This is a genomic window from Streptomyces sp. NPDC051555, from assembly GCF_044454405.1.
In the GTDB taxonomy this organism is placed as follows: Bacteria; Actinomycetota; Actinomycetes; order Streptomycetales; family Streptomycetaceae; genus Streptomyces.
Map to the genome: position 1 here is coordinate 151,568 of NZ_JBITDP010000005.1, position 115,343 is coordinate 266,910.

The 115,343-nt window shown below is 69.2% G+C and carries 95 protein-coding genes and 1 pseudogene (1 of these 96 cut by a window edge); 54 read left to right on the forward strand and 42 right to left on the reverse strand.

Annotation, left to right across the window (positions count from 1 at the left end):
- The 9 genes from ACIBEA_RS13890 to ACIBEA_RS13930 all read right to left on the reverse strand — a co-directional run.
- On the reverse strand, positions 1 to 1,162 hold a 1,162-nt coding region (locus ACIBEA_RS13890), incomplete at its 3' end, for a glycosyltransferase family 2 protein (protein ID WP_399260397.1).
- A gap of 113 nt (positions 1,163 to 1,275) precedes the next feature.
- On the reverse strand, positions 1,276 to 2,505 hold the full coding sequence (locus ACIBEA_RS13895) for an acetyl-CoA carboxylase biotin carboxylase subunit family protein (protein ID WP_399260399.1): 1,230 nt from the start codon (positions 2,503 to 2,505) through the stop codon (positions 1,276 to 1,278).
- Complete coding sequence (locus ACIBEA_RS13900) at positions 2,498 to 3,208, reverse strand: PIG-L deacetylase family protein (protein WP_399260401.1); 711 nt, start codon at positions 3,206 to 3,208, stop codon at positions 2,498 to 2,500. Before ACIBEA_RS13900 ends, ACIBEA_RS13895 begins: the two co-directional genes overlap by 8 nt.
- Positions 3,205 to 5,253, reverse strand: a complete 2,049-nt coding sequence (locus ACIBEA_RS13905; RefSeq protein ID WP_399260403.1) for an NAD-dependent epimerase/dehydratase family protein — start codon at positions 5,251 to 5,253, stop codon at positions 3,205 to 3,207. The genes ACIBEA_RS13900 and ACIBEA_RS13905 overlap by 4 nt, the downstream gene beginning before the upstream one ends.
- Before the next feature lie 117 nt (positions 5,254 to 5,370).
- Positions 5,371 to 6,066: a hypothetical protein gene (locus ACIBEA_RS13910; protein ID WP_399260823.1), complete on the reverse strand. Its 696-nt coding sequence runs from the start codon at positions 6,064 to 6,066 to the stop codon at positions 5,371 to 5,373.
- Between the two features lie 90 nt (positions 6,067 to 6,156).
- Positions 6,157 to 7,191 carry an arginine beta-hydroxylase, Fe(II)/alpha-ketoglutarate-dependent gene (gene vioC / locus ACIBEA_RS13915; protein ID WP_399260405.1) on the reverse strand — a complete coding sequence of 345 codons (1,035 nt, stop codon included), beginning with the start codon at positions 7,189 to 7,191 and terminating at the stop codon, positions 6,157 to 6,159.
- Between the two features lie 166 nt (positions 7,192 to 7,357).
- Positions 7,358 to 9,226 carry a non-ribosomal peptide synthetase gene (locus ACIBEA_RS13920; RefSeq protein ID WP_399260407.1) on the reverse strand — a complete coding sequence of 623 codons (1,869 nt, stop codon included), beginning with the start codon at positions 9,224 to 9,226 and terminating at the stop codon, positions 7,358 to 7,360.
- Positions 9,223 to 10,347, reverse strand: a complete 1,125-nt coding sequence (gene vioD / locus ACIBEA_RS13925) for a capreomycidine synthase (RefSeq protein WP_399260409.1) — start codon at positions 10,345 to 10,347, stop codon at positions 9,223 to 9,225. The genes ACIBEA_RS13920 and vioD overlap by 4 nt, the downstream gene beginning before the upstream one ends.
- A gap of 74 nt (positions 10,348 to 10,421) precedes the next feature.
- Complete coding sequence (locus ACIBEA_RS13930) at positions 10,422 to 11,741, reverse strand: KamA family radical SAM protein (protein WP_399260825.1); 1,320 nt, start codon at positions 11,739 to 11,741, stop codon at positions 10,422 to 10,424.
- A 663-nt stretch (positions 11,742 to 12,404) separates the two neighbouring features.
- Here ACIBEA_RS13930 and ACIBEA_RS13935 point away from each other — a divergent pair.
- The 6 genes from ACIBEA_RS13935 (at position 12,405) to ACIBEA_RS13960 (ending at position 22,041) form a co-directional block, all read left to right on the forward strand.
- Positions 12,405 to 12,959, forward strand: a complete 555-nt coding sequence (locus tag ACIBEA_RS13935) for an XRE family transcriptional regulator (protein WP_399260412.1) — start codon at positions 12,405 to 12,407, stop codon at positions 12,957 to 12,959.
- Positions 12,960 to 13,027: 68 nt separating this feature from the next.
- Entirely contained in the window at positions 13,028 to 14,761 is a 1,734-nt protein-coding gene (locus ACIBEA_RS13940; protein WP_399260414.1) for a carbamoyltransferase, read from the forward strand.
- Entirely contained in the window at positions 14,758 to 16,671 is a 1,914-nt protein-coding gene (locus ACIBEA_RS13945; protein ID WP_399260416.1) for a condensation domain-containing protein, read from the forward strand. The genes ACIBEA_RS13940 and ACIBEA_RS13945 overlap by 4 nt, the downstream gene beginning before the upstream one ends.
- A gap of 68 nt (positions 16,672 to 16,739) precedes the next feature.
- Positions 16,740 to 18,320: an AMP-binding protein gene (locus tag ACIBEA_RS13950; RefSeq protein WP_399260418.1), complete on the forward strand. Its 1,581-nt coding sequence runs from the start codon at positions 16,740 to 16,742 to the stop codon at positions 18,318 to 18,320.
- On the forward strand, positions 18,317 to 20,089 hold the full coding sequence (locus ACIBEA_RS13955; RefSeq protein ID WP_399260420.1) for an ABC transporter transmembrane domain-containing protein: 1,773 nt from the start codon (positions 18,317 to 18,319) through the stop codon (positions 20,087 to 20,089). Before ACIBEA_RS13950 ends, ACIBEA_RS13955 begins: the two co-directional genes overlap by 4 nt.
- Positions 20,086 to 22,041 (forward strand): ABC transporter ATP-binding protein, encoded by a 1,956-nt coding sequence (locus tag ACIBEA_RS13960; protein WP_399260422.1) that lies wholly within the window; start codon positions 20,086 to 20,088, stop codon positions 22,039 to 22,041. The genes ACIBEA_RS13955 and ACIBEA_RS13960 overlap by 4 nt, the downstream gene beginning before the upstream one ends.
- A gap of 102 nt (positions 22,042 to 22,143) precedes the next feature.
- On the opposite strand, the gene ACIBEA_RS13965 is transcribed toward ACIBEA_RS13960, so the two are convergent.
- Together ACIBEA_RS13965 and ACIBEA_RS13970 are read right to left on the reverse strand one after the other, a co-directional pair.
- Positions 22,144 to 23,685 (reverse strand): AMP-binding protein, encoded by a 1,542-nt coding sequence (locus ACIBEA_RS13965; RefSeq protein ID WP_399260424.1) that lies wholly within the window; start codon positions 23,683 to 23,685, stop codon positions 22,144 to 22,146.
- Positions 23,686 to 23,766: 81 nt separating this feature from the next.
- Positions 23,767 to 24,912: a winged helix DNA-binding domain-containing protein gene (locus ACIBEA_RS13970; RefSeq protein WP_399260426.1), complete on the reverse strand. Its 1,146-nt coding sequence runs from the start codon at positions 24,910 to 24,912 to the stop codon at positions 23,767 to 23,769.
- A 155-nt stretch (positions 24,913 to 25,067) separates the two neighbouring features.
- Here ACIBEA_RS13970 and ACIBEA_RS13975 point away from each other — a divergent pair, with 155 nt between their 5' ends.
- Positions 25,068 to 26,162, forward strand: a complete 1,095-nt coding sequence (locus ACIBEA_RS13975) for a magnesium and cobalt transport protein CorA (protein ID WP_399260428.1) — start codon at positions 25,068 to 25,070, stop codon at positions 26,160 to 26,162.
- Positions 26,163 to 26,449: 287 nt separating this feature from the next.
- Here ACIBEA_RS13975 and ACIBEA_RS13980 read toward each other — a convergent pair whose 3' ends face one another.
- Positions 26,450 to 29,431 carry an NACHT domain-containing protein gene (locus tag ACIBEA_RS13980; RefSeq protein WP_399260430.1) on the reverse strand — a complete coding sequence of 994 codons (2,982 nt, stop codon included), beginning with the start codon at positions 29,429 to 29,431 and terminating at the stop codon, positions 26,450 to 26,452.
- Between the two features lie 70 nt (positions 29,432 to 29,501).
- Between ACIBEA_RS13980 and ACIBEA_RS13985 the strand changes: the two genes are divergently transcribed.
- Entirely contained in the window at positions 29,502 to 29,714 is a 213-nt protein-coding gene (locus ACIBEA_RS13985; RefSeq protein ID WP_399260432.1) for a hypothetical protein, read from the forward strand.
- Between the two features lie 98 nt (positions 29,715 to 29,812).
- Here ACIBEA_RS13985 and ACIBEA_RS13990 read toward each other — a convergent pair whose 3' ends face one another.
- Positions 29,813 to 31,060 carry a tyrosine-type recombinase/integrase gene (locus ACIBEA_RS13990; RefSeq protein WP_399260434.1) on the reverse strand — a complete coding sequence of 416 codons (1,248 nt, stop codon included), beginning with the start codon at positions 31,058 to 31,060 and terminating at the stop codon, positions 29,813 to 29,815.
- Positions 31,061 to 31,106: 46 nt separating this feature from the next.
- Positions 31,107 to 31,346: a helix-turn-helix transcriptional regulator gene (locus ACIBEA_RS13995; RefSeq protein ID WP_399260827.1), complete on the reverse strand. Its 240-nt coding sequence runs from the start codon at positions 31,344 to 31,346 to the stop codon at positions 31,107 to 31,109.
- A gap of 986 nt (positions 31,347 to 32,332) precedes the next feature.
- Between ACIBEA_RS13995 and ACIBEA_RS14000 the strand changes: the two genes are divergently transcribed.
- The 5 genes from ACIBEA_RS14000 (at position 32,333) to ACIBEA_RS14020 (ending at position 41,414) form a co-directional block, all read left to right on the forward strand.
- On the forward strand, positions 32,333 to 32,572 hold the full coding sequence (locus ACIBEA_RS14000; protein ID WP_399260436.1) for a hypothetical protein: 240 nt from the start codon (positions 32,333 to 32,335) through the stop codon (positions 32,570 to 32,572).
- Positions 32,573 to 32,840: 268 nt separating this feature from the next.
- A complete protein-coding gene (locus ACIBEA_RS14005; protein ID WP_399260438.1) occupies positions 32,841 to 34,409 on the forward strand; it encodes a TIGR02677 family protein in 1,569 nt (522 codons plus the stop codon).
- The gene (locus ACIBEA_RS14010) at positions 34,409 to 35,830 is read left to right on the forward strand and encodes a DUF2398 family protein (protein WP_399260440.1); all 1,422 of its coding nucleotides are present in this window, start codon (positions 34,409 to 34,411) and stop codon (positions 35,828 to 35,830) included. The genes ACIBEA_RS14005 and ACIBEA_RS14010 overlap by 1 nt, the downstream gene beginning before the upstream one ends.
- The gene (locus ACIBEA_RS14015; protein ID WP_399260442.1) at positions 35,827 to 40,146 is read left to right on the forward strand and encodes a TIGR02680 family protein; all 4,320 of its coding nucleotides are present in this window, start codon (positions 35,827 to 35,829) and stop codon (positions 40,144 to 40,146) included. The genes ACIBEA_RS14010 and ACIBEA_RS14015 overlap by 4 nt, the downstream gene beginning before the upstream one ends.
- The gene (locus ACIBEA_RS14020; protein ID WP_399260444.1) at positions 40,143 to 41,414 is read left to right on the forward strand and encodes a TIGR02679 family protein; all 1,272 of its coding nucleotides are present in this window, start codon (positions 40,143 to 40,145) and stop codon (positions 41,412 to 41,414) included. The genes ACIBEA_RS14015 and ACIBEA_RS14020 overlap by 4 nt, the downstream gene beginning before the upstream one ends.
- A 53-nt stretch (positions 41,415 to 41,467) precedes the next feature.
- Here the strand turns inward: ACIBEA_RS14020 and ACIBEA_RS14025 are convergent, their stop codons facing one another.
- The 11 genes from ACIBEA_RS14025 to ACIBEA_RS14075 all read right to left on the reverse strand — a co-directional run bounded on the left by ACIBEA_RS14025 (position 41,468) and on the right by ACIBEA_RS14075 (position 60,718).
- A complete protein-coding gene (locus tag ACIBEA_RS14025) occupies positions 41,468 to 42,202 on the reverse strand; it encodes a hypothetical protein (protein ID WP_399260446.1) in 735 nt (244 codons plus the stop codon).
- A 158-nt stretch (positions 42,203 to 42,360) separates the two neighbouring features.
- Positions 42,361 to 42,903 carry a hypothetical protein gene (locus ACIBEA_RS14030; RefSeq protein WP_384127604.1) on the reverse strand — a complete coding sequence of 181 codons (543 nt, stop codon included), beginning with the start codon at positions 42,901 to 42,903 and terminating at the stop codon, positions 42,361 to 42,363.
- Positions 42,900 to 44,006, reverse strand: a complete 1,107-nt coding sequence (locus ACIBEA_RS14035; protein WP_384127601.1) for a helix-turn-helix domain-containing protein — start codon at positions 44,004 to 44,006, stop codon at positions 42,900 to 42,902. The genes ACIBEA_RS14030 and ACIBEA_RS14035 overlap by 4 nt, the downstream gene beginning before the upstream one ends.
- Positions 44,007 to 44,217: 211 nt before the next feature.
- Positions 44,218 to 44,958, reverse strand: coding sequence for a DISARM system phospholipase D-like protein DrmC (drmC, locus tag ACIBEA_RS14040; RefSeq protein ID WP_384127597.1), 741 nt, complete (start codon positions 44,956 to 44,958; stop codon positions 44,218 to 44,220).
- Positions 44,951 to 46,978 (reverse strand): DrmB family protein, encoded by a 2,028-nt coding sequence (gene drmB, locus ACIBEA_RS14045; protein WP_399260448.1) that lies wholly within the window; start codon positions 46,976 to 46,978, stop codon positions 44,951 to 44,953. The genes drmC and drmB overlap by 8 nt, the downstream gene beginning before the upstream one ends.
- Positions 46,975 to 50,736 carry a DISARM system helicase DrmA gene (gene drmA / locus ACIBEA_RS14050; RefSeq protein WP_399260450.1) on the reverse strand — a complete coding sequence of 1,254 codons (3,762 nt, stop codon included), beginning with the start codon at positions 50,734 to 50,736 and terminating at the stop codon, positions 46,975 to 46,977. Before drmA ends, drmB begins: the two co-directional genes overlap by 4 nt.
- Positions 50,733 to 54,779 (reverse strand): Eco57I restriction-modification methylase domain-containing protein, encoded by a 4,047-nt coding sequence (locus ACIBEA_RS14055; RefSeq protein ID WP_399260452.1) that lies wholly within the window; start codon positions 54,777 to 54,779, stop codon positions 50,733 to 50,735. Before ACIBEA_RS14055 ends, drmA begins: the two co-directional genes overlap by 4 nt.
- Entirely contained in the window at positions 54,776 to 57,997 is a 3,222-nt protein-coding gene (gene drmD, locus ACIBEA_RS14060) for a DISARM system SNF2-like helicase DrmD (RefSeq protein WP_399260454.1), read from the reverse strand. The genes ACIBEA_RS14055 and drmD overlap by 4 nt, the downstream gene beginning before the upstream one ends.
- 353 nt (positions 57,998 to 58,350) lie before the next feature.
- Positions 58,351 to 58,512, reverse strand: a complete 162-nt coding sequence (locus tag ACIBEA_RS14065) for a hypothetical protein (protein ID WP_399260456.1) — start codon at positions 58,510 to 58,512, stop codon at positions 58,351 to 58,353.
- Between the two features lie 83 nt (positions 58,513 to 58,595).
- The gene (locus ACIBEA_RS14070; protein WP_399260458.1) at positions 58,596 to 59,258 is read right to left on the reverse strand and encodes an HAD-IA family hydrolase; all 663 of its coding nucleotides are present in this window, start codon (positions 59,256 to 59,258) and stop codon (positions 58,596 to 58,598) included.
- A 449-nt stretch (positions 59,259 to 59,707) separates the two neighbouring features.
- Positions 59,708 to 60,718 (reverse strand): NAD-dependent epimerase/dehydratase family protein, encoded by a 1,011-nt coding sequence (locus ACIBEA_RS14075; RefSeq protein ID WP_399260829.1) that lies wholly within the window; start codon positions 60,716 to 60,718, stop codon positions 59,708 to 59,710.
- A 170-nt stretch (positions 60,719 to 60,888) separates the two neighbouring features.
- Between ACIBEA_RS14075 and serS the strand changes: the two genes are divergently transcribed.
- Complete coding sequence (gene serS, locus ACIBEA_RS14080) at positions 60,889 to 62,181, forward strand: serine--tRNA ligase (RefSeq protein WP_399260460.1); 1,293 nt, start codon at positions 60,889 to 60,891, stop codon at positions 62,179 to 62,181.
- Positions 62,182 to 62,553: 372 nt separating this feature from the next.
- Here serS and ACIBEA_RS14085 read toward each other — a convergent pair whose 3' ends face one another.
- Positions 62,554 to 63,390: a DUF1932 domain-containing protein gene (locus ACIBEA_RS14085; protein ID WP_399260462.1), complete on the reverse strand. Its 837-nt coding sequence runs from the start codon at positions 63,388 to 63,390 to the stop codon at positions 62,554 to 62,556.
- Positions 63,387 to 64,754 (reverse strand): hypothetical protein, encoded by a 1,368-nt coding sequence (locus tag ACIBEA_RS14090; protein ID WP_399260464.1) that lies wholly within the window; start codon positions 64,752 to 64,754, stop codon positions 63,387 to 63,389. Before ACIBEA_RS14090 ends, ACIBEA_RS14085 begins: the two co-directional genes overlap by 4 nt.
- Positions 64,755 to 65,019: 265 nt before the next feature.
- Between ACIBEA_RS14090 and ACIBEA_RS14095 the strand changes: the two genes are divergently transcribed.
- The 11 genes from ACIBEA_RS14095 (at position 65,020) to ACIBEA_RS14145 (ending at position 74,252) form a co-directional block, all read left to right on the forward strand.
- Positions 65,020 to 65,631, forward strand: coding sequence for an ATP-binding protein (locus ACIBEA_RS14095; RefSeq protein WP_399260465.1), 612 nt, complete (start codon positions 65,020 to 65,022; stop codon positions 65,629 to 65,631).
- Between the two features lie 153 nt (positions 65,632 to 65,784).
- Complete coding sequence (locus tag ACIBEA_RS14100; protein ID WP_053678445.1) at positions 65,785 to 66,219, forward strand: NUDIX domain-containing protein; 435 nt, start codon at positions 65,785 to 65,787, stop codon at positions 66,217 to 66,219.
- A 39-nt stretch (positions 66,220 to 66,258) separates the two neighbouring features.
- Positions 66,259 to 68,145 carry a radical SAM protein gene (locus ACIBEA_RS14105; RefSeq protein WP_399260467.1) on the forward strand — a complete coding sequence of 629 codons (1,887 nt, stop codon included), beginning with the start codon at positions 66,259 to 66,261 and terminating at the stop codon, positions 68,143 to 68,145.
- A complete protein-coding gene (locus ACIBEA_RS14110; protein WP_399260468.1) occupies positions 68,139 to 68,771 on the forward strand; it encodes a hypothetical protein in 633 nt (210 codons plus the stop codon). Before ACIBEA_RS14105 ends, ACIBEA_RS14110 begins: the two co-directional genes overlap by 7 nt.
- Positions 68,768 to 69,502, forward strand: coding sequence for a hypothetical protein (locus tag ACIBEA_RS14115; RefSeq protein WP_399260470.1), 735 nt, complete (start codon positions 68,768 to 68,770; stop codon positions 69,500 to 69,502). The genes ACIBEA_RS14110 and ACIBEA_RS14115 overlap by 4 nt, the downstream gene beginning before the upstream one ends.
- A gap of 4 nt (positions 69,503 to 69,506) precedes the next feature.
- Positions 69,507 to 70,154 carry a hypothetical protein gene (locus ACIBEA_RS14120; RefSeq protein ID WP_399260472.1) on the forward strand — a complete coding sequence of 216 codons (648 nt, stop codon included), beginning with the start codon at positions 69,507 to 69,509 and terminating at the stop codon, positions 70,152 to 70,154.
- On the forward strand, positions 70,151 to 71,017 hold the full coding sequence (locus ACIBEA_RS14125; RefSeq protein ID WP_399260474.1) for a protein kinase: 867 nt from the start codon (positions 70,151 to 70,153) through the stop codon (positions 71,015 to 71,017). The genes ACIBEA_RS14120 and ACIBEA_RS14125 overlap by 4 nt, the downstream gene beginning before the upstream one ends.
- Before the next feature lie 113 nt (positions 71,018 to 71,130).
- The gene (locus ACIBEA_RS14130; RefSeq protein ID WP_167347301.1) at positions 71,131 to 71,274 is read left to right on the forward strand and encodes a hypothetical protein; all 144 of its coding nucleotides are present in this window, start codon (positions 71,131 to 71,133) and stop codon (positions 71,272 to 71,274) included.
- A gap of 110 nt (positions 71,275 to 71,384) precedes the next feature.
- Positions 71,385 to 72,296 carry an aKG-HExxH-type peptide beta-hydroxylase gene (locus ACIBEA_RS14135; RefSeq protein ID WP_399260477.1) on the forward strand — a complete coding sequence of 304 codons (912 nt, stop codon included), beginning with the start codon at positions 71,385 to 71,387 and terminating at the stop codon, positions 72,294 to 72,296.
- Positions 72,293 to 73,690, forward strand: coding sequence for a serine hydrolase domain-containing protein (locus tag ACIBEA_RS14140; RefSeq protein ID WP_399260479.1), 1,398 nt, complete (start codon positions 72,293 to 72,295; stop codon positions 73,688 to 73,690). The genes ACIBEA_RS14135 and ACIBEA_RS14140 overlap by 4 nt, the downstream gene beginning before the upstream one ends.
- A gap of 94 nt (positions 73,691 to 73,784) precedes the next feature.
- Entirely contained in the window at positions 73,785 to 74,252 is a 468-nt protein-coding gene (locus tag ACIBEA_RS14145; protein ID WP_399260481.1) for an NUDIX hydrolase, read from the forward strand.
- 293 nt (positions 74,253 to 74,545) lie between these two features.
- On the opposite strand, the gene ACIBEA_RS14150 is transcribed toward ACIBEA_RS14145, so the two are convergent.
- Together ACIBEA_RS14150 and ACIBEA_RS14155 are read right to left on the reverse strand one after the other, a co-directional pair.
- Positions 74,546 to 75,529 (reverse strand): phosphotransferase family protein, encoded by a 984-nt coding sequence (locus ACIBEA_RS14150; RefSeq protein WP_399260483.1) that lies wholly within the window; start codon positions 75,527 to 75,529, stop codon positions 74,546 to 74,548.
- Between the two features lie 716 nt (positions 75,530 to 76,245).
- On the reverse strand, positions 76,246 to 76,710 hold the full coding sequence (locus ACIBEA_RS14155; RefSeq protein WP_399260485.1) for an SAM-dependent methyltransferase: 465 nt from the start codon (positions 76,708 to 76,710) through the stop codon (positions 76,246 to 76,248).
- Between the two features lie 245 nt (positions 76,711 to 76,955).
- Between ACIBEA_RS14155 and ACIBEA_RS14160 the strand changes: the two are divergent.
- Positions 76,956 to 77,192: pseudogene (locus ACIBEA_RS14160) on the forward strand (NUDIX domain-containing protein); the annotation flags it as partial.
- A gap of 140 nt (positions 77,193 to 77,332) precedes the next feature.
- On the opposite strand, the gene ACIBEA_RS14165 reads toward ACIBEA_RS14160, so the two are convergent.
- Positions 77,333 to 78,067: an HAD family hydrolase gene (locus ACIBEA_RS14165; protein ID WP_399260487.1), complete on the reverse strand. Its 735-nt coding sequence runs from the start codon at positions 78,065 to 78,067 to the stop codon at positions 77,333 to 77,335.
- Between the two features lie 2 nt (positions 78,068 to 78,069).
- Positions 78,070 to 79,584: an XRE family transcriptional regulator gene (locus ACIBEA_RS14170; protein WP_399260489.1), complete on the reverse strand. Its 1,515-nt coding sequence runs from the start codon at positions 79,582 to 79,584 to the stop codon at positions 78,070 to 78,072.
- A 294-nt stretch (positions 79,585 to 79,878) separates the two neighbouring features.
- Between ACIBEA_RS14170 and ACIBEA_RS14175 the strand changes: the two genes are divergently transcribed.
- From ACIBEA_RS14175 to ACIBEA_RS14215, 9 genes are all read left to right on the forward strand, one after another.
- Positions 79,879 to 80,073, forward strand: a complete 195-nt coding sequence (locus ACIBEA_RS14175) for a hypothetical protein (RefSeq protein WP_399260491.1) — start codon at positions 79,879 to 79,881, stop codon at positions 80,071 to 80,073.
- Positions 80,074 to 80,311: 238 nt separating this feature from the next.
- Positions 80,312 to 81,283, forward strand: coding sequence for a hypothetical protein (locus tag ACIBEA_RS14180; RefSeq protein ID WP_399260492.1), 972 nt, complete (start codon positions 80,312 to 80,314; stop codon positions 81,281 to 81,283).
- Positions 81,284 to 81,363: 80 nt separating this feature from the next.
- Entirely contained in the window at positions 81,364 to 82,899 is a 1,536-nt protein-coding gene (locus tag ACIBEA_RS14185; protein WP_399260494.1) for an amino acid permease, read from the forward strand.
- On the forward strand, positions 82,899 to 84,344 hold the full coding sequence (locus tag ACIBEA_RS14190) for a glutamine synthetase family protein (protein ID WP_399260496.1): 1,446 nt from the start codon (positions 82,899 to 82,901) through the stop codon (positions 84,342 to 84,344). The genes ACIBEA_RS14185 and ACIBEA_RS14190 overlap by 1 nt, the downstream gene beginning before the upstream one ends.
- A gap of 107 nt (positions 84,345 to 84,451) precedes the next feature.
- Positions 84,452 to 84,925, forward strand: a complete 474-nt coding sequence (locus tag ACIBEA_RS14195; RefSeq protein WP_399260498.1) for a hypothetical protein — start codon at positions 84,452 to 84,454, stop codon at positions 84,923 to 84,925.
- Positions 84,926 to 85,140: 215 nt separating this feature from the next.
- On the forward strand, positions 85,141 to 86,169 hold the full coding sequence (locus tag ACIBEA_RS14200; protein ID WP_399260500.1) for a phosphotransferase enzyme family protein: 1,029 nt from the start codon (positions 85,141 to 85,143) through the stop codon (positions 86,167 to 86,169).
- 22 nt (positions 86,170 to 86,191) lie between these two features.
- Positions 86,192 to 87,025 (forward strand): endonuclease/exonuclease/phosphatase family protein, encoded by an 834-nt coding sequence (locus ACIBEA_RS14205; protein WP_399260502.1) that lies wholly within the window; start codon positions 86,192 to 86,194, stop codon positions 87,023 to 87,025.
- A gap of 37 nt (positions 87,026 to 87,062) precedes the next feature.
- On the forward strand, positions 87,063 to 87,704 hold the full coding sequence (locus tag ACIBEA_RS14210) for a 2'-5' RNA ligase family protein (protein WP_399260504.1): 642 nt from the start codon (positions 87,063 to 87,065) through the stop codon (positions 87,702 to 87,704).
- Positions 87,705 to 87,912: 208 nt separating this feature from the next.
- On the forward strand, positions 87,913 to 88,329 hold the full coding sequence (locus ACIBEA_RS14215; protein ID WP_399260831.1) for a LysR family transcriptional regulator: 417 nt from the start codon (positions 87,913 to 87,915) through the stop codon (positions 88,327 to 88,329).
- Here the strand turns inward: ACIBEA_RS14215 and ACIBEA_RS14220 are convergent.
- Genes ACIBEA_RS14220 through ACIBEA_RS14230 form a run of 3 tightly spaced genes read right to left on the reverse strand, consistent with a single transcriptional unit; the run spans position 88,244 to position 91,559 of the window.
- Complete coding sequence (locus ACIBEA_RS14220; protein WP_399260506.1) at positions 88,244 to 88,600, reverse strand: hypothetical protein; 357 nt, start codon at positions 88,598 to 88,600, stop codon at positions 88,244 to 88,246. The two genes, ACIBEA_RS14215 and ACIBEA_RS14220, sit on opposite strands and share 86 nt — an antisense overlap.
- Before the next feature lie 24 nt (positions 88,601 to 88,624).
- Positions 88,625 to 90,814 carry a CHAT domain-containing protein gene (locus ACIBEA_RS14225; RefSeq protein WP_399260508.1) on the reverse strand — a complete coding sequence of 730 codons (2,190 nt, stop codon included), beginning with the start codon at positions 90,812 to 90,814 and terminating at the stop codon, positions 88,625 to 88,627.
- Positions 90,807 to 91,559: a hypothetical protein gene (locus ACIBEA_RS14230; RefSeq protein WP_399260510.1), complete on the reverse strand. Its 753-nt coding sequence runs from the start codon at positions 91,557 to 91,559 to the stop codon at positions 90,807 to 90,809. Before ACIBEA_RS14230 ends, ACIBEA_RS14225 begins: the two co-directional genes overlap by 8 nt.
- A 472-nt stretch (positions 91,560 to 92,031) precedes the next feature.
- Here ACIBEA_RS14230 and ACIBEA_RS14235 point away from each other — a divergent pair, with 472 nt between their 5' ends.
- The 5 genes from ACIBEA_RS14235 (at position 92,032) to ACIBEA_RS14255 (ending at position 94,636) form a co-directional block, all read left to right on the forward strand.
- On the forward strand, positions 92,032 to 92,580 hold the full coding sequence (locus ACIBEA_RS14235; RefSeq protein WP_399260512.1) for a 2'-5' RNA ligase family protein: 549 nt from the start codon (positions 92,032 to 92,034) through the stop codon (positions 92,578 to 92,580).
- A gap of 65 nt (positions 92,581 to 92,645) precedes the next feature.
- Positions 92,646 to 93,437, forward strand: coding sequence for a tetratricopeptide repeat protein (locus tag ACIBEA_RS14240; RefSeq protein ID WP_399260513.1), 792 nt, complete (start codon positions 92,646 to 92,648; stop codon positions 93,435 to 93,437).
- A gap of 87 nt (positions 93,438 to 93,524) precedes the next feature.
- Entirely contained in the window at positions 93,525 to 93,923 is a 399-nt protein-coding gene (locus ACIBEA_RS14245) for a hypothetical protein (protein ID WP_399260515.1), read from the forward strand.
- Positions 93,920 to 94,333, forward strand: a complete 414-nt coding sequence (locus ACIBEA_RS14250) for a hypothetical protein (RefSeq protein ID WP_399260517.1) — start codon at positions 93,920 to 93,922, stop codon at positions 94,331 to 94,333. The genes ACIBEA_RS14245 and ACIBEA_RS14250 overlap by 4 nt, the downstream gene beginning before the upstream one ends.
- Positions 94,334 to 94,471: 138 nt before the next feature.
- On the forward strand, positions 94,472 to 94,636 hold the full coding sequence (locus ACIBEA_RS14255) for a hypothetical protein (RefSeq protein ID WP_399260519.1): 165 nt from the start codon (positions 94,472 to 94,474) through the stop codon (positions 94,634 to 94,636).
- Positions 94,637 to 94,958: 322 nt separating this feature from the next.
- On the opposite strand, the gene ACIBEA_RS14260 is transcribed toward ACIBEA_RS14255, so the two are convergent.
- Complete coding sequence (locus ACIBEA_RS14260) at positions 94,959 to 95,711, reverse strand: hypothetical protein (protein ID WP_399260521.1); 753 nt, start codon at positions 95,709 to 95,711, stop codon at positions 94,959 to 94,961.
- Between the two features lie 320 nt (positions 95,712 to 96,031).
- Between ACIBEA_RS14260 and ACIBEA_RS14265 the strand changes: the two genes are divergently transcribed.
- Positions 96,032 to 96,850, forward strand: a complete 819-nt coding sequence (locus tag ACIBEA_RS14265; RefSeq protein ID WP_399260523.1) for a TIGR02391 family protein — start codon at positions 96,032 to 96,034, stop codon at positions 96,848 to 96,850.
- Positions 96,851 to 97,139: 289 nt separating this feature from the next.
- Here ACIBEA_RS14265 and ACIBEA_RS14270 read toward each other — a convergent pair whose 3' ends face one another.
- From ACIBEA_RS14270 to ACIBEA_RS14280, 3 genes are all read right to left on the reverse strand, one after another.
- Positions 97,140 to 97,994, reverse strand: coding sequence for a phosphotransferase (locus ACIBEA_RS14270; RefSeq protein ID WP_399260525.1), 855 nt, complete (start codon positions 97,992 to 97,994; stop codon positions 97,140 to 97,142).
- Positions 97,995 to 98,183: 189 nt separating this feature from the next.
- Positions 98,184 to 98,714 carry a GNAT family N-acetyltransferase gene (locus ACIBEA_RS14275; RefSeq protein WP_399260527.1) on the reverse strand — a complete coding sequence of 177 codons (531 nt, stop codon included), beginning with the start codon at positions 98,712 to 98,714 and terminating at the stop codon, positions 98,184 to 98,186.
- Complete coding sequence (locus ACIBEA_RS14280) at positions 98,699 to 99,949, reverse strand: helix-turn-helix domain-containing protein (protein WP_399260528.1); 1,251 nt, start codon at positions 99,947 to 99,949, stop codon at positions 98,699 to 98,701. Before ACIBEA_RS14280 ends, ACIBEA_RS14275 begins: the two co-directional genes overlap by 16 nt.
- Positions 99,950 to 100,202: 253 nt before the next feature.
- On the opposite strand from ACIBEA_RS14280, the gene ACIBEA_RS14285 reads away from it, so the two are divergent.
- The 6 genes from ACIBEA_RS14285 (at position 100,203) to ACIBEA_RS14310 (ending at position 103,222) form a co-directional block, all read left to right on the forward strand.
- The gene (locus tag ACIBEA_RS14285; RefSeq protein WP_399260529.1) at positions 100,203 to 100,436 is read left to right on the forward strand and encodes a hypothetical protein; all 234 of its coding nucleotides are present in this window, start codon (positions 100,203 to 100,205) and stop codon (positions 100,434 to 100,436) included.
- An 11-nt stretch (positions 100,437 to 100,447) separates the two neighbouring features.
- Positions 100,448 to 100,756, forward strand: a complete 309-nt coding sequence (locus ACIBEA_RS14290) for a hypothetical protein (RefSeq protein ID WP_399260531.1) — start codon at positions 100,448 to 100,450, stop codon at positions 100,754 to 100,756.
- Positions 100,757 to 100,885: 129 nt separating this feature from the next.
- A complete protein-coding gene (locus tag ACIBEA_RS14295) occupies positions 100,886 to 101,305 on the forward strand; it encodes a hypothetical protein (protein WP_399260532.1) in 420 nt (139 codons plus the stop codon).
- A complete protein-coding gene (locus tag ACIBEA_RS14300; protein ID WP_399260534.1) occupies positions 101,302 to 101,916 on the forward strand; it encodes a hypothetical protein in 615 nt (204 codons plus the stop codon). The genes ACIBEA_RS14295 and ACIBEA_RS14300 overlap by 4 nt, the downstream gene beginning before the upstream one ends.
- Positions 101,886 to 102,761, forward strand: coding sequence for a hypothetical protein (locus ACIBEA_RS14305; protein ID WP_399260536.1), 876 nt, complete (start codon positions 101,886 to 101,888; stop codon positions 102,759 to 102,761). Before ACIBEA_RS14300 ends, ACIBEA_RS14305 begins: the two co-directional genes overlap by 31 nt.
- Positions 102,749 to 103,222, forward strand: coding sequence for a GNAT family N-acetyltransferase (locus ACIBEA_RS14310; protein WP_399260538.1), 474 nt, complete (start codon positions 102,749 to 102,751; stop codon positions 103,220 to 103,222). The genes ACIBEA_RS14305 and ACIBEA_RS14310 overlap by 13 nt, the downstream gene beginning before the upstream one ends.
- Positions 103,223 to 103,328: 106 nt before the next feature.
- On the opposite strand, the gene ACIBEA_RS14315 is transcribed toward ACIBEA_RS14310, so the two are convergent.
- From ACIBEA_RS14315 to ACIBEA_RS14330, 4 genes are all read right to left on the reverse strand, one after another.
- On the reverse strand, positions 103,329 to 103,655 hold the full coding sequence (locus tag ACIBEA_RS14315) for a hypothetical protein (RefSeq protein WP_399260540.1): 327 nt from the start codon (positions 103,653 to 103,655) through the stop codon (positions 103,329 to 103,331).
- Positions 103,656 to 103,724: 69 nt separating this feature from the next.
- Complete coding sequence (locus ACIBEA_RS14320) at positions 103,725 to 104,045, reverse strand: hypothetical protein (RefSeq protein WP_399260542.1); 321 nt, start codon at positions 104,043 to 104,045, stop codon at positions 103,725 to 103,727.
- Between the two features lie 218 nt (positions 104,046 to 104,263).
- Entirely contained in the window at positions 104,264 to 104,659 is a 396-nt protein-coding gene (locus ACIBEA_RS14325; protein ID WP_399260543.1) for a hypothetical protein, read from the reverse strand.
- Positions 104,660 to 104,730: 71 nt separating this feature from the next.
- Positions 104,731 to 105,087: a hypothetical protein gene (locus tag ACIBEA_RS14330; RefSeq protein ID WP_399260546.1), complete on the reverse strand. Its 357-nt coding sequence runs from the start codon at positions 105,085 to 105,087 to the stop codon at positions 104,731 to 104,733.
- A 1,189-nt stretch (positions 105,088 to 106,276) separates the two neighbouring features.
- Between ACIBEA_RS14330 and ACIBEA_RS14335 the strand changes: the two genes are divergently transcribed.
- The 7 genes from ACIBEA_RS14335 to ACIBEA_RS14365 form a co-directional block, all read left to right on the forward strand.
- A complete protein-coding gene (locus tag ACIBEA_RS14335; RefSeq protein WP_399260548.1) occupies positions 106,277 to 107,131 on the forward strand; it encodes a GNAT family N-acetyltransferase in 855 nt (284 codons plus the stop codon).
- A 152-nt stretch (positions 107,132 to 107,283) separates the two neighbouring features.
- A complete protein-coding gene (locus tag ACIBEA_RS14340) occupies positions 107,284 to 108,153 on the forward strand; it encodes an IS1634 family transposase (RefSeq protein WP_399260550.1) in 870 nt (289 codons plus the stop codon).
- 2 nt (positions 108,154 to 108,155) lie between these two features.
- Entirely contained in the window at positions 108,156 to 108,884 is a 729-nt protein-coding gene (locus ACIBEA_RS14345) for a hypothetical protein (protein WP_399260553.1), read from the forward strand.
- Positions 108,885 to 109,229: 345 nt separating this feature from the next.
- A complete protein-coding gene (locus ACIBEA_RS14350; RefSeq protein ID WP_399260554.1) occupies positions 109,230 to 109,502 on the forward strand; it encodes a hypothetical protein in 273 nt (90 codons plus the stop codon).
- Positions 109,503 to 109,668: 166 nt separating this feature from the next.
- Positions 109,669 to 111,846, forward strand: coding sequence for a hypothetical protein (locus ACIBEA_RS14355; protein WP_399260556.1), 2,178 nt, complete (start codon positions 109,669 to 109,671; stop codon positions 111,844 to 111,846).
- A gap of 365 nt (positions 111,847 to 112,211) precedes the next feature.
- Positions 112,212 to 112,739: a GNAT family N-acetyltransferase gene (locus ACIBEA_RS14360; RefSeq protein ID WP_399260558.1), complete on the forward strand. Its 528-nt coding sequence runs from the start codon at positions 112,212 to 112,214 to the stop codon at positions 112,737 to 112,739.
- 286 nt (positions 112,740 to 113,025) lie between these two features.
- On the forward strand, positions 113,026 to 115,343 hold the 5' portion of the coding sequence (locus ACIBEA_RS14365) for a Helicase associated domain protein (RefSeq protein WP_399260561.1). 418 nt of this gene lie beyond the right edge of the window; the window shows 2,318 of its 2,736 coding nt (coding positions 1-2,318); the start codon lies at positions 113,026 to 113,028; its stop codon lies off the right edge, out of view.

Consider the following 115,343-nt stretch of genomic DNA (forward strand, 5'->3'; position numbering starts at 1 on the left):
GGCGCCCCCCGGCCCGGGCTGCGCGGGGCCGCGCGGGGGGCCCCCCCGCGCCCCCGCCCCCCCGGGGGGCCCCCCCCCCCCCGGCGGGGGGCGCCCCCCCCCCCCCGCCGCCCGGCGCGCCGGGGCCCGGGCCGGCGGCATCGGGGTGGAAGACCGACATGTCGGCCACCTTCTCGATCCGCCGGCCCGCCTCCCAGTGCGCCCGCCGCAGACGCCTGGCCTGGGCGCCGGTCAGCTTGGTGCTGTGCTGCGGGATCGACATCACCAGCCGGGCCCGCTTGGCCGACGCCGGGTAGCGGTCGCGCACCTGGTAGGGGTCGTTGAGCAGGTGGTGCGCGGTGCCGACGTGGAAGGCCGCCTTCAGCAGGGCGTAGTAGGCGGCCGCGCCGACGCCCTTGTCCCGGGCGCAGTGCACCAGCGTCCGCGACGCCTCGAAGAGCCGCCACACGACGGGCACGGCCGGCGTGGTGAAGACGCCGGTCTCCTGCGCGATGCCCTCGCCGACGCCGTAGCGGAAGTAGCTGCGCATGTTGGCGAAACCGTGCTGGGCGTCGTGGAAGATGCGCGCCTGTGGCAGGTACACCACGGGGATCCCCGCCAGCTGGAGCCGGAAGTCGAACTCCCGGTCCTCGCACCAGTGGATGAGCTCGTCGAAGTGGTAGCCGCCGATGTGGTCGACGATGTCGCGGTTGTAGATCAGCGGCGGGGACAGCGCGCTGACGTAGTCCCCCTCGTCGAACTCCCTTACCCGGGCGGTCAGTTGACTGAGAGTGCCGTCCGATTCCCCGTAGACGACCTGCCCCTTGACCACCGGGTCGGTGAGCACCGCGCGGACCATGTCGCGGACGACGCCCGGGGCGAAGGTGCAGTCGGAGTCCATCAGCAGCAGGTACTGGCGGTCGGTGGCGACCGCCCCCGCGTTGTAGGCGGCGCCGAGGTTGCCGACGTCCTCGATCTCGGTGACCGTCAGCGGCCGGGGGTGTTCGGCGATCAGCTTCAGCACCGCGTCGCTGGGACCGTTGAGCGCGAGGACGATCTCCACGTCCTCGTCGATCGAGGCGATGCAGTCGGCGATCCGCAGGTCGTCGCGCAGGGCGATGATCACGCTGGTCCGGGCGATGCCCTTGTCGACCGCGCCCTCGTCCACCGGGTCGGTGGTCATCCCGTTCTCCCTTGTCTCGGTCGTGCCGTGTTTCGTGGTGCCGTGTTTCGTGGTGCCGCTTTGCGTGGTGCCGTGCCGCGTCATGTCGTGCCGCGTCGTGTCGTACGGGGGCATCAGGCCGGGGCCTTCAGGCGCAGGGGCAGGGCGCGCAGGGCCCGTTCGGCGACGGCCTCGGCCTCGGCCGGCCCCTCCGCGTGGGCGATCACCCCGGCCAGGACGTCGGCGCCGCCCCGATAGGACGGCAGCACGGTGCCCGGCGCCAGGTCGAGGCCCCAGAACACGTCGTGCACACCGGCCCGGCGGGCGACGTCGCGCGGGTTGCCGGCCCACTCGACCACGCCCCCGTCCGCCGGCAGGAACCGCTGGACCACGGCCCTGCTGTGCCGGGGCTCCAGCTCGGTGAGGTCCAGGGGCCGGCCGAGGGCGAGGCGGACCACGTTGGGCAGCGGGTCCACTCCGGTCGCCAGCCGCATCACCTCGGTGGCGATCCGGGCGCCCGTCAGTCGGGCGGTGATCTCCAGCAGGACGACCCGGCCGTCACGGGTGCGCAGGATGTCGGTGTTGATCACCGCCGGGTCCAGCCGCAGGGCGCGCGCGCCGCGCCGGACCGTGTCGGTGACCTCCTCGATCTGCTCGGCGCTCAGCAGGCTGGGCAGGGTGTCGCCGCCCTCGAAGAAGTGCGGGGCGAACTCCTCCTTGCGTCCGTACTCGCGGTCCGCGAAGCCGAACCGGTGCAGTTCCCCGTCGACCATGAACGCGGCGAGGGTGTGCTCGGTGCCCTCCAGGAACTCCTCGATCACGATGCGGCCGCCCGGGCTGAGCCGCAGTGCCTCCTCGGCCAGGGGCCGCACCCGGTCGGCGCGGTCCACCTTCAGCACGCCCAGCGAACCGGTCTGGTCGCTGGGCTTGATGACCGCGGGCAGGCCGATGTCCGCGACGGCCCGCACCGCCTCGGCAACGCTCCCGGCGGTCGTGAACCGGGGCAGGTCCAGCCCGGCCGCGCGCAGGATCGCCAGCCGCCGGTCCTTGAGCGTGCAGTCGAGCGCGGTCTCCAGGGGCAGCCCCGGGCAGCCGAAGCGCCGCGCGAGGGTGCTGATCACCGGCGGGTTGTCGGCGCCCAGCGAGAACACCCCGTCGATCCGGTCGACGCCCGCCGCCGACAGCTCGGCGAGGACGGCGACGGCGTCGTTCGGATCGCAGACCAACAGCACGTCCGCCGCGGCCAGGACCCGCTCGGTCGGCCGGTCGGTGACCACGACGAGCGTGCGCCGCGGGGAGCGCAGTTCGGTGAGCGAGCGGTCCATGCCGGAGCCGATCCCGCACACCAGGAGGCGGTCAGTCATGACCGCCCCCCGTCGCGCCGGGCGCTCCCCCATGGCCTCCGGTCAGGCTGAGCACCTGGAACACCTCCGCGTGCCCGGAGCCGGTCGTGACGGCGCCCCGGTAGCGGGCCAGGCCCCGGATGCCCTCGTCCCAGGCCGCGTGCCGCAGTTGGGAGACGTACGCGCGCATCGCCTCGACCTTGGTCTCGATCTGGCCGTCGATGTCCTCGGCGTACTGGAAGCGGGCCATCGGCGCCCACACCTCGTAGCCGAGCACCAGCCGGGGGGCGGGCATCGGCCGCGCGCCCGCCTCCTGGAAGAACTCCGACTGCGCCATCCACAGCGCCTCGGTGGTCAGTTGGTGGACCATGCGGTGTTCGACGTCGTCGTCGTTGTCGTGCGGCAGGTAGACCACCTGGGGGCGCACCTCGCGCAGTACGCGCACCAGGTCGAGGTGGACCCGCCGGCTCGGCCGGAAGTCCCGCGAGGGCTCGTCGAGTCGGATGCAGCGGTGGACCCCGAGCGCCTTGGCGGCGGCCTCCGTCTCGGCGGCGAACTCGGCGTCGGTGACGGCGTCGTCGAGCGCGCTGCGCTCGCGGCCGATGACGATGACGACGCTCACCCGGGCGCCGTCGCGGACGTGCTTGGCGATCGATCCCCCGCAGCCGATGACGTCGTCGTCGGGGTGCGGGGCGACGACGAGGACGTCGGTGACGGCGCTCACGCCCCGGCCCCCGGCAGCTCGCCGGCCCAGCCGGCCCACTGGCCGGTCAGTGCGATGCCGTCGGCGAAGGGGACCCGGGCCGTGAAGCCGAGGACCCGGCGGGCCTTGGCGTGGTCGGCGCGGGCGGTGGAGCGGTAGAGGTCCAGCTCCCACTCCTGGACCGGTTCCCCCGCCTCGGTGGCGGCCGGGTCGCCCGGGCCCCGCAGGGCGCGGATCGCGTCGAAGAAGGTGCCCCAGCCGAGCTCTTCGGCGTGGCCGACGAGGAAGCGCTCGCCGGCCGCGGCCGCGGTGTCCACGGCGAGGAGCACGGCGTCGGCCAGGTCGTCCACGTACACGGCGTTGCAGACGCCCGCGCCCGCACCGGCCGGGAGTTGCGCGAAGTCGCTCTCGGCGCGGCGCAGTTGGACGGTGGTCCACTGGCCGCCCCACGGCCCGTAGACCGCTCCGGGCTGGAGCACCACGGTCTCCGGTCCGCCGTCGCGGGCGTGGGCGTCGAGCACGAGCCGCTCGGCGGCGAGCTTCTGCTGCTCGTACTCGCGGTCCTCGGAGTCGGCCGGCCGCGCCGGGGACTCCTCGGTCAGCGCGCCGGCGACGGCCGGGTCGTAGACGTCGATGGTGCTGAGGTGCACCACGCGGCGCACGCCGGCGGCGCGGGCGGCGGCCAGGACGTTCGCGGTGCCCTCGACGGAGGCGGCCCAGCGTCCGTCCTCGTCGCCGGAGCTGCCGAAGGCGCAGTGCACGACGGTGTCGCAGCCCTCGAAGGCCGCGCGCAGCGAGTCGGTGTCCAGCAGGTCCCCCTGCTGGAACGCGATCCGGTCCTGCGGCAACACGGAGAGCCGGGCCGCCCGGCCGAAGCCCCGGACGACCGGCCGGATCCGGGCCTCGGTGCCGAGGGCGAGCCGCTCCACGATCCGGCCGCCGATGAAGCCGCTGGCTCCGGTGACCGCGACGGTGTGCCCGGCCAGCGACGGCAGGCCGGCGCCGTCCTCGGCCCCCTCGCCCGTGCCCCGCGTGGTCCAGGGCTGGGCGGACTGCTCGCGGGCGGGGCCGCCGTAGCACTCCTGGATCAGCTCGACGACGCGCACGCCGTCCTCGGGGGTGGAGTGGACGGGGGCGGCCCCGCGGACCGCCGCGGCGAAGTTGCCGAGCTGCTCGGTGAAGAGCAGCTCCCACTCGTCCTGCGCGGGGGCGACCGCGTCCACGTCGCCGCGGTGCAGCACCTCGCCGTCGGCCGTGGTCAGGACGCACTCCCCCGCCGGGAAGTCGGTGCCGATGCTGACGGACGCCTTGGTGCCGGTGACCTTGCAGGAGATGCCGAGGTCACGGAGCCGGCTGAAGTCGCAGTGCACGTCGACGGAGCCGAAGCGCAGGTGGGCGGTGGCGTCGGTCTCCACCCCACCGAGCGAGTTGTCCTCGGCCCGGACGACCCGCACCTCGGGGCCGAGCCACCACAGCAGCGTGTCGAAGACGTGCGAGGCGGTGTCGGTGAGCACCCCGCCCCCGGCGAGGCGCCGGTCGAACATCGACCAGGAGACCGGCTCGTGGGCGTAGGGGTGGCCCTCCGACCAGTCGACGCGCAGCACGTCACCGAGGTCGCCGCCGTCGATCAGTCGCTTGACCCAGGCGTAGGCGGGGAAGAGGCGCCGCGGGTGGGCCATGGCCAGCACGGGGGCGCCGTCGGCGGCCGCGGTCGCGGCCAGCCGCCGGGCGTCCTCGGTCGAGGTGGTCATCGGCTTTTCCAGCAGTACGTGCTTGCCCGCGGCCAGCAGCGCCTCGACGATCGGCGTGTGCAGGGTGTGCGGGGCGACCACCACGGCGGCGTCGAAGGCGTCGGCGACCTCGGCCGCGTCGGTGGCGATCACCACCTGGTCGGCGTCGGCGCCGCCCAGTTCGCGGTAGAGCGCGAGGGCGGCCTCGGCCTGGCGCGGGTCGCGGTCGACGAGGGCGGTCAGCCGGACGTCTCCCTTGAGCGGGGGCAGGGCGGGCAGGTGGCAGCCGCGGGCGGCGGCGCCGCACCCGACGATCGCGAGGCGTACGGCGGTCATGGTCTCTCCAGGGTTCGTCGGAAGGGGACGTGGGGGACGTGGGGGACGCGGAGGAATGCGCGGGGGTACGGGAGGGGGCTGAGGCGGGTCCGGGGGCTCGGGTCCGCGCCGGCCGGGTCACGCCGTGGCGTCGACCGGGTGATGGACCCACACGTTCGGCTCGGCGTACGTACCGTGGCCGTCGTCGGTGACGCGCAGGGGGACGAGGCCGCCGGGGAGCGGATGGTCCCCCGGACCCGGCAGCGGGTACCCGAGGAACTCCGCCCAACGGTCCACCGGTTGACGGATCACCAGGGACCGTTGCGCGATGCCCAGTTGCCGCGCGCCGAGTTCGAGGTGGGTGCGCAGCCAGGGGTCGAAGCAGCGCCCGTCGGGTCGGCGCCAGGCCGCGTACTCGGCGATCGGAACGAGCGGGTAGCGGGGCTTGCGGGTGGGCCGGACCGGAATGATCACGCCGCGCGGGGCCCGGCCGGCGGCGCGCCGCCGGACCTCGGTGAGCAACCGCTCGGCGTGTCCGGCCGCCCGCTGCGCCGGGTCCACGGAGACCGACAGCATGCACACCGCGTCGGGCCGCTCGGGCGGCTCCCGGTCCACGGCCTCCACCAGCACCTCGTCACTGCCGGCGGGCAGGGACGAGGCGAGGCCGTCCCAGCGGACCGGCAGCCCGTTGGCCGCAGCCACCAGGCGCCCGTCGGCGTCCACCAGGCAGAGCTGGTGGGCGGGGTAGCGGTCGTACATGCCGTGCCAGCGCCAGTTGCCGGGGGACTCCCAGCTCATGAACTCCGGCATGTTCGCGCCGATCAGGGCGTCCACCTCGGGCAACAGCCAAGGGTCCCGGGACAGATCGGTCAGGGTGAGGGGGGATGGAGCGACGGAGAGGGGGGCGGGGGCGGACACGGCGCCTCAGCCCAGCAGCCGGGTCTCGGCCGTGGCCCGCATCTCGCGGGAGCGCCGCAGGTCGGCGGTGACGCACACCCGCTTCAGCCAGCGGTCGGTGCCGTCGTAGCGGGCCCGGAAGGGGAGTCGGCCGTGCACGGCGCGGTGGTTGTCGATGAAGAGCACGTCGCCCTGGTCGGCGACGACCTCCCGCATGCCGGCGTCCACCACCTTGAACAGCGCGTCGTAGGCGCGCCGGGCGTCGGTGTCGTCCTCCGGTACGGAGGTGAAGTACGGGTCGAGGCGCATGTACGGGTCCTGCCGCGAGCCGTAGAGGAGCGGGCCGAGGGGGCGCTCGTCGATCATCTTCTGGATGGCGGCGAACCGGGCCGCCTCCTCGTCGGAGTCGATCGTGTTGTTCTTCGGCAGGTGCGACTCGTCGGGGGCGATGTAGAACCGGGGTTCGAAGAGGATGTCGACGTCCTCGACGGACAGCGAGGACAGGTCCAACTCGCCGACGGTGGTGGGGACGTGGTCGGGGTTGCGGAGGGCGCCGAGGACGAGGTAGTCGCTGCGGTGGGGGTGGAAGGCGTCCTCGGTGTGCCAGGTCAACAACTCGGCGCTGCCCATGCCGAGTTGGTCGTTCTCGTGCTGGCGGATCGGGAAGATGTCGTGCACCAGGTGGCCGTCCTGCTGGGTGGCCCACCCGAAGGGCTCGCCGAGGAGCGCCGAGTACAGCATCAGCAGGATCTCCTCGGGGAACTCCGGGCCCGGCCTGGTGCGGCCCCGCCAGTGGTCGGGGGTGGGGCCGATGCGCCGCTGGTCGAAGTCGTGCCCTTGGATCACGACGTGGCCCCGACGGTCGGACAGCTGGAACTCGCGCAGGAAGCGCTGGACCCCCTCTGGCAGCCCGGCCGCGAGCCGCGGCAGGTCGTGCAGCAGGGCGGGGTCGCCGAAGGACGGGTAGGTGACGGCTAGTTCGAGGCAGAGCTCCGCGATGGCGGAGGCCTCCTCGGCCGTGAGGGCGTAGCCGGGCGTGGACTGGTCGGTGAGGTTCGACATGCCAACTCTCGCTGAGTGGTCGGGGATGCTTACTGCCCGCGGGCGGCCGGATGAGGGGCCGCGGGCCCTCGGGGTGGTACGAGTACGGGTACGGGTACGACGACCGGACGGCTCCGATCGCGGCGCCGATGCCGCGGCCGGCGCTCCCGCCCGGCCGGTGTCGGCCTCAGCCGGCGGCCAGGGCGGCCAGCAGGCGGGGGGTGGGCGACGCGAAGAGGGCGCTCGCGCGCAGCCCCGTGGCGGCGGGGAAGGACCCGCGCAGCCGGGTGAGCAGCCGCATGGCGAGCAGGGACTGCCCGCCATGGTCGAAGAAGTTGTCGTCGGGTCCGAGCGCGGGGGCGCCCAGTACCTCGCGGAAGAGCTCCAGGACCGTGCGCAGGGGCTCCCCCACCGTGTCCGGAGCGGCGGCCGGGGTCGGGCTCGCGATCGGGTTCTCAGCCGGATCCTGGATCCGGGCCCGGCCGTGGGCCCGGTGCGCCGCCCACGTGGCGAGCAGGCGCTTGTCGATCTTGCCGTGCAGGCTCTTCGGCAGGACCGCGACCCGGTACAGCACCCGCGGCACCGCCCAGTCGGGCAGCTGCGCCTCCAGCGGCGCGAGAAGCGCGTCCCGCTCGGCGCCGGTCAGTCGGACCGCCTCGCCGGGCAGCGGCGCCACCGCCGCGTCGGCGGGCACGGTGAACGCCCACAGGGCCGTCGCGGTCTCCGGGTCCGGGAAGACCACCGCCTGGTCCACCTCCGCCACCTCGCACAGGGCGCGCTCCACCCGGGCCGGTTCCAGCCGGTGCCCGCGGATCTTCACCTGGTCGTCGACGCGCCCGAGGAAGACCAACTGCCCCTCGGCGTCGATCCGCCCCAGGTCACCGGTCACGTACAGGCGACCCCCGGCGCCATCGGGGCCCCGGTCCGGGTCCCGGTCCGGGTCCGGCACGAACCGGCGCGCCGTGGCCGCCTCGTCGTCGAGGAACCCACGGGCCAGCAGCGGACCGCCGATGTGGATCTCGCCGCTCCCGCCGTCCGGTACCGGTCGGCCGTCGCGGCGGACGCTGATCTCCACGTCCCGCAGCGCCGTGCCCAGCGGCACCTCCTCGGCGTCGGCCGGCAGCAGCCCGGTGTAGAAGGTGGAGCTGACGGTGCACTCGGTGAGCCCGTACACATGGGCCAGGGCCGCGGGCTGCCGGGCCTGCCACGCCCGGTAGGGCCGGGGGTCCATCCGCTCGCCACCGACCACCACGAGGCGCAGGGCGTCCGGGGTCGACGCACCGCTGCCGTCGAGCCAGCGGGCGTACTCCAGCCAGTACTGGGTGGACAGTTCGACCACGGTGGTCCCGGTACGGGCCATGGTGGTGTGGAGCTCCTCGGCGTCCAGTGCCCCGGTGTCGGCCCGGCACACGACGGCCGCGCCCGCGGCGAGCGCCGGGAACACCTCCTCGATCAGGACGTCGAAGCCGAGGGAGGCGACCTGGAGCCACCGGTCGCCCGGGGTCAGCTCCAGCCGCTCGGCGACGGCGCCGGCGAAGCGGCCGAGGGCGTCGCGTTCGACCACGGTCCCCTTGGGCCGGCCGGTGGAGCCCGAGGTGAACAGGACGTACGCCACGTCCGCGCCGGTGGCCGCGGCCGCCGGCCGCGCCGGCCCGTACCCGCCGTCCGGTGGCCCGTACCCGCCGTCGGCCGGCACGTGCGCGCCGTCCGGGGCGTGGTGGCCGTCGCCGAGCCACACCACCGCGGCGGTCCGGCGGACGAGCTCGGCCCGCGCGGCGGCCGGGAGCCGGTCGTCCAGGACGGTGAAGCCCGCCCCCGCCTTGAGGACCGCCAGCATGCCGAGGACGGTACGGACGGGGTCGGTGAAGGCCAGGCCGACCAGAGCGCCGGGGACGGCCCCGCGTCCGATCAGGTCGACGGCCCACGCGTCGGTGAGCCGGTCCGCGTCCCGGTACGTCAGCACCCGGTCCGGCGTCACCAGTGCGGGCGCGGCGGCGTGCGCGCGGACGGAGCGGTCCCACAGGCCGAGCACGTCGGCTTCGATGGCGGTGCTCACCCCGATGCCCCCCGCGTCCGCAGGAAACGCGACAGCCCGTCGAGGCCGGCGCGGAAGGACTCCTGCGGACCACCGAAACCGAGCCGGGCCCCGTGCCGGGAGCCGAAGGCCGTGCCCGGCACCAGCAGCGTGCGGTGGCGGGCGAGCAGCTCCAGGCAGAAGCGCTCCACCTCGCCCGGGCCGGCCGACGCCCGCTCCAGCTCGCGGAAGACGGGCAGCGCGCACACCCCTCCCTCGGGCGGGGTCCAGCGGACCAGGTCCGCGTGCTCGTCCATCCAGTCCGTCAGGAGCGCCAGGTTGCCCCGGGCTTCGGCGGCCCGGGCGCCGATGAGCGCGTCGGCGTGACGCACCGCCCGTTCGGCGACGAGTTCGACGAGCGGGGAGAGGAAGAGGGTCGTGCGGTCGCGCAACGGGAAGGTGGCCGTGAGCAGTTCCTTCGGGGCGATGGCCCAGCCGACCCGCAGCCCGGGCAGCCCGAAGGTCTTGGAGAGCGTGCCGTACGACACGGTGTTCCCGCCCTCGGCCCCGGGGTCGGGCAGGACGTCCCAGCGGTGGGCGATCTCCGCGGTGGCCGCGTCCCAGACCAGCACGGCCCCGGCGGCGGCGGTCCGCGCGGTCAGCTCCTTCAGGCCGCGCGGGGAGAGCGTGACCCCGCTCGGGTTGTGCGGGAAGTTGACGATGACGGCCGCGGTGCCGGGGGTGACCAGCTCGGCCAGTACGTCCGGGTCGATCTCGCCGTCCCGGACCGAGGCCGCGGGGAGTTCGACGACCTCGCAGCCCGCCGCCCGCGGGTAGTGCCCGAGGGAGTGGTAGATGCCCTCCTGCACGACGACCCGGTCACCGGCGTGCAGCAGCGTGCTCAGGGTGAGCGCGATGGCCTCGCTGGATCCGTGGGTGACGAGCACCCGGTCGGCGTCGCCCCCGGCGTAGCGGTCGGCGATGGCCAGGCGGATGCCCGCGCCGCCCTGCGAGACGCTGTCGTCCATGACGATCCCGTCGAGGTCGGCGGCCGGGATCCGGCACAGGTCGCGTATCTCGGCGAAGGTGTACGGGTGGACACCGCTGGAGCTGATGTCGTGGATGTCGGGGCCCAGGTGCCGGCGGTACCACTCTTCGAGCACCGGGGGGTCTTCATGCCGTGGACGGAGACTGCTCATGGCTGTGCGGGTTTCCCTTCTCTGCCCCTGACGGGTCTCTACCCCTGACGGGCTTCGCGCCACCAGCGCTGCCCGGAGAGCGGCAGCGTGTCGATGGGGTCGTAGTACTGGTAGGAACCGCTGTGGGCGTCCGGATCCGCCGCCTCCAGCGGGGTGAGGAAGCTCTTGGTCCAGTGCGAGACGCCGAGGTTGCGGTCGTAGGAATCGACCTGGTCCACCCAGCGCTTGCCTGCCATCGGCACGTCGCACACGATGCGCGGGGTGGCGAAACCCGGTAGGTAGCCCATGATCTGACGCTGGATCAATTGCGCCCGGTGCAGCGGGACCCGCCAGTGCTCGGCGTTCGGGATCATGTCGCACATGTAGAAGTAGTACGGCGTGATCCCGGCGTGGTCGATGAGGGCGAAGCACAGGTCGAGCAGCTCGTGCGCGCTGTCGTTGACCCCGCGCATCAACACGCCCTGGTTGCGCACGTCGTGCAGCCCCGCGTCGAGCAACGCCCAGGCGGCCCGGGCCACTCCGGGCGTGATCTGTTGCGCCGCGTTGGCGTGGGTGTGCAGCGCGAGGCGCACGCCCCGGGACCGGGCCTTGCGTGCGAGGCGCTCGACGCCCGCCAGCACCGGAGGGGAGTTCCAGTGCTGGGGCAGGCCGATCAGGCCCTTGCTGGCGAGCCGGATGTCGCGGATCGCCTCGATGTCGAGCAGGCCGTCGACGAAGCGTTCCAGCCGCGGCCAGGGCATGTTGGCCAGGTCGCCGCCGGAGACGACCACGTCGCGGATGCCCGGAGCGGAGCGCAGGTGCGCCAGGATCCGCTCGGCCCGGTCGACCGGCTTGAGCTGCAGCTTGTTCTTGGCGACCTGTGGGGTCGAGTTCCCGACGAGGTCCATGCGCGTGCAGTGCCCGCAGTACTGGGGGCAGGTGGAGAGCAGCTCCGCGAGCACCTTGGTGGGGTAGCGGTGCGTGAGCCCCTCCACCACCCACATGTCCTGCTCGTGCAGGGAGTCGCGGCTGGCCATGGGGTGCGAGGGCCAGTCCGGGTGCCGGTCGGAGAACACCGGCAGCATGTAGCGGCGCACCGGGTCGTCGTAGAAGGCCTTGGTCAGTTCGCCCGGCCGGGCGGCGGGCGCCTCCGGGGCCATCGTGTTGACCATCTGGGGCGGCAGCAGCACCGACATGGTCGCGCGGTGCAGCCGGTCCTGCTCCCAGTCCTCGTAGAAGCGCTCGTCGAGCAGGTCGCCGACGACGGCGCGCAGTCCCTTCGCGTCCTTCACGCAGTGCGCGCGCTGCCACTGCGGGTCCGCCCACTCGGCCCCGGTGACATCGCGCCACCCGGGGAAGCGCCGCCAGTCCGGCTCCACGAGCGGACGGCTGCGGTACTCGTAGACGCCCTGGAGCGCCGCTGACCCGGCCCGGCCGTGTACGGCCGGCTCCTTCTGGCCGCGTGCCTTCGTCACCAACCCGCCACCCCTTCCCGTCGGTTCGCCACCATCAGCCGAAGTCGCTCCTCGCTCGTCGCTCGTCGCTCGACACGAACCGATCTTGCAGAGCGGCGCGGTTGTACACGAGGCCCGGTTGTACGGGGCGCAGCCCTGGTGCAACCCTGTACAACCCGGCGGCGTGCGACGGGAAGCGGAAGGCGTCGCCGGACGTTGGAGCCGATGTACGGGGCCGGACGTCGAGCAGGGTGCTGAAATCGGACGACCCGCGCCGGATGTGGCTGAATCCCTCAGATGATGACTTGATCGATATGTCACCGGCATGTACCAATGTCCGAGAGATCCGGTGCGGAGTTCCTCCTGTCGCCTCCGGGACCTCGGACTGGTTGTACCGCCGGGCCGTACCCCGCAGATCGCGTTGTACGGCTTGACGGAGCGTGCGTTCCGTTCGCCACAATCGATCACCAGGGGAGAAGAATGCCCAGGCCAGAACGGTTACTGGACCCCAACGCGGGCCCACTGGAGAGTTTCGCGCACGCATTGCGCTGTCTGCGGAAGCAGGCCGGCAGCCCCTCTTACCGGGTCATGTCGAAACGCGCCCACTACTCGGTGGCGACCCTCTCCGAAGCCGCTCGCGGACTGCACCGGCCCTCTCTGAAGGTGACCCTCGCCTACGTGGCCGCCTGCGGCGGTGATCCGGAGACGTGGACGCGCCGCTGGTACGCGCTCGGACGCGAACAGGAAGGCGTCGCCACCCACGCGCGCGGCCAGCCCGAACGCACGGGACTCGTCCCCGCACAACCGGGGGCCGAACGGCGCGGCGGCGAAGGCCGTACCGGTGAGGGCCGCGGTGGCGAAGGCCGCGGTGGCGAAGGCCGTGTCGGTGAAGGCCGCGGTGGCGAAGGCCGTGTCGGTGAAGGCCGCGGTGGCGAAGTGCGCATCGCCGCCAGACGACGTACGGCCGCCGACGCCCTGACCGCCGACGAACGGGCCGAACTGGCCAGTCTGCGCAGCGAGGTCGAGGAGCTGCGGCACACCAACGAGGTCCTCAAGGCGGCCTCCGCGATCTTCGCCGCGGATCTCCGCACAACCTCACAGGTCGTGTACAACTCGGCGGCCCGACAAGATCGGTTGGCGTAACCGGACGCCGTACGGCCTGGGGCCCGAGGCGGAACCGGAGGAGCCCGACCGACCTTTGGGGACTGACCATGCGTGTGCTCGGAGTCAACGGCTGGCCCGGGGCCAGCCACGACGGTGCTGCCTGCCTCGTCGTGGACGGCGACGTCATCGCCCTGGCCGAGGAGGAACGCTTCACCCGTAACAAGCACGCCTACGGGGAGGCACCGCTGAACGCGGCCGCCTACTGCCTCGCGGAGGGCGGTCTCACCCTGGACGACATCGACGTCGTCGCCCACGGGTGGGACCTGCCCACGCTGTTCGCGGACCGCGATCTGGAGTGGTTCGCCAACGACGCCGACGCCCTGGAACACCTCCTGCCCAAGGCCCTGTTCCCGCGCTCCCGCGACCCCCGGCTGACCTTCGTCAACCACCACGTCGCGCACGCCGCCAGCGCCTACCACCTCTCGGGGCGCGACCGCGGCGCGATCCTGGTCCTGGACGGCCAGGGCGAGAACGAGAGCACCACCCTCGCCGTCGGCATCGACGGCCAGATCAAGACCCTGCGCGCCCACACCCCCGGCTGGTCGCTCGGCTACTTCTACGCCGCCGTCTGCGAGTACGCCGGCCTCGGCTCCGACAACGCTGGCAAGATGATGGGCCTGGCCTCCTACGGCACCCCCGGCGACCTCACCTTCGGCGGCGCGTTCGACTTCACCGATGAGGACTTCACCATCGGCGTCGTCCCGCCCGACCTGCGTTCGCGGGGCACCACGGACGAGGAGACCGCCACCATCCGGCACTGGCTGGAGCACCTGGAGAAGGCGCTGCCCGAGGCCCCCAACCGCTCCGTGCGCCGCTTCGACGCCCGCGCCGGGCGCTTCGCGCGGGCCACCGACCGGGACCCCTTCGAGTACCGCGACCTCGCGGCCACCGCGCAGGCGGCCCTGGAACGGGCGGTGCTGGGCCTGGTCCGCGGACTGCTCCGGGAGACCGGCGAGACGACCCTGCTGATCGCGGGCGGCGTCGGCTTCAACGCCACCCTCAACGGCAAGATCATGCGCATGCCCGAGGTCCAGGACCTCTTCGTGCAGCCCCTCGCCGGCGACCAGGGCGTCTCGCTCGGCGCCGCCGTCTGGGTCGCGGCGCAGGAGGGCGACCGCATCCAGCCCATGACCGGGTCCGTGGCCTGGGGCCCGCAGTGGAGCCCCGACGAGATCCGCCGCGTCCTCGACGCCTCCGGAACCGCCTACACCGAGCCCGCGGACATCGCCGCCGCCACCGCCGGGGTACTCGCCTCGGGCGGGGTCTCCGGCTGGTTCCAGGGCCGTGCCGAGAGCGGACCCCGCGCCCTGGGCCACCGCAGTCTGGTCGCGGTGCCCTCGCCCGAGTCGACCCGTGACCGGGTCAACGTCCGCATCAAGGACCGCGAGGCGTGGCGCCCGTTCGCCCCGAGCATGCAGCAGGAGGCCGCCGAGGCCCTCATCGGCACCGCGACCCCGCTGCCGTACATGATCGTCACGACGCCGGTCACCGAGGCCGGCGCCGCGGCCATGCCGGCCGTCGTCCACAGCGACCGCACCACGCGACCGCAGACGGTGTCGGCCGCCGTCGACCCGCTCTACCACCGACTCATCGGTGCGGTCGGCGGGCACACGGGCACCCCGGTCGTCATGAACACCTCCTTCAACGGCCGTGACGAGCCGGTGGTGTGCAGCCCCGCCGACGCCCTCGCCACCTTCCACCGCCTGCCGCTGGACGCCCTCGCCCTGGGCCCGTTCCTCGTACGCCGCCCCGCGGGCACCCTCGGGGAGGCCGGCGCGTGACCGCCCCGGCGGACGGGTCCGCCGTCGCGGTGGGCGTCGCGGTGACCGGCGTGGCCGAGGTCGCCCCGGGTGCGGGTACGGGTGCAGGTACGGGTGCAGCGGCCGCGGGTGGCGCGGTGGACGCGGATGCCCGCGCAGCCGCCGGGGAGGTGCTTGTCCGGCTCGCGGAGTGGATCGCGGAGGTGGCACTCACCGCCGGTCCGGGCCAGGAGCCGGTCCAGGGACAGGGAGGGGACCTGGAACCCGGCGCGCCACTGCGCGACCTCGGGGTGGACTCCCTCGACCTGATCCGCCTCGCCCGCCGCATCGAGTCCTCCTTCGGCGTGCGGATGCAGCTGCGGGAGCTGTTCGACCCGGAGCTCACGACCCGGAGCCTCGCGGCCCTGGTCACCGAGCGGGCCGCCCGCCGCGGCGCCGGCGGGGAGGCCCCCGCGCCCGGCGGGGCGCACGGCCCGGTCCTGCTGGCCCCGCCCCAGGAAACGGCCTGGGAGGAGCAGGGCGCGGACCGCGCCCACTGGAACCAGGCCATGCTCTTCACCACTCGGCCCGACATCGACCCCGGGCTCTTCGCCGAGGCGGTACGACGGCTCGTCGCCGGCCACGCGTCGCTCCGCCTCGCCGTCGAACAACGGCCCGCCCGGCGCCCCTTCCAGCACACCGCGGCCCTGGTGACCGACGGCCCGCCCGAAGCGGCCCTCGGGGACGCGCTGGACACCGTCGACATCAGCGAACTCGACGACCCCGCGCGCGCCGACGCGATCACCCTGCGGTGCTCGGTCGAGCAGCGCTCGCTGGACCCGCGGGCGGGGCGGGTCGTCCGGTTCGTGCGCTTCGACGCGGGGCCGGGCCGCCCGGGCCGCCTGCTGATCGTCGTACACCAGCTCGCGATCGACATGGTGTCGTGGTCCGTCCTCCTCGCCGACCTGGAGGAGGTGTACACCGCCCTCGAAGCGGGCCGCCAGGACGTGTGGCCGACGGAGGACACCTCGTACCCGCAGTGGTCCCGGGCCCTCGCGGCCCACGCCCGCACCCCCGAAGCGGAGGCCGAGGCCGAATGGTGGACCGAGGTGGCCCGCACCCCGGCCGCGCTGCCCCTCGACCGACCGGCGGCCGACCGGCGACGAACCGGCCACCCGGCGACCGACCTCCCGGCTCCCCCGGACCCCGGGGCCGACCCGCGGGCCGCGAACACCGCGGCCACGGCCGCCACGCACCTGGAGGAGTTCTCCGCGGACCTCACCGTGCGCCTCCACGCGGCCGCCCGCGCCCACCGTGCCCATCCCGGTGACCTGGTCCTGCACGCCCTCGGCGAGACCCTGGCCGAGCTGCTCGGCGAGGCCGCCGTCCGGGTCGACGTACTGCGCCACGGCCGCGAGGAGAGCATCGGCGACGTCCAACTCGCCCGCACCACCGGCTGGTTCACCACCACCGTGCCGGTCCGCCTCGACCTCGCTCCGGGCACCCCGGCCGAGCGCCTCGCGCGGACGGTGGGCCACCTCGCGGCGCTGCCCGGCGGCGGCGTCGGCCACGGCGCGCTCTCCCGGCACGGCCGACCGCGGATCGCCGCCGCGCTGCGGTCCGCGCCGCCCAGCGACGTCTCCTTCGACTTCGAGGGCGACGACGCCGACTCCCTGCCCCTGGGAACCCTGCTGCCCGGACCGGCACCCGAACCGGTCGGCGACATCACGGCCCCGCACTGGGTCCGGCCGCACCTGATCGAGGTGATCGCCACCACCGACGACGCGACGCTGCGCGTCGAATGGTGGTACTCCACCGCCCTGCACGAGGAGGCCACGGTCCGCGCGCTCGCCGCCCGTCACCGGGCCGACCTCACCGCGCTGCTCGGCGCGCTCCTCGACGCCGCCGCGGGCCCGGCGGCCGACGCCCCCGCGCCCGAGCCGCCCCGCTGAACGCGCCCGAGCCGCCCCGCTGAACCGCCGCTGAACCGCCGCCGGACGGACAAGAGAAGACGCCTGCCATGACCTTGCCCAGTGTGCTCGACCCCTTCTTCGCCATCGCCCGCTCGGATCCCGACCGACCCGCGGTGGTCGACAACGGGGTCACCGTCGGATACGCCCAACTGGCCCGCTGGGCAGGAGCGGTGGCCGATCTCCTCGCCACCCGGGCCGCCGGTGGGCCGCGACCGCCGGTCGGTGTCGTCGCCCACCACGGCGTCCGCGACATCGCGGCGCTGCTCGGCGTCCTCACGGCCGGCCGCGGCTACGTCCCCGTGGCCGACGGGCCGCCGGGCCATGCCGAAGCGGCGCTGCGGGCGGTCGGCTGCCGGGAGTTGGTCGCCACCGCCGAGAGCGGCGACCTGCCCGCCGTCGACCGGGTGGTGCGGCCCAACTGGGGTCGGTCCGGCGCCCCCGTGCGGGAGGCCGGGGAGCCCGTACGGGCCGATGACCCGGCGTACACCCTGTTCACCTCGGGGTCCACGGGCACCCCCAAGGCCGCCTCGGTCCCGCACGGGGCGCTGCACGCGGTCCTGCCGCACCTGCGCGAGCGGTACGGCGTCGGGCCGGACACCGTCGCCCTCAACTTCCACCGCGCGGACGGTGACACGAGCCTGGAGGAGATCCTGCCGACCCTGCTCAGCGGCGGGCTCGTCGTGCTGGACGAGGACGGCGAGGCGGACCTCGACCGCGTGCTGACCGAGCACGAGGTGACCCTGGTCAACCTGCCCGTGGACTACTGGCACCTCTACACCGGCCATCTGCTCGATGCCGGGCGGGAGTTGCCGCGTACGGTCGAGACCGTCGTGATCGGCGGCGAGGCCGTCCGGCCCGACATGCTGGAGCGCTGGCACCGGCTCGGGGCGGAGCGCGCCGTGTTGCTCAACACCTACGGGTCCACCGAGACCGCGCTCGTCACCCACACCGCGGTCCTCGCCGGCCCGGGCGCCCCGGCGGACTTCCCCGCCGGGGTGCCGATCGGTCGTCCGCTGCCGTCGGTGCGCCAGGCGGTGGTGGCATTGCCGGAGGCGCCCGCGGGGACGGGTGAACTCTGGCTCTCCGGCCCCCAGTTGGCGACGGGCTACCGCGACGACCCGGGCCGCACCGCCGCCCGGTTCGTCGCGGCGGACCTCGGCGGCGGGACCGACCGCTGGTACCGCACCGGGGACCTGGTGGCCGAGGCGCCCGACGGCTCCCTCGTCTTCCACGGCCGCGTCGACCACCAGGTCAAGATCCGCGGCCACCGGGTGGACCTGCTGGACGTCGAGGAAGCCCTGCGCCGCCTACCGGGCGTCACCGCGGCCGCCGCGGCGGAGCACACCAAACACGCCCACACGGAGCACGCCCACACCACCCTGACGGCCTTCGTGGTCCTCACCCCCGGGGCGGCAGCGCGGACGGACACCCCTACGGACGCCGGTACGGACGCCGGTACGGACGACGCGGCGGACATAGGAGCGGACGACGGGGCGGCCCTGCGCGCGCAGTTGCGGGAGGTGGTGCCGGCGCCGCTCGTGCCCGACGTGATCGTCGTCGTGCCCGCGCTCGCGCACACCCGCACCGGCAAGGTGGACCGCGCCGCGACCCGGGACCGGCACCTGTGAGGAATCCGCTCTTCGACGCTTCCGTCTCCCCCTCCACCGTCCCCGAGGCCGATGCCCGCGGTCCCTGGGCCTACCTGTGGTGGCTGGTGCGCATCCGCCCCTGGCCGCTCGTCCTCGCCGCCCTGCTCGGCACCGTCTGGATGGTCCCGCTCGCCCTGGTCCCGCTGATCATCGGCCGGGCCATCGACGAGGCCGGGCAGGGCTCGGGGCACGCGGGTCTCTACCTGTGGGCGCTGCTCGCCCTCGCCCTCGGCCTCGTCCAGGCCCTCGCGGGCGCCGGGCTGATCCAGGCGGCCATCGGCGCCGAGGCGCACGCCGTCTCCACCACGCACCGGGTGCTGGTGCGCCACGTCGTCCGCCTCGGCGCCACCCTGCGCGGCAAGGCCCGCTCCGGGGACGTGGCCGCCTCGGCATCGGCCGACGTGGAGAGCATCGGCAACGCCTTCGAGGTCATCGGCCGCACCATCGGCGCGGTCGTCGCCGCGGTCCTGGTGGCCGTGGCTCTCACCATCACCTCTCCCGTGCTCGGACTCGCCGTGCTCATCGGCGTCCCCGCGGCCGTACTCGGCATCGGCCCCCTGCTGCGCCCCCTCCAGGAACGCGACGAGGCCCAGCGCGAGCAGATGGGCATCGCCACCTCGCAGGCGGGCGACATCGTCGCGGGGTTGCGCATCCTGCGCGGCATCGGCGGCGAGGCGGGCTTCGCCGAACGCTTCCGCCGCACCAGCCAGCAGGTCCGCCGGGCGGGCGAGTCGGCCGGCCGGATGGAGGCCTGGCTCCAGGCGGCCGGCGTCCTGCTGCCGGGACTGGTCACGGTGGGCATCGTGTGGCTCGGCGCCCGTCTCGCGCTGGGCGGCACCATCAGCGCCGGTGAACTCGTCGCGTTCTACGGCGCGTCCGCCTTCCTCACCCTCCCGGTGAGCACCGCCACCGAGGCCGCCGAATCCCTCAGCCTCGCCAAGGTCGCGGCCGGCCGGGTCTGCACCCTGCTGCGCCTGACCCCCGAGGCCGTCCGCCCCGCGGACCCCGAACCGCTGCCCGAAGGCACCCTCGGAGTCGTCGACACGGACGCCGGCATCATCGCAGGGGCGGGCCTGCTCACCGTGGTCTCCGCTCCCGCCGACCGCACCGGCGACCTCGCCGACCGGCTCACCCGCCCCGGAGCCCACTTGGGACCGACCGCCGTCCGGCTCGGCGGCGTCCACCTGGACCGGGCCGACCCGGACGAGCTGCGCGTACGGGTGCTGCGCTCGGGCCCGTCCGACACCCTGTTCAGCGGCACCGTACGGGAGGAGCTCACCGCCGGTCGGGAGTGGCCCCGACAACACCTGGAGGGTGCGCTGTTCGCCGCTGATGCCGGCGATGTCGTCGACGCCCTGCCCGGTGGGTTGGAGGCCCGGCTGGACGAGGGCGGCCGGACCCTGTCCGGCGGCCAGCGCCAGCGCCTGGTCCTCGCCCGCGCCCTGCTCGCCGCCCCCGACGTGCTGGTCCTGGAGGACCCCACCTCCTCCGTCGACGCGCACACGGAGGCGCGCGTCGTCGACCGGGTGGCGGCGCTGCGCGCCGGGCGGACGACCGTGGTGTTCAGCGACAGCCCGCTGTGGCGGAGCGTCGCCGACCGCGAACTGACCCTCACGGCGTCCCCGGCCCACTCGTCGGCCCGGACTCCGACCTCGGCCACGACCCACACGACCCACACAAGCCACACGACCCCCACCGAGGGCGCCGGCCCCGGCACCCCCGACCGCCCCGCAGGAGTGCCCTCATGACCACTGCGCCAGCCCGCTCCCCCGCGTCCGGTCCCGACGCCGGCCGCCCGGGCACCGGCCCGAACGGGGGCGGCGGGAGCCCGGACACGGGCCCGGACGCCGACCCGGCATCCGGGTCCGGCGGCGGCGCGCCCCGGCGGCTCCCGCTCGCCGACCGGGCGGCGGTGCGCCGCTGGATCGGCGTCTTCGTCCGGGGCGAGGCCCGCCGACTGACGCTCACCTTCGCCCTGTTCGCGGCCGCGCTGGTCGCCAGCCTGGTCGGCCCGCAACTGCTGGGCCACCTCGTCGAATCGGTCAAGGACGGCACCACCGCGGGCCGGGTCGACACCCTCGCCCTCGTCTTCGTGGCGATCCTCGTCGGCCACGCCCTGCTCGCCCGGGCCGCCCGCACCCAGGCCACCCTGCTCGGCGAGCGCGTCCTCGCCCGCACCCGCGAGGACTTCGTGCGCCGCGTCCTCGGACTGCCGCTGTCGGAGGTGGAGTCCGTGGGCACCGGCGACCTCCTCAGTCGCGCCACCACCGACGCCGACCGCCTCAACGAGAGCATCCGACAGGCCGTTCCGCGCATCGCGCTGGCCGCGGTGACCCTCGTCTTCACCATCGCGGCGATCCTGCTCACCTCGCCGCTCCTCGCCCTCGGCCTGCTGGCCGGGGTGCCCTTCGCCGCGCTGTCCACCTGGTGGTACCGGCCGCGCGCCACCCGCGCGTACGAACGCCTCCTCGCCGAGGAGGCCGAGGTGCTGGCCGCCACGCACGAGACCACCCGGGGCGCCGCCACCGTCGAGGCCCTCGGGCTCGGCCCCCGCCAGATGCGCCGCCACGGCGCGGCCGTCGATCGGGTCGTACGCACCCGCCAACGCACCACCTGGCTCCAGACCGTCTGGTTCCCCAGCCTGGACCTCGCCACCATGGTCCCGATGGCCCTGACCCTGCTGATCGGCGGCCTCGCCTACCAGCGCGGCGAGGTGGGCCTCGCGGAGCTGACCGCCGTGGTGCTCTACGTCCAGGCCCTCGGCGAGCCCCTCAACGACCTGCTGACCTGGACAGACGAGCTGCAGATCGGCAACGCCGCGCTGCGCCGGATCCTCGGCGTCGACCTGTTGCCCCGCGAGGAGCCGCGCCCGCCGGCACCCACCGATGGCCACGCCATCCGGTTGGACGGCGTCGGCTTCGGCTACGGGGCGGGCCCGGAGGTGCTCGCGGGCATCGACCTGGAGATCGCCCCGGGCGAGCGGCTCGTCGTGGTCGGGGCCTCGGGGGCGGGCAAGTCCACGCTGGGCAAGCTCCTGGCCGGCGTCCACCTGCCCACCCGGGGAACCGTGAGCATCGGCGGCGCCGACCTCACCACGCTGCCGGTCGGTCAACTGCGGCGCGAGATCGTCCTCGTGACCCAGGAGCAGCACGTCTTCACGGGCACGGTACGGGACAACCTCACCCTGGCCCGCGACGGCGCGGCCCCGGACCCGGCCCCGGACCCGGACCCGGCCGCAGCGACGGACCCGACCTCGGACCCGGCCCCCGACCCGGTGGCGGACGCAGCGCTGTGGGACGCGCTGGAGACCGTACTCCTCGGGGACTGGGCCCGGTCCCTGCCCGAGGGCCTGGACAGCGAGATCGGGCCGGGCGCCGCGCCGGTGACCGCGTCGCACGCCCAACAGCTGGCGCTCGCGCGTCTGTTGCTGTCCGACCCGTACGCCCTGGTGCTCGACGAGGCCACCGCGCTGCTGGACTCGACCGCCTCGCGGCGCGTCGAGCGCTCCCTCGCCGCGCTGATCGAAGGGCGCACGGTCATCTCGATCGTCCACCGCCTCGACTCCGTGCGCGACGCCGACCGCATCGCGGTCATGGACCACGGGAGCATCGTCGAACTCGGCAGCCATGACGCCCTGTTGGCCGCCGACGGGGCCTACGCGGCTCTGTGGCGCTCCTGGGACGCGGCCCGCCGCCCGTGAGACGACCCGGACGGGCCGGACGGGCCGCACCCCGGCCCGTCCGGCCCCTCACCACCCCTCACCAACCCTCACCAACCCTCACCAACCCTCACCCGCGCATCGTCAGTTGACCTCGCGCTCGAAACCGGCCCAGTACGGCTCGCGCAGCTTGAACTTCTGGATCTTCCCCGTGGCCGTGCGCGGGATGGCGGTGCGGAACTCGACGGACGTCGGCGCCTTGTAGCCGGCCATCCGCTGCTTGCAGTGGGCGATGATGTCGGCCTCCTGCGCCGCCGCCCCCTCGACGAGGACCACGAGCGCCTTGATCGTCTCGCCCCACTTCTCGTGCGGCACGCCGATGACCGCGACCTCGGCCACCGCCGGGTGACTGAAGATCGTATCCTCCACCTCGATCGAGGAGACGTTCTCCCCGCCGGTGATGATCACGTCCTTCTTCCGGTCGGCGATCGTCAGGTGTCCGTCGGCCGCGTCGATCGTGCCGCCGTCACCGGTGTGGAACCAGCCGTCCTCCAGGGCCGCGGCGGTTTCCTCCGCCTTGTCCCAGTAGCCGTCGAGCACGACGTTCGACCGGGCCAGCACCTCGCCGGAGTCGGAGACCTTCAACGTGACCCCGAGCGCCGGCAACCCCGCCCGCGACAGCTTGCGCGCCCGCTCCTCAGCGGGCAGGTCCGCGTCGGAGGGCCGCGCACGGTTGAAGGTGAGCAGCGGCGAGGTCTCGGTCAGGCCGTAGATCTGGGTGAACTCCCAGCCGAGCTCGTCGCCCATGCGCTGGATCGTCCGGCTCGGCGGGGGCGCACCGGCGCAGATGACCCGTACGCGGTCCCGTCCCGGGATCTCGCCCTCCCAGGTCGCCGCCGCGTCCAGCACCGAGTTCCACACGGCGGGCGCGCCGCACATCAGCGTGACGCCGTGCTCCTCGACCCGTCGCAGGATCTCGGCGCCGTCGACCTTGCGCAGGACGACCTGCTTGACCCCGAGCCCGGCCATCACGTAGGGCATGCCCCAGCCGTTGCAGTGGAACATCGGCAGGGTGTGCATGTAGACGTCGCGTTCCCACACCCGGGCGTGCAGGGCGAAGGTGAGCCCGTTGACCCAGATGTTGCGGTGGGTGAGCTGCACCCCCTTGGGCCGGGCGGTGGTGCCCGACGTGTAGTTGATCGTGGCCGTCGCGTCCTCGTCCGGGTGCGACCACGGGCGCGGTTCGACCCCGAAGCGCATCACGTGCTTCTCGGTCTCCTCGCCGAAGACGAAGCGGTGGCGGGCCTTGATGCCGGAGAGCGCCGCGTCCAGTTCCGGGTCGACGAAGAGGACCGAGGCGCCGCTCTGCCGCAGCATGTAGTCGATCTCTTCGGGCTTGAGGCGGAAGTTGATGGGCACGCAGATCCGGCCGCTCATCGGCACCGCGAACAACAGCTCCAGCATCCGGGCCGAGTTGTGGCTGACCACCGCGACCCGCTCGCCCTCGCCCACGCCGAGCGCGTCCAGTCCCGCCTGCCAGGCCCGGACCCGCTCGCCGAACCGCCCGTACGTCGACAGGGGTACGGGCGGGCCCGGTTGGTCCGGCTCGTCGATCACGCCGGGGCTGCCGGCAAACCCCAACTCCGCCCGGTCGAGGAAGTCCGCGACGGTCATCGGAATGCGCATGGTTCTCTCCTGTATCGGGTGTATCAGGACGCCGGCTTCACGTAGGGGGAGTCTGGCACGGACCACCCGGGTCGGCGGGTGTCACCCGGTGAGCGTCCCGAAACGCACACCGTCCGCCCCCGCGTCCTTTTGCCCCTCCTGTCCCTCCCGCGCCATCCACTGGAGCAGCGACTCCCCTTCTTCGACGATCGCGCGCCGCTGCGCCGGGGTGACCTCGTCGAAGAGCTCGACGGTCAGGCCCTCCCCCGTCGCCTTCCACACGCCGGCGAGGAACCCGTCGACGAGCAGGGTGCAGTGCGCCTGGTTCCCCTTCCAGGTACGCCCCTTGAAGGCGGCGGGAATCACGCGGGATCGATCGGCGTGCGAGAGGAGGAGGTTGTCGAACTCGGGCAGGAAGCGCGGCGGGGCCGGCGTACCGGCATCGGGGCGGGGCGCGTCCGGCAGGTCGAAGAGTTCGACGCCGTTCTCGTCGCGGAAGACGAGGAGCTCGGGTCGCAGCCGCTCGAAGGCCCCGCGCAGCCGGGTGAGCCCGGCCCAGATCTGCATGTCCTTCACCGACGCGGGCCCGAAGGCACCGAGATAGCGGAGCACCACCTCCTCCACGGGCGGCGGGGATACGTCGTCCGCGGGACGACCGAGCCAGTTCTCCAGCGTGGTGAGCCGGACCTGCCCGCTGCGCCCCCACACCCCGCGCGGCGTGACCTGGACCAGGGGCAGCTTGCAGCGCGCGGCGACCGCGAGCGACGCGGGGTCGGCGTCCGGCCACTCGGTGAGCAGCTCCGTACGGATCTCCCCCATCGTGCGCGGCGCGCTCTCGACGTACGCGCGCGCGATGCGGGCGAGGCGCTCCAGGTCGACCCCGACGAGCCCCTTGCGGAAGTTCCCGATCTCCCGGTCCCGGGCGGGCTGCACCAAGGGGCGCAGGGCGAGGGCGTCCGCCGCGGTGTGCGTGTGGATCGTGGACCGCATCGTCACCATGCGGACCACCTGGCGCGACTCCATCAGCCCGGCCAACTCCGCGGGGCGGAAGCCGAGGAGGCGCGCGTGGAGCTGGTAGTACGGCGGCTTCACGTTCTGCGCCTGGAGCCCGAGGAGGTGCGTCACCGCGTCCTGCGCGGATCGCTCGGCGCGGTCGAGGAGCAGCTGGCGGGCGAGGGTGGCACGGTTGAGCGCGCGGGCGTCGAGCACGGGCACGCGGTCCGCCGTGAGCGGTGTCGTGGAGGCCATGGCCCCACGCTAGCCCGCCTTGCGGACAGCTCCTGTCCGCAAGCGAAGACCCACCGCCCCACCCACCCCGTTTACACACCGATACCCGGCATATTCCGCATATCCTTCACGCACGCGCACGCACACCTTCCACCCCTCACGGAAGCGGGACCCCGATGCCGGAGCGCCCGGACCGCCGCCGCCCCACGCCCCCGCGCCCACCCGAGCCCACCCCCACGGACCCGGGCCACCGGAGCGTGGTCGACTCCGCCGTCTACCACGGCGGCCGCAGGATCGCCTCCCCCTCCAGCCTCGCCGAGACCTTCCGCCGCCTGCGCGAACAGCCCGGCGGCATGGCCTGGATCGGCCTGCATCGCCCGACGGAGAGCGAACTCCACTCCCTCGCAGCGGAGTTCAACCTGCATCCGCTCTCCATCGAGGACGCCCTGGAGGCCCACCAGCGCCCCAAGCTGGAGCGCTACGGCGACACCCTCTTCGTCGTGCTGCGCGCGGCCCGCTACATGGACGCCCTGGAGGAGGTCGACTTCGCCGAGCTGCACATCTTCGTCGGCCCCGACTTCCTGATCACCGTCCGCCACGGCGCCGCCCCGGACCTCCCCGCGGTCCGCCGCCGGATGGAGGAGACCCCGGAACTCCTGGCCCTCGGCCCGGAAGCAGCCCTCTACGCCATCCTCGACGTCGTCGTCGACGGCTACGCCCCGGTCGTCGAGGGCGTCCAGAACGACATGGACGAGATCGAGACCGAGGTCTTCCGCGGCGACCCCGAGGTCTCCCGCCGCATCTACGAACTCTCCCGCGAAATGGTCGAGTTCCAACGCGCCACCCGTCCCCTGGTCGGCATGCTCCACAGCCTGATGGCGGGCTTCGCGAAGTACGGCACGGACGAGGAACTCCAGCGCTACCTCCGCGACGTGGCGGACCACGTGACCCACACCAGCGAACGCGTCGACGGCTTCCGCCAGGCCCTGACCGAAATCCTCACGGTCAACGCCACCCTGGTCTCCCAACAACAGAACGCCGAAATGCGAGCCCTGGCCGAAGCCGGCTTCGAACAGAACGAGGAAATCAAGAAGATCTCCTCCTGGGCCGCCATCCTGTTTGCACCCACGTTGGTGGGAACGATCTACGGCATGAACTTCGAGGACATGCCGGAACTGAAGTGGGCAGGCGGCTACCCCTTCGCGATCCTGCTGATGGCAGTGGTCTGCGTCAGCCTCTACGTCATCTTCAAGAAGCGCGACTGGCTGTAGCCAGCGGCCCTACTCCGTTGATCAATTTCGCATTCGCGAACGACCCAAATGGCCACTTCCGAGGGCCTGGGGGGAATCTGGGGGGAATCCACTCCGCTGGGGAGCAAGCCACTTCACCCTCACCTGCCGTTCCGCACGTCTGATGCAGCCCGACCCCAAGCACCCCACCCTCGGGGAACATCACCGAGAGTAAACCCCATCGCGCCCGGTGGCTGCTCCGGCGACGACGCCATCGGCGTGGGCGGCGATACAGCAGGGCCTCGAGGGCAGGGGGTGGTCGACCAAGCTCACCGCGGACGAGGAGTGCGGATGACGCTTTCGGGCGGGAAGTGCTCCGCCCCGACGACTTCGAGGGCGTGGAGAATCCGAATCCTGAGGTCGGGCATACCGCGGAGCGGAGTGAGGTCTACGCGCCGGCAGCCGAGGTAGGCCCAGATGGTGATGTCTTGAAGCCCGGGGAACTTAGCGCGAACAAGGGCAAGGTCGTCGCCGCTTCTCCACTGACCCAGATACAGCTCGGTGATCTGAGGGCAAGTCGGGATCTGTTCGAGCATGAACAAGCCGGCGTTGTTCACCAGAATGAGGTCGCGGAGCTCAGGCAGCTCGACCATCGCTTGCGGCAATCCCTCGACGGGGCCGGATAGGTCCAGCCGGTTGAGATTGGGCCAGCTTGTGATGCCGCTCAGAGTGAGCTGTGCACAGGCATTCGGTCCAAGCGTCAGACGCGTGAGGTCTGCGCCGGTGGGCAGTGCACCGAGATCGTGGTTTGGCAATTCCATGCTGAGGCCGAGTTCACGGAGTCCGGTCAGATCCTTCAGGTCTTCGAGCCGGGCCGCCCCGCAGCCATGGAGCTCGATTACGTCGACAGACAGCTCGGCCAGGGGCTTCAGGCCCGCGACATTCGGGCACTGGAAGAAAGCGATCCGTTTCAGTCCGGTGTACGGGTGTAGGAAGTCCAGTTCCCGAAGGGTCGGGTTCCTGTCAATGTTCAGCACTCGGACGTCCGCCGGCGCCCAGGGGGTTGTCATCTCGGCACCGGAGAAATCCCCGATGAAGGCGACATGGTCGAGCGACGGCAGATGGTGCAGCTCCGCCAGCTCCTCCCGTGAGCGGATAGTGACAGCCTCGAGGTGGGTCATGTGCGCGAGGACTTCGTGGGCATAGTCGTGGGCGTCGAAGCTCTTCCAAGCATTGGACAGGGCCCACCATGCCGGATAGCTCGTGCGGAATTTCTTGAGCAGCGTCAGGGCAGCATCGCCACCGATGAGTTCGGCGGTCTCCACAACCGCTCGCGCTTCGTCTTCTTCGAGGCCCTCGGGGCCGGGGAGGACGTCGAGGATGACGGGGCCAACCGCGGCGAGGGTCCTGGCCTCCTCCTCGCTGCGTGGGGGGACAAGGGCCTTGGCGCGTTGCTCGACTTCCTGGCGTATTTCAGGGTCGAGTTCCGTGGCGTACTCGAGGCAGGCTGTCGCAAGTAGATGCAGGCGGGTGCGGTGCTTCTGAGTGCGGTCACCGCGGGCGATGAGGCGGCGCAGAAGGGTCGTGCGTTCGTTGGGACGGGCATGGGCGACGGCCATGCGCACGACGTCTTCCCACTGGTCGTCGTGAGCGTTGCGTACCAGGAGCGGGATGTCGCGAGCTTCGATGGCGGCTTTGGCTCCAAGGAAGTCCTGGAAGGTCCGGTGGACGAAGTCGATCGTCTCGGCCGCAGGGGTGCGCAGGAGACCAGAGCGGGCGAGCAGATGTGCGAGCACGTCGGCCGCGTCGCCTTGCTGGGCAAGGTTCGGCATGGCAGGCAGAGCGTCGTCAATGAGCGCGAGTGCCGTTTCTCGGTCCAGTTCGGTCTGGCCGTTGCGGACGAGCCAGTAGGCCAGACGTTGCAGGAGCTGGATGTTCTGGTGCTCGGTGACTACGAGGTTCTCGGGGGCGTCGATGTCGCGTTCCCGGTCACGGCGGACCAGCAGCAGCGACAGGGCCGCTTCGTAGAGCTCCATACGACCGTGAGGGAGGTGGCCCCGCCGGTCACGGTTCAGCGCGCAGACCAGGGCACAGAGCAGTGGAGTAGTGGCAAGGCGGGCGAGGTCCCGCTGGGAGCGCACAGTGTCCTTCAGCGCCTCTTCCAGAGCGGCCAGGTGCTCAAATTCCTGCCCGGGGTCCGCACTGGCGCGCGCGGCTGTGTGCCAGCGGGTGACGAACACCGCCACGTCACGGGCGCTCATCGGCCGGACGGTCAGTTCGGTGAATCCGTGCCCTGCCAGCCACCCCTCCGGGACTGCGGATGGCCGAGTGGTCACCACGTAGGTCGCGCGCGGAAAGGCGGCCAACAGCTCACGGAGCCACTGCTGGGCCTGAGCTCGCTGGGTCTGCGGAATCTCGTCGAGGCCGTCGATCAGCAGCAGGGCCCGCCCGTCATCCAAGACTCGGTCGGTCCAGCCCTGCGGCTGAGCTGCGTGCAGCGGGCAGCCGACCGCCCTCAGGTACTCCTGGGGCCCGGGCAGATCACCGCCGCGCACCAGCGTCCGCAGCGGCAGCATGAACGGCACAAGCCCCTTCAAGTTCGCCAGTTCGACGGGCAGGTCCTCCCGGGCAGTCGCGAGGGCGAGCCACTGCAGCAGGGTGCTCTTACCTCCCCCCGCCATCCCTCGCACCAGAACTCGACGGAGGCCGGCCAACGCCTGCTCAGCCCGCTCGGTCTCCATCTGCGCCCCGGAGCCCACTGACGAGGCCAATCCCGAGTCAGCACTGAAACCGGCACTCCCGCCCTGGCCGACGGCCCGCGTCGACGTGGCGAATTCGAGGCTCAGGTAAGAGGCGTCCAGCGGCCACGACGCCCTCTCCGGGCGGGAGAGATCGAGCCCGATGACGGACAGCTGCCCGTGCCGCTGCTCCACATACCGCCTGTACCGCTCTTCGAACCGCGCGTCCACGTCCCCGTCGAGGCTGTTCTTGGGGGCCTGCTGTCGGGGCGGAGCCAGGACAGCAGGTAGCGCTTGGCGACGCAGTTTGAGCAGCGGGCCGGCCTCCGCGCCCAACGCCTGCGCCAGCGCTGCGACGGTGGCCTCACTGGGCACGGTAGGGCCGTTCAGCGCCTTGCTGACGGTCGTGTGCCCTAACCCCGCCCGCAACTCCAGCCCCGACATCGACAACCGGCGCTCGGCCCGCAACTGTCGCAACTGCGACTTCAGTTCCTCCAGCCCGTCCCGCATACCCCGGTGCTCCCCCTCGGCCAGTCCCGGCTTCTCGGTATCGACTCGTTCATCTTCGTTCACCCGAATGCCGCTGAACGCCGATCCCCGCATCTTCCTTCCACCGAACGCCCGCCACGGAAGGAAAGATCTCATGCCCCTGTCGCCGACCACCGCGATGCTGCTGACCCTCGCTCTGCTTGCCGCCGTCCTTCTGGCGCTGTTGGCCGCCGTCGGTGCTGGCCTGCTGACCCGCATAGACGGCGCTTCCACGCCGACCGCCTTGCTGCGGGCCGGCGTCGCCTTCGGCAGCACGCTCACCCTGATCACGGCCGTACTCGCCGTGGGGATCAGCGTGCTGAGGTAGCCGAGTCCGCCAAGGCGACGACCCACGAGACCTACACGCCGGGCGTACCTAAGGCATGACGAAACGGGTGGCACAGGATGCACTGTGCCACCCGTTTCTCATGCCGTGGTGAGGTTCTCTGGGACGTACTGGGGAGCCACGCCAAGCAGCGCATCGACGGCCGCTCGTCCCTTGCCACCAGCTTCGGGCATGAAGTGGGCGTAGTGGTCGAGGGTGATGGTCGGGCTGGAGTGCCCAAGCCACCGAGCGAGGGTCACCACGGATTCGCCGGCTTCGAGAATGATCGAGGCGTAGGTGTGCCGGAGGACGTGGAAGCCATCCTTGCGAGATGCCTTCCAGCGCTTCCCCTTCTCCCGAAGGGGAATGACGCCTGCCTTCGAGAGGGCCGGCTTCCACACTTCGTCGTTGAAGATGTTGGCCCGGATCGCGTTGCCGTACGTCGTGGTCAGGATGAGCGGGAAGGCCTGCTTCTCCCGCTCGGGCTCCGGACCGCCCCAGGGCAGCTCGACCTCAACAGCCGGGTGCTGTAGGAAATGGGCGGCCAGCTCTGCCGCGACAGACGGCGGCATGTCGACTATGCGTGTCTTCCCGCCCTTGGGTAGCGTGAAGTACAAGCGGCCGCTGAGGAGTTGAACCTGGCGTCGCACGCGGATGACAGCACGCTCGAAGTCGACGTCCTGTGGTGAGAGGCCGAAGACTTCCCCCTGGCGTAGCCCACATCCGAGGGCGACCACGACCGCGACCCGGTAGCGCGGGTTGATGAGGTCTCGCACACGCTGCGCGGTCTCCAGTGCCCAGGCCTCCCGCTGGTCCTCCGGCACCTTGGGCCAGCGCACCGACTTGGCGCGCATCGGATTACGGACGAGGCGCTTGTCGTCGATCGCTGTCTCGAAGATGTTCGACAGGGACGTGAGGATCTGGCGGGCGTAGCGGGGTGCGCACTCACCTTCGAGCGTGGCGATGTAGCCGCGCAGGACGGTCGCAGAGACGTCCCTCAGAGCCACTGAGCCGAGGTGCGGGAGGATGTGGAGGCGCACGCGCTCGTCGACCCGCTTGATCGTGCCCGGCGCACCCCGCACGCCCACCTTCCAGTAGCGGGTGACGTAGTCGGCAACGGTGATGGAGCCGTCACGCGGGTCGACGAACTCGCCCCGCTCGCTGTCGGTACCGGCCCGGCGGAGCCACGCCTTCGCGTCATCGAGGGTGTCGAAGGACATGTCCCGGACGCCCGGGATTCTGGCGACTCGGTACCGGGTGCCTTTCCCGTAGCGGGCGGATCGCTCCCGCTTTCCGGTGACGGGGTCCTTCTTCTTATTGATCCAACGATCTTCGATGTAGCCGGCCAAGTACTTCCTTACAGTTAGGGGATCTCAGGCCGCCGACCCGGAGGTCTCAGGCGGTTGCCGAGTAGCTGGCACAGCGCCTCTTGGGCGCAGCGCTCACAGGGTTCAGGGCAGGATTCGAGCGGGAGTCCGCCTGTTCCTGCTCGTGTATCCAGGCGTCGAGGGCGTCGATCCGGTACGTCACACGTCCGCGGGCCCCCATACGGAAGCTCGGCGGGCCATGACGGCGGTGACGCCAGACGTACAGCGTGTGCGGCGACAGGCCGAGGTAGGCAGCCGCTTCCGGCACACCGAGAAACGCGCGGTTTACGGCGGTTGCACGGCGGGGTGCCGAAACCTGGGTTGGTTTGGTGGGGCTCAGCAAGGAGAACTCCTTCGGTAACGAGTCAAAGGGCGGAAAACCGCCGGAGAGGCCCCGCGAAAGGGCTTCCTGGCCTTACGGCCTCCGGGCAACGTCTCGGTCGTGACTGCGGCCCAACAACCATTACTTCTATGCCACTTGGCTGCCGAGCTTCCATCCGCACAGCTCCACCGCCAAGCACAGCCGCTGCGAACAGATCTAATGATCCTGAGAATCTGGGATTTCCGAATTCACGGATCGGGTGATAGCAGCACTGCACCACCGATTGCTCGCCGGCCCCGCCGAACCACCCCTACTCGGAAACCGCCGTGACCGGCAGGTCAGGCCTGCGCGCTGCGATGCCTCTTACCGATCTCAGCCGCGTACGACTTGGTGGACGACCGCCCGCTCCACTCCCCGCAGTCGCAGCTAGCCAGGTACCGAACCCGGCCAGCGCACCCTGCGGTCAGCGGGGTTCCCCCTCTCGTGTGCTCGTGCGCCAGCGGGCACACCGTTCCGTCCTCGTGCATTCCGGTGACCTTGATCTTGTGTCGCGCCATGAAACTCCCCGTCAGAACAGCCGGAAGACCCGCACACATCCAGGATGCAGATATCGCCTGACCTGCGGCTTTAAGTCAGGTCAGTACGTTGACATGCGTTACGGTGCGATCTCCACTCGTTGGGCCCTGTAGCCGTCTGCCACCAGCGAACTGGGCCAGGAGAATTGCCTGCCGATGACCGCTACGCCGTTGGCGCCCTAATCGGTGGCCTGTCAGGATGCGCGCCTGGCGGACCCGGTGCTCCGAAACAGCCGAGGCGGTCAGGTGGAGAACGACGCGGACGTCGGCCAGCCTCGAAACTGGGCCTGAGGGGCTACAGGCTGTGCCGGGGCCTAAACCTGAAGGTGGGCGGACCAGCCCGGCTCCACCCGCTATATGGCGCCCGAGGAGTTCGTCCGGGGCTCGCTCATCGACATCAGGACCACCGTGTTCAACCTCGGCCGGGCGCTACGCCTCCTTCTCGATGCCGGCGACGAGGAGAGCCAGTGGCGCGGAACCCCCGCCCAGTTGGCTGTCATCGCGAAGGCGACCGCAACGGAGCCGGAGAAGCGGCTGCCCTCCGTGCGCTCCATCGCCGACGCCTGGCATGCAGCAGCGGAGCAACGAATCGGCTGACGCTCCGACGAACAGGCGGCCGTGGCGCCAGTCGATGCGATGTTCCTGCAGGTCCGCATATTGTCCCCGCCGGAGCCCGGCATAGAAGGCGAGCAGCACCATCGCCCGCCATGGCTGGTCGAGCTCGTCGAGGATGGCTTGCACCTGCTCGACTGTGAACCGCTCTGGCGGCTTAACTGCCTCCCGAAACAAATCGATGCGCCAAGTCGATTGTCAGTGGCCTCTGTCAGGGTATGCGCAATCTACAGCGAAGCGAGGGGCGGTATTGGTGTTCCAGCGCGATGGCTCAGGGGTCGCCGAGTCATTTGATCTTGATTCATTAACGGTGAGCGACCGTCTACGCCTGTTCAACTTCACTCAGCGCGATGAGCCTGTGGCGTATCTGTGGGTGCTGCGGGCCATGAACGTGCTGCGGGCCGTACACCAGCCACAGGTGCACCCCGACGACGTGGCGAACGCGCTGAAGGAGCTCGCGACAGCGCACGACGAGGTGCCGTCCGCCGCGGACTTGAACCTGCGGGCCATGCTCGACAACCTCTCCTCGGACACCGAACAGGTCCTCTACCGGGTGGAGGACCCGTTGCGGTGCGGCAATCTGGCCGCGTACCGGAATCGGCAGTCGGTCTACCAGTTCACGGAGATCGGGTACCGCGTCTATTGCGCGGTGGAAGAGGTCATCGGCTCCCGGGTGCAGGACGCGAACCTGTCGCGGCTGGTCTTCGCCGACATCCTGGCTGACTTCAAGGCTCTGGCGACAGCGAACCGGGAGGGGGACCGGGACGAGGTGTATCGCAAGCTCGCCCGTCTCGACAGCGTGCTGGAAGACATGACGCAGAGAGCGGCGCGCTTCTATCTGACGCTGAACGACGTGGCGCGTACGACGGATGTCTCTCCGGAGACGTTCCTGCGCTACAAGCACGCGCTGCTGGCGCACATGAGTGAGTTCACGGCGGAGCTGGAGCGTTACGCGCCCCGGCTGGCGGAGGCTGTGTACGAGGTGGAAGACAGTGGGGTGGAGACCCTGCTGGAGCGGGCCGCTGCGGTGGATGAGCGGCCGATGATGCGGCCGGCCGCGCGGCTTGAGGATTGGCGTCGGCGCTGGATGGGGTTGCGCCAGTGGTTCTTGGCCGAAGGCACTGGGGAAACCAGGGCCGCTCAGTTGCAGGGGGCGACTCGTTCGGCCATCTCGGGAGTCATTGCTCTGCTGCGGCAGGTGACGGAGTCGCGTCGAGGTGGGGTGAGCCGGACTACCCAGTTGCGGCATCTCGCCGCCTGGGCGGCGGGTGCGCCGGATGAGCAGGCAGCGAACGCCCTGGTGTCGGCTGCCTTCGACCTGCGCTCGGTACGGCATCTGTCGGGTGCGCATGACGATGATGACCAGATCTCTCCGCGGGCGACGTGGTGGGATGCCCCCGGGGTGGAGGTCAGCATCAGCCTGTTCCGGCATGGCAAGCGGCCGGCACCGGGCGGCCCGCAGCCGGTCCGTACCCTTCGTGGCGCTCATGCCCGCCTGCGCGAGCAGCAGCTGGCGGATCGGGCTGCGGACCGGGAGGCGGCCACGGATCTCCTGGACCTTGGGGCCCATGATCGGGTGCTGAACGCGGCGGAGACCCGTGCCGTGCTCAAGCTGCTGACCCGTGCCCTTCAGGCCCGGACGGTCGTCGCGGGCCGGCTGCGTTCGGGTACTGGCAGCAGCGACGTCCTGGCGCTGCGCCTGGTGCCGGACGAGCGTGGCAGCCGGCTTCGGACCGAGACCGGCACGTTGCACCTGCCCGGCTTCGCCTTGGAGATCAAGCCTCATGGTGCGATGCGCCGCCGTCGAACGGAGACGTCCTGATGGCCGCCCATCGCGTAGCCGCCTCCGTGGAGACTGCTGACCTGGGCTCGTACCAGCAAGCAGCCCGGCTCATGCTGCTGCACGGTTTCGTCACCGAGAACTACCCGCGGGCCAAGGCTCTGGGGCTGGTGCTGCAGTGGGCCGACGAGCTGGCCAAGGATTTCCGGAACCTGTTCGGCTACTCCTTGCAGACCAGTGCCCGTCACGCACGGCTGCTACGGCGGCTGGATGCCTTCGATGACAGCCAGGCGTTCCTCACAGTGAAGAGCAAGAGACCGTTCGACCGGCGGCGACTGGCCTACCTCTGTCTGATCCTGGCGTGCCTGCAGCGGTCACGGGTCGAGATCAACCTCGCCGATCTCGTCAAGCTCCTCGCACCGTCCGCCAACACGATCGAGCACCTGGGCTTCGATGCGACCGCACCGGGCCACAAGGACGCGGTCGTGGACGTGATGGACTGGCTTATCGACCGAGGTGCGCTGCGGATCTCCGATGGCTCGATGGAGGACTGGGCCCGTGACCACGACCGCGGGGACGCACTGTTCGACATCGACCACAACACCTGCGCAGCGCTGTTCCGGCCGAACAAACCTCTGCAGCACCTCGTCAGCGCCGCTGGGCTGCTGGACACACCGGCCGCCGGAACCGGCCGGGACCCCCGTCGGCGCATCGCTGCCCAACGGGCCCGTCGACTGCTGATCGAGTACCCGGTGGTCTACTTCGGCGACACCGACGCGGAGACAGCGGCAGCGCTGCGCCAGCCCACCCTGGCCGAGGACCTCGCACGGCTGACCGGGCTGCCCGTCGAGCGCCGGGCTGAGGGGGTCATGCTCGTCGACACCTCAGGGCACTTCACCGACAAGCGGTTCCCCGGCCGCGGCGGAGCGGTCAACCGCACCGCCGGGCTGATCCTCGCGAAGGTCGCGGACCTGCGGGAAGACCCGGACCGGGCAAGCAGCCTGCGGTACCTGCTGCCGCCCGACCCGGGGGAGGAACACGCCGACCTGCTGAGCCGCATCGACATGGCCCTCCCCCAGGCCGGCACGCTCGAAGCCCTGGCCCACGGCCCCCACACGGACGCTGGCCACGACACGGACGACACCGATCCGGCCGCCCCGGAGCAGGAGAGGCAGGCGAGCCTGCCTTTTGTGGAACACAGCGCCCTGGAGCAGATGATCACCGAACTCTATGAAGAGTTCGGCCCTTCCTCCTTCACCAACAAGTGGCAGGCCGATCCCGGCGGGCTGCTCGCAGAGGCGGTCGCGCTCCTGGCGGACCTTCGCCTTGTCCACATCGTGCCCGGCGGGGTCCTGGTACGGCCTGCAGCCGGCCGCTACCGCAACATCACCGCCGTCCTGCCCCGCCCCGCGCATGACGGTCAGTTCGCTCTCGACTTCCCCCTTGAGGAAACCTCTCGATGACTCTCATCCCCCACTCCCGCACCGCTGACCAGTCGGAGGTTCGCTTCAAGCCCACGCGCGCCGGGGTCATCGGCCTGTGGGACTACACCGACGAGGAGTTCGTCTTCGCCGACGGCCGCTTGGTCCTTCGAGGACACAACGGTTCCGGCAAGACCAAGGCCCTTGAGGTTCTGTTCCCGTTGGTCCTGGACGGTGTCCTCGACGCTCGACGCCTTGATCCGTTCAGCGGCGAGGAGCGGACCATGAAGTCAAACCTCCTCTACAAGGGGCAGGAGTCCGCATACGGATATGTATGGATGGAGTTCGCCCGTACCGGACCCGACGGCGAGGTCCTCGAAGCCGTAACCGTGGGGCTCGGCATGCGGGTGACCAAGCCCATGTCCACGCCTGCCCGCTTCTTCTTCGTCACCGACGGCCGAGTCGGCATTGACTTCGGCCTGCTGGACGCCGCCTCACGCCCGCTGCGGGAGAACGCCCTCAAGACGCTGCTGGGCGAAGGAGCCACCTACGCTACAGCGGAGGCGTATCGCGAGGCTGTCGACGACCGGCTGTTCGGGCTGGGCCGCGAGCGCTACAACCAGCTGGTCAACCTGCTGCTCCAGCTGCGGCGCCCACTGCTGGCCAAGGACCTCGACCCGGTCAAGGTGTCCGACACCCTCACCGCCGGACTGCGTCCTGTCGACGATGGCCTGGTCCTGCAGGCCGCCCGCGACTTCGAGAACCTCGCCGAGATCCAAGCGCTCCTCAACGCCCTCACGGGGGCCGATGCCGCGGTCCGGGACTTCCTGCGTGAATACACCAGTTACCTGCGCGCCCATGCCCGTGACCGTGTCGACCACGTCACCGGGCGCATCCAGGACACGGCCGCCCAGTGCGAGACGGTCCTGGAAGCGGCAGGCGGCCACCGCACCGCCGAGCGGCAGCTGACTGCCTCACAGCAGGAGCGGGATGCCGCCGAACGCCTGTGCAACGAGATCGGCGCTCGCCTGGCCGAGTACCAGAACCACGACGCCATCAAGAAGCAGGACGGGCTCAAGGAACTGCGCGAGCGCGTACGCACCGAGCGCACGGGCATCGCCGACGGTGAACGCCACCTCAACCGGGCCCAGGAGAACTTGGCCACACTCAAGCAGGAGGCGGAACGCGCCCTCCAGCGGCACGATGACCTGCGCAAGGCGGCCTCCCGGCACACCCACCGCCTCATGGACACGGCACGCCGCTGTGGCATCCTGCACGACGACGACGCGCTGGATCTCGGCGCTGAGCTGGATTCGCAGGTCGCCGGTCGGGTCGCCGCCCGTCGCAGCGAACTGAAGGACGTGCGCGCCCACCTCACCGCGTCCGACGCCGCCGCGAAGGACCAGGAGCGCGAGCAGGAGCACTGTGACACGGCGAACGGTGAACTGAGCGAGGCCGAGCGGCAGTCCGCCGCAGCAGCAAAGAAGCTCGACCTCGCCCGCGCCACGGCCTGCCAGGAGCTGGACGCGTTCGTCGGCCGCTGGAGCGGCAGCGACGACACCGCCGTCTTGCTCTCCGCGGACGGTGAAGTGCTGCGCGCGGCCATCGGCGCCGTGGGGGAAGCCGAGGCGGCCCCGCTACCGGAGGTCTTCCGTTCCCTCACCGACCAGCGCCGCACCGGCGCCCTGACCCGCGTCCAGACCGTGAGGCGGCAGCACGGCGACACCGCGGACACTCTGCGAGCCAGGCGGGACGAGCGCAACACCGTCGCGGCGGAGGGTGATGACGCGCCGCCGCCCAGTGACCTGCGCCCGGCCAGCCGCGACGAGCGGCCCGGCGCTCCGCTGTGGCAACTCGTGCGGTTCGCTGATCACGTCCCCGACGACCAAGCAGCCGCAGTGGAGGGCGCACTGTACGCGGCCGGCCTGCTCACCGCCTGGCTGCACCCCGACCCCGCGCTCACCGACCAGGCACTGCACGACAAGGTCGCCGACGCCTTCCTCCGCCCGCTGCCTCCCGCACAGCGGCCCACCGGCCGCACCCTGGCCGATGTACTGGTCGTCGAAGACCAGAAGCACGTCAGCTCCGCTGCCATCCAGGCTGTCCTGGCATCCATCGCCGTAACCGACGACGCACCGGCAGCGGACGAGGCGCTGTCTGCTCCCTCGGTAACCATGGGTTCACACTTCCGCCTCGGCATCCAGGCCGGTGCGCATCCCAAGGCCCGGCCGGAGTACATCGGGGCCACCGCACGGGCCGCCCGCCGGCGCGAACGGCTGTGCCGCCTCGACGAATCCATCGCCGCCCTGGAGGCTCAGCTCGCCGGCATCGGGGAACAGCAGCGGTACGCGGAAGAAGCCTTTGACGACTTCGACCGCGCCAGGCGTGAGCTCCCCCGCACCCAGGCGATCACCGAAGCGGTAGGCGAAGTGGCAGTGATGGCGGAGAAGGTCGCCGGAGCCCGCCGCCGCCTTACCGAAGCACGCAAGCGACTCGACGGAGCGATCGCCCGGGCCCATGAGAAGAACCGGCAGCTTCGGCATGCCGCCACGGCCGCTCGTCTGCCCACCCGGCGTGAAGAACTGGACAATGTTGCCCAGACCATCGACGACTTCGCCGACGCCGGCACGGCGCTCTCCACCTGCCGTCAGCAGGCCGATGCAGCCGAGCGCGACATCTCCAGCCGCAAGGAGATCATCGAAGCCCAGACCGAGTCCTGCACGGACCAGGCCGAAGCGCTGCAAGCACGCAAGGACGATTTCTCGGTTCAGGACGAACGCCTGCGCACCCAGGAGGCGACGCTCGAAGCACCCCTGCAGAAGATCCTGCAGCAGATCGCGGAATCCCAGGAGCAGCTCGCCGATGCACGCAAGACCTTCGACCGTGCGAAGAAGGACGCCGAAGAACAGCGGGACCGCCTTCTGAAAGCCGCCCATGCCCTGGAGTTCGGCCGTACAGCACTGGCCACGGCCGTATCCGAGCAGGTGCGCACCACGCTCACCCTTGAGCCGTACGCCCGGCCCGACCTACTGGGCCTGCTCGACGCAACCGCGGACACCGCTTGGCTGCCGCACGACATGTGGCCGAGTCCCGAACAGGCAGTCCAGGCACTCATGAACAGCCTCACTTCGCCCGATACCACCCTCACGGGCACAGAGGCCGCCCGAACCGTCGTCCCCAAATCCGTCGCCTCCCTGATCGGCGCGCTCGACGAGGCGACCCGCGGTCGCGCGATCACCGCGAGCCTCCTGAAGACCGTCACGACAAAGATCTCCAGCGCCATCACCACGCTGGAGACGGCCCTGGTGGAATCCGATCAGGGCTACCTCTTTGAGTGGGAGCCGGTCGGCGACATCATCCTGGCCCGAGTCACCGACAGCGAAGGACCGGCACCGGTAGCGGACTTCGCTCGACGCCTGGCCGAACAGCTCGCCGATCAGAGCGTGCTGCTGGAAGACAAGGAACGCACCGTCCTGGAAGACGGACTCCTGACCGGGCTGGCCCAGCAGATCCACGACCGCACCATCGCCGCCCGCGACCTGGTCAAGAGCATGGACGCCGACACGCGATCCAGGCCGATGTCCTCCGGTACCACGGTGGGCATCAACTGGGTCGTCTCCGACGCGCTCACCGACTCCCAGCAGACCGTCAACAGGCTTCTCGACAAAGATGCCTCCGGTCTCGGCCCCGTCGGCCTGGCCGAACTGCGATCCCACCTGCGCAACCAGATCCGAGCCAAAGCCGCTGCCGACGCGAAGAAGACTTACCAACAAGTGATCACAGAGGTTCTGGACTACCGCGCCTGGCGCAAGTTCGAGCTGCGCCTGTTCCGGCCGGGCGGAAGTGAAGAGGAAAGGAGGAAGGGGGAACTCCTCACCAAGGCCAAGCACAGCGTGATGTCCGGCGGTGAGAAGTCCGCCTCCATCCACCTGCCGCTCTTCGCAGCCGCCCACGCCCAGTACAGCTCCGCGTACCACACCTGCCCGCGGCTGATCGCCCTGGACGAGGCATTCGCCGGCATCGACGAGGAGTACCGTCCGGATCTTCTTACCCTTACCGCCAAGTTCGACCTCGACCTCTTCATGACCGGCCATGACCTCTGGATCACCTACCCCGGCGTGCCGCAGATCTCGCACTACGACATGAAGCACGACGAGGCATCCCACACCGTCTCCGCCATGCTGCTCGTCTGGGACGGCGAACAGATCCTCGATGACCTTGAATACCCCGGATCCAACGACCTGGCCGCTGAACTCCTCGGCTTCGCCCCCCGCCGCCACGTCCCTGCGCAGGCAGGGCTGCTCGCCGACCTCTCCGACGAGGAGTCGGCGAACGAAGACGCCGAGGAATCAGAATGACCACGTCAGCAGAGGCATACGAGCGCTACCGCGGCCCCGAGTTCCGACGCCTCCTGGCCGCTGCCCGGCGCTCGCTCGAACGCAACGGCGGCGAGATCACAGGCTCCATCGGCCTGACCAACCCGACCACGGCCGAACGCAACGTCGTCGTCGGCATCACCGGCGCCTACCGCTCGGCTGATGTCCGCCGTCTCACCATCCCCCTCGCGGCATTGGAGGAGAGCGTACGCAACGTCACGGGCGGGTCGCTCCGCAGTGTCCTGGAACGGATCGGCCCCGAACTGCGCTTCCGCGCTGATGAGAGGACCACGCTCGATCAGGCCCGGCAGGAACTCCGTGCTGAGGCCGAGACCAGCCCACTGCACGCCGCCCACTCCTGGTACCGGGAATGGCTGGTCGGTCTCGCATACGACGGCACGATCACCGGGCTGATCAACAAGAATGACGCCCACATCCTCAGCCAGGCCATCCACGTACTGGAGTACCTCCACAGCAGGCCCAGCGACTCGCCTCCGGTCATGCTGCCTGCCTTGGCCGACGCCACCACTGGAGACACCAAGGCCCTCAACCCCGGCCGAGGCGCTCTCCCCACCCTGGTCCTGCGAGCGCTTGCCACAGCACGCGGAATCCCACTCGAATCAGGAGCTGAGGCCCGTCGGGAGCTGTGGGACACCTTCGACGTCATCGTCGATGACCTCGCCAGCCGCGTCCTCGTCCTCAACCTCCCCGCGACCGGCCAAGGACTGGGCCAGTGGCTCACCGACGCCGCCCTCTACGGCACCCCCTTCCACATCACCCTCCACCAGCTCATCACCCTGCCCATTGCCATAAACCTGCCGACGGTGTACATCTGCGAGAACCCGGCCGTCCTCCGCCGCGCCGCCGGCGAACTCGGCAAGAGCAGTCCGCCGCTGATCTGTGCCGAGGGCCGCCCTTCCACCGCCTTCCATCGGCTCGCTCGCCTGATCACCGACGCCGGTGGCACCCTGCACTACCACGGAGACTTCGACTGGCCCGGTATCGAAATGACGAATCAGCTCCGCACCCGTTACCAGGCCAAGCCCTGGCGAATGAGCGCAGCGGACTACCTCAGCGGGGTTCGCTCCGACAGCGATCACGTCCAGCTCGGAGGCAAGCCTCAAGGCACCCCCTGGGACCAAGAGCTCGCCGAGGTCATGGAAAGGGAGAACCGTGCCGTCTACGAGGAAGCAGTCACCGACACGCTCCTGGCCGATTGGTCCCCTAGCATCTCGGAGGAAATCCACTGAGCAACTCCGCAGCTCGGGGTAGCTGAAGACAGGGGGCGGTTGACACACGCGGGCTACAGGTCGGAACTCGACGGAGGCCCTGCTGCCTCCTCGGCCGATTTGGCGTCGAGGATCAGGAAGCCCACATCGTGCTGCTGCAGACCTCGGGCAACTCTGCGCAGGACCACCCACGGGTCAACGGCGGCCGGGATGCGGTGGGTGGCCAGTACGGAGTCGTAGCAGAAGCCGGCCTGTTCAAGGATCGCCACAATGGAGTCGTCGTACAGACCGTCGGCAATCCATCCGTGTTCGGGATGTTCGCCGAAGAGGATCATCGGGCCAGAGTCGTCGGCGTCCCCCTCAGACTTCTGCCCTGCGGGGTCCGGCTCGGCCGCCCGGGATACGCCGACGTCTGTGTAACCCACGAAGCCGTCTGGTCCTACTGGCCGAGCGGCGAAGCCAAGCCGGTGCGCTGGGCTCTCCGCGGTGGGGTCCTGTTCTGCGAGCGCGGCCGCCGTCAGCACACGCCGCAGGACCCCTGGTCCGCCGTCGCCGAGGCCAGCCTTGCCTGCCGCGTACGTGAGCAGCTGGTTGAACCCCTCCGTGCCGTACCCTTCGAACCACTGGTCCAGGGTGAGTTCGCCGCCGAAATTTGCGCGATAGTCATCCCTGTCGCGCCTCTGGACGGCAGCGATCACCTCCACCGCGTGCTGGATCGCGGCTGGGGAAACCCCATTTCGTTCAGCCTCCGCGCGCAGCTGCTCCTCGCGGGCGGACTGGTCCACAGCTGTCTCCTCGGTGTCGTGCATGTCCCGAAGCATGACTCATTATGGCCCGGGACTGTGTACAGCCTGACATGGGTGGCCCCGGGTAGATACCGCCCTGGGGCCAGCGTCAGGGTGTGGTCATCTCAACGGCCGACCGGGCCGCCGCGCGGCCTCCCCGCGGTCTCCTACGGTTGCCGGGTCTATGCCAGTGCGGCGGCAGACTGGGGCATCCGGGGGTGGCGGCCCTCGTCCCGCATCCGTTGCATGAGGCCGAAGCCGTCCTGGGCCGTGATCAAGCCAGCCTTGACAGCCCACTTCACCACATCACGGGTCTCTGCGGTGTGGATGTCCTCCCTGCGGGCGTAGTCCAGGGATTCGCGGTCATCGGATATCCAGCAGGACTCGGCGAACTCGGCCCAGTTCTTGATGATATGGCAGGTCTGGGCCTCGCCGAGGTGCTGCGAAGGGCGATTGGCCGCGCCGCCGAACACGGCGGTGCGGATGCTGAGGATTCGGTCTGTGTCCTCGCGGTTCCCGATTGGGATCGGGTCCCCCAGCCAGCCCTGCCAGCTGAGATCCTGCAAGGCGGGCAGCAGCCGTGCGGACCTGCGGGCCTCCCTCGCCACAGCCTCGGTCCATCTGCCCCGCCCGTCGAGGACCTTGCTCAGGAGGTCAAGGCGTTCGACCGCGGCGAAGTTGCACAGGACGGTGTTGTCGGGGAACAGGAACGGGTACTCGCTCATGCGACACCGTCGTCTTCCTGGTCCGGGTTGAGCTCGGTCCTGAGCTCGTCCACGTCGACGCCGAGCAGTGTGGCGTAGGGGCGCAGTGTCGCCTTGCCAGCCTCGTAGGCGGAGCGTGTGTCGCGTACGAGCAGCCCGGGCAGCCGGGGCTGTTGCGAGAGGGTGGCGCGCTGTTCGAACTGTTCACTACGGCCGACGACGCGTGCGGCTTCGCCGGCTGTCATCCGCTTGTAGTGGTCGCGTGTGCCGGCGTCGATCAATCGGAGTTGCTCGAGGCGATACGCGAGGGTTTCGGGGCTGACCATGAGGTCGCAGGAAAGGGCTGCGTAGCTTTCGCGGGTAAGGCCGGCGGCTTTGATGGCTTCGCGCAGGGTGTCCTCGGGCATCAGGAGGGCGGAGGCGAAGGCGTTGGCGCGCTGCTCGCTGGGATCGCGCCTCTGAGCGGGTGCGAAGAGGTCCCGGTCGAGGTGGACGTCCTGGTTGTCGTCGGCGAGGAGGTGTCCGAGTTCGTGGGCGAGGGTGAAGCGCTGACGTGCCGGATTGGAGGTGGTGGCCAGGACGATGAGCTTGGCGTCCTGCGTCGTGGCGGTGAGGCCGTCGAAGCCGTCACCGAGCTGGACGACGGCTACATCGGCGCCGAAGGTCTCCTCGATCAGCTCCGCCAGGTTGTCGGCGGTAACCGCATGGCCTTGGCGCGCTATTTCCTTGAGGGCTGCTTGTGCCAGCGCTTGTCCCTGGGCCGTGTAACTGCTGGTGACATGTGCTGTCGCGGTGACAGGTCGCCAGGGCTGTGGGTAGCCTAGCGTGACCAGGTCCGTGCGCCGGGCGGTGTAATCCCGGGCCGCTTTGAGGGCCTCGCCGGCCTCGCCGGTGGTCGTCCTTGCCGCCACGGCCAGCGGGGGTTCGGCCCCGGTGAGCAGCCAGTCCAAGGAGACGTCGCACTCCTCGGCAATGTACGCGAGGTCGACGACGGAGAACTCGCTCGCGCCGCTCAGTGATTCGGCGAGTTGCGCGGCGTCGAGATCGACCTGCTCGGCGAAGTCGTGGAGGCTCAAGCCTGACTGCTCCATCAGGCTTTGGACGCGATTGGAGATGCTGGACACCGGTGGACAGTAGCCCGATGCCTGCACCGTCCACAAGGCGAGTCGAGGGCTGGTGCGCAGGTCGGCGCCCGATCCCGCCGGAACGGCGTGCGATGCCGGGCGGGGATCGTGGACGGATATCGGCCAAGGTGATCGCCGTCGGTTCACGGCGGCGGGCGGGTGGTGCGGGTCGGCCGTATGGCCGTTGTGCCCTGCGCCGCGTGGGCTTGGTCTACCGGCTTGCTACCCGTTCGTACAGGGTTCCGGCCACGTCGCGTAGTTCCCGCTCGACGGTTTCGGTGAGGTTCGGGTTGTCGATGAGGACGCCGAACTCGATGTTGTTGTTCTCCGCGCTCCACGAGAAGTTGGCGCTGGTCACCAGGAGGAGGTGGTGGTCGATGGCAAGGAACTTGGCGTGGTTGCGGACGTACGTTCCATCAAAGTCCTGGGTTCGCCACACTTCTGCCGGTTTCAGATGCTCGGCCACTTCGGCGCTCGTGGGCGAGCGGTGCTGCCCGCTGCCACCTGCGGCCCGGGTGTCCATGTAGACGCGTACGGAGACTCCGGGGCGCTGTGCCGCTCTGTGCAGGGCGGTCCACAGGCCTGAGGTCTTCTGGAAATTGAAGGTGGAGCAGGTCACTGAGTGGCGTGCGTTGTCCACCAGGTGGGGCACGGAGGTGGTGAGCGGGCCGCTCTGGACCAGGTGTCCGGGCATGGTCCACAGCGGGGTGAGCGTCGTGGGCAGCGCACGTGCTCCCTCCACGGCGCGCAGGAGGGGGATGAGTTGCCGTGGCGTTCCGGAGCCTGTGGCGACCGTGTCCAGGAGGGTGCGTACTTCTGTCCGGTGGCCGGAGGCGATCACTTTCAGTGCGGTGGTGAGTGTGTCGCCGTCGGTGAGTCGGTCGGCTATGCCTTTGGCTTCGCTCATAGTGAGGAGCTGGCCGAGGCGGCGGGCGGCTTCGGCTTCACTCATGGGCTGAGAAGTACCCGAGGTTGCTCCCGGGCAGGTCGGTGAGGAAGCGGCGGTCGAGGAATCGGTTTGCCCGCTCGCAGGAGGTTTCCGAGGCCATGACGCAGCAGTGGCAGGCCGCGCCGTGGAGGAAGTCCTCGGGAGTCCGCGGTGTGCGGGTGGAGCAGACGGGGTCGGAGGAGCATCGGCGTGCTTTGCGGAGGGCGCCGGCGACGACTCGTTGGAGGCGGGTGGGGTCGCTGAGCTGGACCAGTCCGCCGAGGGTGCCGTCGCTGTCGGAGGCGGTGGTGCAGATAAGGAGTCCGGCCGCGGGTTCGCGTCCTTCGGCGGCGGGCCAGGCGTAGAGGCGTTCGCTGAGGCTGGCGGCGGAGTATCCGCAGGTGAGGGCGAGTTCGCGGATGAGGATGTGGGCGAAGGTGTGGACGAGCCAGTAGCGCGGTGGCTTGAGCCGACTGTCGGCGGGGACGTGGACGGCCGTCTCGGAGAAGCGTCGCTCGAAGTTCCTCTGGTGGGCTTCGCGGTGGGCCTGCCAGAGGCTGGTGTCCCCGATACGTTTCTCCCAGGCCGCGACGCGGTCTTCGTCGAGCTGTAGGAAGATGCCTTCTCCGCGGTCTTCGGTTGCCACCGTCCAGGTCGGGCGGGGCGTACGCGTCAGAGGTGCCAGTCGGCGCGGGAGGTCTCCGACACGGTCCATGTCGTCGATCCTCGTGAAGCCGACGAGCGCGTTGACCTTGCGGAGTTTCTCAACAGCCAGGACACGGGTGACTTCCGGCTGGAGCTGCTCGCCTCGCTGCCGTGTGGCCAGGGTGAGCCCGCTCTTGAGGTCTTCGACCCGCTTGCCGTCGATATCCGGCAGCAGGTAGCGCCATTCGGGAACCAGCAGGTCGACGGGGTCCCAGTCTCGGAGTTCCTCCTCCAGCTCCTCCGGTGTGGCCTGGGGGGCTGATGCTGTTTCCAGGATCGCTTGCAGCTCGTGGTCGGACAGTGCGGTGACGTCCACCCGGCCCTCCAGCAGGTCTCGGATCATGTCGAGGTGCTGGCGGTACTTGCCGAGCTTGTCGCCGAGCGTGATACGGATCCGGTCGGCGAGGTCGTCGGCTTCCTCCTTCTGGGATTCCGGCATGACGATGATCGACTGGGTGGCCGGGAACCACAGGTTGGAGGCGCCGACCAGCATCAGTCGGGTGTCCTTCCCGCAGCCTCCCGGTTCGAATGCGTCCAGGTGGGGGTGGCGGCCCCGGCACCTGGGCAGCTTGTCTTTCCCGGCCTCGCCCTGGGCCTCGTTCATGGGCCTCTGCATATCGCAGGACGCACACTTGATCATGGCCGAGGCGCCCTTGCCGGCGGTCCGGTCGACCATCTTCAGCGCCGGCATCTCTGCCTTGGTACACGGCTGCCCGTGGTGCACCCACAGCTCGTACGGGAACTCGTCCAGGTGCCCGTCGGCGCACGCCAGGAGATACCGGGCAGGGATCGCGGTACGGCGCATCGCCTTACGGCTGGGGTTCCCGGACCGACCAGTGCACTTGGCGTGCTCGAAACCGGCCAGGTCCGTCCTGAACGGGTGGGTGTTCTTGTAGTCGAACTGGGAGAGCATCCCGAGCATGTCGCAGCCCGTGCACCGCAGCCACTGCGGGAAAACGCGCGCCGGCACACCAAGGTCGTTGCCCTCGGCCGAGCGGCTGTTCTTCTTCGGCTGCCACGGGTGCGGCCTCAGCTGGACATCGGGCGAGCGCAGCATCTTGCGGACGGCATCCCGCAGCCGCGGGGCGTGGATCGTCGGCGGCAGCGAGTCGCGTCGGCGCCAGATCTGCTCCCAGTCGTCCAGGCCGGTGGGCATGACCGTGAACTGCGGCAGGTCCATGATCGACCCGGGGCCATAGGTGTAGAGCAGGGAGGACGGGCGGGCGGAGCCGACCTTGGCACGGTTGTGCTTGGCCTGCTTCCCCGCTTCCTCCTCCAGGTCGCCGAGCGGGTCGACGGCCTTCGTCGCGTCGTAGACGAAGCGCGTCTCCTCGGTCATGACTTCTTCTCCTCCGGCATCACCCACTGGGGTGCGTTGACGGGCGCGATATACACCAGTCGTTCCTTGATCGGGCTCACCAGGAGGTTGATCTCCGGCTGCACTTCACGCATCGAGTTGGCCACGATGAACGGCGGCGCGTCCCGCGTGTCGAGGCCCGCCTTGGCGTTCTCCGCGCTCATCATCAGCGCGTCGTGCCGAGTGTCGTCCACGACCCTCTCGTACACCAGCGACTTACGGTGCTCCACCAGGTGCTTGCGCCGCTGCCCCCACTGGTCGAGCCGGTTCTTCAAACGCAGCCGGGCCCGTTCGGCCGCGTCCTCGTCCCCAGCCCGTTCGATCCGGGACACGAGCGCCTTGATGAGCTCATCAGCGAACTGCTGCTCGGCCTCGATACGGCCCGCACCACCCTCCGGGGACAGCCCCTGACCATGGCCGGCCTTTGCCGCCTGCAGGACCCTGGCCGCACTCACCAGCACACCGTCCAGACCCCGCTCAAGGGAGGTCACCGAGAATGGGGTGACCGACAGGGCTTCGACCTGCGCGTAGAACGTCTCGTGGTAGTGCCGGAACTGCTCGAAGTGTGCGAGGTCACGAGGCCGCGCCCAGTTCCCCAGGGCGAGGACCAGGCCCGGCCGGTCCGCGTCCCGGCCGACGCGGGAGGACGCCTGGATGTACTCGGCCGTGTTCTTCGGCTGACCGACCACGAGCATCAGACCGAGGCGGGTCACGTCGACGCCCACCTGCAGCATGGAGGTGGCCAGCACCACGTCGTACGGGTTGACCTCGCGGGTGGGTTCCGGCTTCTTCGCCTCCCGCAGCGCGCGCCGGCTTCGCTTGCCCGCGGTGGAGTCGAAGGCGGGGTCGAACGACATCGCCATCCGGTCCAAGGTCGCGGTGATCTCGGCGCTGGCCACACGCGAGGTCAGCTCGGCGACATTCAGCGAACCGAATTCGGTACCAGTGCGGCGGGGCAGTTTCGACCAAGGCCGGCCCTTCGCCAGCGCGGTCTGGATGTCATCGCTCATGTACCGGGCCATGCCCGCCAGCTCACGGGTGGCACTGAAGTAGCCGACCAGACTCATATAGGGATCGGCCACACTGCCGGAGCGGTCGAGGAGCAGCTGCCCGCCGGCCATGAGGACCTCGGCAACCCTGATCTCAGCCGTGGTCAAGCGCACTCCGGTCGTACTGATCCCGACATACCGACGCCCCGGGTTCTCCTCGGAAACAGGGAGCTCCTTGGAGAAGAAGGTGTTCCCGGCGTCCAGTACCTGCGGCGGGAAGATGGTGACATCCCGCCCGTACAGCGCACGGACCTGCTCGAAGGCGTTGCGTGCGGTGGCGGTGGAGGCGACGAGCAATGGACGCACCGGGCGCCCGTCCTTCGTCCGCCAGTCGGTCATCACATCGATGGCCACCTCGAACAGGCCAACCGTGGTTCCGAGAGCTCCCGTGATCAGGTGGAGTTCGTCCTGGATGACGAGATCCGGGGGCCGCAGCCGAGTGACTGGATGCACTGGGGCGGCCGGGTAGCCATCCTTCTTGGGGTGCTTGCTGCCGTCCTTGATGTCGCACTGCTGATAATCAGGGTGGACAAACCCGTGCCGCTCGCAGCGCCGCGAGACATGCCCGAAGAGTGAGGCGGCCTCGCCCTCCCGCGCCAGACGGGCGAACTTGTCCACGGTGGCGATGACGAACGCCGGCGCGAGCCGGTAAATCTCCTCATCCACCGTGAGAACCGGCAGCCCGTCCGGGACCTCGCCGCCATCAGCGAACGGACACTCGGCCAGCTCGTCACCGCAGTACACGTACACCCGGCGCAGCGCCGGCTCCGTCCGCACGTCCCGCGCCTCAACCCGGGTACCGCACCACGGGCAACGCTGGATCTGCAGCACCGTCAACCGATAACCGCGACCCCCATGGGCCTTCAGCAACTGCTCGGCGGCCTCGTCATACCGCTTCGGGCTCACATCGGTACCGACCCACAGCCCGATCCGGAACGGCTCTTCTCCCCAAGTCGCCACATCATCGCGTCGCGCCATCTCCGCCGCGCACACCAGGGTGGTGGCACGCTGGAACTGCTGGGCGGTGAGCAGGCGCAGCGTGTACCGCATGAGGACGGCGACCCCGGACCGGCCGTCCAACGGCCCGTCGAAGGCGTCCACGACGCCCTGGCGGCGCCGGATCGCGAACGTGTACGCGGCCAGACCGAGATACGCCTCGGTCTTGCCGCCACCGGTCGGGAAGAACAGCAGCTGCGCCTTGGCAAGATCCCCCGACCGCTTCTCAGCCGCCGCATCGGACAGCAGCGGCAACTGCATGAGCACGAAGGCGAGCTGGAAGGTACGCCACGAATGCGCCCGGGCCCCCTTCTCTGCGAGGATCGCCTCGCGGGCCGCCTCGATGCTCTCCTCGGGTGCACTCGCCCGCCGCTCCGCAACCTGCGACTGCACACGCTGATCGGCCATCACCCGGTTCATGAACCGGAAGCAGCGCAACGCCTCCTCGTCCCCGAGGAGGAACGTCAGACCGTCCGCGAGCTGCTGCTGCACCCGGCGCGCGTCGCCCACCGCCTCCAGCCCCTCCGCCCGCAGGTGCTCCGGCAGCGCCTCGGCCCGCTGCTCCTCGCCGTCCAGCCAGGCCCCATAGCCCGCGATGATCGGCTCAAGCCCGACGCGCAGCACGTCGGCTGATGCCTCCTGGAGCTTGCGCATGTCCAGCAGGGCCGCCCCGATCTCCTCGGCGGCAGTCTGCGGCGTCTCACTCACCGGTAGCCACGTGGTCCAGACCTCACTCGCCCTACGCGCTCCCCCGGCCACCTTCCAGTCCACCGAACAGGTCCGGCCGTGAGCGAACTCCAGACGGTTGCGGTACTGAAGCCGCAGCCGACGCAGCTCGTCCTCCGGCTCCTCACGCGTATCGAAAAGGACGTCATTGACCGGCAGGAACACCTCCGCCCCACCAGCCGACACCGACACCTTGGTCTGGTACAGCCACGCCTCCACCGGGATCTTGCGTGGGGTCTCCCGGTCGTTGCACAACACCACCTCTATCAGGTGGCAACCACGCTCGACATCGTCGTAACGATCCACCCGGAGCACGACCTTGTCCTTCAGGGGGATCTCGGTCGTTTGGGACTGCTTGAGATCGGCGATCTTGATCGTCTTAGGGATGGAGTGCGGCGTGCGCTGGAACCGGCGGAAGGGAAGAGCAGGCACTGCGCCCTCGATCCCGGCCGCTTCCATACCCTCGCCGCGCTTTTCCTGCACCGGCTCGTACGTGCCCCATGAGGCAGTCACCGTAATCTCGTCCAGATCATCAGGGATCTGGCACCTGAGCCCCATCGACGCCGGGATCATCAGCCCACGCTTCTGGGGCTGGTCCTCGACGTCGTCCTCCTCCGAACTGGCACTGCTGTCGTCAACGGCGGTCAGCGGCACACCCCGGCTCTCGTCGGCGTCCACCGCATCGCCAACGTCGCTCGCCGGATCGTCCGAGCCCGCCTCGCCCAGGTCGTCGCGGCCGGCGGTGAGCCGAACGGGCGCGATCCGGCCGACCAGGTAGGCCGAGTCAGGGACGCCTTCGAGGATCTCGTCCGGGCCGTTGGTCGGGCCCAGGAGCTCACGCTCCAGGATGTCGACCAGGTTCTCGCGGGCCGTCCAGGAACGGCCGTCGGGGTCGAGGGCGAGACCGTACGGCGGGGCCTGGGTGGCGCCGGCTGCGGGTTGGGCGCTGTTGCTCTGGGGGGTAGTCACTCGTCTCCCTCCTCTTCCTCGATGGCTTCATTGTTGCCGGTGGGACTGACAACGCCCTGCGAGGCGGCACGGCGATGGTTCTCTTCGAGGAGGCGGTCGAGGATCTCCACCCGGGCGGCGGGGCTCACCGTCCAGCGCTCCATCTGCCGGTAGGTGTGGAAGCCGTGGTCCAAGGGAACGTCGTCCCAGCCGTAGGCGGCCATAACGACCCGGTCGAGCTCGACATGCATCTCGCGGACGCGGGCTACGTCGTGGTCGGCGGAGTCGGAGACGCCAGGATCGCTGACCAGGTTGTAGAGCTTGGTGAGGCCGAGGCCGCGACGGAGCATGACCTCGCGACGGCCGACGTCCAGGGAGCGACCGATGTCGATCAGCTCGTCAGCCTGTCGAGGCCGAGGGAAAGTGCCGAAGACGTCCGAAGGTGAGTAGTTGACGTCGGTTCGCATCGTGGAGCCGTACTTGATTGCCCACATCTGGTGGAGGCTCGACGAGAGTGCGGCCTGGTGAGCGTACGAGTCCGTCGCGAAGACAGCCAGCTTGTGGCTAAATACCAGCTCACTCGGCACGCGCATGGGCATCACGGTCTTGCTCACCAGCGCGATAGTAAGAACTTCGTCCAGGTCTGCGACTGCCTCCCGCATCGCGGGTGCCAGCTCGGCAAACTGCCACCACCGCTCCCGCCGGGGCTTCCGCTTGTTCCTCGCCCGCTCAGGCCTTACCCGCTCCAGGACTCGCTGATACGGCAGCTCGTACTCTTGCGCCTGCTGCTCCGCCCGGTCGTTGAAATCGATGACCCATCGTGAAGGTGAGGTACTTGGGCGGGAGTTGAGGTCCTCGCCGTTGAGGTAGGGGAACAAGACGTCCTTGTTCCGCGCATCGGCCTCGATCCATGCCGCGGCCTCATCGGGTTCCAGCACGAAGCCCATGCCCAGTACGTAGCAGCCGATAAACGCGTCTCCCGCATTTTCCACCAGCCGAACCGGATCACCGTCTACCCGGCCCCCCGGTTCCAGCAGCGTGGAGATCCGCTCAACCTCGATGTCGTCGTTGATCTCGGCGACGATCCGGGGCACTGTCGAGTTGATGCTGGCCCGGCTGCCCCACACTGCCGCGTATTCCAGATTGGCGCTGGCCGCGGGCCACGATCGGCTCTGGATCGCGCGGGTGATCGTCAAGTCCTTCGAGACCAGCCGGTCGAGGCCGACCTGCCGGGTGTCTCCCTGGGCGACGGTGTTCGTCGCGATCAGCCCGAGCCCGCCCCGCCGCGAGAGCAGCCCGTGCGCGCGGAGGAAGAAGTACGCCACCAAGTCCGCGCTCCCCTTCCGCCCGCCCGCAAGTGTGTTGACGAACCAGTCTCGGACGTTGGTCCCCATCGAGCCTGTGAGCTTCTGCCCACCCAAGAACGGCGGGTTCCCGATCACCGCGTCGAACCCACCCCGCTCCATCACATCCGGCACGGCCAGAATCCAGTGCAGCGGCTTCCACCGCGCATAGTCCGTCGTCACCGTCGGAGTGAGCCCGGCCTCCTTGATGCCGTCGAGCATCGTCCGATCCCGGTCCGCCTCGTCGCCCCCGGCGGGGTACGCGTTCTCCACCGCGATGCGCAGGTTCTCGTACGCCGCCTTCAACTGCTTCCCGGGCTTCCCGCCCCACTGGAGCCCGGCCGCGATCACCCCATCCGCGACATCGGCGAGCTGCGCGGTCAGTTCCTGGTACCTGCGCCACTGGCGCCGCTTGGTGGCGGCCGAGCGCTGTGGGTCACTGTCGTCGACCTCGCTGGCGAGCTGGCGGCGCAGGCGGGTCGCCTGGCCGAGGATGTCGTCGACGTCGAGGGCGAAGACGCTGAGCTGGTTGCCGGCCGCGGCAGGGTCGATGTGGAGGCGGCGTAGCTGGTCAGCGTCGGTCAGACCGAGGAGGGCGTTGCCGTGGAGCACCTTGTCGTCGACGAAGGAGAAGGGCAGTTTGGGGTCGAGGGAGACCAGCCACAGCGATAGCTTGCACATTTCCACGGCCATGCCGTTGATGTCTGCACCGTACAGGCAGGTCGCGACGACGGTCCTTATGGCGTGGACGAGCAGGTCGTGCGGGGGTCTTCCAGACTCCGCGCCGTCGCGCTGCCACGCCTCGACGAGGCGGTCGGCTAGGTAGCGGGCGGCGGCGACGAGGAAGGCGCCCGAGCCGCAGGCGATGTCGGCGATGCGCAGTTCGAGGATCTGGTCGGAGTCGAGGGGCCGCCATGCATCCTGGTTGGTGGTCTGGTGCGGGCCGGGTGCGTAGACGAGAGGCTCGAGTGCGTACCGGACGACTTCCTCGGCCAGTGAGCGCGGTGTGTAGTGCGCGCCCGCCGAGGCCCGCGAGGGGGTCTCGACCAGCAGGACGCCGCCGGGTTCGACGACGAGGGGGCGGCCTCGCAGATCGCGGCGGATGACGCCGATGAACGGTCGGAGCCGTTCGCGTAGTTCGGGGTCGTCGGTGACGTCGCGCAGGGCGATCTCGGTGTCGTCGAGGGTCTCGCCCTCCCTCAGCGCCTTGGCGAGGGCGACCTTGCTGGACGGCTTCGCCGCCGGCTGGTTCTGCTTGACCCAGGCGAGGATCGCATCGGTCAGTGCAGCTTCGGTTCGCTTGGCCTGGCTGAGTTCCTCGAGGGTGGCGAGGGGGATCTCGGGCTCGGAGCCCGCACTGCCGATGAGGCCGACGACGATCTCTTTGGCGGGTACACAGGAGTACCCGAGGAGGCCCTCGTAGATATAGCCGATCTGTTCGACGTCGATGTCACGGAAAGAGATCCGGCGGGCCCCGCCGGGCAGTTGGGCGATCTGGACGGCGCGCAGGACTTCGAGCATGACGCGGTCACTGACCGTGATGGCCAGAGTGTCCTGGGAGTCGCAGGCGGTGAGGAAGGGGAAGCGTGCCGGGTCGAAGAGGGAACCGCCGTACTCGGGCAGACGCAGGTCTTCGAAGGACGCGCCCCGGTATAGAGCCTGGGAGGTGGCGAGGAGTCGGTGCCAGGTCAGGAAGGTGGCGTCGAGTGACTGTTCACCCTCCTCCTTTTCCCGCGCGTCGAGGAGGTCGAGTTCGTCGCTGATGCCGTAGCCCATTGCGAAGAGTCGGCTTTGCGGCAGCAGTCCGCGTTCTTCGGCGAACAGGAGGAAGACGACGCGCATCATGACGGTGACGGCGGCCTCGTAGACCTCGCCGCGCTGCGCGGGCAACGGGTCGGCCTCGCCGCGTCGCCGCGCGTCCAGGGCGCCTTCGGAGAGAGCTTGGACGGTGAGTTCAACGGCGCGGCGAACCTGGGTGCCGAGGGCTTCGGTGATCTTCTCGGCGGCGGTGACGGACTCGCCGAACAGTTCGGTCAGCCGCTCCTGCAGTTTGCCGCCGATCAGCCGGCGGCGTTGGAGGAGTTCGATGAAGGCGTTGCGGGTTGGGGGCTCTTCGATCCAGGTCTGGGCGTCGACGATGCCGGAGGCGACCATGGTCTGCGGGCGGGCGCTGACGAGTCCCCACCAGCGGCCGTCGGTGACGACGCCAATGGGGATACCGGAGGCGCGCAGCAGCTCTTCCATGCGGTCGATGGGGCCGGCTGACCAGCCGTCGGTGAGCGGGTCACGCAGGGAGTCGACCGGGTCGGTGACGAGGACCAGGGCCCCGGCGGTGTCGCCTTGGATGAGGGCGCCGTCGGCGCGCACGGTGATGGTGTAGTCAGGCGAGTGGACCTCGGCGGCAGCCGGGGCGGGAACGGTGTAGGAGGCGCCCCAGCGCAGGCCCTGACGCAGGACGAGATCGACCCAGGTGTCGCGGGCCTCGCGGTAGAGGGCGAGGGCGGCTTCGTCGTCGGGGTGCTCATCCCAGTTCTCCCACGCCTTTTCGAAGGCGGGCTTGGCGTCCTTGATGGCGTCGAGCGCACGGGTGTCAGGCTGAGGAATGCCTTGGGGCCAGACGCGTTCCAGGGCGGGGATGGCAAGGAACGGGCCGTCTGCGTCGACAAGTTCGAGCCAGGCGCGATGTAGTCCGGCGGCGGTCGGGGCGTACTTGCGGCTCATGCCGTAACCATTCCGTTCTTCGCGTCTTCGGGAGTAAGGGCGAACACGACCGCGGCGGCCGACACGTAGGGCTTGATGTCGCTGTAGCGCTCCCGGATCGACGCGATCTCGCGCTCTTCCTCGTCTCCCAGGCTCTCCAGGCGTTCGTTCATGTGGTTCAGGTCGCGGCGACGCTGTTTCTGCTGATCGTCGGTGAACAGCAGCTCCTCCTCGGCGCGGATGGCCTGCTCCAGGCGGTCACGGGACTCGCGCAGATTGATCCGGAACGCGCCGAAGATCTCTTGGGCGCGTGCGATGTCGGAGTCCCGGCGCTGGGTGAGCGCCTCGGTGACCTTTTCCTGGCGGCTGGCGCTCTTGCGTTCCATCGCGGTCAGCAGGCGGCTGCGCAACCGGGCGCCGTCGTCGTTCCACTGCTCGGCAAGGTGGGCCCGTACTTCGTCGTCTGCGAGGAGCAGCTGTTCGGAGTCGAGTGTTTCGTCGAGGACCTGCTCGACCTTTGCCTCCGCGAGTGCCTGACCACGCAGGCGGACACCGGTGAGGAAGACCTCCTCGTGGAGGCGTAGCCCGCCGCGTCCGACCAGGACGAGCCGGGAGACGGCGGCGACGCACGACTGGGGAAGGTCGGGGGCGATGACGGCAGTGACCCGGTGGACCGGGGAGTCCGTGCTGAACAGGGCGGAGCGCAGGGTTCGGGTGGCCCGCTGCATGAGGGCGTGCCCGAGGTGGATGTGGACGAGGTCGGTGCGCTGCTGGGCGGCCTGGTCGTCGAAGGTGATGGGACGCAGCACACCCGGTTCAAGACGGGTGTCCAGGCCGCGCAGCGCCGCCTGCCAGGAGCGGCCGAGGTTGGGGACCTCGAAGACCTGCGCCTCGGTGCGGTCGTCGCCGATCTCGACGAGCGGGGGCTGTGCGGTCAGGGTGAGTGCGGTGTCCACGACCCGGCGCGCATTGGCGGGCGTGAGGTGCATGGCGGCCTTGGCCTCGCCGTACGTATCCGACAGCTGGGTCAGCTTGCGGTTCAGCTCAATACCGCCGGCCAGCACTCGGGTGATCACCTCGTTGGCGTCGTCCGGGGCGGTCAGTCGTGCCTTGCGCGTTGTACGGGTGGGAGCGAAGTGCTCCTGCACCGCGGCGTCGATGACCTGGTTGACCTTGCCGAGGTCCTCGGTGGCCTGCCCGACCTTCGTCGCGATGATCCCCATGAACTTCATGTCCGCGTCGTACGTCGTGGAGCTGGAAACGGGCACGAAGTGGAAGATCTCCGGGTTCCGCGTCTGCCCGTACCGGTCGATCCGGCCGATGCGCTGCTCCAGGCGGGACGGGTTGAAGGGGATGTCGAAATTCACCAGGCGGTAGCAGTGGGTCTGCAGGTCGATGCCCTCGCCCGCGGAGTCGGTGGCGAGCAGGACGCGGACCGGGTGCTTGGCAGGGCTCTCGGTGAACCTGGCGCGGATCTTCTCCCTCTCCTCGGTGGGGGTCGAGCCCTGGATGACCTCCAGTACGTCGTTGTAGCCGCGCTGGCGCAGGATGCCGGCGATCCAGTCGAGGGTGGCCGCGTACTCGGTGAACACCACGACCCGTTCGTTGGTCCAGTGGCGGCCATCGGGGCGGCAGACGCCGCCCAGGAAGGACAGCAGTTCTTCCAGCCGGGAGTCAGGCTTGTGCTCATACCCCCGCCCCCACTCCACGAGCGAGGCGATCTCGCTGCTGGTGGCCGCGACCAGGGGATCCGAACCCTTCGAGTGGCGAAGCGCGGTGAACTCGGGGTGCTCGGCCGCGCCCTCTTCCTCGTCCGACTGGGCGCTGCCCAGAACCTCCGTGTAGTACTCGTCCTCGTCGTCCACCTGCAGCTGCCGGTCGCCGCCGTCCGCCCCTTCGTACAGCTCAAGCGTGCGGGCGAACGACCACGGGCTGGACAGAAAACGCTTCTTCAGCAGCATCGCAACGATATCGCCGCCCGATCCCTTGCCGTTCGCCCGGGCACTCTCCGTCAGCAGCCGCTCCAGCCGCTCGAACTGCCGCTGCTCCTCCTCCGACGGCGTGAACGGCAAGGTCCCCAGCTTCCGGGCCTTGAACCCCTTCTCCGGCAGATCGCTCTTCAGCCACCGCACCATCACGTCCCTCAGCGCCCGCTCATCGATGCTCGCGCCACGCGTGAACCGGCGGCCGTCGATCATCTCCAGGAGGGCGGTGAACGACTCCGAGTAGCCGTTGTGCGGCGTCGCGCTCAAAAACAGCCGGTGTTCGCACGCCTCCGCGAGCTTCTTCGTCGCCGTCGTCCGGTTGCTGTCCACCGCGTAGCCACGCTGGCCCGGTGCCGCCGTCGGGCTGGCCGGCGCCACATGGTGCGCCTCATCGACCACCAGCGCATCAAACGCGTACCGCCTGGCCGTCCCGGAGCTTCGCACATCGGCCAGCACGTCGCGCAACAGACGCTGCGCCCGTAGCGACGGCAGCCACGCCATGCTCACGATCACGCGAGGGAAGAGCCGGAACGGGTTGGCGTTCAGCCCATGGCTCCGCCTCACCTTCGCCATCAGCTCACTGTTAACGATGACGAAGTCGAGGCCGAACTTCTCCCGCATCTCGTCCTGCCACTTCAACGACAGGCTCGGTGGGCAGACGATGACCACGGACCGCGCACGGTGCCGCAGCAGCAGCTCCTGGACGACGAGGCCGGCCTCGATGGTCTTGCCCAGACCCACGTCGTCCGCGAGCAGCAGGTTCGTACGCGACGACTGCAGAGCCCGCCGCAGGGGCTCCAGCTGATACGCCTCCACATTTGCGCCGCTCCGGAAAGGAGCCTGGTAGGAATCCGCGTCCGCCGAGGTGACCGCGCCCCAGCGGACCGCGTCCACGAATGCGGCGAGCGTATTCGGGTCATCGAACGCCTCCGGCCGCACGGTCTCAGGGAGGCCCTGGTTCGGGGCGACGGTGTGCCCGACCTCCAGCTCCCAGACCACCGTCAGCTCCTGACCGAGCCGGTCCTCGTCCAGCGACTGCAGACTCACGACATGCGCGAGGCCCGGAACCCCCTCATCGGCAGGACTCCGCGGCAGACCCTGCCGGCGGACATCCGATACCGCCCAAGTGGAGCCCCGGACCTTCACCACCTGCCCCGGTTCAGGAACCGGCGGCAGCGCCGCAGTCCGCTCGGTGCCGCCCTCTGCGCCCTGCGGAAACTCCGTAGCGGTCGCCACCTGACGAGACTCCTTCATCGACGCAATCACAACCAGAAATCATGATCACCCTATGGCGCGTTGCGTGACAACGAGATCACCTAGGGAGATCACCGACGCACCAGTATCCCCGACTCGGAGGTATGACCGCTTGGGCTCCACCAGATCGCCCACCTGTCGCTGGACATCAGCGCCAGCGGTCCGGGCCCACCACTGCCTCCTGCAGCCGCCCGGCTCACGTTGACCACGCCGAATCCCGATCGACAGAGACTTTAGAAACTCTCGGCATTAGTGCGGATGACGAGGGTGATGTGTTCTGCCCTCGTGATCGGCCGTACTCCGTGGATGTGGTCGCGGGTAGCCGGGAAGGCAACCAGGGTGCCGCAGGGAGGCTAAATCTCCTGCGCCGGGTTCTCGAAGAACAGCTCGCCCCCGGCGTAGGAGTCAGGTGTGTTGAGCCAGACGAGCAGGGTGAGGTCGCCTCCGACGACGGGCTGTCCATCGGTCCGAGCCCGCTCGCGCTCGACGTCGGTGACCTCGTCGTGGTGCGCCACGAACCCGACGCCAGGACCGTAGCGGTAGACGACCGCTGCAGGGGCGGCGCGGCCGACAGCCCTTGATCAGCCGGAAGTTGCGGTCACGCGGCGAGGACCGCACTGACTCCCAGAAGAGCCTCAAGCTCCGCAACGGCCTCGTCCTCATCAGTAGCGTGGACGGTGGTGATTCCCAGCTCCGCGGCCGGCGGAAGGTTCACCGCGTGATCGTCCACGAACACGCACTGCTCGGGAGGCAGGCCAATGCGGTCCAGGGTCAGCCGGTAGACCGCCGGATCAGGTTTGGCCATGCCGACCAGCTCGGAGACGACGTGCACATCGAACAGGTCCCAGATTCCGACGTGCTCGTACGGGTTGAACGGGTCCAGACCGAAGCTGTTGGACAGCAGGGCGACTCGATGACCAGCCGCCCGTGCTGCACGGGCGAGCGCAGCCATCCGACGAGCCACTGGCACCCGGTCCCACGCCCGGCCCATCAAGTTCGCCGGGTCCACGTGCGCACCCAGGAGAGCGGCAGTGCCCTCGTTCCACTCCGCCTGCCCTATCTCCCCGACTTCCAGGGCCGCGTACAGACGCCGACCCTCTGGGTGGTCGTTGAGGATACAACGCCACGCCTCCGGGGCCAGTCCTTCGGATACGCACCACGCACGGTGGACAGCGAGCGGGTTGGCTGTGAGCACTCCGGCGAAGTCGAGGATCAGGCCGAGCTGTTCACGCCCGTCGGCGCTATCAGTGCTGTGCGGCATTCGGTGACCGTCCCTTCCACGCTTGGTCTCACAGGGACGCTACCGCGCACTCGGACACGCGCAGAATTCGAGAGGGCCCCGCACCCCGAGTTCCCACTCCCCAGCATGAGTCCCTTCTCCCCGTCGACGCTGGTCCGACTCAGCGGTTCTCCTTGTCCACCGCCGCGCAGCACCGCTGCCATGCCGACGATGACACAACGTCGGTGCTTCGGGGCGACCTGGACGCGGCGGCGACGGTGTGGAGATCCCGGCGGAACAGCGTGTGGCGGGACTGCTGGAACGCACCAGCGGCTTGCGGCGGGCTCTGACGGCCCCCGCGTTCAGGGAGACGCGGGTGGCTCTCACGCTCGGCGAACAGATCGAGGAATTCGGGCGCCTCTCGGCTCCGAGGCAGCTGGCCACGGGGAGCGGGCTCCTCGCCATCGAGCCCTGACCCTGCCCCCTTGTGCCTACGGGTGGCCGAGGGCGGTGAGGATCTGGGCTTCCTTGGCAGGGTCCACGCCCTGTTCGGCCCACCTCGGATGTTCGACGGGCCGACCGTCTGCCTGCATCCACGCCCAGGTGTCGGCAATGGTGTCGGCGAGCGGACGGCAGCGGAGCCCGGCCGCCACGGCACGGGAGACGTCGACGGACCACACCCCGGAGTGGGTGCGCCACAGCGGAAGCTCCGTCCACTGCTTCACCCCGTGCGCGGTGAGTGCCGCCGCATCGGCCCACACCGGGCTGCCGGTGCTACCGGTGACGGCCTGGCATGTGGCGATGAAGCCGGCCCAGCTGATGCCCTCGGGGTGGGCGATGTTGAATGCCCGGCCGGGGCCCGCGGTGCCAGCGGCCTGATCTACCGCGAAGGTGGCGACGTCCCGCACGTCCACAGGCTGGATCATCTGGGCGGCCGGTGCCGGGGCGACGATCGCGCCGCCGCGCTGGGCACGGGCGAGCCACCAGGGGAGGCGGCCGACGTACTCGCCCGGCCCCAAGATCACTCCAGGCCGCAGGAACACCACGCCGTCCCCGAAGGCGGCGCGCACGGCAGCCTCTCCCCCAGCCTTCTGGAACCCATACTTCGTCGGGCTGCCGTCGGCGCCTGCGTGCCCGAACGACTCATCGGCATCCGGCGGGCACTCCAGCAGCGGGGAGTCCTCGGTGAGCGGGTGATGGGGCCAGCCCTGATAGACGGAGACCGTGGAGACGTGAACCCACCGGGCGGCGGCCGGGCGCAGGGCATCGGCAGCGAGGAGCACGTCACGTGGCGGGAACTCGCTGCTGGATGTGTCGATCACGGCATCCCACGGTCCGTGTGAGGCGAGCCGCTTCAGGTCATCGGGACTGGTCCGATCGCCCTGGACGGTGTCGGCACCCTCGACCGCACCAGAGCGGCCCCGATTGAACGTCGTGACCTCCCACCCGCGTCGAAGTGCGTCGTCAACGATCGCCCGACCAAGGAACCAGGTGCCACCCATCACCAAAATCCGCATGAGGGCGACCCTGCCACGAACGGCAATGCGACACCGTCCCGCCTCTGATCTTGAGCGGCTGAGCCTGGCGATATTTCGGATCGGCGCGAGCCCAACCGTTGCTAACGTCGATGGCGTCTCCCCATCCCGCTCGCTGGATATAAAGGATCTTCCTCATGCATGACGCCCGCGCCCTGATTGAAATGGGTGCCGAAGCAGTTCGTCGGCTCGCTCGTCGCGGTTACTCCCTGGACCTGTCCCGGCTGGAAGACCTCCAGTCCCGGCGCAACCAGAGCATCCGCTCAGCCGACGAGATGCGGGCGGAGGCCAAGCGGGTGGCGAGCGAGGTCCAGCAGACGGCCAAGCAGGGCGGCGACATCTCCAAGCTGAAGGAGCGCGCCCGCGCCCTGAAGGACCAGATCCGGGATATCGACACCGAGCATGAGCAGGTGCAGGAGGAGCTGACCGATCTGCTCCTGACTATCCCGAACCTGCCCGATGACGCGGCCCCGGACGGCGACTCGGAGGAGTTCGCGGTCGAGGTCCGGCGCGTCGGCACCCCGCCGACCTTCTCCTTCGAACCGAAGGACCACGTCGACCTGGGCGAGGGCACCGGCATCCTCGACTTCGCCCGCGCCACGAAGCTGTCGGGCCCCCGCTTCGCTGTCTCCCGCGGCGCCGGCGCCGCGCTGGAGCGCGCCCTGGCGACGCTCTTCCTCGACATCCACACCCGTCGCCACGGGTACGTCGAGCACGCGGTCCCTTACCTGGTCACCCGCAAGACGATGACCGGCACCGGACAGCTGCCGAAGTTCGAGGAGGACCTGTTCAAGACCGGCGTCGCCGACCGTGAACTGTTCCTCATCCCCACAGCCGAGGTACCCCTGACCAACCTCTATGCCGACGAGATCATCCCGCCGGCCGACCTGCCGCTGGCCCTGACCGCGCACACGCCGTGCTTCCGGTCCGAGGCGGGCTCGTACGGTCGTGACACCCGCGGCCTGATCCGCCAGCACCAGTTCGCCAAGGTCGAGATCGTCCAGATGGCCGACCCGGCGGACGCCGACGCCACGCTGGAGACGATGGTCGGCCACGCCGAGGCCTGCTTGAAGGAGCTCGGCCTCGCCTACCGCGTCGTCAAGCTCGCCGCGGGTGACACGGGCTTCTCCGCCCAGCTCACGTACGACATCGAGGTCTGGATCCCCAGCCAGAACACGTACCGCGAGATCTCCTCGATCTCGAACTTCGGCACCTTCCAGGCCCGCCGCGCGAACATCCGCACCCGAGGCGAGGACGGCAAGCCCAAGCTCGTCGCCACCCTCAACGGCTCCGGCCTCCCCATCGGCCGCACCGTGGCCGCGCTCCTCGAGCAGTGCCAGCAGCGGGACGGCTCCCTCGTCCTTCCCGAATCTCTCTTCCCGTACCTCGGCTTCCGCCGTATCTCGGCGGACGGAATCACGGAGGCATAAGTACTCGTCGGCGTCTGTGACTTCCCTGGTAGCTACGCCTTTCCACCCCGCCAGCTACGGCGGGATCGAACGATGGCTGTGGGCGGTCGCCGTAGGCGCCCGAGCCGCAGGCGCCGACGTACACCTCCTCGGGCAGGGCTGGCTCACGGACCTGGAGAACGACTGGGTCCGCAAGCCGGTCCACCTGGAGGACATCAAATATCGTCGAGTAGACCAACGTCGACGACCCGACCGTCTCCCGCTTCTCGCTCGGCGTCGATTGGAACCGCGCGCGGCATCCGGCCCGGTCTCCAACCGCCACGCTGTTTGACTTCGTGGCCTACCGCCTAGGACAAATATCGGCTCTGCCCGGCGGCGGTGGCCGCCAGGGAGTCACCCCTGGTTTCGCAGGTGGGCCAGGACGTCGGCCAGCTCCAGGTCGTACTGGTCCTTGTCCCCTTCCCAGCGGGACATCACCGCGACCGCCGCTTCGGCCATGTCCGCAGGCAAGTTGGCCGCACGAAGGGTCTCGGCGATGTCCTGCATCTCGGGTGCCCAGCGCCAGGCGCGTGCGGCCACGCTGGGCAAGTATCCGGGGTCGGAGAGGATATTGGACGCCATCACCTCGGCCTCGGCAGTGAGTTGGTCGCCGACGCCGTGGGCGTCGGCCAGCGCGTGGGCGACTCCCGCGAGGGTTCGAGCGGCCTTCTGGTAGCTGGCGAACGCCATCTTCAGCGCGGAGGCGGAGCCGACGTTGCCGCTCGCCCGGCGGACGTGCAGCGCGGTGTCCTTGAACAGGGGCTCCACCAGGTCTACCGCCGGGCCGTCGCCTGCGAGGTAGAGGCGGGCAATCCGCTGGCCACCAGGTGGCGGCCCGAAGATCGCCCCGTCCAGGACCGTGGCACCCGGCCTGATCTCCTCCGCGATGCGCTGCATACGCTGGGGGTTGATCGCGTTGGCGTCGACGTACACGCCGTTGAAGTTGCGGTCTGCGACAGTGGCCGCCACGTCTTCTGCGGCTTGTGGCGGACAGACCGACAGGACGACCGTGCTTCGCTCCAGCGCTTCGCTGAGCGAGTCGCATGCGGTGGCACCAGCTTCTTTCGCCCGTCGGTGGGTCGCCTCGCTGCGGGCTACAGGCACCCACAGCACCTCGTGGCCTGCCGCAACGGCCTGGGTGGCGACGGCCGCGCCCATGGCGCCGGGGTGCAAGAGGGTCACGGTGGTCACTGGCTGCCTCCTGGCGGGAGCTGAGCTGGCGTTCGTTCCTGATGAGCAATGATCACCTCACGAAGCCCGATCGCGGCAGGTGACCCAGCACCGGGATGCAGCTCGAGCTGACGGCTGAAGTGGCCCATCCGGCGGTCGACGCTTTCCGTGCGGCGCCGAGCGCTGACCCCGAGGACTGCGTGGACCTGGTTGGCAGCGCCGTCGATGTCACCCCGGCCCAACCGGGCCATGGCCAGGTCCATGCGGGCCAGTGACATCTCGCCAAGCCGCTGCTGTTCCGGCGGTGCAACCTCGAACATCTCCACCGCCTCATCTGCACGGACCTCGGCATCACTGAGATGCTGGGATCCGGCCAGCCAGAGGTGCGTGCTACTGGCGTAGAAGAGTTGCTTCTCGACCGGGAAGGCCATCATCCCGCCGGGTAGTTCGTCCCCCTCGACCAGGCGGTCCCGCAGACGGTCGGCGGCACTGAGGGCGGCCAGGGCGTCGCTGCCGCGGTTGAGCTGGCCGTACGCGCGCGCTTTGATGCTCTCCAGGCGGATCTGAGCCGTGCCGGATTCGGGCGTGAACGTGCTTCCGGCGTCGGCGAGGCGTACGGCGTCGACCGGGCGGCCGTCCCAGTACGCGATGAGAGCCTGGAGTCCGCGTACCCAGGAGCGCAGTCCGTTGTGGCCGGCGAGCTCGCCGAACAGGAAGGCAGTGCGGGCCTGCGTCTCGGCGGCGTCGTAGCGGCCCAGGTCGAAGCTGGCGTTCGCCAGGACTCCGCACAGAATGCCCGCGCCGACGTACAGGTCGCAGGTGTACCGCGGTGGCTGCCGTCCTTCGAGGAGTTCGAAGGCGCGGTCGCGCAGGGCACGCACCTCGCGGAACAGCGGCCCGACAGGCCGGTTCGGGTAAGAAACGACTATGCGACGGATATCAGCTTCCAGCTGCTCCAGCGTGTGCGGTCCCACGTTGCTGCTCTCTGCCCTGGCCGCGAACTGCGCCGACTCATTGGCCGCCGCCATGACCACGTCTTCAAGGCCGTACGCGGACGGTTCCGCTGCATTGAATTCCTCAGCCGCTGGGTGAAGCGGCGAGGACCCGGGCCTGGACGGCGCAGGCGTGAGGAGGCGGGCAGCCGGGATACCGGGGAACATGAACTCCAGGACGCGACGAGCGACGGTCTGCGGGGTCCGCACCTCGCCGTGCGCGTACCGGAAGAACTGCCGCTTCTCGATCGTCGCGGTCGAGACCGAAGGCGGTCCCTCTAGCTCCGCTAACTGCTTCGCCGCTTGCTCGTAGCGCCTCTTGAAGACCTGGTAGTCCTGCCAGCCCCGCTGATTGATCAGGGTCTGGAACAGGGTCGGCCCTGATTGCTCCACAGCGGCTCCCTCGCGTCTACGCCTTCCTCTCGTAGCCACGCTAGACATCAACCGATGCTCACCACAGATGTGTTGGGCAGAAATCGCCGCTCGCGCCGATTAGACATTCGTTGGGCACGAAACGGCTGCGTTAGGCATCGCTCAGGGCCTCGTTCAGACAGGGCCAGCGGAGAACACTGTGTCCTCGCCCCGCAGCACGAAGACCGTTCGAGGTCACCTACCGCGCCGCGGTCTCGCAACGCCAGGCAGCTCAGGAGGCCCGCTCATGGCAGCGCACCACCAGCTCGCGTTCCCCGTCGCCCACACGGCAGCCGCCGCCCGGCAGGCACGACACCGCGTCGTGTCCGCCGTTCGCTCCTGGAACATACGGCTTGGCGAGGACGAGCTGAACGGAGTCGAGCTGGTCGTCGGCGAGCTGATCACCAACGCCGTGCTGCATGCTGCGCCGGGCCTGGTCACAGTCAACCTCCATCGAGAGGGTCCGGCGCTCGTAGTCGAGGTGCACGACACGACGAAGGCGCTGCCGCAGGCGGGATCCGTGGACGTGGATGCCGAGTCTGGGCGCGGCCTGCACCTCGTAGCCGTGCTCGCCGACCGCCACGGAGCGGAACCCACGGCGACTGGCAAACGGTGCTGGGCCGAGTTCGACCTGCCTGCCGAGCCCAAGCATCCGAGGGCGGACCGGGACAGCCGCGGAGGCCAGTACCTGGTCTCCGGACGTGCCGGCGAACTGGCCCGCGGTGCGACGGGAAGGCCACGTTCACCGGCGACGCGTTCGACGCCGTACATACGAGCGACGGAAGCCTCTCACGCAGCACCTGCGCGGGGGCCCAGGCGCCGGAACCACCGCCTGCAAGCCAGCGCATCGACTGAATAGTGCTGATTCGACAGGAACTTGCTGGCCTAGACTCGTGGGCTTCCCGAAGACCCCGCCCCGACCGTGGGGCGACCTCGGGATATGTAGCCCTGGGTCCGACGCGGGGCCAGGGCCTCAGTTCAGCTCATTCCTGACCAAGTGGAGGTTGTCGCTATGCCCGAGAAGGTCACGAAGGAAAAGGTACTCGTCTACGTCGTGCGCGACGGGCGCCTGCTGGTGTTCCGCCACACCGACTACTCCTACGAGGAGGTCGGCATCCAGGTCCCCGCGGGTAGCATCCGCCCCGGTGAGACCCCGGAGGCCGCTGCTCTGCGCGAGGCCCGCGAGGAGACCGGCCTGTCGGACTTCAAGATCGTCCGCAAGCTCGGCGAGACCGAGTACGACATCAGCCCGTACCGGTTCGAGATCCAGCACCGGCACGTCTTCCACCTGGAGCTGACCGAGCCGACTCCGGAGCGGTGGATGAGCCAGGAGGACCACGACGGCGAGCAGGAGCCGACTCACTTCGAGTGCTTCTGGATCCCGCTGGAGGCCGCGCACATTCTCCAGTCCGGCCAGGGCGCCCTGCTGGGGCGTCTGTCCGACTAGCCATTCATCCGGTCACGGCAGCATAGGAGGGGGCAGCCGATGAACCTCAGCACAGAACAGCGCCACACGATCGACGGGCTCTACCGGAGCCTGGACGCCGATGACACCGGCACCGCGGTGTCGGTCATCGTCAAGACGCGCGGCGAGACGTGCGACATCGACTGCCTCTACTGCTACGAGAAGCGCAAGGAGGCCCCTGGGGGTGCCCGGGTCAGCGCCGACCAGATCAGGCGCCTGGCCAGCATCTTCAAGGGCCGCAAGCTCGCCGTCGAACTCCACGGCGGCGAGCCCCTGACTGCGGGGCGGGAGCACATCGGCGAGATCCTCGCGGAGCTGGCCGGCATGCCACAGGTCGTACGCGTCAGCCTGCAGACCAACGGAGTCCTGCTCGACGCCGACTGGCTCGACATGTTCGACACCCTCTGCCCAGACCTCCGGATCGGTATCTCCCTCGACGGTGACGCCCAGGGCAACGCGTGGCGTGTCGGCTACGACGGCAAGCCCGTGTATCCGCGCGTCGCCGCCTCCCTGAACCTGCTCGCGGAGCGGGACCGGAGCGTCGGTGTGATCGCCGCGGTGACCCCGGCGGTGCTGGACCGCGCCGAAGATGTGCTGGACCACCTCGCCAGCTTCGGTTCGGTCAACACGATCAGCTTCGTACCCTGCTTCGACTCCACGATCCGCCGCTCCACGGCCCTGCCGAGCAGGCGCAAGTCGGCCAGCCGGCTGCTTCAGCAGGCTGCCGTGAACGCAGCCGATGGCCCGGCCTGGGCGATCCATCCCGACGAGTACGCCCAGTTCGTCCTTGCCGCCACCGCTCACTGGATCACCGCCGGACACTTCGCCCGCATCAAGCTGGAACCGGCCGTCTCCACGATCCGGCGATTACGGGGTCTGACGACAGGGTTCTGCCACTTCTCCGACCTTAAGTGCGACCACGTCTTCACCCTCTACCCCGATGGCCGCCTCGGGAGCTGCGATGAACTGCCCTGGCCCCAGGCCCGCCTTACCCAGCTGGAGTCCACGGCCGACGAGAACGAGGTGGTCCGCGCCCAGCAGGACTCGCTCCTGCTGAAGCAGGGCAAAGCCTTGATGGACAAGTGCACGACCTGTGACTACCACGCCTCCTGCGGCGGAGGGTGCATCGCCACCCGCTGGCGCCAGGACCCGGCCGCCGATCACGACGCGTACTGCGACTACCGCATGCGGATGATCGACGGCGTCGCCGCACTGCTGGCCCAGCCCGGCCATCCCGCCGGCGCCTGGTGCCAGCGCGTGCGCTGGCACCAGCGCACCCCGAACAGCATGCGCAACGTGAACGCCTTCCTGACCAGCTGGGATGCTCTCGACCTCGCCCGAGGCGAAGTGAGGCTGCACACCAGTGAGCACGGAAACATCAATACTGTGGGCCTCGCCGGCGTCCACGAGGCCGACGATCTCACCCCGGCCCACCCGATGTGGCGGGCGGCCATCGAACCCGGCGTCTGGCCGTTGGTCGACACGGTCACCCGGGCGTGGGGGCTCGTCACGTACGACAGCTGCCAGGGCCACCAGTACACCGGCACGAACCTGGCCCCCACGGAGCTGCGTATCGGTCTCCTCGCTCGCGATCGCCAGGAGTACGCCGGAGCTGCTGCGGCCCTGTGCCGGGCCGCCACCTTGGCAAACGCCCTCATGCCCGCAGGCATCGAGGTCAACGTCAGCCGCTCGGAGCTCACCTGCGAGAGCACGGGTACCACGACTCCGGTCCTCGACCTGAGCTTGGACCCCGGCTCCGGTCAGGGATGGGACGGCTACTTCGCCCGCTTGGACGAGGCCGCTGCTGTTCTGGCCGCAGCACTCGACGCCGAGCGCCCGACGGACGGCACCACGTGCGCCTGCCCGTTGCCGGTGCCGACGGAAGTGGCTGAGGAGGTGTTGTGGTGAAGCCCGGTGACGCGGTCACCCTCCACCAGCTCCTGGGACGGATCGCCTACTTCCACACCCTGTTCATCGAACCCGCCCTCACCTCCAGCAGACAGCCCGGAGCGGGCGAGCCGTGCTGCAACCACAAGAACACCGGGGACGAGCGCCCTGACGTTGGCGCGCTGCTGGCCACTACCGCTTGGGCCGTCCTGGACGAGATTGCTGCCACCCTCGGCGAGTACCTCCTCCTCTGCCCGGACGCAGGCCTCAGGTGCTGCGCGACCTGCCGCGTCGCCGCCGCCAGCGCTGCCATCGCCCAGGCATGGACCGTCACCGAACACCTCGCGTACGACCGGCCGCTGCCCGCAACCGCCCTTCTGCGGGCCTGCCGCACCGCAGCCGCGACCCGTCTCACCCTCGTCTTCGCCAAGCAGCATGGCACCGCGTGCGGCGCTCTGCCCCAGGCCGAGACGCCTGACGCGGGCCTACTACCCGACAGCGACGACCTGCCGTTGACCGGAGAATTCCTCGCCCTGTGGCAGGACCCGCTGGCCGCCACCCGCAGCCCGGTTGTCAGCTGGCTCAACCACTGCACGGACCTGAACGACATCCACCGTGTGCTCCAGCAAGGGGGAACCACGAAGTGATCCACATTGCCGAGACCGTCGGCGTCGGAAGCATCGAGAACTTCCTCAGCGATGCCGAGCGGGCCCACCTCGCCGACCTGATGAACGACGTCCTGACCAGCGGCGGCACCAGCCGCTTCGGTGACGAGCGCGGGACCTCCATCCACGAAATCCCCGGCCACAGCCCCGAACAGGCCATGGCCGTCTACGAGCCGGCCGGACGCGTCGAGATCCCCTCGATCCCCCCGGCCGCCGAGGAACTCCTGGGCGAGGCCTTCGAACGTGCTCGCCCGGCGCTCTCCCGCGTCATGCCCTCGATCACCCTCTGCCGCCCGTGGACGTACGTCGAGTACGGCGTGGGCCAGCACATCACCAGCCACCTCGACGGCATCGCCCCCGACCCGCTCGCCTGGCCCCGCCAGATCGCCGGCATCAGCGTCGTGATCACCCAGGCCGACGCCGGAGGTGACTTCTATGTCGAGACCGCCTCCAGCGACCGGCTGTGGAACGGCAAGGCCTCCGACGCCGCCTCGAACGGCTACGCGGAGGGCATGTGGCTTGCCCACGACGGAGCCGATAACTCCGCGACCTGGTTCCAGCGCATGCCTCGCACCCGCTGGAGCGTCGCCCCGGCACCCGGTACCGCCCTGCTGTACGGTTCCCAGCTCGCGCACGGAACCCTCCCGGTCACCGCGGGCCGGGTTGCGAAGTTCATCAGCTGGCTCATCGCCGAGCCCACTACGGCGGGGTGAGCGCGTGCTCCTGGCCCTGGAAGGCATAGCCGGCGCCGGAAAGAGCACCCTCCGCGACCGGCTCCTGGCCACCGCCCACGCCGAGGGCATCCCCCTGAGCCACATCGGCCAGTTCTCCTGGCTCTCCCACCCGGCCACGCGCACGCTGATCTGCCTGCGGGCCGGGCACGGCGGCGACGAGCAGGAGGCCATCGAGGCCGCTGCCCAGGACCTGGCCCTGCACTCCCGCTTCAACATCGGCCCCGCCCTCGCCGCAGGCCCGGTCCTCGCCGACCGGCTCACCCTCTCCACCGCCTGCCTGCTCGCCCTGCTCCACCAGCAGCCCGTCGACGCGTACGTCGAGCGCCTCGCCAAGCAAGCCCAGGCGCGTCCGCAGCTGACTGTCCTGCTGACCACCGAGCCCGACGTCTGCCACGCCCGTATCACTCGACGCGCGACAGAACGCCGTTTCACCGAACACCCCGAGGCTGCCGCCCTGCTGGCCGACCTCTACAACGAGGCCGCCGACGCCTGGACCAAGGCCACTGGCCTTCCCGTGCTGAAGCACCCCTGCACGACCCATGCCGACCTCGAAGCCCTGGTCGACGCCTGCATGGCGGACCTCCGCTCGGCCGGCAGCCCCACGACCACGAACACGGAAGCGAGCCCATGAACCTGCACCCGATGCATCCCGCAGCCTGGGTACTCGATCAGCTCCGCACGGACGGCTGGCACACCAGCGACCTCCTCGCGTTCACGCGGGCAAGCACCCTGATCAGGGCAAGCCGCCCCGGCCATGAGGACGTCGTACTGAAGGCAGGCTTCGGCAGCAACCACGTCCTGGCCGAGCTCGACCCCAGCGAGAAGCCCGCCTCCTACGGCTTCTACTGGTACGCGCAGATGACCGAGACCGAACGCGCCCTCACTCGCGAAGACTTCCGCCACGAGGCGGAGCTGACCGCCGCCGCCGGAGGAACCGATCACATCGTCCCGCTGCTGGATCAGGGCAGCTCGGAGCGGTTCGACTGGTACACCATGCCGCACTGCGACGGCGGGAACTTCCGGGCCTTCATGGCCTCATCCAAGGACACCGTGAAGGGCCTCGGCATCCTCGCCGACGTCGCCGACGGCCTGGGCAACCTGCACCAGCGCGGAATCGTCCACCGCGACGTCTACCAGGAGAACATCCTCATCGACCAGGACCGGGGCCTGATCACCGACCTCGGAGCCGCCCGCCGCCTGTCCACCCCGCGCGGACCTGAACACCGCGGCCCCGAGGTCCACTGGCCGCCGGAATACCTCTGCGGCTACCACGAGGCGACCCCGGCCGCCGATGTCTTCAGCCTCGCCGTCCTCGTCTACCGCTACCTGTGCGGGGACATACCCCGCCTGGCCGGCCACACGAACCTGCCGCTCATCCCGGAGCCCCTGCGCGGCGTCGTGACCGCCGCACTCTCCGACGACGCGGGCGACCGGCCCGCCATGGAGGACCTGCGCACCGCGCTCCGCGCGGCGGCCGACCTCCACCAGCGCTGACCGACGCGAGGGAGCCCCTCATGCCCAGGGCGAGATCTCCGCCCCGAATCCGGCACCACAGCAGAGCAAGCGGAACAAGCCGAAGCCAACGAGACCGAAAGGCGGAACACCCCATGAACCAGGACCGCATCGCCGACTTCCTCGCCAACGTCGAGGACCTGCGCGGCGAGGACGAGACCGTCCGTACCACCGCCCACACCTCCAGCGTCTCGGCCGAGGGCTGGCCGGCCGCCGAGGCCGAGACCACCACCGCCTGAACACCCACAGCCGCCCGGCGCGCTGAGCGCCGTCGGTGAACACCCCGGGGCCGGGCCGCCACCACCTGCGGCCCGGCCCCGGGCCCACCACCGAACAGGAGAGCCGTCTCATGCACACCCTCGCCGACCTCTTCGGCCTCCCGCCGATCGACCGCCTGCACCACGAGCGCACGCAGCGCATCCACGCGCTCATCCGCCCCGGAGCCCAGCCGCCTCAGCCCAGCACCAGCCCGGCGGCCGACTACTGCCTGGCCCACCACTCCCTCGAAGGAGCCGAAGCAGCCGCGCGCGCCGGTGATGCCGCGACCTTCGACTGGTACGTCGCCCACCCCGACGCCGGTGCCACCACCAGCTCCATCCCCACCGCGGTCGGCTCACGCATGGTCGTGGCGCCCACCCTCGCCGACCTGCCCCGATCCCCGATCTCCGAGACCCCCTACTACGTCCTGGGCCCCGGCACCGAACCCGCCCAGCCCCACCTGCGCAACCTCGCGGTCGACGCGTACGCCAGCGCCGCGCGAGCGGGCTTCGGCGATCTGCTCGCCGCCCACGCCGTCGTCCTGTGCCTGCTGCGGGCCAAGAACCTCGGCGAGACCCTCGACAGCTGGACCATCAGCCGCCTGCCGGGCACGGTCTTCATGGACCACGTCGACGACCCGGTCGTCCTGGCCCGCGACCTCATCCACGAGGCCGGTCACAACTGGCTGAACGACGCGCTCGCGGCGACGGGATCCAAGATCAGCGACACCGCGCACTTCCACTCCCCGTGGAAGCAGACGATGCGGCCGGCGTTCGGCTTCCTCCACTCCTGCTGGGCGTTCCCCCTCACCATGCTGTTCACCGCGCAGGCGCTAAACAGCTCCGCGGGAGACCTGCACCGGTTCCTGACGGCCTACCTCGACCAGCAGCGGAGCCTCCTCGCCGGCACCGCCACCGACCATGCCCACGCTCTGGAGCTGATCAGCGACGATGGTCTCCGCGACCGCCTCGCTGCCGCCCACCACCAGGCCCTCGCCCTGTGAACGCTGCCCGCGACGAGGAGCCCGGCTTGTCCCTGCTGGTCCACCGGCCGGGCGAAGAGCCCACCCTTCTACACACCGGTCTGGCCAGCCTCGAACACGGACTGCCCATCGGACCGGACACCACCTTCAACGTCGGCTCAGTCGCGAAGCAGATCACCGCCCACCTGATCCTGCTCGCCGCGCATGACGATCTCCTGCGTCTGGACCAGCAGGCCGCGGGCCTACTGCCCCGACTCCAGATCAGCGATGTCACCGTCGCGGACCTGGTCACCCATCGATCGGGCATACGCGACGCCGAGTCCCTGCTCTCCCTCGCCGGCTTCCGGGACCTCGACCACTACACGGCCGATGACCTGCGAACCCTCGCCTACCGCCAGCACCAGCGCGCCGTCCCCGAAGGACGCTTCCTCTACAGCAACACCAATTACCTCCTCCTGGCCGAGATCCTCGAGACGGTCTACCGCTCCACGCTGCCCGACCTCGCCCATCGCTACCTCTTCGATCCGCTCGACATGCACTCCACCCACTTCAAGAGCGACCCCCGCCACGTCATCCCCGGAGCCGCATCCGCCTACCGGGCCACCCACCACGGCTGGCAGCACACGGAAACGCCAGTCACCCTGCCCGGACCCGGCACCCTATGGACCACCATCGGCGACCTCGATCGCTGGCTCACGCACCTCCACCGGGACTGGCCGCACGAACACCAGCTCCCAGGGCAGGGCGACCTCGACTACCAGCCCAGCGACCACCGGCCCTACTTCTATGGACCCGGCCTCTATGCCGACACCAGCGCTGAACGAACCGCTGTCTTCCACTACGGTCACGAACAGGGATTCTCCGCCGCGACCCACCTGGACGCGACGGGACTGCGGGTGATCTGTCTGTCCAACAACGCCGATATCGCAGCCGACCACATCACCGCGGCCGTCGTGCGGGGCCTCGGCGAGCATCCTGAGCGGAGTACAGGGGACGTCCTCTATCAGGCATCGGCCCTGCGGCAAAAGCCCAAGGGTGCGGGCCGTTACCAGCAAGCCCACGGCGACCACAGCCCACACAACGAGCTCGGTACGTTCACCTGCGACCAGGCCCCCGGCAGCCTGCGACTCACCCGCAACGCTGACGCCCTCCACCTGTGGCGCCGAGGCACCCGAGACGAACTAACCCAAACGGGTCCAACGACGTACACGGGCAATGGCTACACCCTCACCGTGGCCGGCAGGACAGATCAGCTCGAGGGCTTCACCCTCGACCTCAACCGGGCCCCGGGACTCGCGTACGTCCGCCAGGAATCCCGCGGCCACCCCCCGCTACACCGACAACCTGCTGGTCAACCCCCACGTCTGGGGCCAGCCGGCCAACGCCAACCCTCTCCTCCACCTCAAGAGGGTTGACGGCACAGGCTGGTTCGACAACTACGCTGCGAGCTTCGAAGCTACCTGGGCCGCCGCGCGGCCCTGGACTCCCGACCAGGAAGGGCCGCCGCGCATGGGCAGGACTGAGTACTACAACGACCCCGCCGCACCGAAGGCGAACACCCTCATCCCCGCCAGCAACCTGCTCGTCGTCGACGACAGCGGCGCCATTCTCCTCCAGCGCCGCCGCGACACCGGCCAGTGGGCCCTACCCGGAGGCGCCCAGGACATCGGCGAGACGGCCGCCCAGTGCGCGGTACGTGAGTGCCTGGAGGAGACCGGCATCGTCGCCGAGATCACCGGCCTCCTCGGGATCTACACCAACCCCCACCACATCGTCGCCTACACCGACGGTGAGATCCGCCAGCAGTATGAGAACACCTATATCGGCCACCCGGTCGGCGGCGAGCCCACCATCAACGACGAGGCCGACGACGTCCGATTCATCCAGCCTGCGGAACTCGACCAGTACGACATCCACCCCAGCATGCGCCAACAGATCGGCGACTACCTCATCGGCACCTACCCCTACCTCGGCTGACCCGCCAGCGTCGTCGTCATGTCGCAGTACACCAGCGCGTCAACTAACGAGGACCACTCGCCGGTGGAGGTAGCAATCCGGCGTGGTCTGCAGCGTGGCGCATGACCGCCGACGAGTCAGGACAGCAGGTTGCAGCGGTGGAGGAAGGGCTTCAACCCTCGCCCCCGCAGGCGTCGATCGAGCGGTCACTCGCTGCCGTTAACGGGCCCGGGGCTGGCCACGACCTTGGCCAGCCCCGGCCGGTCCTCGCAAAGAGGTGCTCGATACCGCGCCGTTGGTGGAGGACAGTCATGTCATAGCGACCACCCACGCCTGTCGGCAAGCCAACGCAGTGTGACCTCGCCGCACCATGTCTGGTGCTGTCGAATGTGCGGAGACCAATCCGCCGGGGGGTGTGCGCCAGAGACCAGGAAGAACCCCGAGAGGGCGGCGAGAGCAGAGTCGAGTTGCTCGCCGTCTACTCCTACGGCTGTGGGATGGTCCCGGAAGAGAGCATCGGCATCGTGACCGGCGGCGTAGGCCGTCGCCAGGAGCAGCACCAAGTCGAACCAGCTGGCGCCCAAGCAGGGCCAGTTCCAGTCGCAGATCCACGCGCTACCGCGTGCGTCGATGAGGACGTTGTCCTGGCGCAGGTCGTGGTGCAGCACAGCGCTGCCAGCCACGGCTTGCCGCCAAGCCTCTTCCAGCCTGGCCAGTGCGTCGAGCTTCCCCTTAGGCACCCAGTCTGGGAGGGCGACCGTGTGGGGGCCGCTGGAGGCTTGGGTGCGCCAGTCGTCGAAATCTCCGCCGTCACCGATCGACTTCAGGCCGACCTGCTGGAGCTGTTCCGAGGGGGCGGCGAGAGCTTCAGCGGTGGCCGCGTACGCGTCGAGGGTGGCGGCGAGCTCGTCCGCCTGCCACGGGGCTGCGGGCATGTGGCCGCCCTCAACGGCATCGAAGCCGAGCACAAGCCACCCGTTCTGCTCTTCCACCCAGCGGATACGGGGCGCCGGCACACGTTCGGGGAGCGCCTGGTTGATCAGCGCCTCCCGCCTGTAGCAGTCCGCGACCACGGTATTAGTCGAGGTATCAACTGCCTTGATGAACTCGGAGCCATGGGCACCCTGGATCACTGCGGCGTAGCCGCTGGTGAAGCCACCTCCCGCGCTCCGCTCTGGCTGCACGGAACCACCGAGGTGGCGTGTGACCAGCTCGTGGACATGCGGTGGAAGATCATTCCAGTGTGGTCGTACGGCGGTGGCTGTGTATTGAAGACGCGGGGTGAGGATCTTCGACATGCCTATCAGGGTGGGGGAACCCGGTCCTGCGCGCGACAGGTTTCTGTTGCTAACCGTTCAAGCTTGATCCAACCGGCCATCACCACTACGTAGCGCGCGATGTCCGGGGTCGCACACGGCGCCCAGCAAGCACTTGGAATCGCCGAGGGACGGGGTCTGCGCGCATCCGACAGAAGCTGCTCCGCCTGCGGCCACGCCTTCCGCCGTGGCACAAGCTGGTGGAAATCTCCGAGCCGGACAGGGCACTCGATAGTTTGAAGGGCGCCGGGCAATATTCGCCTCAAAAGGCATGTAGGGGCCCACAGGATCAAACCGCACGATTGTTCAACATGCACTCTGGTAGGCGCCGCCCCGAGCCTGCGCACCCCACAGAACCGGCCGACAGCCGGTCAACTCCGCAGAAAAGGTGCCGCATTGCCCCAGCATCGACTTACCTCGGGGCCAGGACGCTGTAGGGTCCGCGGATTCGTGAGCAGCCGCGAACTCCTGACCTGTGGCGTCGGCGGTTGAGAGCAGTGCTGGCTGGAGGGTCCGGCGGCGGATCATGAGCAATCCGGCCCGGCCAGTGCGGACTTCGCGGGCGGATGCTTCGAAGAAACCGCAGGTCACGAGATCCGTTGCTCACCGAACCGCGGAATTGCTCGGACAGTGCTCATGATCCGCCGACAGTGCTCACGAATCCGCGGAACCTACAGACGCCTACGCACCAGCTGCTCTCATGCCCAGTAGTCCGCCAGCATCTCGGCCGGCCAGCTCGGCTCCCGCACCTCGCCCCGCGGTCCCATCTCCTGGAAGTAGGGCGCGACGTCGTAGACGGGCGTGCCGTCGATGGCATCGAGGTCTACGACGTGGAGGTCCAGGCCCTCGACTTTCACAAGCAGGGGGAAGGACTGAGCCAGCTGGTTCGGTCGACGGTGGTTGCGGTGGACGAAGGTTCCGGTAGGCGGCCAGGCGGGGTTGTTGCGGGGGCTTCGTGCGTGGAGAGCGACATCGGCCGGGGAAGCTTTGTGGAAGTGCCACACGACGACCAGATGCGAGAATTCCTCCAGGCCCTTGACTACGTCGGTCGGAAAGTCCGGATCCAGTCGGATGATCGCGGGACCGCCCCAGTGATCGTCCGTGGGTTCGGTCCGGCCTCCGACTACGATGCCGATCGGCTTGATCTCCAGCGACTGTGCCATGAGCTTCCCCTCGCGCCTCGTCGTGACCTGGTCAATGTACTTGGGCCAGGTAGGCAGCGGCCCGGGCATCTAGGGCGGTGACGGCCGGAAGCCGCGGTGCCGGTACCGGGCAAGCAGACGGCGCATGTCGACCGCGGCCTGGCGGGCACGTCCCGAGTAGATGCCTGCCTCTATCGCGTCCAGGACCGTGCTCCATGTGGCGCACGCTTCCTCGACGTGGCCGTCTGCGACTTGAGGTGCCGGATATGACGATCACCCAGCGAAACGCCAGGGCCAACCTTTTGGACGGCGACGAGCTCGTACTCATCAAGCGGACCAAGCCCGGCCAGGACCCGTACTGGGTGACGGTCGGCGGAGGCGTCGAGGCCGAGGACGCGAGCATTGAGGACGCCCTGCACCACGAGGTGTTCGAGGAGCTCGGGGGCAAGCTGAGCAAGGCGGAGCGGATCGACACAAGTCGTGATCGATACCTCTTCACAGGCAACAGACCTCGTCGACTGGTACCGCCGGCGCGGCTACGCGCCGATCGGCACTTGGCGGTGGGACGTCACCAATTACGACAGCATCGTCCTCATGAAGAACCTCCCGACGACAACTTCTTCGTGAACGGCCGGACAGAACCTTAAGGCTGCCCGCTCGTCGTCGTCAGCGCGGCGATGCCCTCCAGAACCCGTGCCACGTCTGCGAGGGAGTCGAGTACGAGGTCAGCACCGGCCTCAGTAAGTTCGGCGGCCGTGGTCTTGCCCGATGCGATACCGATGACGGGGGCGCCGCCCTCGAGGCCGGTGCGGACATCCTCCCGCGAGTCCCCGATGATCACAGTGTTCGAGCGGGTGAAGACCGTGCCGTACTTGGCCTGGGCGCGTTTCTGAGCGATGGCGACGAGCGCCGGCCGGTGGTGGTCGTCGGAGGCGAATCCTCCGATCTCGGTGTCGAGGAAGCCGGCGAGGTCGAAGGCCGCGAGCTTGAGCACGGCGTTCGGCTTGAGGTTCCCGGTCACGGTGGTCGCAATCAAGCGGGGGTGATCATGCACCGCGCGCAGCGCGGTGGCGGCACCAGACATTAGAACGCCCTGCGCACGCAGGTCCTCAGCGTGTGCGGCGAGGTGGACCGGCAGGAGATCCACCATGCGCGGCAACAGAGCGACGACTTCAGCTTCCGGGACTCCGTTGTCGATGAGGAGCGATCGGATCGCCAGCGGCATGGTGACGCCGGTGCCGCGGGCTGGCAGGTGTTCGGCGGGACGGCCGACGACCTCGGCGAAGGTCTCGCGGTAGACCTGCCGGTCGATGTCGCCGACGTACAACAGCGTGCGGTCGATGTCCCACAGCACGAGGACCTGCTGGGTCTGGGTCACGTTCAGCTCCTTGTACCCGTCACGAGAGCGGCGCGGTCGATCAGCTCCCGAGCGTACGGGTTCTGCCTTAGTGGTTCGAGCTCGCCGAGCATGTCTTCAACGTGCTCGTTGAGACGGGCCGACTGGAGCTGCTCAGCGAGGTCAAGTGCGTGGTGCGCGGTGGCGCAACCCGCTTCGAGCTCGCCCTTCCTGAGGTATGCGGTGGCCGCGCGGGAGAGGAACAAGGCGTTGGTGCGCTGGTCTGCCGGGTTCAGTGCGCTGCGGGCCTTGGTGAAGCTGATGGCAGCGTGGGTCGCATCGTCCAGGTCGAGATAGGCGCTGCCGGACTGGCCGTGGATCTCGCCTTCGTTGATCCAGTACAGCCAGTGGGGGTCGAACTCGGAACGCCCCCGGGCGCAGAGTTCAGCTGCCTCGCCGAGCGCGATTAGGGCTGCCTGCCGTTCCCCGAGTTTGGCGTGCCCGCGTGCCTGCCGGGTCAGCAGCATCGCCTCCAGGGCGGGGGTGCCCAGGGTCCTGATCTTCTCTCGGGCGGCTCGCGCCGCGGTGACTGCGTTGCGCGGCTGTCCGGTGGAGTAGCCGTGGATGGCCAGGTAGGACAGGGCGCCGGCGCCGAGGCGGTCGTCGCCGGAAACCTTGGCCGCGCGGAGGGCGGCGAGCAGGTAGCTCTGGGCCTGGTCGTGGTGCCCGGAGTCGAAGGCGAACCAGCCGGTCTGTGTGGCGGTGTCGGCGACGATGGCGGCCAGGCGGCGGCCGATGTCTTCCGTGTATGACGCCTTCCGTAGAAGGCGTTTGAGGAGTTCGAGGTGGGCGTCGCCGAGCTCGGTGAGGGTGCCGCTGCCGGCGCTGGCGTCCATGATGCGCAGGCGGTCGGTGGTCGCCTGCAGGTTGTCCAATAAGTCTGAGGTGAGCTGGCTGCCGTCCGCAGCGCGTTGAAGGGGCTCTGCCTCGGCGGTGCCCCAATGGTGGACGAAGGCAGTGAGCGCGATGCCGCTCACCGCCAAGAACTGCCGGCGGTCAATCACGTCGCCTCCAACCGCGTTGTCCAAGGCCGCCACCATACGGGCCGCGGTCCAGGGCAGGGTTGGGTCGAGATCTCCGGCCGACTGGTCCGCCGGCCGCTGAAGCGCTCTGCCCACTGACCGTGGGAGCGGGAGCTGGACGAGCTCGGCGGGCGCGCCGACGCCTGCGACAAATTCGATGATCTTGTCGATGTTGGTGAGGCGTCGACTGCCCGACTCCATCATGGACAAGAACGCCTGGCTCAATCCCGTGAGCTGGGCCATGTCCTCCTGGCGCAGCGAGCCTCTCTGTCTGATCAAACGGCTGGCCTTGCCGAAGTCCAAGGCTGCAAGGGCCTGCCGGACATCGACGTCTTGCCACACCCGCTCCGGCACGGCGGGTAACGCGGGAGCGGAAGGGATGCGAGATCGCGCGCAAGCGGAGCAGAGACCGTCTGGGTTGTACTGGCTGAGCCGACAACCGCAGTCGTCGCACTGTCGTAGCACCTGCTGGGCCACCCGGACCTCCCCAAACGAAAGTGCGCCAGCCGCCGGCGTAGTCCGCCGGGAACCGAGATCACCCCAGTGATATCACCAGCGGAATGTGCACACCGGGCGTTTCCTGGTCAGCCTTGTGCCTCAATCAGCCTCTGTTCAGGGCCGATTACCACTCGCAGCACGAGCTCGTCCGGTCCTGTGTACCTCTCGCCCGGTTCGTCGGCAATGCCGCCGGGAAAAGGCTTGGGCTCCGCTGCTGCGGACTTGGGCCGGGAACGAGCCACATCACCGATGGTTCGGAAGGGGGACACATCCGTGGCGGTCAGCATCTCCGCTGTCGTGCTGCTCGCGGTCCTCGTCATCCTCTTCGTCAAGAAGGGCGGACTGAAAGCCGGGCACGCCGTCGTGTGCATCCTCCTGGGGTTCTACCTGGCCAGCTCTTCGATGGCCCCCGCGATCTCGGAGCTCGCGACGAACATCGCGCGCCTGATCAGCGGGATCAAGTTCTAGACCGGGCACTGGCAGTCCGGTGGCTCACTCCGGCCACGCAGCGATCCTGTCCCGCACCAACGTCCCTCTCCCTGCCGAGGAAGCATTCGATGACCGAGAAGAGCATGACGCACCCTTGTGCCGCGATCGAGAGCACGAGGCTTCAGCCTTCCCGGCCCTCGAGTGCGACCGACCCCGGTCGCGAGGCGCACTGATGCGCCCCGTGTACCACCCGGCCGGCACCGATGAAGCCCTCGGTATGGCCATGGTCGAGTTGCAGGCCGGCCGGTGGAGACCGGCGCGTGACTTGCTAGCGGCCACCGGTGGGCAGTGGGGGCTGCGGACGTCGCGTACACAAGTGCTGGCGGTCACCGCTGCCCACTCCGACGTGATGGGCGTGTGGCTGGCGGAGGAGCCGAACAGTTACGACGCCCAGGTGATGCGTGCCCGCGTCTCGGTGGAGCGAGCCCTGCGCGCCCATCACCAGCAGCACGCAGGCGCTGCGGCATTGGAGGAGGCTGCACGGCATGCCTCGCTGATGATGGCGAATCGGGAGCCTCGGGATCCGGTCCCCTGGATCTGCTTGCTCGCCCTCGCCCAGATCGATGGACGCCAGGTGCGACGGGAGCACCGTGAGGAATCGGCAGAGCCGATGCTGCCGAGCGGGCCATGGGGGCTGCTGCACGGAATCAACCAGCGCGACCCGTACAACCGGGAGGCGTACCACCGGATACTGCAATTCATCCTGGCCCGCCCCGTCCCACCGGCGGCCTCACTCGCCGCGGTCTTCGACTTCGGCCGATGGGTGGCCTCGTGGTCGCCGGCGGGTTCCCCGTTGCTGCTGTTGCCGCTGTACGTGCTCGTCGAGCAGTGCCGGCAGCAGTCCCTCCAGCATCGTGCCGATCCGCTGTGGCGACGGCAGTGGGCGCAGGATCCGACGATCACGCACACGGTCAAGGCGTTCCACCACTGGTTCAAGCAGACGGACACCGCGCCGCGATCGGTGACGGACCTGCACCACCTGGCGTACGCCTTGTGGGCCGGCCACCGATTCGTGGAGGCCTCCGAGGTGTTCACAGCCGCGGGCACCTACGCGTCGCGCGAGCCGTGGGCATCCGTCCACGAGGACCCGAACCATCCCGACGGCGGAGAGGCTCTGCTGCTGCGGGCCCGCCGGGAGTCCCTGTCCTTCGCACGCACCCACGCGCCTCGCGCCGGACCGGTGCGCTGACCGCCGCGCACAGCAAAACGCGGCTTGGCATGCACCTGACTCTTTCTTACTCGTTCCACCCATTCCATGGAGGATGTCCTGTGTTACGAACACGCCCGGCTCGCCGCGCGGCGGGGGCCCAGTCAGATGACGCGTTCCTTCGGGAACTGGGTTACGAGCCGGTGCTGGCCCGCCGCATGGGGCCCTTCGGCAACTTCGCCATCAGCTTCTCGGTGATCTCCGTACTGAGCGGCTGCATGACCCTGTACGGCTTCGGTCTCACGACCGGGGGGCCCGCCGTGATGATGTGGGGCTGGGTCGGCGTCGGCGCGATGGTGATGCTCGTGGGCGCGGGACTGGCCGAGGTCACCTCCGCTTACCCCACCTCGGGCGCCCTTTACTACCAGGCCGAGCAGCTCGGCGGCCGTAAGTGGGGCTGGTACACCGGCTGGCTCAACCTGCTGGGCCTGCTCGGTGCGATCGCCGGAATCGACTACGGGGCCGCGCTGTTCACCAGCGCCTTCCTGAACCTGCAGTTCGGCTTCGTCCCGACGCCGGGCAAGATCATGGCGATCTACTTCTGCATCCTCGCGCTGCACGCCACCCTCAACCTCTTCGGGGTCCGGCTGGTAAGCATCCTGAACTCCGTCAGCGTGTGGTGGCACCTGGGCGGGGTCGCCGTGATCGTCGGGGCGCTGGCCATCGTCCCGTCGCACCACCAATCACCGTCCTTCGTCTTCGGGGAGTTCGTCAACAACACCGGCTGGTCCAGCTCGCTGTACGTCGTGCTGATCGGGCTGTTGCTCGCCCAGTACACCTTCAGCGGGTACGACGCCTCCGCGCACCTGTCGGAGGAGACAACCAACGCGCAGGTCTCCGCCTCCCGCGGCATCGTGCGGGCGATCGGCTGGTCGTGGCTGGCCGGGTTCGTGCTGCTGGCCGGGCTAACCTTCGCGATCCAGGACTACGCCGGCACCCAGGCCACCGCGACCGGGGTGCCGCCCGCGCAGATCTTCCTCGACGCCCTCGGCGTCGCCGGCGCGAAGGCCCTGCTGCTGCTGGTGATCGTCGCGCAGCTGTTCTGTGGCAACGCCGAGACGGCCGCCGCCAGCCGGATGGTGTTCGCCTTCTCCCGGGACGGCGCCCTGCCCGGATCGCGGATGTGGCGTCACGTCGATGCCCGCACCGGCACTCCGACCCGCGCCGTGTGGCTGTCGGTCGCCGTTGCCGCGGTCCTGGCGCTGCCATCGCTGTACAGCCCGACCGCGTACGCCGCCGTCACCGCGATCAACGTCATCGGGATCACCCCCGCGTACGCGATCCCGATCTATCTGCGGATCCGCAACCGTCACCGCTTCCAGCCCGGCCCGTGGAACCTGGGCCGCTGGGGCGTGCCCGTCGGCGTGGTCGCCGTGGCCTGGGTGGTCTTGGTGACCGTGCTGTTCTGCCTGCCCCAGACCCGCCCGGAGGCCGGAATCGTCTCCGTGACGACGTTCAACTACGCGCCCATCGCCCTGCTGGTCGTCCTCACCATGGCCGCCCTGTGGTGGCGGAAGTCCGGGCGCGACTACAAGGTGCCGACCGCGTCCGCCGACGCCGGCTCGGACATGGCCAAGATCCAGGACGAGGTGGTGTGATGACACCCCAGCCCACCTCTGCCGAGGCGGCATCACGCCCGAGCAACACGGTTCAGCGCGACGCCGAGACTACGTCGACCTCCCGGCAGCGGCCGGCCCGCGCGTTCAACGTCGACGAACTGCGCAAGGCTGTCGGCGCCGGCCTGATCGACACCGTTCTCCTCGCCGTACCGGACCTGCAGGGCCGACTGAAGGGCAAGCGGTACGGGGCGCGGCACTTCCTCGACCGCGTCCTCGACGGCGGCGCCGAGATGTGCGCGTACATCCTGGCCACCGACGCCGACATGACGCCGTCCGACGGCTTCGCGCTCACGTCCTGGGCGAGCGGGTACGAGGACCTGACCGTTGTGGCGGATCCCTCGACGCTGCGGATCCTGCCGTGGATGCCGCGAACCGCGCTCGTCCTCGGCAACGCCGTCGACCTCGACGAGGATCCCATCGACGTCGCACCCCGGCAGATCCTGCGCCACCAGCTGACCCGCCTGGCCGCCCATGGACTGCACGCCCAAGCCGGGCTGGAGACCGAGTTCGTGCTCTACCACGGCAGCCACACCCCGGATGCCCGAATCGGCCACGGGGGACTCGTGCCCGTGACCGCGGAGAACCTGGACTACGCCCTCGACCACACCCCGGAGGCCGACCGGTTCTTCCGGCGCCTCCAGGGCTCGCTGGCCAAGGCGGGCATGCCGGTGGAGGCGGTCAAGACGGAAGGCGCGCCGGGCCAGGTGGAGGTCACCTTCCCCTACGGTCCCGCGCTGCCCGCGTGCGACAACCACCTCGTGTTCAAGCACGCTGTGCGCACCCTGGCCAGCCGCTCGGGCATGACGGCCACATTCATGGCCTCCCCCCAGACCGGCCTGGCCAGCGGCCTCCACCTGCACATCTCCCTTACGCGCAGCGGCAACCCCATGCTCAACCATCCGGACGGACGACTCTCGGAAATAGGCGAGCAGGCCGTCGCCGGGCTCCTGGCCGCCCTGCCCGGGCTCGCACCGCTGTACGCGCCGAACACCAACTCGTACAAGCGCTACGCGCCCAGCTCGTTCGCCCCCACCCGCATGACGTGGGGCTGGGACAACCGGACGTGCGCGGTACGCATCGCCGGCCACGGCACGGGCCTGCACCTCGAGGTCCGCGTACCGGGAGCGGACGCGAACCCCTACCTCGCCCTATCCGCGGCCCTCGCGGCGATCACCCACGGCATCGAGCGGCAACTCATCCCCCAGGCGCCCTGCACCGCCAACGCCTACGAGGCCGCCGACGCGCCCCTGCTGCCCCTGACCCTCGGCCAGGCCCGCTCCGCCTTCCGGCACAGCCCCGTCGCCCAGGAAGCGTTCGGGAAGGTGGTAGTCAATCACTACGCCCACCTCGCGCAGCTCGAACTCGACCACCACCGCGGCACGGTCACCGACGCGGAGCAGACCCGCTGGTTCACCCGCGCCTGACCGCGCGCCACCGAGACCAGGCCCCGGCCGGGAGAGTTCCCCCCCTCGACCGGGGCCTGCCCAACCAGCATGCCGAGCCACCACCACCGCTACGGAAGGCCCGTCCCATGTCCGCACGGCCCGCCACGGCCGCCTCTCATCCGACCCCCGCGCAGGTGAAGATCGCCGGAAAGCTCGCCCAGGGCATGAGCACCGCCAAGGCGGCGGCTGAACTGGGCCTGTCCGAGGGCACCATCTCCATCCAACTGTCCCACGGCAACCGGCGGGCCGGCGTACGGCACCGCCACGCGCTGCTCCACGCCTGCTACGTCACCGAACAGCTGCCCCGACCAGAACAAACGGGGCCACCGCCCGGCGGCGTCGACGACACCGAGACCAAGATCCTCTGGTCCCTCGCCCTGGACGGCACCTACGCCGAGATCGCACAGCACGTCGGCCTGTCCCACGACGCGATGAAGAAGAGGATCCGGGCGCTCCGCAGGCGGTGGAGAGCCGAGCACGACCCGCATCTGATAATGCTCGGCTGGCAGTTCGGGGTGCTCGACGCATCCAACGGAACCGGTGGGCGCAACGTCGCGTGACCGGACTCCGGCGGCGCTGTGACCGCTGGCAAGCTACACCCCACACATCGCGACAACACTTCGCACCCGCCATACCACCCCGCGTGATCCTCGTGGGTGGCCGGCCAACCTGAAGGGCGCACCGGCATGACCAACATCCCCGCGCGGATCAAAGACCTCCGGGCGCACTACAACCAGCGCCGCATGCACTCCCCGTCCAGCAGGCGGTGACCGTCATGGGGGAAATGAACTCGGAGGACGAGATGACGGCAGAGGTGCTGGCCGACCGGTACGGCATCGAGGCCGAGTCCGTCGAGCAAGTCCCGATGGGCACCGACACCGTCAACTGGCGCGTGGTGACGTCCAGCGGGGAACGGTTCTACGCCAAGGAGTACCCGGCGACGGCCGATCTGGAAGCGGTCCGAACGGCATGGGACATGTCGGAATTCTGCCGGGCCGCTCGGCTGCCGGTCCCGCGGGTGTGGCCCGATCTGGACGGCAATCTGCTCAGCATGGCCGACGGTAACCCGTGGGCCGTGGTCGAGGAGGCCCCGGGGAAGGTCGCGACGTCCGCGATGACGGTGGCACTCGCGGAGCACACCGGCATGGTCCTGGGCCGGATGCACCGGGTCCTGGCTGCCTACCCTCTCCCCCGGCGCCGCCAACACGTGCGATGGCGCACGGGGTCCGTCGAAGATGCCCTGGCCAAGTGCGACACGGCCCTGGACACCGCCCGCCGCCAGCAGGCTGACAACCTCGACCAGCTGCGGGACCAGATCAACCAGCGGCGCGAGGACCTGCACACCCAGGTCGGCCGGCTGAGGACCCACCTGCCCGAGGACTTCGTCGAGCAGGCCCTGCACGCCGACTTCAGTCGCACTAACCTGCTCGTCAAGGCCGGCGCCGTCACCGGCGTCATCGACTTCCGAGCCGCCAGAGCGGTGCCTGCCTGGGAGCTCGGGCGGGCGGCGTGCGACCCGCGCACCCTCGCCAACTCCGACCAGTGGGCCGACTGCGTGCTGGCGATGGCCGCCGCCTACCGGTCCGAGAACCCGACCCTGCCCGTTGCCGAGGTTCGGCATTGCGCGCGGATCGCGCTGCTGTACATGCTGTTCAGCTTCTACGGCGCCACCACCGCCGAGTACGACCTCCCGGACGAGGCCGAGGCGGACCTGCGACGGTACTGGTCGGAGCGGCAGACAAGCATCCGGCGGCTGATCGAGGGCCTGGCGGATCTCGAAGACGCACTGGCCGGACACTCATGACTAAACGCCCGGAGGCCCCCTGATGCTGCTCACCGTCCTGATACAGAACACCTGCGAAGGCGGCCACAACCGATGGCCTCTCCTCGCCGAACGGATCTCGGCGGCGCGGCCCGATATCGCGCTGCTGCAGGAGTTACAGGGCTGGAGCTCCGCGGGCCACCGCCAGACCGTACGTGCCGAGCAAGACCTCGACATGGAGGCCCTGCTCGCCCCGTCCCGAAGCGGACTGGGCACCGGCGTCCTCTACCGCCGCGCGACCATGGGCCGGCGCGTCTACTGGAACACCGACTACGCGGCCGATGAAACCCACCACGGCCTCGGCACAGCCGGCTTCGACATCCCCGGGCTGCCCGATCCGCTGGCCGTCACCTCCGTTCACTTCACGCCTTACTCCGCGGACAAGGCGATCACCGAGGCCGACTTCGCAGCCTCCCGCAGCTACAAACTCGGCCCGTACGCCATCCTGGGCGGCGACATCAACTACCCTCCGCAGGACGGGCCGCAGCCCAACTACGCACAGATGCGCCCGTACAACCTCGGCTCCCGCACCCTGCTCACCGACCCCAAACGCCAGGCGGACCCGCAGCCGGACCGGCGAGTGGCGTGGAAGCTGCACGCGAACGGGTTCCGTGAGGTGGCCTGGGAGCTGTACCAGCGCACCGGCGACGAGACGCTGCTGCGCCCCACGGGCACGGATGACCGGATCGACCAGATCTGGGTGAGCGCCCCCCTGGTCCCTGCCCTCATCTCGTACCGTCTGCTCGACGCACCGTCGGCGGCGAGTGATCACCACGGCGTGGCGATCACCCTCGACACCGGTCTGATCGACACCGACCATCCCTGGACGTACCGCTAACCACCGCCCCACCGCCCCGACGCGAGGAGAATCGTCTGTGCGCGACTTCTGGGAGACACACCGCTGGCCGGCCGGTGAGCACCGCGCCCACTGGCACCTGACCTTCGAAGGGCAGGACGACGTCCACCGCTTCGTACGCGACCACCGGCCACTGCTCGACGAGCATCCCCAGCTGACACCCGTGCCGGTCGAATGGCTGCACGCCACCCTCCAGTCCATCGGCCCCGTCACACCCGAACAGGCCCTGGCACTCACCGACGCCGCGCATGCCGCTGTCGGCGAAATGGGAGCTTTCGATATCCAGGTCGGGCCCGCCCAGGCCATCCACAACGGCCTCGTCGCCTCCCTCTACCCCGAGGAAGCACTCTCCGACCTGTACGGGGCGCTGCGCGACGCCACCGAGGGCGTCCTCGGCGCCGGCACCCTCGGATCCCGGCCGCAGCGGCCCTGGCCTCACGTATCGCTCGCATACTCGAACTGCTGCTGGCAGGACGAAGACTTCCGCAGAACCCTGGTCAAGGACGTTCGACCCAAGCGTGCCCGGATGACCGTCGCGCAGGCCTCGCTCGTGGACCAACAGCAGGACTGGCGCAGCCTGTACTCCTGGACGACGATCGCCACGATCCCGCTCGGCACGGCGTCCGACCGCGGCGCCGGCGACAGCGGAGAGCGCCGGTGAAGCGGTTCACGCCCTCGTTCCAGGGGCGGCCTTGGAACGGCGACCGGGTGCTGCATGTGTACGCACTGCCCGACCAGGAGACCGACGCTGCGCTCCTGGCCCTCGCGGACGTGTAGGTTCGCAATTCGGACGCCCCTTTCTCATTGACGGTGGCCCTTGTCCGGCCCATGGGACACCGATGTGAGACGAACGCGCTCACCTGCGTCGGCTGAGAACGTTGCTCCGCATTGCCGGACACCCCACGTACGCCACCGCCTGCCAGGCGCTCGGCCTCAGCACAAGCAGCGTCACCAACCACCTCCTTCGCCTGGAAGCGGATCTTGACGTCCAGCTGCTTCAGCGAGCATCGAAGAAGCGGCCCATACAACTCACCCTCGGGCAGCGTGTGATCGATGCCACCCTGCCGTTGGCCGGCGCAACTGGGCATCCTCCCCGAGGACACCGAACGCTTGCGCCATCTCCCGTGGCTCAGCGCCATGATCCGCAGCAGGCTTCAGCTTGCGCGGGTGCCTTCAAGCGGTGTGGCTACGCGGCAGCGCTCAGGATTCGTCGAGTTCGACCCTTCGCTCTCTCGGGATCGGGTCAACGTTGCCATCGGCATCAAGGGTTTCCTCTGTCCAGGTAATGGTTGCTTCCTTGATCCCGCGTTTCCCGCCGAGGTAGCGCTTGATCTGATCGGCGGCCACGTCAACCGTAATCCCGACCGGCACCGTCAGCAGGAGAGTCAACAACTGCATGCCTTCTCCCCCTCGCAGCTTGTTCTCGGGATCAATACGCAGGCCAATGCCGTTGTCGGAGACGGGTGCGTCCGCCGCACCAGCCGCTTCCGCGTCCGCCTCGATGGCGGAGATGAGGGCCTTGGCGTTGTCGGTCTCTAGGTCCAGGAAGTAGTCCATCGGTGCTCTCCCAGCCATGTCCGTTCAGGTGTTCCTGCGACTTGTGGTCGCTCTGGGGTCGCCCACTACGAACCAGGGGGACCACCAGGACGCGTGCGCCGGTCTCGGGTGGTCGCAGCCGGCGATGAGGGCCTTGACATCGTCGACGCGTAGTCTGCGGCGCATGGTCTGTCGTGCCCAAGCGACCGCCGGACCGACCGCGAGCGGTAGATCGGGGGTTCGCCATGCCCGGTCCGGGCCTTTGCCGTTCAGAGCCGACACGAACAGGTCGGCGAAGAGTACGCCGGCCGCGTCCGGAACAGGGGCCATGCTGACCACGGCGGCCCGGGCGCCGGTCACCACGATCAATTGGCGGACAACGCCGAGGAACTCGTTGTTCTCCTCCCGGGAGAAGTCGCCCGCGCTGCATCCGGTCAGCAGGAGGATGTCGGCGCCGAAGGTGCGTTCGGGGACGTTAAGAAGGTCGGTGGGCCTGGTCCAGGTGCCGTCGCGGGACAGCAACAGCCCGTGCGGCTCCGCGTGGCATGCAAGGTGCAGCAGCCCCGCACTGCACCCGCGCTCCAGGAACTCGCCGCAGTCGGCAGTAACGAGAAAGCCGGACCCGGGTTCATCGGCGAAGTGGTTCGACCCGGTGGCCTCCACCTCTTGGTCCACGAAGACGAGGCCTTTGCCCCCGCCGTCACAGGCCACGCCCAGGTAAGCCGTGTCCCGCCCGCCTCGTTCTGGGCTTGGACGATGGGCGCGCAGATGACGCAGAACGCCAGCTGCTGGAACGATGGTGATCGTGTAACGCTCACCGAGCGTGAGGTTGGAATTGGACGGGTTCGGGCTCGGTACCTGGTGCCACGGAACGCCGAGGAGAAGCGAATCGGGAGAGATGATCAGTGTGTCGATCTCGTCCGGGACCGGCCCGAGCAGCCGCTCCGCACTAGGGAAGTCGCTGCTGGGTAGTACCTTGCCAAGGCGACCAGCTTTGACAGCCGCGGTGGCGAATTCCGAGGTGATGCCCGTGGCAAGCCCGGCGGTCACACTGCTCTGGGTCACGACGGTGCGCAAGGGAGCGCCGTCGTTCCACCGGTAGCTGATGTACGCCTCGCCCGGCTCCAGGCAGGCCTGCAGTTCCTCGGGGGTCACCGGGGAGGTGCTGAGCAGTTCGATCCGCTCCGGTGTGTCGTGATAGATGCGCTGGAACCGTCTGGCCACCTGCCGGTCGATGTCCTCCAGCTCGTGTTCCTTACGACGGAGCCCCTGCTTCATCACCTGGACTTCGTCGTCGGAGCGCGTGATCAGTGTTGCTTCGATCATTTGCTGGAGGTCGGATTGTTCTCGTGTCACGCCCGTTCTGCGCGTCATCAGCTCCGACAGGGTGCCGTCGTCGGCGGCCAGTCGGCTCCAGGTGTCGTCCTGGAGGTGTTGGTCCTGAAACGAGCGTCCTTTGGGCGCCTCACTGAGCAGCCAGATGAGCTCTTGCCACACCGGGTGCTGACTCATGGCAGCCGCTGACCTGCTTACCTTGCTGGTCAGGACGCGCGTCCCGTTGGCGACAATGGTCCGATCGTTGGCCTCCCGGTCCCCAGGTATCCGCAGGCTCGGCCGGGCCTGCTCATAGGTGTGTAGGGCATCGACCGCGGTGGTGATCCATTCCATGCCGCCGGTCTGCGCCAGTGTGACGGCCGCCGTCATCCCCGCAGCCGCCGACTCCACCGGGCGGTCCGCGCGGGTGAAGGCCTCTGCCGCACGACGGAGGGCGGGTATGCTCCGAGGGTCCGGCGAGCCGCCGATCACGTCCGTCCGAAGGGCCTGCCCCGCCAGGAATTCGGACATTCCCCTTCCCCACCAGTCGCCGGCGGCGCCGAGGTATTCGGCGGCTATGCCGCACATGGAGTAGCACTTCTCGCGATACTCGGGTAGGAGCATTCCGAGCCAGTTGTATTCATAGGCGGCGTGGTACCAGCACCGTCCGGCGTCCCCGAAAAGTCCGACCGTGCGGAATAGTTCAGCCGCGTGCTCGTACTCCGCCGCACGTTCCTTCCGCAGGTCAAGAAGGGCCGAGGTATTGCCGGACTGTACGAGACTCTGTGCGGCTTGCCGGCCACGACCGAGACTCTGTGCCCGCTGATAGCGGCACTGCGCCTCCATGCGGGTGTTCCCGGAGGCCGCGTACTGATCCGCCAGCTGAAGGAACCGGTCCGCAGCCGTTCGTACGTCAGTCATCCAGCGTCGCCCCCAAGCCTATCGCTGCCTCCTCTTCGAGGTCGGCAGCACCGGGTAGACCACGCACCAGGGCCAGCACCTGCTCGTATTCCTCGGCCGCCGAGCCAAAGTCCTTCAGGATCCGATGATTGTGCGCGAGCGCCAGCCGGAAGGTCGCCTCGGTGCGGCGGTCCCCCAGTCGGCCTGCGACGTCCGCGGCCTGCGCCGCCTGAGCGAGGGATCCCATGGGGTCTCCGGCCGCCAGCCGTGCCTGCGTCCGATACCGGAAGGCCACCAGTCGGAACGTGAGCAGACGCAGACTGTCGGTGTGCTCGGTCGCGGCGATGATCTGGTTGCTCAGCTCGGTGTCGGACCACCGGTTCAGGTCGGCCAATGTTTCCAGCTTGGCCGCCGAGGCCTCAAGATGTCCGGCCTGGTCCTCCGCCTGGGCAAACTGGCCGATGGCTCGGTCGAACCACAGAAGGCTCTCCTCGTGCCGGCCGTCGACTGTCAGAGCGTGCCCACTGCCCAGGAAAGCCTGGGCCGCCGGGGTCGCGAGCCCGTCCTGCTCGAAGATTTCCGCTGCCATGCGAAGCTGTTCGAACGCTGCGCCGCCGCGTTCCAGTTGGAACAGGTATCTGCCGAGCTCAAATCGGGCTGTAGCCTCCTTGCCTCGGTCGCCCGACTGCGAGAATTTTTCAGCGGCGGCTGCAAGGGCGGAAAGTTGTTGATCGGTATACGTACTACTGCCGCTCATTTCGATCATCTCCGAAAGCGGCCGAACTTGGACGCGGGCTGAGCCGCGTGCGGGATTACCGCCGAACCCGTCCTGATTCCTTCTCTTCAGGCTATCCACATCGGGGGAGGACTCGCAGCATGAACCGGGTGGCTACTCCGTCGGTGGGCATCAGGCTCCGCCCTGAAGGACAGCCCGCGTCCGAACTTGTCCCGGCAGGGAAGGGGGTGGGCCGCGCGTTCCCACGCCACCCCGACTGCGGACAGCACGCGTTTGAGGCCTCGCCGCCCCTGGCTGGACAGCTGGGCACCGTCCCCAAGAAAATCGAACGCCAGCGTCAGGTCCTGTGAGCCGACAGCGCAGAGCAACGCATTTCCGACCGGTCTCAACTATCAACGGTCGACGCGGAAAAGGACACGGACGCGAGACAGATGTGCTGTGGCCCTGGAATGAGACAGCCGAGAAAGCCCAGTTCAGCGCACAGGAATAGGACATTCCGAATGTGAACCTACAGGACGCCTGCCACGCGGCTGTGGCCCCCTACCCGATCCGCGCACTCGGGCATGACCAACTCCACGTTACCGTCGAGATGGTCACGGATGCCGCCGCCGACGCAATCGGCGACTCCGAGCGAGTGGTGCTCGTCGAAGCCCTGCGCGAGAAGCTGGCCACGGCCGAACCGGTCCACACCGAGATCGGCCACCCGTACAGCAACCGCGCCGGCGTCCTGTTCGATGTCTGGCCCGACCAGGACCTGCTCAACGTGCGGGCTCTGGTCCGTGACGCTGTACGGGAAGTACGCGGAGACGCCGCGGTTCTCCATGACGGCGGCCGGCCCCACATGGCACTCGGGTACAGCTGGGACACCTCCGACTCCGACCCTCTCAACAGCACCCTGCGCGCCATCACCCCGCGGCGGGTCCCGGTCACCATCTCCCGCCTGCACCTGCTCGACGTGACGTTCACCCAACAGCCCCTCGCCGACGGCCACAGGGCCTGGGACATCTCCTGGACACCGATCGCTGTGCTCCCCCTCGGCCGCGGGAACTGAACCCCACCGGCAAGCAGCCCGAACCCCACGGCCCATACAAACCCATTCACGAAGGAGCACTGCGGATGACGCTCACGCCTTCTACGGACAGGACCCTCGTGCAGGCCGAACAAGCCCGACACCAGGGCCGACTCAGCGAATCCGAGCGGTTATACGACAGCGTGGTCAACGCGCTCGCTGAGGCCGCGGACACCGACGAAGACCTGTGCCGGGTGCTGCACGGCTTCGCACTGACGCTGTACGGCCTCGAGCGATACGCCGAGGGCGAGTACCACCTGCGCAGGGCTCTGACGGGCCGGGGCAAGGCGCTCGGCCCGAGCGCATCGGAGACCATCGACACGCTGGCGCGCCTGGCCGAGGCCATCGGCGAGCAGGGCCGCTGGATCGAGGCGCACGCCCTGGCCCGCGAGGCATTCCGCCTCGGTCTGAGCGCGCTCGGAGCCGACCACGACGTCACCCGCGGGGCCCTGCTGGCGAGCGCCTGGGTGACGGTTTCCTCGGGCACCCCGCACGCGGACATCCTGGCCCGCGCCGTCGTCATGGCCCTGGACGGTTCCACCCACTCCGCCTCCGCCCGCAATCTCCTCGTCGTCGCCCTCCGCAAGAGCGGCCAGTACGAGGAGGGCGAGCGAGTGGCCCGCGAGACGCTCGTCATGCGCGAGGAGCAGCTGGGCCCTGAACATCCGCACACCCTGCTCCTGCGGTCCGATCTCGCGCTCACCCTGCACGCCGCCGGCCGCACGACCGAGGCCCTGACCTTGGCGGAGGAGAGCCTGGCTGCCGGCGAGCGAGCCCTGGGGCCGCACGCCCCGTGCACGGCGAGGCTACGCAAGGCCCGCCAGACGATCGCCGCCTGAACTCCGCCCGCCTTCCGTCGTCGCCGGTGTCGGCCGAACTGATCGAACGCGAAGTCTGCGCGCCAGTCCAGTGGCAGACTCCCCCCTATGGCCACCATCGACATAACGGGACTCGAGCCTGCCGCCGTTGTTGCCGCCCTGTACGACCACGCACGGCCCGTCGGGCTGGGCGTGGCGGCCGACGGCAGTGACAGGTCGCTGGATGTTGACGAGGCACGGCGGCTGCTCGATGAGGTGCCGACGATCTCTGTACGGCAGGCGCCGCCATCGGCCCTGCCGTATGCCGACATCTTCGGCAACCTATTCATCAACTATCTCCAGGGCCGCCCTCTATACGTCTCGATCGCCGGCTCCGAACTGGACACCGGCCGCTATGACCGCGATCACGGCGACGGCGCCGCCGAGCGCATCGTGGAAGCCCTGAAGCAGACCCGTGAAACAACGGCCTCAGCAGACTTGGACGCGGCTACGGGAGCAGAGGCATGAGAACCGGCACCCTGGCCATCAGCCACCAAGTGAACGTCGCCGCTTACCATTCCCTGCCCATACTCCCCACCTGGCACCCCTGCAACATGCATCATGGGCACGACTATCGGATCGTCTTGGAATTGACCGCACCGGCCAGCCTCGTCACCGATGACGCGGCCGACCATCTGCGAGTGGCCGCCGCGGAACTCGTCAGACACGGCGGGCCGCTTCACATGGAGGAGCTGGGGTACCTGGACGGCGGGGAGTTCAATCCTCGCGCGGACAGCCAGTGGCTCTCGGCGTGGGTACACCAGTGGGTGGCCGCGCGCCTACCGGAAGCCCTGAGTACCTACCTAGTGATCCAGGTCCAGGCTCCCGCAGTTGACCGCATCCCCATGGTCCACCGGGGTAGCGCAATCCCGGTATAGCACGACGGGCAGTTGGTCTGAGGCTGAAGTACCCACGCCCACCCCAAGGACAGCCACCAAGACGTCCTCGCCCGCTCCCCGTTCTCGCGAATCGACGTCGCCCGCTGGGACCGCACCGTCACCCGCGACCTGGACTCCGTGATCTGCCTCCAGTTCTCCTATAGCTACAGCAGTCCCGCCCAACTCGGCGACCGCAAGGACGCCTTCGAGCGTTACCTGCGCCAGGCCCTCACCGCTTTCAACCCCCGCGGCGCCTTCGCCGAGGCCGTACGCACCCTAGCCATCATCGCCACGCGGCCGTGAAGGCGGCGGTCGTCACACCGCCCCAAGGAGAGCATGACGGCGTCAGGCTCGGCGGCAGCGATCTCGAAGCTCGGAGATGACGGCTCTTTCGCGCGCGGTGACGGCACGGCCACCATGGCCACCCGGTCGGCCGCGTCGAGGAGGTCGCTCAGATCCCCCGGCTCGGCGTCCAGGCGCCGCCACACCCTCGGCGGGATCCATGTCGACCATGTGAGCGAGTCGTTCATCGACCACCAGATGCCGATCCCGGACCAGCCTCACCAAGTGCCGCCGCCTTTCGCCGTGGTGTGGTTACAGGCCGGCTTGCTGGAGGGTGGCCCGGCTACGACTTCGGGAAGTGTGCATGCCGGTCATACTCGGGGTGTCCGGGGTGGCAGATGTCCAAGATCTGCCGGCCGGGGACATCGGCGGCGTAGTGGATGGTGACGCCGTTGCCATTCAGGCCGAGGCGGGTACCGAGGAAGTCGAAGATGAGTTCCCGACCCGTGCCCGCGGCAGCTGGAGTGGAAACGTCGATGCCCGAGACGATCAGCGACGGGTGGCCGAGTCGGCGGATGCTCTCGAACCCTGCGCCCGTCCAGACCGGGCCGAACTGCCGCACCTCTCCGCCCCAGTTCGACAAGAACCGGACCGGCCAGGGCTTTGCGAGCGGCTGCCGGGAGCTAACCACGCTCACCTCGCCGAACCGCCTGTTTGCCACCTGGGCCGGCTCGTGGACCAGCGCGGTCGATTCCCGCAGAGCCGTCAGATAGGGCATGGCGATGCTGCCCGCCTGGATCGCCCGGTCCAGGCGCTCGGTCAGGGACTCCTCGGTCAAGGCTCGCAGTCCGACTGCCCGAACGTTCTCGATCTCGTGATCGAGGAGCCGGGTCGCGTGATAGGTGCGCAGTAGGCGCCCGGCAAGCATCTCGCGGACCTGGTCGTCGTACTCGGCGAGTTCGCTGGCCTCGTTGTGGAGGTCGCTCGCAGTATCGAGGCCCTCGGGTACGGAGAGGGCCAGTTCGGTGATCAGGTCGAAGAGGTCGGCCGGCCAGGTGGCGGAGTCGTCGAGGTCGACGGTGTCGGGTGCGGTCACGACACAGGCATACCGGATCGGGTCGGTTCCGCACATCGGTCTATCGGGGTGAACTGGCACCGGGGGGCGATCAGCCGTCCGGGCGGCTACGCGGCCTGCCTGCCCGGCACGTTGCCCGCAGGGCGGCCGTCATCGCCAGCAGGGTCGCGGCTTCGGCGCGACTGTAGTCGCCTGCGCGCGCTTGGACGCACTCAAAGCACCGTCTCTACGCGACCGCGCCGGTGACCACAGCCACTGACCTTTTCCGAGCGCTGCAACGCGTACTTATGCCATCCTGACTGGTTGGCCTGTAGAAGAAGCAGGCCCAGGAAGGGCATGGAATGACCACGTCCAACAAGTACGCCCCCTGGCCTCCCGCCACGGTCACCGCGGTCGCGGACGTTCTCGCCGACACGAACGAGGGACTGACCGGTGGGGAGATCGGTCTCCTGCTGGCCCAGATAGGCATAACGGACGCCGAGGGGTCCAGTAAGCGCAGGCGGCTGGCCCAGGCACTGCTCATAAGGCAGGCCCACGACCAAGCGTCGAACTGTGTGATCAAGTTCATCACCGAGGCCATGGCTCCCGTGCGCTACCGGCAGCATCCCGACGTGTTCTCCCGGCGTCGTGACGACCTCAACGAGGTCCTGGTCCACGTCGGCCTGCGCGTCAACAACGAGGGCAAGGTGGCACGAGGGCCAGCCGCGAGCACGCTGGATCAGGCCGCCGAGCACGCCAACTCCCTGCGAGCGGAACTTCGCCGTCGTGGAACGCATCCGGAAGTCCTGGCGTACTGCACCAAGGAGATCCTGGCCAGGAACGCCTTCCACGCCAGCCTGGAAGCTGCCAAGTCCGTCTTCGACCGCCTCCGGCAGCTCACCGGCGAGCAGCTGGACGGCTCCCGCCTGATCGACGCCGTGCTCATGCCCGGTTCTACGGGTACGCCGCGCGTCGCCATCAACACCGGAACGACCAAGACGGAGGAAGACGAGCAGAAGGGGTTCGCGGCCCTGATCAAGGGGCTGGGCAGCATGTACCGCAACCCCACGGCGCACGATCCGCGGCTTCACCGGCCCGTAACCGACGACGAGCTACTGGAACTGCTGACCACCTTGTCGATGGTTCACCGCCGTCTCGACCACGCTCGTGTGAAGCCCTGACCGACGCCGCCGTGGCCACCGCTGCCCCGTCCATGGAGCAGTGGCTCCCGCCCCGCCAGAGCCACTCCAACGGAGGCCGTTCGAACCGTCCCGGATCTTCCGCGAGGTCCGGCACATCGAGTGCACCACCGCCATCCGGGCGTGACCTCCATGGCCTGGCCGTCAGCTGACGCCCGAGGGAACCTTCTGGATGGGTCACGGTGGGGGGTATGGCCGAGCTGATCGAGACCCTCGCGTACGAAGTCGACGACCAGGTGGTCCGGGAATCCCGCGACGTCCTGCCGACGCGTCAGGCCGCCTGAAGCTCGGCCACCAGCCGTGAGGCTTCCTTCCTCGCCCGCACCAGCAGGGGATCGTCCTCGTAGGGGTGGGGGCCGACGATCTTCGACAGGAAGAACAGTGCCATCAGCTTGCCATCCCGGCTCTCCAGATCCGCCAGCCGCTCGCGGTGGACCCGGTCCGCGAGTTCCGGGACGGCAAGGGCGTTGCCCCACAACGTTGCTGCGTCCAGCCCGCGCGGGGCCATGCCCCAGTCCTCCCAGTCGATGACGCAGAACTCCGGGCCCATCACGTTCGCCCACGTCAGATCCGCGTGCGCCGCAGCCCACTGCCCGACCAGGGTGTCCTCGACCTCGGGGAAGACCTCGCCCAGCTTCGCCGTCACCAGTTCCTGCGTCATCAGCTCGGTGTCCGGCGTGGCTACGCGCGGGGTGCGGTGGGCGGCGAGCGCGTCGAGGGAGGTGTTCAGCGCGGCCCACCACGTCTCGGGCAAGTCAGGGTCCCTGAGGACGAGGGCGCCCTTCCCGATCGGCGGGGCGCTGATCAGCTCCAGCTCATCCGCCCGCCACATAGCCGGCTCACTCTCGTCCCGCCAGGCCAGCCCCCGGTACCACTGCGGCATCACCACGCCGTCAAGGACAGCGGCGGCCTCAGTCCCGTTCCACCCCTGGACGCCGATCCGCTCGAACCCCCGCCGCTCGATCCGCACCCACGTACCCCGATCGGTCCGGCCGCCCAGCGACCGGCGTTTACGGATCACCGTGGCCCGGTCCAGGCGCACCCCCAGCCCCTGCTCCACCCGGTCCAGCACCACATTGACCGGTTCCTTACGCAGATCCACCACGCGTGCCACAGCCAGAGTCATAAAGGCGAGGCTAGCGAGCCATACGACGGTGCCGCCCCGCTCGAGAGTGACCAAAACTGCGAGAAGGCATGCATGAACACCAGGCCAAGCCTCCCGTGGTGCATCTGATCGGATGCAGACGCGCCCCACCGGGCAGCTCGCCCGCCCCGGAGCGCTCCGACCACGTAGGGGCTTCGTATGTCGGCCGGGTCAACCGTCGAGCTTGTTCAGCATGACGGCGTACACGGGGCTGTCGGGGAACGGCTGGTTCTCGCCGATCTTGCGGTAGCCCCAGCCCTCGTACATCGCCTGAAGCCGGGGCCGCTTCGTGTCCACCGTGAGGACCGCCCACGACTCCGGGCGTCCGGCGAGAAGCGCGTCGTGCAGACGGGGCCCGAGGCCAGTCTTGCGCCACTTCGGGCGCACCATCAGCTCGGAGACGGAGAACGTGGCGGGATCCTCCGGCTGGGTGTCGAGGTGCCCCTGCCACCACTCCCTCCCCGCGGTGGCGGGAGCGCCGTAAGTGAATCCGACCGGCACGTCACCGTCGTAGGCGATCACGCACGCGAATCCCTCGTTGCCGCCCCAGTGGTCCACGAACCATGGGAAGCGCTGCACGAACTCCTCGTGCCGGCGGTCGGCGTACGCATCCTCGTGCACATCCAGCAGCGTCTGCCGGATGCCTCCGAGATCGTCGTGGCTGTAGTGCCGCAAGGTGGTGTCGGTCAACGGACGCTCCATTGGGTGCGGTAGCGGTCGGCCCACTCCCGGGCCGTCCGGTCGGTGGGGGCAAGGTTGAAAAGGCCGCGCTGGAAGTCCCCGAGCTGGGTTCGCATCCGGCCCGGGAGTGGGCCGCCGCCCATCAGCTCGAACGCGTCTCCAGTCGTCGCGCACGCCTGTCCGACGTCACCCTGGCGAAGCTGCGCGTGGGCGAGCCGGACCATGGTCATGGCCCTGTTACGCCGGAACTCGGCGGGCAGCGCTGCCAGCGCTCGGTACGAAGCGGCCTCAGCATGGGCAGGCTCGTCGAGGAGGTCGTGGACGATCGCGGTAAGCGCTGCCAGTTCCGCAGGTCCGTAGAAGCCGATCCACGCCGGTCGGGGAACATCCTCGGCTTTGGCAAGGGCGCCCTGGGCGTAGCCGAGGGAGCGCAGCGCGGGCTGCCGGTCGCGGCGGGAGGCGTGCCCGATCGCCGTCCGGGCATGGGCGAGGGAAGAGAACAGCGGATCCCGGCGCGCGGTGGCCGTGGTCTGCGCAGCCTGGGAGGCGGCGATGCCCTCCCCGTAGTCGTGGCGCTGGTGCGCGAGCATCGCTGTGGAATTCCACACCCTCATCTGCGCCATCGGGTCCTGCGCCAGCCCGGCCAACCGCAGGGCCTCCGCCAGTTGAATACGGGCACGGTCGAGCTGCCGGGCGTCAATACACGACCAGGCGGCCGAGGCGGTGTAGTGCGAGGCCACCGAGAAGAGGCGCTGCCGTACGGTCTGAGAGGCGGCCCGCTGCTGCAACCCGATCGCCTCTGCCGCCCCAGCGAGCGCAGCTCTCTCCAGGGCGGTGTGACCGCCCCGGGCCTGGTCCAGCGCGGTCAGAGCAGCCATTCCTTCACGCAGGCGGATCACGTCTGCTGTTCCGACCGTGCGGCGCCCGGACGGGGCGGGAGCAGCGATGGCGACGGCCGCGCCGGCGGTCAGGGTCCAGAACGTACGGCGGTGCACGGGGTCCTCCGGTGGTGCAGTGGCGGGTGAGGCGAACCCTAAATCCGACAATGGGCATCCGAACACCTGCTCAAGCGCAGCGCGGGTCCGCCCGATCGGCCGTGTAGTGCGTCCGTTCACCAGATTCCACACGCTGCGCGCGGACATATTTCCCGGCCTGCCGGTGATCGCATGCAGCGCCGCGTTCATCTGACCTGCTAACTCCTCCTGAGTCAGCCCCAGATCAGCCATCCGCTGCCGAAGTACGGCGTTCTCTGCCATGCCCAGACCGTAGCGACGGGCTCACCCGCAGGACACCTGCTCGGGTAATCCATCCGTAAAGTCTTCCGGCTGCCCGCGACCCACCACCCGCAACCTTTCCTGTCGCCAAAACCGTTGCGGTCGTTGACTAAGCATCACGCCGCCGGAATGGCCCAGGCTCCCCGCCCGGCGGCAGGAGGAGGAGGAGGAGGAGGAGAGCCCCGTCCATGTCCCCCGCATGGGCGGGGTCATCGCCCGACGAGGAGGCATCGCCGTGACCACCGCGCACCGCCCGCCGTCCCACCAGTCGCTGCCCGCGTGGCTGTACGAGGGCGCCCGGGTCCTGGACCCGGAGAAGGACCGCGAGGCGATCGTGCAGTTCATCGGCCCGTGGGAGGACCCGCAGACCCGTCGTATAGACCCCTGCGGGGTGTTCCTGCGGCCCGAGGGCGGCGGCATGGAGTGGATCGTCGCGCCCGGCGCCGTACGAGAGGCGGAGGGCCGGTGAGGTTACGGCTGTTGGACGGGACCGAGCTGGCCAGCGACCCCGCCCGCTGCGTGGAATTCGCACTCGACCAGGTGCGCGTCGAAGACGGGCACCTGGTCCTGCGGATTACCCCGGCGGACCTCGTACACCTGCGGATCGAGACCGACATCGTCCTGCGGGAAATCCGCGGTGAGGCCCTCCGCGCGGAACACGCCTGGCGACGCGCCCTCGGCGAGTGGCACGAGGAAGGCCGCTCGGCCGTCGAAGCCCGCGCACCCGACGTTACGTTGCTCGCCCGGGTCCTCGAAGCCTTGCGCCGCGAAGCCCTGGTGCTCGTGTAGGCGCATCACAGATTTCCGCCCCCGAACCTTCCAGGCAGTCGGCACGGGGGCGGAACGGCGCCGGAAGTGACGCCCCACGGGCTTCCGGCGCCATCCACGCACCACTCGCACACGATCGAGAGGACCACCATGAGCGCCACCCTGACCCCCGAAAAGGTCGAACTCGGACGGTTCTTCACCGTCAGCGCCGCCCGCTTCAAGGACGGCCACGCCACGGTCGAGATGTTCTCCGGCGCGATCGACGCCGAATGGCACGAGCTGCTCGACTCCCCCGAGTACCCGGAGTTCTGCACGCAGCACGCCGGCCAGCAGATCGGCCACGCCCCGCTGAAGGGCTCGGGCGAGATCGCCTGGGTCACCGCGTACGAGGCGCTGTTCGGCCCGCTGCCCGAGGTCTGGTTCACCAACGCGGCCGGCGAGGTCGACACCGGGGCCCTGCACCGCTACCAGACGACCGGCATCGTCGTCGCGGAATGGGACTGCTCGCCGATCGGCGGCGGCGACGGGGACGACGTGGTTCCCGAGTCCCGGGAGATAGCAGCCGCGTGATCACCGCGCACGCTGCCGGAGCGCTCCGGTCCACAGCCGGGGCGCTCCGCCTCATCCAAGCCCGCACCACACACCCGAGAACCGTGGATATCGCCGCGTACGTCCAGGCGGTGTCTGCGCACTGCCCGTATCTCGCGCCGTCCGTCGAACGGGGGGTGACCGGGTGGACCGTGTACGAAGCTGCCGGGGACGCGGGAGCGGTCGAAGCGGAGGTGTTCCATGCCGCGGTCCAGGCTGCCGAATGGGTACGGCCGTTGGCCTCCCGCCGCCACGGGATGCTCGTGTGCGAGAACATCGTCGTCCTGGGCGCGGATGCCGGGACGCTGGTGTGGCCGCACTGGGCGCTGAAGAATCTGTACGGGCCGGTGGGCTTGATGTTCGGGAAGTTCACGGCTGGCGAGGTTCGCGGCGACATCCCGGTGCCCCCGGTCTCGTTCCTCCCCGTGCGGGTCGCAGTACGGCCCCGTGACCCGCGTTTCCTCGGCGCTACACCCGAGTTGGCCGCCGCGGTGGCGGAAGCGGTCGATGACGGCCGTGACGTCCTATACGGCATCGGACACGACTGGACGGAGATCAGACAATGGGCGCAGCACCTCCTCCCGAAGCACTAGAAGCCCTGGAACAGCGGTTCGGGACCGTCGCGCACGACCTCCTGAGCGACCGGCGGGGCTCCAGGGCATGGAAGATTACGACGCACGGGGCGACACTGTTGCTGAAGGCCAACGCTCCCGAAGACGACGGCGCCAGGAACAAGGCTGCCGAGATGGAGCAGGAAGACCGCCACCTCCTGGTCCTGACCGAGGCAGCCGCGATCCGTCCCTCCTACCGGATCGACGCGGGAGCGTGGGCCGGCGGGCGGTGGCTAGCCGTGGAGTGGGTTGACGGCGCACCGCTGTGGCGGGCCCTGGCCCCCACCCGCGAAGACACCGGAAACACCACCGCGCACCGCGCCCTGCTGCTCCGCATCGCGCAGACGTGGGCCGCCCGCCTCGCCTCGATGCACGCTACCGGGTGGACCCACGCGGACGTCCAGCCCACCAACACCCTCGTCGACCCCGACGGCGCCGCCCACGCGATCGACTACGCCCTGGCCTGCGGCCCCGCCACCGCCCGCCTGCCCTACCGGGGGGCGCTCACCCACACCACCGCCCCCGAAATCGCCGATGCCATCCTGTCCACAGCCGACGACGTCCACGTCCAGGCCAAGCCGCCTGCCGACATCTGGGGTCTGGGCGCCTCGCTGTTCTGGTGCTGGACCGGGCACCGCCCCGGCATCTACGAGGACGACACACAACGCCTGGACAAGCTCCGCACTCTGGCGGAGGGGAAGCTGCACGTCCTCCAGGACGTCCAGCCGTGGGCGTTCCCGGCCCTGAAGGAGCTGATCGAGGCGTGCCTGGCGCCGGACCCCGACCAGCGGCCCACGGCCGCCGAGGTGGCCGCATGGTCACGCTGAGGAGGCTGACCCCCGACGACGCTCCCGCCGTGGCTCGTATCTACAGCGGGGCCTCGGTCCGCTTCACCCACGGCGAGGACTACCGGATGACGGTCGAGGACGCCGCCGTGCGCCTGAAGAAGATCCACGACCAGGATCACGCCGTCCCCCGCAGCCACTGGAACCTCGGCATCACCGTAACCGGCGACCTGATCGGCGTCATCAAATCTCGCAAGCGCAGCCCCGACTTGGCCACGCTCAGCTACATCCTGCGCGAGGACACCTGGGGCCACGGCCACGCCACCGACGCCGTACGGCAGTTCGTCCCGCTCGTCTTCGCCGAAGCCGCGGTGGCACGTCTGGAAGCCAAACACCACCCCGACAACCCGGCCTCCGGCCGCGTCCTGGCCAAGGCCGGGTTCACCCGACTCGGCGTACACGAGGGCTACACCGAGTATCGGATCAGTCTGCCCTCGCCGTAACGGGAAGATCCGTCGACCGGAATTGCCCTTCCGGCCCATGGGATGAGCGGATCTACTCGGTCGACGATCAGGTGGTCCGGGAATACCGCGACGTCCTGCGGACGCGTCAGGTCGCCTGAAGCTCGGCCACCAGCCGTGAGGCTTCCCTCCTCGCCGGCACCAGCAGGGGATTGTCCTCGTAGGCGTGGGGGCCGACGATCTTCGAGAGGAAGAACAGCGCCATCGGCTTGCCGTCCCGGCTCTCCAGATCCGCCCGCCGCTCGCAGTGGACCCGGTCCGCGAGTTCCGGGACGGCAAGGGCGTTGCCCCACAGCGTTGCGTCCCCAACATCCAGGGCATGGGCAAGCTGCGCTACGTGATGGAGCAGGCCTTCGCCCTGCTCCACCAGTTCAAACGCCTCGCCGTCCGTTGGGAACGCCGCACCGAACTCCACGACGCCTTCGTCTCCCTCGCCTGCGCTCTGATCCTGGCGACGTCTCAACAAACCCGATTCATGATCACCTTAGAAGCAGATGCTGGTGCAGTGCTTCACCCCCTTCTTCTCCTCACAGTCCTTCCAGCAGAGACACATCTTGCCGATGCACTCCGGACCCACGATCGCCTGCACCTGGCCGTCCACCGCGTACTCGGCAGAGAGGTGCTGCCCGTCGGGGAGCTCAATGCCCCGTTCCCGTAGAAATTCCACTGGATCAGGCAGCTCGACAGGCCCTGATCCCCTGGTACTCACCACACCCTTGACGCTTTTGAAGTAATCCTCCACCGCAGGTGCCACGCCTTCACGGGTGAGGAATTCCATCTGCGCCTTCAGTGCCTCAATGTCCATGGATAGATAATGGCGCGCCGACCGCTCAATGTCGCGCAACACGCTCGTTCTGGTGTAGCGAACCCAAGGGCCCTGCCGGCCAGGCATCGGCACCTTGTGAGGAACCCCGCACAATTCGACCCTCCGATCAACGCCATGCCCCAATCCGATCACTTGCGGACCTGAGGGGCCTAAGTCGAATATTTCATTTCTCAACAAATGACAAGCCCACCTTCATTTCATCCAGGCACAACAGTCCTGATTGATGATGGGTTATTTATCACACCGATGCCGAAGATCACAAAGATGACCAAACCTGCTAGAAATAGAAGCAGCTGCAGCGCCCAGGGAATCCTGAGTGACTTTTGGTAAATTCCTTTACCGACATGAGAAAGTCCAGCGAGCGCAAGAAGCGAACCTACGCCGAATATTATCGACGCCAAGAATAGTAGCCATGACACAACAAGCAGGTCTTTGTGATTACTGACTGCGTCACCCGCCCAGTTCTTCGAGAATGTGAGCGATATAGCTAGGATGCCGGAAGAGAGGGTGATCACCGCAGCAATGGAGTCCTTAGCTAGCCCGTAGATCGTCTTGTGGTCGGGCTCCTGTTGCTTTCCGTTTTCCAGGGTCACGATTGGCCACCTTGTCAATCACTACCATGATGCGTGTCGACGGCCATGGGGCCGCGTCTCGCGCTGCCCTCTCACTGCGCATCTCCCGACGCCCCGCCGGTCAGTGGACAGAAAGGCGGGAAGGGGCAGTTCATTTGCATCACCTCGGCAAGGGATGCCGCGTCGACAGTGGGAGCAACTCTTCGATCGGTTGTATCGATCCGCTCGCGCAGTTGAATAACGGCGGAATGCACTACCTTTCCGAGGCCCTCCTTCGCTTCGTCGAAAATCTGATCCCTAATGCTCGGATTGGCGTCTCGAACTGCCCGACTTCCGGTCTGCAAGAGATTCTCGACCATGCGCTCCGCTCGTGGCTCCAGGACCAACCCAGCGGTCTCTCGGTCAACGATTTCACGGAACTCTGGGAGAACCTCCTCCGGTTCGTTCACGGAATTCACACTATCCTCCAACGGGGCGAATGTTGAACAGTCGCAGGTCGCTGCCGTGAAGCTGCACCGCAAATCTTGCGCGCCACCTTCGAGGGTGCGGCATGCGGACCCAGTGCAATAAACACGGGGTGGTGCGGCGCATACCGAAGCGCAAACCATTGCAACCAACTTGGCCGGCTCACAGGGGCATGGCCGGTTACTGGAGCGCCCACTTGAACGCCACCGATGGTGGATCAGTGCTCGCGGAGGCACTGACTGCCAATACTCATAACGTTAGGCCACGCCCCGGCCCGTCGCGACCGGAAGATAGTAAGCACTCGGGAGCTGCCTCTGAGTCCCGATAAATCCGGGCAAGTAGCGCTTGTTGCATGAACAAACACTTCGCTGAGTGTCTAACCGCGTGACGGTGCCGACCTTCATGCACGGGCAGGCGCGTAGGCCATCGGCAGATCCTGCCAGGTGCGGAAGAAGGCCGGAGAGGTTCCTGGCAGGCTGCGCGCAAGCCGCGGGCCGAACCCGCGAACTCACCGTTCACGACTCAACGTCGAGCGCGGGGACCCTATGCCGCGGCTGTGGCCCGCCGGGAGGCCCTGGCCATCCTGCTCCGGCGCCAACCGATCCCGCGGGGCGTTTGAGTCCACCTTTTCGTGGAGTGGATGCAGGGGCTGCACGCGGCATGGGTCACCGCGACGCCATCGCTCGGCCGACCAGCACAGCTCATTGGAGGGGAACGGCGTGGTGCTATGGCAGGCCGCGACCGCTCTCGATATCCTCGGTCCGCCGGTGGAGCGCTGCCCGCACCGTCGGACGAAGTGACGTGACCGTCGCACTAAGGAACACGCGCCGGTCGTCGTCCAGGAGCAGCCGGGAGGCCACACCGGGGGTAAAACCACCTGTGCACGGCACCGGACCGGCCACCCGCGACTCCAGCCGGGATTCCACGTAATCACGCGCAGCGGCCGGAAGCGAGCCCCATTCAGGCTGGACCGAAGTTGCGGACATGTGGTACTCCCTGGGACCGAATCCCGGGAAAACAGACGCTTCCGACAGGCTAGTGTCCTGCGCCGCAAGTGCGTTGAAGAACTCCAGCGAGGTGTCGGCGGCGAAGCTCCCTTGACGGCGGAGGTGTTCGCGCCTCTCTCAGCGGAAAACCACGGGCGCACGCCGACGGCACGCGGGATCATGAGGCATGAGTCCGGATGACTGGCACCTCACCGAAGACCTCGACGACTTTCTCGCTCGCGCTGGAGACTTCCTGCAGTCGCGTCCCGCCCTGCACACCGTCCCGCTGACGGTGACCGAGGCACTGCGTACACGCGGGGCGGACGCGTACGGCGCAGACGCCCCCATCTTCGGCCTGCTGGAGCGGGCGGGCGAGGTCCGCGCAACCTTCTTCCGCACCCCGCCCCGCCGCCTGACCCTCACCCCCCTCACCCCCGAAGAGGCCGACAGCCTCGCCGCCCACCTAGCCGACCTAGGCCACCCCCTCCCCGGCGTCAACGCAGACCACGACACCGCCACCTCCTTCGCCGAGGCTTGGCAGCGGCACACGGGCGCAATACCGACGCTGCACGAGCGGGAGCGGCTGTACCGCCTGGGCACGCTCACGCCACCGGACCCGTTCCCTGAGGGCCGGGGGCGAGTCGCGGGCGAGCAGGACCGCGAGCAACTCATGCTCTGGCACCGCGAGTTCGTTACCGACATCGGAGGAACACCCTCTGCGGACAACAGCTCGTGGGCGGACACGCGCATCGCCCACGAACGCGTCACGCTCTGGGAAACCCCGGACGGCACCCCCGTCTCCATGGCGGGCAGGACCCCCATGGTCGCGGGCCAGATCCGGGTGGCCCCCGTCTATACCCCGGCCCACCTGCGCGGCCGCGGATACGCGGGCGCCGCGACAGTCGAGGTGAGCCGGGCCGCTCTAGCCGCGGGCGCGGCGGAGGTCCTGCTGTTCGCGGACCTGGCCAACCCCACCAGTAACGGCCTCTATCAGCGGATTGGCTACCGCCCGATTGCCGACTTCGCGGTGTACGACTTCTAGTCCCGTACTTCGCGGGTCGTTGATTCGTATGGTGTGACCGGTCCGGGAGTGTCCCTGATCGGTGGTGTGGCGTTGGTCCGGGTGTGTCGATGACTTCCCGGTCCCCGCGGCCACGGTCCCAGCGTCAGCGCCTTGAAGTTGTGGTGACGTCCGTGGTGGAAAAGCGTCTGGGCGCTCTGCCTGTCGCTGCCGAGTTTCTGCGCCGGCTGGATGTGGCCGGGGTCGTCGACGAGGTGTGTCCGGGCGGCGCGAGCTCCCATCTGACGCACGGGCAGGTCATCGAGGCGCTGGTGGCCAACCGGCTGACCTCGCCCGCACCGCTGGTGCGGGTCGGGGACTGGGCCCGCACCTGGGCGGTGGAGGAGGTCTTCGGCATCACACCGGACCTGCTCAACGACGACCGTCTGGCCCGCGCCCTGGACGCGATCGCCCCGAAGCTGGAGGTCATCGCGGGCACCGTCGGTGCCCGGGCGATCGCCGAGTTCGGGATCGACGTCTCCCGGCTGCACTGGGACATGACCAGCATGTCCGTCCATGGCGCCTTCCCCGCTGGAGACCAGGACGAGCAGTACCCGCTCATCGCCTGCAACGGGCATCCCAAGGACCGGCGCCTGGACCTGAAACAGGTCCAGGCCGGGCTCGCGGTGTCCGCCGACGGCGGCATCCCCGTGCACTCCCGGGTCTTCAGCGGCGCCGCGGCCGAAGTCAGCCAGGTCGTCGGAGCGATGAACGACCTCAAAGCGATGGCCGGCACCCACGAGTTCCTGATGGTCGCCGACTCCAAGCTGGTGTCCTACTCCAACATCACCGCCCTGTTGGAGGCCGGGGTGGAGTTCATCGCGCCCGTCCCGGCCGCTCAGATCAAGGACGACGTCTACGCGGTCCTGGACCCTGAGCGGGCCGAGACCGTCGACTGGGTGCCCGGGCGGGACGAGAGGAAACCGGAGCCGGAACGGGAGACATACCGCGTCCTGGAGGACCTTCACACGCTGACCGGCCGCCGCAAGAGCGACCGCCGCTGACCGTGCGCCGGATCCTGGTCCATTCCACCGCCGTCGCGGCCGGCCAGCAGGCGGCCCGGGCCAAACGACTGGCCAAAGCCGCCGAAGACCTCGACAAGCTCACCGCCGCGGCGGGCGGACGGCACTACAAGACCCGGGAGAAGATCGTCGCCCGGATCGGCGTCGTCACGGCCAAACGCCGCGTCACCTCCTGCCTGCGCTGGCACATCACCGCCGACGAACACGGCACCCCCGGCCTCACCTGGCACTTCGATCAGGACGTACTCAAGGCCGAAGCAGCCGTCGACGGCTGGTACGCACTCATCACCAGCGTCCCGGCCAACAAGGCCGACCCGGCCCAGGTACTGATCCATTACAAAGGCCAGGGCGCGGTCGAACGGCGTTACCACGACTTCAAGGGCCCCCTCGCGGTCGCACCGGTCTTCGTGCAGCACAACCGGCGCGTCGCCGCGCTGATCCAGGTGATCTGCCTGGCCCTGCTCGTCTTCTGTCTGATCGAGCGGCAGGTCAGACGCGCTCTGGGCCCCGACGAGACCATGGCCGGCCTCTACCCGGACAACCGCCGGGTCCGTCCCACCGGCCGGATGATCCTCTACCACCTCGGCGAACTCACCCTGCGGATCGGCAACGTCACCGACCCGCCAACCGTCCAGATCAACCGCGGCGTCCAACTCCACCTCCTCGACCTCCTCGACACCGACATCACACAAACCCGCTGGCCACAGACCTGAAACGGTCACCCGCGAAGTACGGGTCTAGTGTGCCGCGCCGGAGATCCGACGAAGAACTCCTGAGGGCCCCGTGGCGGGCAGCACAGCGAACACATCTGCCGCAGGGGACTTCTCCGCCGAACCTCGCTGGACTTCTTCGACGAACTTGCGGCGCAGGACACTAGCGATCCAGCAAGGCGTCGTGCCGTCGTTCAGCCACCGGCCGGTGGCCGGCAGACGCGGTGCCGCCATCCGCCGCCCTTCCCATGACGCCGCGACCCTGCCGGGGACCTGATGACCGCCCACCGGAGCTCGAGTTGGCCGTTTCCAGGGTGGAGCCCATAGCCTGTCGGTAGGTTGATGATCGTGGACACGCAGATACCCGACTCGCCGGCCGCCCGAGTGCTGGCTCTGCTGAACGAGGTCGACCGGCTGCGCGACGAGAGCCGGTACGAAGACGCGTTCTGGACCGCGCAAGAAGCCCTGGAGGCCATGCCAGCCGACAGCTCAGTGAAGTCGCAAGAGTTCGAGGAACTCCAGCTCGTCGCCTGGCTCAAGCGCGATCACTGCCAGGACCAGTGGACTGAACAGCTCCGCCATCACCGCAGGCCAGAACATCCGATTTCCGGCCCGACATAGCGAGGTCCGCAGGCCCTGCCTCGTGCGCGCCCGATCCCGCGCGGTCTCTTCTCGGCCGGATGGGGCACTGCGTGGCGCGGGCTGCACTACCACCCGGGCCGAGCACGACAGGCCACGGCGCAGCACGGCACTAGGGTGACGTCGAGGCGAGCGAAAGGGATCCGCAATGCGCGCGCATGAGCACGGGTCTGTGGAACTGCCGGGGGGACCGACCAACGCCGAAGGGCGAGCCGTCAACGAGGCCCTGCTCGGTGCCCTGATGGCGGCGGCGATCAAGGGTTGCACCGAATGCGTGGACCGGCGGCTGGACGAGATCGCCGGTGAGCCGGCCTGCCTTGCACGCTTGGTGGAGGTGACCCGGCTGACCACGCTGCGTCTGCACCGCGGGGAGATCCCCGGGTTCATGACGGACGATGACGACACGTTCGGTCCCGCCGCGCCGGAGCTCAAGCGTCTGGTGCGGGCCGCTACCGCCGCCGAACCCTTGACCGAGGTGTGCGAGCAGCTGACGATCACCGAGCGTCGGGCCGCGGCCGAGTACGCCATCGAGCTGCTCGTCGGCGCGTTGACGCTCGCAAACTCGACCGGACTCGATGACGCGGAGACACTGGCACAGATGTGCTGCGCGATCAGTGCCCTGCTCGTCGAGTGGTGGTTCACGACCGTGCCGATGGCCGCCAGGGAGTTCACCGAGACGTGGCGGCGGTGGGCGTTCGGACACCGGGAGGCTGGTCTGCCGGGCAACGGCGTCCAGGCAGTCGCGCTGCTGTTGGGAGCCGTGCTCCACGACCAGGCGCTCCAGGACCGGGTGCCCGTCGAGAAGCTCCGTACCCTGGTCTTCACGCGCACGCTGCCCTCGCTCCAGGAGCCGGAGCGCGCCGCTGGCATTCTGAGCGCGTTCGCGGCACCGCCCGACACCGACGACATCACCGTGCCCGTCAAGCGCTTCGCCCGGAGCAACCCCGCCTTCCTCGCGGAGATGTGCCTTCTTGCCCGGCACACACTCACCGTTCACGCCGAGAACTGCCCCCACGGCCTGCGCGAGACGAACCACGAGTGCACCCTCGCCCACCGGGCACCCGCTCTGGCCGGCGACACACAGACCTTGGTTGCCGCGCCAACCCCCGAGGAAGGCCAGCGCGTGGCCCTGCCCCGCATCGGGTACAGCGAGGACGAACCTGTTGAGGGCGCCCCCGACGGATACGGCGCCGACCACACCTGGCAGATCAACGTCGCCCGGATCCTGCTGAAGCGCTTCGACGCCAGCATCGCCCGCTGGAACGAGAACATCTCCGAGGACTCCTCCATCAGCGAGCCGAACTACCAGCACGAGACCGGCCTGGAGGCGTTGGCATGCCCCGCCTGCGGCAGCCGGGCGTCCTTCCTCGCCGAAGGACGTTGGGACGATCCCCTCACGCTGCACTGCCGTTGCGGCGTCACCCTGATGTCGCCCGTTGACGCCGGCCCCGAGGACCTGGGCCGCCGCCTCCTCAAGCGGCTCATCCTGTGCGAGGCGGACCCCGCCTACGCGGCCCGCCGCCTGATGCAGCCGCTCGCCGAGTACCGGGAGCGCGAACACCAAGCCCGAACCGGCAGCTGGTATCGCGGCCTGGACGGCGAGGACGTTGCCCTCGTCGAGGCCGTCGACCTCAGCAACAACGATCTTGTGCAGGCATTGACGGCGGCTCTGCAGCCGAAGCTGCCCGAGCGCCATGGCGGCCGCACACTGACCCTGCTCCTGCTCCAGGTCCTGTACTCGCTGTCCGCCCCGGCCGTACGCGACAGCCAGGACGGCCAAAACCTGACCGACGCAGTACGCACCCTCGTGGCCGATCTACAGGAGGAAAGCGCACGCTGGGCGCCGACCCGGCAGCCACTCCTAGACCGGCTCCAGGCATGGCGCGCTGAGGGCGGCCCGCAGATGTGGCAGGAAGCATGGGACCGAACCCTTGAGGTGGCCGGCCACCGCTTCAAGCGCAACCGGGTCGGTGACGGTCGGCTCAGCGACGGCTGCGCCGGCCTCACCCTCGCCCTGTACCTCCTGGCCCGAGAGACGGAAAGCGCCATCGAACAGATCGGCATCGACGACGTCCGCGGCCTGCTGTCCGCCGACAGCCAGGACGATGCGACCGTCCGCACCGAGGACGTGCCGCAGCAGTGGGGCGCACGGCTCCAGGCGCTCGGCCACGACCTCGACGCCACCGACGATCCCATCGCCCGGTTGTGGCGCCACCTAGCCACCGACCGTTCCACCGGTACGTTCGGCGACCGCCAAGGGCCCGCCCTGGCAGTCAGTCTCGACGCCCTCATCGGCCCGCGCTCCTGCTACGCCATCCGCTTCTGAAGGTCCGCCACCACGGTCACCACGACCCGCCCCATCGATCCCCAGGAGTCGTCCGTCGCGCAAATCATGGCCGACTCTCCCGTGGACCGTGCGCGCCATCGTCCACGACTTTCCCGCCCTCGGTCGCGCCACCGGTGAAGGCCAGGCCCGCATCAACGTCTTTGCCCTCACCGGCCCGGGCACTGCGGTCACCCGAGCGTTCTCCCCCGCGACCGTGTGCCGGAGGCCCCCGCGTGGGGCTCGGCCACCACCCCGCTCGCCCCGCACCTTGTGCGCCACCACCTGGTCCGGCGCCAGCGGATCAGATCGGGTCTGCACGGCGAGATTATGCGAGACGCATCAGGTGCACCGTCAAGAATGGCGTCATGGACCATCGGATCGAAGTGCCTGAGCCTGACGATGCCGCCTCGGTGGGGCGGATGCAGTTGAGGGCTTGGCTCCAGACGTACCCCAACGAAGCCGCGGGGATCGATGAGGCGTGGATCCGCGAGCACCGAGGGGTCGCTGTCACCACGGAGGGCATTGCCCAGTGGCGCACGTTCATTGAGAACGCCGTACGGCAGCCAGATCTGCTGTTTTGCCGTGTCGTCCGTTCCGGGGCGGAGGTCGTCGGCATCCTTTGCGGCCGCCGAGATGAGATTGTCACCCTCGGGCCGATGTATCTCGTGAACGAAGCCCAAGGCCAAGGTACCGGCGATCGGCTGATGAACGAATTCCTGCCTTGGGTGAACGGCGCTTCCACACACCTGTGGGTGACCGACTACAACAGAAGGGCGATCCGCTTCTACGAACGGTACGGATTCAGGACCACAGGCGAGCGCGAGCTCTGGCGATCCAAGTTGCCCAATGTGCGTATGGTCCGTGAGTCACTACTGAGCGACAAAGTCGTCTAAAACGTCGAGCGAATTGGGCAAGTTCACCAGAGGCAGGGACCGGATCGACTAAGACGGCACACATGCTGAGATCCAATCCATCCGGGTTGGAGGCGGAGTCTGTCTCATCGGACCAGTCGGCTCCGACTTCCTGCCGCGGGCCACCGCAACGCCGGATAAGCCAGCCGCACCCGAGCGGGTGCACCCGTACGCTTCCTGCCGGAGCACACGAAGCGACGGCAGCCCGAGGCATGCTCGCCTGGGCGGGCGCCTCGTGAACGTCACGAGCAGTGGACAAGGGGGATGCGTGGTGGGCGAGTTGTGGCCGCACCAGGTAGAAGCGGTCGACGCGGTGCTGTCGGCGATCGGCCGGGGCGGTCGCACGAGCCTGATCGCGGCGTGCGGAACGGGCAAGACCCGTATCGGCGGCGCCGTGGGTTCCCGCCTGGAGTCCGAGGGCCGGGTGCTGGTCGTCGTACCGACGATCGAGCTGCTGGTGCAGACCCTCAACGCCTACCGCCTCGTACGGGGAGGGCACCTGGGCGGCGCGGTCGCGGTATGCAGTGACACCACGATCGCCGAGATGCAGCTGCTGGAGGGCGAGCCGGACGTGGTGGTGACCACGACCGCGGACGTCCTCGCCTCCGCTGCGGTCGGCCGCAACCGGGTGACGGTGCTGTCCACGTACGCGTCGCTGCCGGTCATCGCCGATGCCCACGCCCACCACGGCCTGGCGGCCTGGGATCTGGCCGTCATCGACGAAGCACACCGGACCACCGGGAAGGCGTCGGGACCCTGGAAGATCATCCACCACGATGCGCGGATTCCGGCCGAGCGGCGCCTGTACATGACCGCGACCCCTCGGGTGGCGACCACCAGCGGTGACGCGGTGGTGTCGATGGACGACCCGCAGATCTTCGGTGATGTCTCGTACCGGCTGCCGTTCTCCCGCGCGATCAACATGGGCCTGCTCGCCGACTACCGGGTCATCGTGCCGGTCGTCACCGACAAGGAGGTCCACCAGCTCACCGCGGACGAGAACCTCGCGCTGCGCCTGGGCGCCGCGTCCCTGCAACCCGCGACCGTGGCCGGCCAGATCGCCGTGCTACGCACGATGTCGGAGTACGGGGTACGGCGGGCAATCAGCTACCACCACCGCGTCGCCGACGCCCGCACCTGGGCCTCCGCACTGCCTGCCACCGCGTCCCTGATGCCCAACCCCGTCGAGGTCTGGGCCGGGCACGTCTCGGGCGCCCAACTCCCCCACCTGCGCCGCCGTGTCCTGGACCGGCTCGCCGAACCCGGCGAGGAACTCGCCGTGATCAGCAACGCCCGGGTCCTCAACGAAGGCGTCGACGTCCCCGCGGTCGACGCCGTCGTCTTCTCCCGGCCCCGCCGATCGGCCATCGACACCGTTCAGGCTGTCGGGCGGGCACTGCGCACCGGGGGCCGGCGCGACAAGGTCGCCACCATCGTCATCCCGCTCCTCCTCGCCGAGGGCGAGAGCCCCGAGGCCGCCCTGGAGGGCAGCGAGTGGGAGCCGGTCTGGCAGGTACTGCGCGCGCTGCGCGACCACGACGACCGGCTGGACGACGAACTGCGGCTGCGCCGGCGGGAAGTCGGCGAGGGCCGCCCGTTCGAAATCCTCGCCCGGGAACACAAACTGCCGACCTGGCTGACAGTCGCCGGAATCGACGTACCCGACTCCTTCGCACGGTCCATTCTGATCAGGGCCGTCCGCGCCACGACCCCCACCTGGGAGGAGTTCTACGGCGCTGCCTGCGCCTACCGGAAGGTCCACGGCAACGCCGACATCCCGCTGACGTGGATCACCGCTGAAGAACTGCGCCTGGGCGACTGGCTGCGTCGCCAGCGCGTGGCGTACAACGCCGGTGACCTGTCCGAGGAGCGCGCCGCCCTCCTGGAGGAGCTCGGGATCGTCTGGGACCAGTTGGAGGAGTCCTGGATGAACACCTTCGAAGACGTCAAACGCCGCGCCGCGCAGCAGGGCCACTTCGCCTTCGACGAGCACGAGGTCACCGCGCGTGGTGTCGTGCTGCTCCACTGGTGCACGGCGCAGCGTTCCCGGCACCGGGCGGGCAAGGTCCCCGAGCGGCGCATCGCCCTTTTGGACGCGATCGGCTTTCCGTGGGATGCGGCGCAGGACCGGTGGATGCGCCGATACAACGAACTGCAGACACTTCACAGCCGGCGCGGCACCCTGCTGCGGCTGCCTGTTGCCACGCCGGAGGCGACGTGGCTTGAGGGGCAGCGGGCCCTGTTCCGCAACGGCCGGCTCGCTCCCTGGCAGCTCCGGCGGCTCGCGGAGGTCGGCATCGACTTCCGGGACCGGCGCGAGGTGACGTGGGACAACACCTACGAGGAGATCAAGGCGTTCCACGCGGAGGAAGGCCACTGGGTCGTCCCGATGGACCTCGTCTCGGTCGATGGCGTCAAGGTCGCGCTGTGGGCCCGCTCGCAGCGCGGCAGCAGGAGGCAGGGCACCCTGGAGGAGCGGAAGGTGGCCCTGCTCGACAAGATCGGCTTCCCTTGGGATCCCGCGCAAGAGCGCTGGGATGCCCGATGCGTCGAGCTGAAGAAGTTCCACGCGACGCAAGGACACAT

Bases quoted from the DNA above. Each gene is read 5' to 3' on its own strand.
- ACIBEA_RS13895 (WP_399260399.1), bottom strand. From the start codon at position 2,505: ATGACTGACCGCCTCCTGGTGTGCGGGATCGGCTCCGGCATGGACCGC.
- ACIBEA_RS13905 (WP_399260403.1), bottom strand. From the start codon at position 5,253: ATGACCGCCGTACGCCTCGCGATCGTCGGGTGCGGCGCCGCCGCCCGC.
- vioC (WP_399260405.1), bottom strand. From the start codon at position 7,191: ATGTCGAACCTCACCGACCAGTCCACGCCCGGCTACGCCCTCACGGCC.
- ACIBEA_RS13935 (WP_399260412.1), top strand. From the start codon at position 12,405: ATGTCGAAACGCGCCCACTACTCGGTGGCGACCCTCTCCGAAGCCGCT.
- ACIBEA_RS13940 (WP_399260414.1), top strand. From the start codon at position 13,028: ATGCGTGTGCTCGGAGTCAACGGCTGGCCCGGGGCCAGCCACGACGGT.
- ACIBEA_RS13950 (WP_399260418.1), top strand. From the start codon at position 16,740: ATGACCTTGCCCAGTGTGCTCGACCCCTTCTTCGCCATCGCCCGCTCG.
- ACIBEA_RS13960 (WP_399260422.1), top strand. From the start codon at position 20,086: ATGACCACTGCGCCAGCCCGCTCCCCCGCGTCCGGTCCCGACGCCGGC.
- ACIBEA_RS13965 (WP_399260424.1), bottom strand. From the start codon at position 23,685: ATGCGCATTCCGATGACCGTCGCGGACTTCCTCGACCGGGCGGAGTTG.
- ACIBEA_RS13970 (WP_399260426.1), bottom strand. From the start codon at position 24,912: ATGGCCTCCACGACACCGCTCACGGCGGACCGCGTGCCCGTGCTCGAC.
- ACIBEA_RS13975 (WP_399260428.1), top strand. From the start codon at position 25,068: ATGCCGGAGCGCCCGGACCGCCGCCGCCCCACGCCCCCGCGCCCACCC.
- ACIBEA_RS13985 (WP_399260432.1), top strand. From the start codon at position 29,502: ATGCCCCTGTCGCCGACCACCGCGATGCTGCTGACCCTCGCTCTGCTT.
- ACIBEA_RS14000 (WP_399260436.1), top strand. From the start codon at position 32,333: ATGGCGCCCGAGGAGTTCGTCCGGGGCTCGCTCATCGACATCAGGACC.
- ACIBEA_RS14010 (WP_399260440.1), top strand. From the start codon at position 34,409: ATGGCCGCCCATCGCGTAGCCGCCTCCGTGGAGACTGCTGACCTGGGC.
- ACIBEA_RS14015 (WP_399260442.1), top strand. From the start codon at position 35,827: ATGACTCTCATCCCCCACTCCCGCACCGCTGACCAGTCGGAGGTTCGC.
- ACIBEA_RS14020 (WP_399260444.1), top strand. From the start codon at position 40,143: ATGACCACGTCAGCAGAGGCATACGAGCGCTACCGCGGCCCCGAGTTC.
- ACIBEA_RS14025 (WP_399260446.1), bottom strand. From the start codon at position 42,202: ATGCACGACACCGAGGAGACAGCTGTGGACCAGTCCGCCCGCGAGGAG.
- ACIBEA_RS14030 (WP_384127604.1), bottom strand. From the start codon at position 42,903: ATGAGCGAGTACCCGTTCCTGTTCCCCGACAACACCGTCCTGTGCAAC.
- drmC (WP_384127597.1), bottom strand. From the start codon at position 44,958: ATGAGTGAAGCCGAAGCCGCCCGCCGCCTCGGCCAGCTCCTCACTATG.
- drmB (WP_399260448.1), bottom strand. From the start codon at position 46,978: ATGACCGAGGAGACGCGCTTCGTCTACGACGCGACGAAGGCCGTCGAC.
- ACIBEA_RS14055 (WP_399260452.1), bottom strand. From the start codon at position 54,779: ATGAGCCGCAAGTACGCCCCGACCGCCGCCGGACTACATCGCGCCTGG.
- drmD (WP_399260454.1), bottom strand. From the start codon at position 57,997: ATGAAGGAGTCTCGTCAGGTGGCGACCGCTACGGAGTTTCCGCAGGGC.
- ACIBEA_RS14070 (WP_399260458.1), bottom strand. From the start codon at position 59,258: ATGCCGCACAGCACTGATAGCGCCGACGGGCGTGAACAGCTCGGCCTG.
- ACIBEA_RS14075 (WP_399260829.1), bottom strand. From the start codon at position 60,718: ATGGGTGGCACCTGGTTCCTTGGTCGGGCGATCGTTGACGACGCACTT.
- serS (WP_399260460.1), top strand. From the start codon at position 60,889: ATGCATGACGCCCGCGCCCTGATTGAAATGGGTGCCGAAGCAGTTCGT.
- ACIBEA_RS14095 (WP_399260465.1), top strand. From the start codon at position 65,020: ATGGCAGCGCACCACCAGCTCGCGTTCCCCGTCGCCCACACGGCAGCC.
- ACIBEA_RS14100 (WP_053678445.1), top strand. From the start codon at position 65,785: ATGCCCGAGAAGGTCACGAAGGAAAAGGTACTCGTCTACGTCGTGCGC.
- ACIBEA_RS14105 (WP_399260467.1), top strand. From the start codon at position 66,259: ATGAACCTCAGCACAGAACAGCGCCACACGATCGACGGGCTCTACCGG.
- ACIBEA_RS14125 (WP_399260474.1), top strand. From the start codon at position 70,151: ATGAACCTGCACCCGATGCATCCCGCAGCCTGGGTACTCGATCAGCTC.
- ACIBEA_RS14130 (WP_167347301.1), top strand. From the start codon at position 71,131: ATGAACCAGGACCGCATCGCCGACTTCCTCGCCAACGTCGAGGACCTG.
- ACIBEA_RS14135 (WP_399260477.1), top strand. From the start codon at position 71,385: ATGCACACCCTCGCCGACCTCTTCGGCCTCCCGCCGATCGACCGCCTG.
- ACIBEA_RS14145 (WP_399260481.1), top strand. From the start codon at position 73,785: ATGGGCAGGACTGAGTACTACAACGACCCCGCCGCACCGAAGGCGAAC.
- ACIBEA_RS14150 (WP_399260483.1), bottom strand. From the start codon at position 75,529: ATGTCGAAGATCCTCACCCCGCGTCTTCAATACACAGCCACCGCCGTA.
- ACIBEA_RS14155 (WP_399260485.1), bottom strand. From the start codon at position 76,710: ATGGCACAGTCGCTGGAGATCAAGCCGATCGGCATCGTAGTCGGAGGC.
- ACIBEA_RS14180 (WP_399260492.1), top strand. From the start codon at position 80,312: ATGGCCATGGTCGAGTTGCAGGCCGGCCGGTGGAGACCGGCGCGTGAC.
- ACIBEA_RS14190 (WP_399260496.1), top strand. From the start codon at position 82,899: ATGACACCCCAGCCCACCTCTGCCGAGGCGGCATCACGCCCGAGCAAC.
- ACIBEA_RS14195 (WP_399260498.1), top strand. From the start codon at position 84,452: ATGTCCGCACGGCCCGCCACGGCCGCCTCTCATCCGACCCCCGCGCAG.
- ACIBEA_RS14200 (WP_399260500.1), top strand. From the start codon at position 85,141: ATGGGGGAAATGAACTCGGAGGACGAGATGACGGCAGAGGTGCTGGCC.
- ACIBEA_RS14205 (WP_399260502.1), top strand. From the start codon at position 86,192: ATGCTGCTCACCGTCCTGATACAGAACACCTGCGAAGGCGGCCACAAC.
- ACIBEA_RS14220 (WP_399260506.1), bottom strand. From the start codon at position 88,600: ATGGACTACTTCCTGGACCTAGAGACCGACAACGCCAAGGCCCTCATC.
- ACIBEA_RS14225 (WP_399260508.1), bottom strand. From the start codon at position 90,814: ATGACTGACGTACGAACGGCTGCGGACCGGTTCCTTCAGCTGGCGGAT.
- ACIBEA_RS14230 (WP_399260510.1), bottom strand. From the start codon at position 91,559: ATGATCGAAATGAGCGGCAGTAGTACGTATACCGATCAACAACTTTCC.
- ACIBEA_RS14240 (WP_399260513.1), top strand. From the start codon at position 92,646: ATGACGCTCACGCCTTCTACGGACAGGACCCTCGTGCAGGCCGAACAA.
- ACIBEA_RS14245 (WP_399260515.1), top strand. From the start codon at position 93,525: ATGGCCACCATCGACATAACGGGACTCGAGCCTGCCGCCGTTGTTGCC.
- ACIBEA_RS14250 (WP_399260517.1), top strand. From the start codon at position 93,920: ATGAGAACCGGCACCCTGGCCATCAGCCACCAAGTGAACGTCGCCGCT.
- ACIBEA_RS14265 (WP_399260523.1), top strand. From the start codon at position 96,032: ATGACCACGTCCAACAAGTACGCCCCCTGGCCTCCCGCCACGGTCACC.
- ACIBEA_RS14270 (WP_399260525.1), bottom strand. From the start codon at position 97,994: ATGACTCTGGCTGTGGCACGCGTGGTGGATCTGCGTAAGGAACCGGTC.
- ACIBEA_RS14275 (WP_399260527.1), bottom strand. From the start codon at position 98,714: ATGGAGCGTCCGTTGACCGACACCACCTTGCGGCACTACAGCCACGAC.
- ACIBEA_RS14280 (WP_399260528.1), bottom strand. From the start codon at position 99,949: ATGGCAGAGAACGCCGTACTTCGGCAGCGGATGGCTGATCTGGGGCTG.
- ACIBEA_RS14295 (WP_399260532.1), top strand. From the start codon at position 100,886: ATGAGCGCCACCCTGACCCCCGAAAAGGTCGAACTCGGACGGTTCTTC.
- ACIBEA_RS14305 (WP_399260536.1), top strand. From the start codon at position 101,886: ATGGGCGCAGCACCTCCTCCCGAAGCACTAGAAGCCCTGGAACAGCGG.
- ACIBEA_RS14310 (WP_399260538.1), top strand. From the start codon at position 102,749: ATGGTCACGCTGAGGAGGCTGACCCCCGACGACGCTCCCGCCGTGGCT.
- ACIBEA_RS14320 (WP_399260542.1), bottom strand. From the start codon at position 104,045: ATGGACATTGAGGCACTGAAGGCGCAGATGGAATTCCTCACCCGTGAA.
- ACIBEA_RS14335 (WP_399260548.1), top strand. From the start codon at position 106,277: ATGAGTCCGGATGACTGGCACCTCACCGAAGACCTCGACGACTTTCTC.
- ACIBEA_RS14355 (WP_399260556.1), top strand. From the start codon at position 109,669: ATGCGCGCGCATGAGCACGGGTCTGTGGAACTGCCGGGGGGACCGACC.
- ACIBEA_RS14360 (WP_399260558.1), top strand. From the start codon at position 112,212: ATGGACCATCGGATCGAAGTGCCTGAGCCTGACGATGCCGCCTCGGTG.